Source organism: Paenibacillus sp. GP183 (genome assembly GCF_900104695.1).
Taxonomy (GTDB): domain Bacteria; phylum Bacillota; class Bacilli; order Paenibacillales; family NBRC-103111; genus Paenibacillus_AI.
Window position 1 is genome coordinate 1 of sequence record NZ_FNSW01000002.1, and the last position, 115,343, is coordinate 115,343.

The following is a 115,343-nucleotide window of genomic DNA, read 5'->3' on the forward strand; positions in this document are numbered from 1 at the left end:
GAACATGAGGATAATGAAAATGATGAGACCGTTAAAGGTATTGCCTTAAGATCTAAAAAATAAATATGATCAAAATGATTATTATTTGGAAAAGTAATGTGAACTCTTAACGTAACTTATTATGCTGACGGAACGATAGCTAAAAATGGAGCTTACAAAAAATTGAACTAACCGGGAAACGACTCTCTGAATTAACCGCCAAATGATGAAGGGCGGTTTTTCGTATTATCAGGCTATCCATTTTTCTGGATAGCCTTTTTTCTTTTGACGTTTTAAGGCAAGTAGCCGGGAGAGCGTGGCGGTTTTAGGGGCAAGGATTCCGTAAAAGAAACAGTTCTTCCACTATCCCCAATGACCATGTTTGAGTTGGTACAGCAATGACCTCGCATCACAAGCGAAGCTTTAGGCTTGGAACCATCGTGGGAGTGTCGGTGAAATATCAATTAGAGGTTGTTATGCAGTGTAGGAATGGATGTGTCGCAAAGGATGTTGATTCCTTTGTGGTGAAGTTGCCAGTGATCAATATGATTAAAGGGGCCTATTCTTTGTTGGAAAAAAACAATACTATGGTCTCATAAATCTGACAAAACCTATCATTTTTAGCGATAGAGAGAATCGATTTGGGGGTGATATAATAGGTTTGAAAGAAACTGCAAACGAAAGGATGTGTTAACAGAAAATGAGAAAAATAATTTTAATTTTGGCTGCAGCAAGTACACTGCTTCTTGGAAGCATTCCAACCGCATTTGCTGACTCACCTGAGAAATCCGTACCACAAGGAGTAGGTTCGACAATTCTGCAAAATTCAGACTATTTTGGAGGAGTTCCGGCCGATACACCAGAAACGGTGGACATTGTAATGAAGATTCAAGATCAGGGTAAACTCGCTCAGTACATAAAGTACATCACAACCCCAGGAAGTGAAAATTTCAGAGAGTACCTAGGTGTGGATCAGTTTAAAAAAAGCTTTGCTCCGGAGCCATTCAAACTAAAAGCGGTTACGGAGTACTTAGCACACTTCGGAATTAAGGCCTCGGTTCATGCGAACAATTTAGTGATTACTGCAAACGGTACGGCCGGACAATTCAATCAGGCATTTAACGTCGTCATTCAATACGCCAACTATAAAGGCAAAGACTATCACGGAACGAAAACTGAACCCAAAGTACCGTCTCTTGTGGCGGATAACATCCTTTGTATTCTTGGGCTAAGCAATTACTCCAATCTTTCTTCTCGAGCTGTTAAACAACCGGCTGCTTTGGATGAAAGCACACCTACAGGTCCCTTGGCCTTGTCTCCTAGCGATTTAATCAGTAAATATAACGTTAAACCTTTGTATGACAAAGGCGCAACCGGTGCGGGACAGACCATTGGCATCGTGACTTTGGCTGACTTTAATGTAGATGATGCATACGCATTTTGGAATGATCAACATATCACGGTTAAACCGAATCGCATCACCAAGGTGAATGTGGATGGCGGTTCCGGGTGGAACGGATATGACGAAACGACACTCGATGTTGAGCAGTCCGGTGCTCTCGCACCGCAGGCCGATATCCGTGTCTATGTGGGTCCTAACTCTGATACTGGATTTCTTGATACGTTTTCAACGGCCATCAGTGAAAATATCGCACAGCAGGTATCTGTAAGCTGGGGCGAAAGCGAACCAGCAATTAATCTGTTTGTTCAGTTGCAATTGGAAACTCCTGAATATGCTCAAGCCTTTAATCAGCTATTCATGGAAGCCGCTGCTCAGGGCATCTCTATGTTTGCAGCATCAGGTGACGAAGGTGCCTATGATGCTGTTCGTGAATTCGGGTTGGGATCGGGAATTCCGGGAGTAGCCTCACTGTCCGTCGATAATCCGGCAGACAGCGCGTATATTACAGCTGCTGGCGGCACAACGCTACCATTCCATTTCCACTCGAACAAATACAATTATGATGTTCATAACGATCAAGAGCGGGCTTGGGGCTGGGATTATCTCTACGGCTATTTCGATGTTCGCGGCTTAAATAATCCGATAGGCTGGGGTGATCGCTACCTTGTAGGCGGAGGCGGAGGCTTCAGCAAAATGTTTGCAACGCCGTGGTATCAGCAAGGAGTCTCTGGTGTAAACACCTATAACTCCGCAAAGCAATGGACAACTAATTCGGACGGTTCTTCTCTCACTCGTGATGCATCCCCAACGATCTTAACTGGAACTGGAACTGGCCGAAATATGCCTGATATATCCATGAACGCGGATCCTTATACAGGCTATAAAGTATTATTCAGTAATCCAGGAACGCCGGGTACCAATCTAGGGTATGCCATTTATGGAGGCACCAGCTTCGTATCACCTCAACTGAATGGTTTGTCAGCACTTATTAATGGCTTGGGCAACACTCGAGTCGGTTTCTGGAACCCACAAATCTATCGTTTTGCACAAGGGCCTAATTCCCCGCTGCATCCGCTTAATACAACCGGCACTTCTAATGATAACGGGTTCTATACCGGCACAGCCGGCACTATTTACAATCAAGCTACAGGTTTAGGTACCCCCGATGTAGAGGCTTTGGCAAACGCATTCTTAAATATAAAGAAAGATAATAAGTAAATTCGTTTAGCATAGCGAGAATGTCATTGTATAATTCAATAAATGGCCAAAAGCAGATCCAACACGGATCTGCTTTTGGCCATTCACAACAGATCTGTTGATTATAAAGAAGATTTCGGGCACGAGGGTAATTTTTTTATAATCTCGTTCAGTTCAGTTTATCGTACGTGAAGAGTCTGTCCGGACAAAACAAGAAGCAGAGAATTTCGTTGAGACTGGATTGTTGACGAGCTAGTATGGCAACCATTGCAGCATTGGGTATTGGAATAACCGATGCGTAAATGTTGAAGACGGAAAAAACGAAGCTATTTGAAGAAGTTTTATCGAGTGATTAAATCAAAAACCGTGACTGCTTCATTTTCAGCGTCACGGTTTTTGATTGCACACAGTTTATGCGATCGAGTGAAATGGGGAAATAGCTGCATGATCTCCGCAATCGAATTTAGTCTTTCTCACCGCTATGCTAACCGGAAGACCTTTGCATACCCATGCCATAGATGTTTTGATTTGTTTCTCATCGTTAAAGCTGTTTTTGATATAGGTAATATCGGTTGAAAAAAGCTTTGTTTCCAGAAAAACAATATCGGCATTAGCATACTCAGATATCTCATTTGGCGATACTTTCATGTAATCTTTGGCTTTAGGCTCTTTTTTCGTCGCCAATACATAAACTCCACTGGTTTTCTTCAATATTTCCACAATGGTAGATCCGATCAGGTACAGCAGCATAATGGAAAAAATAATGCCAACCATGAAGCCTATTCCAATACTTCGGGCGACTTCCTGATCTTTTAGCCATTCCTTTCCGATCAATCCCATGCTAGCCATTCCCTTAGAGAATGAAGGGGCAATAAAGAAAAAAGGATAGAAGATAGCGAAGATTGCGACAACAGAGATTGAAAGAGCGAGCCATATCTTTGAGTTAAATTTAGAAAGTCCGTAAATGATAACTGCCCCGAAAAGAAGAAAAACGGGTATGTCGGACTTATAATTCATGGCTCCTTGCACATAAACAATAACTTGATCAAACATGAAAACACCTCACTATGTATGTAATTTGTAGGCCCATGCCTTAATGATACAGAACAAAATTCTAGTCCGTAATCAATCCGTAGGTATGGAAAAATTTTACCGATTCTTCTGTAATAAAACGATTGTAAATAGGATGGTCGAGCGCATTCTTGAGTTGACTCACCTGATCATCGTCTATAACCAAGGCTTTGAAAAAACCGTCTTTTCGATTAGTTTTTATTTTTTCATTTAGCCATTCCCAATCAATGGATTTTCTTGTTTTGTCAGCAAAACATTCAAAATAGTTATCTGCCTTATCTCTGTAGAATACCCTATAGCCGAGATCCATAACGGAGGGGGTTGCTTTTGACATAATGATTTCACCCTCTGCATTGCTAGTAAAATCTACCACCGATCCTACATTCAATCCTAAATGATCCCTCAACTTTTTTGGAATTGTTATTTGTCCCTTGCTTGTTAATGAAGCGGAATACATGTTAACCATCTCCTTACTTTTCCTTACCAAAAAGTGTAAGGAAAAGTAAGGAAAATGTAAAGAAGTATTTTTATTGCCAGAACCAACAATTTTCGATAAAATAAGTGTAAGCAATAGTAAAATATTGGGCGATATGTGCTCAATTATAATAAAAAGAGCGGAAGACGCAAAAACAGTACCCTACCCAGGGTTAAGTTTTTGCGTCTTTTTCATTTTCAAGGGGGGTGAACCTGTTCGGTTTGCGGTAGGACAACTTAGCTAACTATTAATCAGGAGGTTTTCGGGAATGTCTAAAAAGAAGAAATTTTGGAAAAATGCTTTACCTTACTTAATGGTTTTTACTTTAATGTTTTCTTTTTTGTCCTTTATAACTTTGGTTTCACCTCATGCTGCACTAGCAGATGACTTTACCAATGGTGCTAAACTGGGAACAACCGGTAACGGCGCAATAACTGATATTATGAATGAGCTAAAAAAATGGATCACAAACATACGCATTGTTGGAGCTGTGCTGTGTGTAATCAGTATTGTCTGCGGAGCTATCGTTTTTGGATTCTCATTAGGGAACGCACAAAAACGTGCGATCGGAACTGGAGCTATGATTTCTGCAGTTATAGGAATTGTTGTCATAGCAAAAGCTCCAATGCTGGCTGACTACTTTATTAATGCCGCAACAGCTGCTCCTACTACGACTACACAATAAAAAGAATTCCCCTAGTCTTGCCCCTACAGACGTAGGGGCTTTTATCATCCTATAAAGGAAGTGAAGTGCATGCGTGCACGTATGCCTTTTGATACGGAAAAAGAGCGGCGTCCGGTGAAAATATACGATTGGAGTTTTTCTTGGCGGCAGACTGTTTATTTTGGCGCAGGTGCGCTTTTGCTTCTCCAATTGTGCCAGTGGGTATATACGGATTCTCTTAGTTTGATTATTAATTTTGTGTTTTTTGTTGTATGTCTGCCTGTGGTGATTCCATTTGTGATTTTTGCTTTATTCAGACACCCGCAAACAGGACATTATATGGATCGCCATCTATGGTATATGTTCAGGCATAAGAAGACCCAGAGTGGGGTTTGGAGGAGACGTTAATGTGGGATTTGTTTATGTACGTTGGGATTGGCCTTATCGTTTTTATTATGTATCGGGGTATGAATAATAAGCCAATCATCCCTGGTATGGGGGGGGAATCCAAGAAACTGAAAGTTAACAAACGGGAGGCGGCAGCAAAGGGGAAGGAGATTCTCGGAGATTTCAAAAATTTACTCGGCATTAAGGAAATGTACGGTAATATCGTTGAACTCAAATCTGATAACAAGGACGTTCGGAAATTTATTGGATCTGTTAAGTGTGAGCCAATCAATTATGACCTAAGATCCTATGATGAACAGGCTGAAACGGACAGAGCTTATGAGCATTTACTTGCCAGTCTATCACTTGGGCCGGGTAGAGAAGTAAAAATTGCGACTCACCTTCACTCACGCCCGATTGAACTTTTTGACCAAATGAAACTTTATTATGACGCTTTTCCAAATTTGGACGCCGTTGCTCAGCGGTACGCGCAAACCATGTTTTTTCCGTTTATGGAGAGCTGGCAAAAGGGAGTTGAGGAATATGACTACGCAAGATATTTCATTGTGATGTTGGAGTATACGGAAAAAATGCTAGGTGATATGGATGAAGACTCAATTCTCGTCAAAGTCAGAAATGAGTTCGGACGATTATCGGGAAATATCATCAGTAATTATGGTCGTATGGGTGGTATAGCGGAAGCCTGCCAACAGCAGGCGGTATTCGAAAGTTTATATTTTGCCACACATAAAAAGACCGGGAGCATTGAGAAATTCCGACGTATTTTTGAAGCGGTGAATCCACTTTCATCCGTTGTTATGACTGACTACTCTAATGAAAATTCTCGTGAAGCTTATCGATATCTGGAAGAAGAGGAGGAGGCCAAGGAGAATGAATCTAAAATTGCTGGATAAAATCAGGGGAAAAAAGAATATTGAGCTGAGCCTTACGGAAGTTGATTATACAACTGATTCACATGAGATTAAGCGTTCAACTTTCTTTGATATGATTGGTTTGAATGGCCATGACATCCCCGCGAATATTCGCGATATTGGTTACCAGAGTGAAGGGGCGGTTAGTGATTATCCTTTTCGTTCTTTTATTTTGGAATTTGGAGCAACAACATTAACTACAGGAGCACTTGAAACACTTTATCGTGCAGGCGCCGTTAATGTTACTTTTTATATGACCAAGTTGACTAAGAGCCAAGCCGTTCGTGTTTACAAGTCCGCCGCTACCGACGAAGGCGCACGACTTGTTAACATGTTAAAGAGTGGAAATGATCTGGAAGCAGCAGATGCACAGAAATCAATGGAGCAAGCCAAGCGGTTATTAGACGAAATATCAGATGGTTATAATGATGGATTCTTAGGCACATGTGTGGCGACTGTCTACGCTCCGGATGAGAAGACGCTCGATAATATAGGGATGATCATACAAGATGATTTGATTGGAAACGACCATAATTTACGCGTTCTTTATGACCGTCAGCGAGATGGATGGTTATCTACGCTACCCATTGGTAATAATCGGCTTAACGAACGTGGTGATCGCCGTTTTTTTGAACGTACATCGCTTGTTGCCGCTTCTCCTTTTTATTCATCCAAGATTCCTTATTCAGGTGGTGTTCCAATTGGGATCAATAAACATACGTACACGATGGAGTTTCTTAATGTTTTTGCGAAGTATTTAGATTCTTATACTTCTGTGATTGTAGGAGCAAGCGGCAGCGGTAAATCATTTAGCAATAAGTATATAACCTCTTCGCAAGTACTTCTTGGATACCGCATTTTTTCGATAGATCCCGACGGAGAGAATGGCCCTGTTTGTCGCCTCATGGGAGGCAGAGAAGTAGAAATTCGGGAAGGCAGTAATGTTTGTATCAATGTATGTGCAGTAACAGAGGAAGAGATTGAAGTCACTCAGGCTAACGGACGTCGGGTTAATAAGGTAGTTGTTCCACTAGGTTCAAAGAGCGGGCAACTGCTTAAATTTTATGATAAGCTTGCCGGTGGTTTATCGTCGGAAGAAAAAGCAGTTATTAAGAAAGCGATCATGGATGTTTATACGGAATTTGGTATCAACGACAATCCGGACTCTCTCTACGAAAATGAAAAGGTTCCTTTCCGCAATGAGGCAGGCGGTATTGAGTATAAGAAGCAGCGGAAGCCGGAAATGACCTTAACGGACATATATAGACGTATCATGATGAATTGTACTAGGGGCGGAAATCTTGAAACTTATCAATATGAGGAAATAACAGATCCGTTTGCAGCGCGTTTACTCAAGGTACTTCGCAGTTTTCTACGCGATTATCCGGATGGTAAACTCTTGGATGGGCAAACGAATTTTGACGATGGAAAACCAATTGACAACATGCTCGATGAGGTTTGCTGGATTAATTTTAATATCAAACCCATCGAGGGTAGTGATATTTACGATTTAATCAACTACGTAATTTATACACTAGGCTGGGAATATTTCATTAAGCGGCCGTCTCTTCGGAAATATAGAAAACGGGTTAAAGCGGAAGAAGCTTGGCGCCTCAAACGTATTCCCGGTGGCATGGAATTCGTAGAAGATATGGGGCGCCGATCCAGAAAGTATAATGGCGGCATCGATATTATTACACAAGATTTGACTCCATTTCTTGATGATCCCAATGGGATTGCTGTTGTTAAAAACGCAACGACGGCCCTATTCTTACGGATTGGACAAATAGCCACAGATGAGAAGCAAAGGCTAAAATCTATCTTTAATTTCTCGGAAGGTGAACTTGATATTATTTGCCGTAGACCACCAGAGTCTGAAAAGGACGATAGTAAAGGGGAAGGCATTCTCCGTGTCGGCGGAAGCTCGGCGTATGTCAAAGTTACCGTTTCCGATGAAATGCGTAAGTTCATTGATACAGACCCTGACTATTTGCAAACTCATGGATTGCTGCCTGAAGTCGAAATTGATGAAGTCCTTGATCAGATAGGTGCTGAAGAATGATGAAACCGAGAGGGAAAGTATTTGCGGTACTCATGATATTGTTCATTACGACAAGCATCTTTCTTCCAATAACTGCTATGGCAGCACCAGTTTCCGATACTGATCCTTGGTATGTTAAGCCCATACTTTGGATCCTTGATCAAATTCTTTCGGTTTTCGGTGGTATTCATGACCCGGCAGACCATGTTTTTTATCACAGCTGTTTTAAGGATGAGGTAGGTTGCGACAATAAAGTTTGGGGTATGTACACTCAGGATAGCTATAATCATGTGATTCGGCGCGGTTTTGCTTTATTTTCTGTAGCAATCACTTTTATCATTACCGCAGCCATTATTAAAAGCGGAGTACTTCTTTCAACAAGCCCTCTTTCATCAACTCTTAAAGTTGAGACAACTGAAACTTTTATCAAATGCTTATTGGCAATGGTATTAATCGGAAATTTTTTCACAGTTTCCGGAAGTTTCTTTAAGGCGAACAACATGATCGTGAGTATGGTCTACCAGGACATTAAGAATCCGGTAGATTTATCTAGTTACGGTCCGGATCTCAATGGAAATATGCAATCAAAGGTACCGGATGGGCAGCGGGTTGTGATGAGAGATTTTAGTGCAAATCAGAATGGATTAGGGAAAGTAATTGTTTCCTTTGCAACTAGAGGATTAGCCATATGGTGGGAAGTGTTTTACCTTCAACGATTTCTCTTTATCTCGCTCATGATCGTTTTAGCCCCTCTTTGGATTGCCGTCATGTTTTACCCGATGCTTCAAGGGATCACAATGGCGGCTTTCAAAGAATTATGGTCGCAAATTGTTGCGCAAGCTGTTCATGCGGGTTTATTTTGGCTCTTCTTTAATATATTCGACAAGGATATAGGATGGTTTCATGTTACAGTCGCCATGGCTTTATTCATTCCACTTTCTGAATCTGTCCGGTTTATCTTTGGTTCAACAAGCCAAACAGGTTCAAAATTAGCCATGGCTGGAACAGCAGCTGGGCTAGGAGCTTTCATGCATATGGGGAGAGCTGTGGGTGACCTGAAAAATGGCTTTTCTACTGTGCGTGAGCACTTAACTAAAAAAAGTGAGGGAGTGGAAGGTGGGGGGGCTGTTTCGTATGGTGGAGGAGGACAAAATATAGCTTCCCGGGTTGCTTCCGTAGCTGGGATAGGTGGCTTTGGAGGATCCGGCGGTGGAAGAGTGGCAACAGCATCAGGTGGCGGCGATTTTGGAAACCGTACGCGTTTAGCTGGAGGCATTGCCGGAGCGCTTGGAAAAGCTGGCGGGCGTATTGCCGGTGCATCGATGGGTACTGGTTTAGGGCCGCTTGCTCAACATGTTTTCGCGGAAGCAGGGGCTTCAGTTGGTGATGGCTTCGGTTATCGTGCAGGAGCAATTGCAGCAGCCGGTACTGAAGGAGCTATTAATGGTTCTAAAGCATGGGCAAATAACACAAAACAACATTATACAGAACGGATGGATGTAGTTAATAATCGTGAGCCATTGCAAAATGCTGATCCCGTTACAAAGGCTGCGGTCAAAGGTGTCGAAGCTGTTGGTTCAGCTGTAAAAGGAATGTTTGGTGGTGTTGGTCCGTCTGACCCGGCCGTTAAAAGATCGAACATGCAAAAAGTATATGGTGCAATCGGAGAATTGGTTGTAGGAAAAGGCGGCTATCAAATAGGTGAAGGGTTTGCCAAATCTCGCTATGCCGGCACACCACTCAGCCCTAAATCTTTTAATCATGATCAGAATTTATTCACGGTTGAATCGCGAGATGGAAGTTTTCTAGCAAGAGAAGGGGAAGACGGCCATTATGAACGCATTTCAAACATTGGAAAAGGAAATACGGCTCTTGCAAAAGGCCAAGTTGTTGCAAAGCCTTATGTGGCGAGCAAAGAGAACGGGCAACCTTTCTCGATCAAGCCTATTATGCAACCATCTGGTACCAAACAAGGGTTTATGGATGAGGCTCCTGCAGTTACTTTTAATTCCGAGGGACAACAAATGGTATATGAAGGAAAAACGGTTAGTCCGAGCGATTTCTTGGAAAAGGGCCGTCCATCAAGTTATGTGGACATGCGCAGAAAGCAGGTCAATATTCCTACGTTGAAGCATCCATTACAGGCTTCAAATCCATCTGCTATTAAGCGATCACTCCCATAATTTTATCTAAAGGCTCATTGCGTCTAAGGATGAATGAGCCCTTTCAAAGTGAGGGGGAATAGCGCCCGGGCAGTGGCGCGATATCGTATGAGTATGCTCGATGACTTAGCTTCAGGAAATGCCCTCGGTGCAGCGGGAAAAAAGGTAAAAGAAAAACTTAAATCAACTTTAAAAGCAGCCGTTAAAAAGCTAGTAAAAAAACTAGTCCAGCAGCTTTTTAAATTATTATTAAAGTTGCTTGCCAAAGCAGCAGCAGCACTTATCGCTTCTTTTGGACTTCCTACACTCCTTGGTCTTGTAGTTGTCTTTATTGTTGGAGGTGCGTTAATATATGTGGCTTTTACTTTTGGCTGGTTAGGAGCAGATAGTTCTAAAACCGCCTCGGAGCTTTCGGCAGCCTACACAAGGGCTATCGAGAGGACCACTGATCTGCCAGAATATCGACCACCAATGATTGTTGTTCAAGCGATCGACAATATGAGATTAACCAAAGAGGGAATGGTAAATGTTACGGATATAGATCCTGAGGCTGTAGCCAGTGCATTAAAACCAGATCTGACTTATAAAGATTTCATTAATACAACCACGACTGTCACTACAACGACACATGAGACAGAAAAAATTAATGAAGATGGTACAACGAGTACATCGACATACACCACTTCCAGCACGAGCGTTTCGCAGACAAAAGTTAGTTTGTTAGTCAAGGCCCATGCATGGAATCGAATCGAAGATATACTTTACCATCAAGTTTCCACTGTGACTTACAGTTCATCGGGTGATTCGTCTTCGGTTATTACAACAACAGTTTGGGAAAGAGATGCCGAGGCATGTAATTTCGGAGGTTCTGGCAACATAAGCGCGGGTGGTTCTCCAGTGGCCGCTCCTTTTACAGGCATTGGAAACAGTACAAATTCTTTTTTTATAAGTTACTCTCCTGGTGCTATCGAAGAAAGCAGGAAAAGTGGCATCCCAGCCAGTGTTATACTTGCTCAAGCCGTGCAAGAAGGGGGTTGGGGTAATAGTGAGTTAACCTCAAAGTATTTTAACTTCTTTGGGATTAAGGCACAGGCGGGAGACGGCTGGACAGGTCCAACTGTGAATATGGGTACCAGTGAATATCAAGGAGGTTGGACGCTAATTATTGCCCGCTTCCGCGTATATGGAAATGCGAGAGAAGGATTTGCCGATCATTCAAAATTTCTATTAGAAAATGGCCGCTATAAAACGGCTCTTTCCAAAAAGAATCCGTATGAATTTGCCAATGAATTGCAAAAAGCTTCATATGCTACAGATCCAGGCTATGCAACGGCACTTAAAAATATCATGCATCAATACAATCTACTTCAATACGATTTAGACGGTGGGATTGATGCTGTCACAGGGAAACCTTATGAGGACGTCGCGTATGTTCCTGGTCCGGGAAGCATGATTGTCGGATGTGGTACACCGGATTTTACGAAGTTTGATGCCCTTCTACATAAATATAATTTTTCATCAGATGATGTCATGATCATTTCGGAAGGAATTAAGGAAAACGATCCAAGCCATAGTTTCCTTGCCGGTTATAACGGAGACTTTGGTAATGCTCTTTCCGAAACTCCTTTAGTTGGTTCGATTAATGGAGATTATGTTGAATCAATCCCCGTTCAAGCTGGACAGATGCTTTGGCCAACGACCGCACAGAATCTCACTTCTGGCTTTGGCATGAGGGTAAATCCTACAAATCATGTGTTAAAGCTACATAAAGGGATAGATATTGCTCCATCCAATTTCGATTATCGGGAATACCCGAACATAGCAGCTATGGATGGACTTGTTGTAGCTGCTGGATACACGGAAGATGGATATGGTTTTAAAGTAATCATTGATCATGGAAGTGGTCTTGAAACATTGTATGGTCATATGAAGGCTGGCAGTTTGAAAGTCAGTATTGGTCAAAAAGTTAAAGCGGGTACTGTACTAGGTATCATGGGCGCTACAGGTGATGTAACGGCAAGACATTTACATTTTGAGGTGCATTATAATGGTAGGCCAGCTAATCCTATTGGTTATGTTCACAGGGAGGCGAGTTAATTGCGTATATGGCCTACCATTATAGGTGGATGGCTGATCATCATGGTTTGTATATTCGTTCTTCCCAACATGTTCCATAAAGCATCTGAGCCTGTTACAGCCTCGCGTCCTATGGATGTCTTAGATAAACAAGGAGGACCCGTTATAGGCGATTCTGGGTCTCCTGAAAAGGTGCGAGACGTAGTAATGGCTTTTCTCAATTTAATCAATGAAGGAAAGCTGGATGAAGCCGCAACGTATGTGGATGGAAATCACTTACTCAATTTGATGGCAAAAGATAAACCTAAAGATCAAAACGCTTATATTGAGAATTACGTTCATTTGTTTCATGCTGGGGAAATGGGGCGGGCCAAGATCAGCCCCCTGAAAGATATTTCACATAACATGAGCTGCGCGGTGGAGATCGACCTGAAGAATAATAAGAAAATATCTTTTGTTATTGGGTTGTCAGAGATGGTTAATGATGAGGGACCACAGATAGAGAAACAATGGTTTTTAACGGCGATCGAGAAAAAAACATAATAAACGGGAGACTTTTAAATGGGATACAAAGGACATATTACACTACCAATTGGTATTATTATGAAATGGGTACTAACACCAAATGGATTGCAATTTGTTACACTTTTGAGCTCGAAGACACGACAACGTTTATAGACATTTCATATTTTGTATCAATAGTTCAACACCCAAAAAGACTACGCGGCGCTAATGGGATTGAAGTTGGGTACTGCCGTTGCCTTAGGCAACAGGTCGACGACAAGAACATAGCCGATTAAAACCCGCATAATCTGCGGGTTTTAGTTTTCAATCGGTCAAGTTCTTGTCGCGCATGAACGACAAGAACTTGACCCTTTTGTGGACGGGCGACAAGAACATGACCCTTTTGTCGAGTGAAGATTTGCGCATACTAAAAGATGAGGGGTATCGTACGGTCGAAGTTCAACCGGTAGATATGTTTCCGCATACGGTACATGTGATAACACTATCTGCCAAACCGTTCAATAAACATAAGTTAAACAGCTATTCGGATAATATGGTGGAAAGGAACCTTTATAGGCACTCCTCAAGTTCCAACTTACAATCCGAAGTTTGAAGCTTTATTTTGCCTAAAATCGTATGATTTTAGGCCATTATTTATTTTCACCCAATCTTTTTGAAGCATATATTTGACTTATAGACTCTATTTGAAGCAAATCATTGCCATAAGATCATAAAATCTTAATCTTCTGAAAATAGACTGAACAATAAAAAATAAGACTCGTAATTTTATGTAAGCTGCGTTAAAGGATGAAATGAATACAAACTCATGGAAAAAGACCCGCTTTACATCCCTAAATAGGAGGCACTGTGTTTTGGATTTCAAACATTAAACTAAATGATCATTTGAGGTAGTTTAACTAAGCGGAATTAAATTAAATGATTAGGAAATCACTTAATGAAAAAAACGATATTCAGATCAATGGCGGGGTCATCGCGTCCATGTGCACTGCCGATATGGGCTGGGTGAACGCGCAGCGTATAGAGGCTTCCGGGCGGATGTTTCTTTGATTTCAATTAAAAATGGAAGGAAGCATGGTTTTTATTTTCCCTTGAATAATCACAAACAACAGTGATGCCTTTTTTTTATTTTAAAGAGCAAAATGCAGCATTGTCTCCCTTTTGGAGGCGGGCTGCATTTTGTGTATCAAATTCGGTCCTCGACTTGTCTCCATTTTCACGAACTTAGTTGGCAGTTGTAAATATATGTCCTCGCTGGCTGAGAAAATCATTCATGCTTCGTTTCACATGGTCCTGCATGGCGGTACGGGCACTGATAGCATTCCCGGAACAAATCGCATCCAGAATGATTTTATGTTCCTGTACTGATTTTTCAGCCTGATTCGGTATAAATTCCGCTGCTTGAGGGGGCAGCCCATTCCAAAGCTGATACAACATAGACATCAGTGTGGGACTTTCGGATGCATTCCAAATGGAGCGATGGAGCGCGGTGTTTGCTGCTATATAGTCGGCAATGTTATTTGCCGAGATCGCCGATTCCACATCCTGATGAGCATTAAGGATTTCTTCGTGGTAGTTGTTGTGTGAGCTTGCTCTGGCCGCGGCTTCTCCTTCCAGCATTGCACGAATTTCGTATTGATCAATCAAATCATCCTTGGTCAAGCCGCGAACGACTGCACTTCTATTGTTATTTAAAATCAACAGTCCATCTCGTTCCAAAATTTGAAACGCCTCACGAACCGGCATTCTGGAGATTCCAAGTTGTCTGGCTATTTCCTCTTGAGTTAATTCTTTTCCAATTTCAAGTTCGTTTGAAAAAATAGCCTTTCTTAAAACGGCGGCCACTTGTTCGCGTACAGGTAAAACGGTTAATTTTTCCATTGTAAATATCCTCCAAATTTCTATCAATTTCAGTAACCATTATAGCATAGATTCATGAATCGAAAATACAGGATATTGGATCAAAAATCAAAGGGATTGGCTGTGAGAAATGTTAAGAAAATATATTGACACCCATGTTACAAAACCTTACAATTAATTTAGGATAGTGGATCCAATATTCAATATCTGTAACTTCATCGTTATACAAAGGAGATAAAATTACGTGTTGCCATTACAAGGAATTACGGTTGTTTCACTGGAACAGGCGATAGCGGCGCCTTTTGCGACGCGGCAGTTGGCTGATTTGGGTGCACGGGTTATAAAAATAGAAAGACCTGAGTTTGGTGATTTTGCACGTGTTTACGATACGACGGTAAATGGGCTTTCGAGTCACTTCGTATGGACGAACCGGTCGAAAGAATCGTTAACGCTGGATTTGAAGAAGCCAGAGGGAAAGGAAATATTGCATCGACTGTTAGCAGAAGCGGATGTATTCGTGCAAAATTTGGCACCTGGAGCTGTGGATCGACTGGGGTTTGGTCCTTCGAAATTGAATGAGTTGTTTCCCCGACTCATCGTTTGCGGAATATCAGGATATGGATCATCCGGGCCATACTGGGATAAAAAGGCATATGACCTGCTGATTCAATGCGAGTCAGGACTCGTAGCTATCACCGGGACGGAAGAAACACCTTCCAAGGCAGGGATTCCGGTTGCAGACATTGCCGCAGGGATGTATGCCTATTCCGGGATATTGACGGCATTAATCGCTCGAGGCCAGACAGGCAAAGGGGTTGTGATGGATGTATCGATGCTGGAAGCCTTAGGGGAATGGATGGGTTTCCCATTGTACTATGCCTCTTATGGAGGGAGTGACCCGAAGCGAACCGGAGCGAGTCATGCTACCATCTATCCGTATGGTCCTTTTTCAACTGGGGATCAAAAATTGGTCTTCTTTGCAATACAAAATGAGCGAGAATGGGAGAATTTCTGTCATAATGTGTTAGAAAATTCAGAACTGATCACAGATGATCGATTTAGCGGCAATTTAAACAGGCTGAACCAGAAAGAGATTTTAAAAAATTTGATTGATGAAGTGTTTCAACGATTTTCCGCAGCAGAACTGATCGGTCGATTGGAGGCTGCCCAAATTGCTAACGCGACTCTGAATACTCCCATGGAATTTTTCGAGCATCCTCAGCTTAAAGCCCGTAACCGTTGGCGGGAGGTGGATACTCCGGTCGGAAAAGTCAGAGCGCTGCTTCCGCCAGTCACGATGGAAGAGATGGACTGGGTTATGGCTCCTGTACCCGCGGTAGGCGAGCATACCGCATCCATTCTGAGTGAGCTTGGATTCGGTCCGGAGATCATAGAAAATTACAAACAAGACAAAGTGATCTGAATGAGAGGGTGAAAGTATTGAAGCTTGCACGCACGTGGATGTTTGTCCCCGGGTCCGACATGAAGAAAATGGAGAAGGCTAGGAGCTTGGCTGCCGATGCTCTGATTTACGATTTGGAAGACGCTGTCTCTTTCAGCAGAAAGGCTGCAGCGAGGCAAATGGTGAAAAATGAAATTCGTTCAGATTTTAAGCAGCAAGCCATATATATTCGAATAAACGGCTTCTCCACCTCCTTTTTTCATGATGATCTAAATGAGCTTGTGGGTGAGAACATTCAAGGAATCTTGTTCCCTAAAGCGGAATCGGTTGAGCAATTGACGGTTCTAAGCAACATTATCAGCGATTTGGAGAGAGAGTCCGGTATCTCGAGGGGGACAGTTGAAATCGTACCGATTATTGAATCCGCGCTCGGCCTTCAACGCGCTTATGAAATAGCTTCAACCGTTAAAAGGGTAAAAAGGCTTGCTTTTGGCTCGCTAGACTTTGCTTTGGACATCAATGCACAGTTGACAAAAGAAGGGATTGAGTTGTTATATGCCAGATCGCAGTTGGTCGTTGTTTCAAGAGCAGCAGGGATCGAAGCCCCTATCGATACGGTATTTTTCGATATCAAGGACAGCGCCAATTTGACTAAGGAGACGTTATTCGTCAAACGGCTCGGTTTTCAAGGGAAACTGGTGATTCATCCTTCTCAAATTGAGATTGTGAATGAGGTGTTTAAGCCAACTAAGGATGAGATCGAAGAAGCCGGCTTGATTGTCGCGGCTTTTGACCAGGCCGTCAGAAGTGGTTTGGGTGCCGTGCAGTTCCGCGGAAAGATGGTTGATCGACCATCGGTAGAGAGTGCAAAGAAAATACTTCAATTTGCCGAACTTTTGTAATCATAGGCGTTGGATTGGGGGATTATTGAAATGCGTGAGGTTTCTTATGAGCAAATTGTAAGCTCCGTTAAAGAATTATGTATTAACGCAAACTACAGTCTGGGAAAAGATGTGATGGACGCCTTTAAAACGGCTTATAAAAATGAACGATCAGAGGTCGGCAAAGAAGTTTTGAACCAGCTTGTATTGAATGCGGAAATTGCCGAGAAGGAAAGAGTACCTATGTGTCAGGACACGGGAATGGCCGTATTTTTTATAGAGCTCGGTCAAGATTGCCACATAATCGGAGGAAGTCTCTATGATGCTGTTAATGAAGGTGTGCGCCAAGGCTATCAGGAAGGTTACCTAAGGGCCTCTATCGTCGATGACCCTTTAAGACGTAAAAATACAGGCGACAACACACCTGCAATTGTCCATGTAGAGCTTGTGATTGGTGATACTTGCATTATTCACATGACGGCAAAAGGGTTTGGCAGCGAAAACATGAGCAGGCTTATAATGCTAAGCCCTTCAGATGGGCTGCAAGGCGTTACTGATTTTATTATAGAAACCGTAAAATTGGCGGGTCCCAATGCTTGTCCTCCCATGGTGATTGGCGTGGGTCTTGGCGGCAATTTTGAAAAGTCCGGATATTTGGCCAAAAAATCGCTGCTCCGACCGATCGGCGAACGAAATCCAAGGCAAGATATCGCTGATTTGGAGCTTGAGTTGATGGAAAAAATAAATGCGCTTGGCATCGGGCCTCAAGGCATGGGAGGACGTACCACCGCGCTTGACATACATATTGAAGTGTTTCCTACGCACATCGCAGGCTTGCCGGTTGCAGTAAACATTAACTGTCACGCCAGTAGACACAAAACGGCTGAACTCTAATAGCTCGAAGCAAGGAGGGGACTATCCTTGAAACAAATGAAGATTCCATTTGTGCTTGATGAAGTTTTGCAGTTGGCGGCAGGAGACAGGCTGGAATTAAGCGGAGTTATTTATACTGCACGCGATGCGGCGCATAAGCGAATGTATGAGACTTTGATGGAAGGCGGATCACTTCCGGTGGATATTAGAGATCAAGTGATTTATTATGTGGGTCCCACGCCTGCCAAACCCGGACAAATCATCGGATCAGCCGGACCTACGACGAGTGGACGAATGGATAAGTATACTCCCGCATTGCTTGAGCGAGGACTCAAAGGAATGATTGGCAAAGGTAGAAGAAGTCAGGAAGTGCGTGACGCCATGCTCCGTCACAAAGCCTATTATTTCGCTGCAGTAGGCGGTGCAGCTGCATTGATTGCGAGGACGATTAAATCCTCTGAGGTGGTAGCTTATCACGATTTGGGCACGGAAGCCATATTCCGGCTGGAAGTCGAGAAATTCCCTGTGATTGTGATCAACGATTTGAAAGGCCAGGATTTGTATCAAATGGGAGAAGAACAAGGGGGTGCCGAAATGCGGGGAGAAGGTTAATTCGATATCCAGACAGACGTCGTTGATGGTAAATGAAGAATGCTTTATCAATCTGGAAAGGGTGATAAGTTTATGAAAGTAGCGGTAGCACATGTAACTTCAAATTTGGACAAAGCAACCAATCTACAAAAAGCAAAAGATTACACAGCTCGGGCAAAAAGTTTAGGGGCAGATCTTGTTTTGTTTCCGGAGCTGTATATGGCTCCGATCACGCCTGATTGCGGTGTTCAGCCCTCGGATGCAGCTGAACCATTAGAGGGAGCCTATGTTACGGGATTGCGCGAAGCAGCCCTGGCCAATCAAATCTATGTGGTTTGCGGTATTTATGAGTCCGTGAGCGGTGATGAGAATCGAGCTTATAATGCAACTGTCATTATCAACAAATCAGGCGAGCTTCTAAGGACTCACCGGAAAACGCATTTATTCGATGCTTTTGCTTTTAAAGAATCCGATACGGTGGCACCCGGAGAAAATCCTTATCAGATCATTGATACCGAAATCGGAAAAATCGGTATCATGATGTGCTATGAAGTTAGATTTCCGGAGATTGCACGAGAGTTGACGCTTCAAGGAGCAGATATTTTGTTAATGCCTGCAGCTTGGTTATACGGTCTTTTGAAGGAAGACCATTTTGAAACTTTAATTCGTGCAAGAGCCATTGAAAACACATTGTATATTTGCGCATCAGCTCTTAAGGGAAGTATTTTTTCAGGACGCAGTATGGTTGTCGATCCGATGGGCGTTGTGATAGCCAGTGCAGGGGATGAAGAGGGACTCATTATTGCCGAGATTGATTTTGACAGGATCAAGCGTGTCAGAGAAAAAGTGCCGACCTTGGTAAACCGCAGACCGGAGCTTTATTGATCAAGCGATCGGATTAGCCTTTAACCAGACTATAGAGCTTAATAGGGAGGGAATCCACTGTGTTTCGTCTCAATCCAAGGGTTCAAGGGGTAAGTCCGGAATTGCTCCATTTATATCAGAAAGTATGTCCATCTACGATTGGACATCTTACAGACTTTGGCTTTTTAAAAGGAATGCATCCTTTGTTCCGTCCGATTCGCTTTGTAGGGAATGCAGTAACAGTTAGAATCCCTCATATAGATTCCAGTGCTGTTCATAAGGCATTGGATCTCGTAGAACCCGGTGATGTTATCGTAATAGATATGTCAGGGGATACCGAGCGAGCATGCTGGGGAGGGGGCGTCTCCTATGCAGCTAATTTCAAAAAAATTGCCGGAGTTATCATTGCAGGTTGCGCTACGGATGTAAATGAAATTAAGGAACTTGGTTTACCTGTTTTTTCGCTTGGAGTAAGTCCGTTAACTACTCGCGTTTTAGGGATTGAAGGTGAAATCAATACAACCATTAGCGTTTGCGGCGTAAGCGTAAATCCAGGAGATTTGATTGTTGCCGATGATGATGGTGTGTTTGTGATTAATCCGAAAGATGCGGTGGAGTATGGAAAAAAAGCGCTGCAAATGCAAGAGTCGGAAATAGAAACAAAGCGCAAACTGGACGCGGGTGTTTCTCTTGCATCGCTGACTGGAGCTAGTCGATTTTTTGAATAAAAACGAGACGATGGGGGGTACTCCTATGAATGTGCTGTTTAGGAAATTATCGAAAAGAGTGATTGTTTTGTTTGTAGCAGCCATGCTGGTTATTATGTCCGCTTGCAGTTCTCCTTCCACTAATGGGAACGGAAGCAGCGGTACGGCCAAGCCAAAAGATTTGACGTTTGCATGGGGCGGCGATCCTACCACGATGGATCCTCAGAATACAACTGTGTTTGAAACGGCTGTCGTCCAGATTTTCGAAAATTTAGTCGCTTTTAATGGCAATATGGAGATTGTGCCCCAATTGGCAAAAAGCTGGGAACATTCCTCCGATAATAAAAATTGGACGTTCACGCTTCGGGAAGGGGTTAAGTTTCAGGACGGCACTCCTTTTAATGCCGATGCTGTAAAAAAGAGCTTCGATCGGGTAACAAACCCGGATAACAAGCTTGGTCGTTTTACCTTATTAGGGCCTTTTTTGGATAACATTACAGTCGAAAGCGATACTAAGGTAACCTTCCACCTGAAAGAGCCGTATGGTCCGATTCTGAATGTATTGGCTCACCCCGGCAGTGGCATTCTTAGTCCCAAATCGATTCAAGAAGGCACCGTCGCTAAAAACCCGGTAGGCACCGGGCCGTATAAGCTAAAACAATGGACGCCGGGAGATTCGGTGGTGTTTGAGCCATATCCTGATTATTGGGGAGGCAAGCCAAAGTTAAATTCGCTTACTTTTAAGACGGTCAAAGAGGGCACCTCTCGTGTAATTATGCTGGAAAACGGGGAGGCGGATGTCATAGCTCCAGTTCCAATTTCAGACATAGACCGCTTAAAGAAAAGTGATAAAGTGTCAATTTCCACTTATCCATCCAGTAACTTTCTTTACATCGGAATAAATAATATGAAAGCACCGTTCAATGATGTTAAAGTGCGTCAAGCCCTGAATTATGCGATTGACAAAGATGCCATTGTCAAAAAAATATTTATGGGCACCGGAAAAGCAGTGACAGCTGCCATAGCCGAAAAAACCTGGGGTTATAGCAATGTAGGCGCCTACCCTTATAACAAGGAAAAAGCGAAACAACTACTGCAAGAGGCCGGAGTTAAAGAAGGAACGACCATAAAATTGTGGACTACAGATGGAAGTTTCTTGAATGACCGTCAAACCGCCGAATTTGTTCAGAACAGTTTGCAAGAAGTAGGATTAAAAGTTGAATTAACGAAATGGGAATTCGGTGCATTCTTTGAGGCTTTGAAGTCCCCGGACAAGTATGACTTGTACTTAAGGGAAGGCGGTCCCCCGACGAATGATGCGGACTGGATAATCCGGTCGTTGTTTTCAACAGGAAATGCGTTTAACCACAGTCGGTTTTCTAACCCGGATGCCGATAAACTCATTCAGGCAGGACTACATGAAACTAATGTGGACGCACGCAAGAAAATTTATGCCGACCTTCTGACGATTCTCAAGGATCAAGCGGCATGGCTTTATTTAGTTGAAGAGCCTGGGGTAATAGGAACTGGAAAAAATGTAAAGGATGTTGTGCCCTTTGCAACGGGGATTATTGATTTCAAAAATGCCGTGAAGAACTAAAACCATTCTGAAAGCAGGGGGGGCTCACTCCCCTCCCCTTTTATTTTTACAAAGGAGGCGAGTGAATGGTTAATTACATTATAAAACGCGTGCTGCAGATGATTCCGACCTTAATTGGAGTGTCCATTCTTATCTTTATATTGATTCATTCGGTTCCGGGTGACCCTGCTCGGATGATCGCCGGGAATGATGCCAGCGAACAAGATGTGCAGATCCTGCGGGAGCGACTTGGCTTGAATCAGCCATTATACATTCAGTACGGAAAATATGTGACTCGATTATTGCAGGGGGATCTTGGAACGTCCCTTCGATCCGATCGACCTGTGCTTCAGGAAATTATGAATCGCTTTCCAACTACGCTCACACTTACTGTGATGGCTATAATCATCATGATTCTTGTTGGACTGTTCGCAGGCATTTTGTCTGCTACCAAGCCCAACAGTAAACGGGATAATGCGATGATGATGTTTTCGTTATTCGGAATTTCCATGCCGATTTTCTGGTTAGGGCTCATGCTGATTTTACTTTTTTCTTATTATTTAAAAATATTCCCTTCCGGCGGAAACGGAGGGTTTATATACTTTATTCTTCCCGCCGTTGCTATCGGTCTTTCTTCTTCAGCCATCTTGGCCCGGCTAACCCGTTCTAGCATCCTTGAGATTATCTTCCAGGACTTTGTTCGAACTGCCCGTGCAAAAGGGGTAAAGGAAAGGGTAGTTATTTTCAAGCATACGTTAAAAAATGCATTGATCCCGATTATTACTATTATAGGATTGGAATTTGGACAAATGCTCGGCGGCGCCGTGATCGCTGAAACTGTATTTTCCATGAACGGACTTGGACGTTTTGTCATTCAGTCGATTCAGTACAGGGATTATCCGGCGATTCAAGGATGCGTGCTTTTTATCGCTGGCATGTTTGTCTTGATCAACTTGATTGTCGATCTTTGTTACAGTTTGGTTGATCCGAGAGTGAGATACGAATAGAAAGGAGCGCAATCATGAGTCAAACGGTAGCAGTGGTAAATCAAAAACCTTTGGATCAGGCGTATACTCCCCGTTCGCCGTGGCAAATGATGGCGAATCGATTCAAAAAGAACAAGCGGGCGATGGTGGGTCTGTGTATGGCCTTAATCTTTATCATCGTCGCTGTTTTTGCTCGTTGGATAGCTCCTTTTGATCCTCTTGCCCAAAACATTGAGATAATGCTGCAGTCGCCTTCCATAAGCCATCTCTTAGGCACCGATGAATTTGGCCGTGATATTTTGTCGCGGATCATTTACGGGGCTCAAATTTCTTTAATGATCGGGATCGTCTGCGTATTGATATCTGTTATTTTCGGTGTGGCGTTAGGAACGATGTCGGGTTATTTCGGCGGTGTGATCGATTCGTTAATCATGCGAATCATGGATATTTTTATGGCGTTTCCAAGCTTTTTGCTCGCACTCGCCATTGTCAGCGTATTAGGCCCCGGCATGTTCAACGTCATGATTGCCATCGGCATCTTCTCGATTCCGACCTTTGCCCGGATTTCCCGAAGCACCGTGATATCCGTGAAGAGCAGAGAATATATTGAAGCTACTAAAGCGATGGGTGGGAGCAATACGCAAATCATATTCAAACATGTAATTCCGAACAGCATCGCTCCGATTATTGTCCTGTCCACTTTGCGTATAGCAACAGCTATTCTAACCGCTTCAGGTCTAAGCTTCCTGGGTATGGGAGCCCAGCCTCCTACACCTGAATGGGGAGCCATGCTGAGCACAGGAAGAGAATATTTACGGACATCCCCCCATGTCAGTACGATACCGGGTTTGGCTATTATGTTTATGGTTTTGGCTTTTAACATGCTTGGGGATGGCCTGCGGGATGCTCTCGATCCTAAGATGAAGATTTAAAAGAAATCCTTAGGAAAGCTGTTCAGGTATCAGTTCGTTTCGCGGGAGGGATAAATTTTGAAAAATAAACTGCTTGAAGTAGAGGATCTCAAGACTTATTTCTATACAGATGAAAGTGTTATTCCTGCCGTTGATGGAGTCAGTTTTACGATTTATGAAGGGGAGACCATAGGTATAGTCGGTGAATCCGGCTGCGGAAAAAGCGTGACTTCTCTAACAATAATGAAATTAACTCCCGGAAAAGTAGAGGAGGGTTCCATTACCTTTAACGGAAGGGATATATTATCTCTTTCTGACCATGAGATGAGAGAGATTCGCGGCAATGAAATGGCAATGATCTTCCAAGAGCCGATGACTTCACTAAATCCTGTGTTTACGGTTGGGCAGCAGATCGGCGAAACATTCGAGATCCACGTGAAGCTTAATAAAGCGAAGGCCAGAGAAAGAGCAATTGAAATGCTCAAGCTGGTTGGGATTCCCCGCCCTGAGCATATTGTTGATGAATATCCGCACCAACTATCCGGAGGTATGAGGCAGCGGGTTATGATCGCAATGGCTATGGCTTGTAATCCGAAGCTCTTGATTGCAGATGAACCGACCACGGCGTTAGACGTGACGATCCAGGCCCAAATTTTGGATTTAATGAGGGAACTAAAGGCTAAACATAATACGGCTATCATGATGATTACTCACGATTTGGGCGTGGTGGCCGAAATGTGCGACCGTGTTATTGTGATGTACGGTGGAAAAGTTGTTGAAGAAAGCGATGTCGTGACCCTCTTTACTAACCCGAAACACCCATATACGCAAGGCTTAATGAAGTCGATTCCGACTTTGGAATCGAATGCAAAGCGGCTCTACTCCATTAAAGGAAACGTTCCGATTCCTGGAAGTTTGCGCGGAGGATGCGCTTTTGCGCCCAGATGCGAGTTCGCTGAAGAGATTTGCCGTCAAAAAGAACCTATGCTCACAGAAATCGAGCCTCATCACTTCAGCCGCTGCTGGCTCCATGCATCTTACCAAGGGGGTGAATGAAATGAAACAGCCGCTCATGGAGATCAGAAACTTAAAAAAATATTTTCCTGTTAAAAAAGGGATTTTCAGCCGAAATATAAGCCACGTCAAGGCTGTGGACGGATTGGATTTTACCATTTACAAAGGGGAAACTCTAGGTTTAGTAGGAGAAAGCGGCTGCGGAAAATCGACTACAGGGAGAACGATCCTGCAGCTTCTTAAGCCTACCGAGGGAGAGGTTATTTATGAAGGAAAGAACCTCGTTGGATTGAATCATGGTGAACTAAGGAAGCTGCGCAGGAATATGCAAATGATATTTCAAGATCCGTATGCTTCTCTGGATCCTCGGCTGACAATAGGCGAGATTATCGCAGAACCGTTGGAGATTCACGGAATTGTTTATGGCAAGGAAAAAAATCGGAGGATTGAGGAGCTGCTCGAAGTCGTTGGTTTGAACAGCCACCATGCCAAACGGTACGCACACGAATTCAGCGGCGGCCAACGTCAACGAATCGGAATTGCACGTGCCTTAGCGTTAAATCCGCTGCTGATTGTGGCTGATGAACCGGTATCGGCATTGGATGTATCGATTCAATCCCAGGTGATCAATCTCCTTCAGGATTTACAATTACAGTTTCAATTGACCTATTTGTTTATTGCCCATGATTTAAGTGTGGTGAAGCATATCAGTGACCGGATAGGCGTGATGTACCTGGGAAGAATTGTGGAACTTTCGGATAAGGAAGAGCTTTTCGCTTCACCCAAGCATCCGTACACCCAAGCTTTGCTGTCTGCGGTACCCATTCCGAATCCTTTGGTGAAGAAGGAAAGAATTTTGCTGCAAGGGGATGTACCAAGCCCGGCTAACCCGCCTTCAGGCTGCACCTTCCATCCGCGGTGCCGTGAATGCATGGCGGTTTGCCGAACGGAAAAGCCGGAATTAAGAGAAGTGGACGGCCAGTTGGTCGCATGCCATTTGTACAATTGAATTTTGAACATCTCGTGTCTTCTTGAACGAGTCAAAACATTATATGAAGGAGCTTGAACCATGCCATTAAAAACTACTAATGCCTTAAAAGAAATGAGTTGGACCACTTTTGTTGAAAGAAAAAAAGAAACGAATCTGGTCATTATTCCTTCCGGCGCTTTTGAAGTGTACGGACATCATTTACCGCTGGGGTCGGATACGCTGGTTGCTGTGAAGCTTGCTGAATTGGTAGCAGAGCGTGTAAATGCAATTATTGGACCTACGTTCGAAGTGGGAGATTCAACTGCCTTATATGACTTTCCTGGTACAATAACGATAAAACCGGAAAGCTTCAAAGCTTATATGATGGACACTGTTGTGAGTCTTCAAAAATGGGGATTTAAAGATTTTCTATTCATAAATTCACATATGGGAAACGTTCCTATGGTCAATCAAATCTCTCTTTACATTCAAGAGGATGAACAAAGCCGTTGTTCTCAAATTGATTTCTGGCGTTTTCTGAAGCAGCATGATGCCGGAATTATAGAAACTGGAGAATCGGCTCATGGCCATGCCAGCGAGGCAGGGACATCTGTGATGCTGTACCTGTATCCCGAGCTTACTGATACCAGTAAATGGGTGCATGAACCGATTAAAATAGTCGACGACTTTGCTGACATTATTAAATATCCCAAGTTTAATACCCTTACGAATTCCGGAACGATTGGCAATGCAACCATGGGGACGCGGGAAAAGGGAGAAGCTTTGGTTCAAAGGTCTGTTGATCGAATTGTTCAATTTTTGTTGGATAAGTGGGGGTATTCCAGTCGTTAAAAAGACATTAATGTCGTTAATGTATTATTGAAATTTCATATAAACTGAATGCCGGAGGAGATCCCGTGTCGACAATCATTGTTCATGGTAGCGTGGAAACAAGTGAGGCATCCCCGTTTATCGAAGGCTTAAAGAAAGGTGCTCTTAAAGGTTATGCTAAACTGATCGAAGGTCGTTTGAAAGCAATTGAAGCGGCTGTTAATGAGCTTGAAGACAATCCGCTTTTTAATGCCGGACTGGGATCCGTTTTGAATAGAGACGGTTTTGTGGAAGTAGACGGATCCATTATGAACGGAGAAACCGGGAAGTTTTCGGCAGTTGCTGCGATGCCGCAAACAAGGTATGCCATTAGCGTCGCTTATCATTTGCTGGAAGAATCCGATCATGTTCTGTTAGCCGGTTCGGGGGCAGCCATATTTGCTCGGGAGAAAGGGATTCCATTAGATAATTGCATTAGCAGCGAGCAGCTTGAATCCTGGAAACTGGCACGCAAAATGTTGGATGAAGGGAAGAAGTTGGATTTCAGTTTATATACCGGAATAAAGAAAGAGACCGATACGGTCGGCTGTATCATCTGCGACGATAATGGAAAGCTGGCTGCAGGCTCTTCTACCGGAGGTTCATTCATGAAGCTGCCCGGAAGGGTGGGAGATACTCCCATCATCGGAGGAGGGATTTATTCATCCGATCAATCGGCAGTTGTGTGTACAGGTAAAGGTGAAGCCTTTATTCAGACATTAACGGCAAAATTTGTTGACGATCAGATCCGGTTGGGCAAACATCCCCAGGATGTTGCCGAAGAGGCGATTGAACGCATGACGCGTCTAACAGGTGAAACGGGCGGCTTGATTGTGGTTGATGCCTTGGAACGTATTGGAATCTTTCACAATTGCAATTCGTTTCCTGTAGTGGTTGTGGTAGACGGAGAGGTTAAAAATATAATCAATAACCGCATGATCAGTCAGCAGCTGTAAACTAATTCAATCAGAGGAGAGGGAATGGAAATGGCGTATATCGGATCAAAAATGACAGGTAATCAGTATAATCAGGCTAAAATTGATAAGGTTATTTTCGGTGTGGGTGCATTCGAAAACCACGGATACCACATGCCGTTTGGCACGGATGCTTTAATTTCCAATGGATTGGCGGAAAGAGTTGCGGAACGGGTCGACGATTTAATGGTTATTCCTCCTATTAATTACGGATTCAGCGCTCATTATAATAAATTGCCTTTTGTCGTAAGCCTGCAGCCTGAAACGATTACGAGTGTCATTAAAGAAGTTCTTCAAGAGGTTATCCGCAATGGCATCAAAAAAATCATCATCATTAACGGGCACGATGGAAATATCGCTCCGATTGAATTGGCTGCGCGTGCGGTAAAGGTTCAGTATCCGGATGTAGTCATCGCCAGTTTAAACGACTGGTGGGTAGCCGCCGGGAAAATGATTCCACCGGGAACGTTTGAAGTATGGGACGGTATGGGTCATGCAGGCGAAGGGGAAACGTCGATGGGGCTTGCCTTATTTCCCGAGCTGATGCAAATGGAACATGCCAAAGGTGTTGTGCCCAAGCTTCCGGGGCATGTCGATATCAAATGGCGCTTTGAAGAATTGACGGATACCGGCGCAAGCGGCGACCCCAGTGTAGGAACAGTGGAAAAAGGAAAGCTGCTTGAGAAAGCTGTCGTTGATGTCATGGTCAATTTTATTAATGAGATGGATAAAAATGATTGGAAATACGGCTTGGCCCTCAAATAAACATTTTTAGCGGGAGGATGAAAGTACATTGTTTAATTTAGAAGGAAAAGCGGTCATTGTAACGGGATCCGGGCGTGGAATCGGAAGGGGAGTCGCCGAATTGTTCGCGTCGCTGGGTGCAAATGTGACGATTTGTGATATTGATGGACAGCTCGCGCAGCAATCGGCTGATTACATCCGTTCGCAAGGCTTTCAAGCGATGGCGATAGCCTGTGATGTTACGAAGCAAGACGAAGTCAAAAGCGTAGTTGAGCAAACGATCAAGGAATATGGCCGTATCGACATTCTCGTCAATAACGCCGGAATTGCAGGAAATAGAATGTTCCCCGACATCACTTTAACTGAATGGAACCGGATGTTTGACGTACATTTAACTGGAACATTTCTATTCTCGAAAGAAGTTCTTCCCTATATGAAACGGGATGGCGGCGGAAGGATCATCAATATCTCCTCCAACTGGGGACAGCGCGGTGAAGCTGGCGCTGTTCATTACTCAGCGGTAAAGGCTGGAATTATCGGATTTACAAAAGCTTTGGCGCGTGAATTAGCGCCTCACCATATTTTAGTCAACGCTGTTGCGCCCGGCCCGATAGAGACCGATATGATTGAAGATGAAGCCCGCCTTCTGGGCACGACAGCAGAAGAAATCCGCATGAATCAGGCCGCCAAAATTCCTTTGCAACGGCTGGGAACGATACGGGAAGTGGCCGTCAGCATCGCTTTTCTGGCTGGTGAGACAGGCAATTTTTATTGCGGGCAAGTCATATCCCCCAATGGCGGAGAAGTTATATAATTCGGGAGGCGACCCTACTTGGTCTTAAAGGACAAAATTTCAATTATTACGGGCGCAGGCTCAGGGATTGGCCGGGCCTCCGCCCTGCTTTTTTCCCAACAAGGCGCGACGGTTATCGTTGCCGATCTGAATGAACAAATGGGCATGGAGACCGTTGAACTGATTAAGGGGCAAAATGGGCAGGCGGTATTTCAACAAATTAACGTGGCAGATGCGTCCGATGTGAAACGATTAATCGATTTCACTCATGGGCAATACGGGAAAATCGATATCCTTTTTAATAATGCAGGGATTGAGTATTTTACAACGATAGAAGATACGACCGAGGAAGAGTGGGACCTCACCATCGATACCAATCTAAAAGGAGTTTTCTTAGGCTTAAAGTATGTGCTGCCCATTATGAAAAATCAACGGTACGGCAGTATTATCAATATGGCTTCCATCGCAGGTCTTGCCGCATGGCCGGGATTAGGAGTTTATTCGGCGGCCAAAGGGGGAGTCGTCCTGCTCAGCAAGGCGGCTGCGGCCGAGTACGGCAAATTCGGGATTCGGGTAAACAGCCTATGCCCCGGTTCCATCCGGACGCCTCTTTTAGAGGAACAATTTTTAGGTAAAATGAAGGATCCAGCAGCTGCTGAATTACAGCTGCTTAAACACTATCCGCTCAATCGGTTGGGATCACCCGAGGAAGTGGCTAATGCCGCCATCTTTTTGGCCAGTGATTCCGCCTCATTCGTAACAGGGCAAGCATTCGGTGTTGATGGAGGGTTGTCCTCCTTTGTCGGAGATCTGATTCAATAGAATTGGGGTTGGAGGGTTGCTATGAAAATTGTCCAGGTTGTTTTATCGCAAGGGTACACCGGCTTTTATTTTGACGATCTGTCAGCTATCAGGCAAAATGCTGCCCAGGATGGCTTTACTTATCAGGGGATCCCCGTAACGAAAGGTTTTTCAAGCATTAGACAGGCGGGGGAAAGCATCTCCATGATGCTCATACTTGAAGATGGGCAGGTTGCCGTCGGGGATTGCGCGATGGTTCAATATCCCGGTGTCGGGGGAAGGGATCCTTTATTTTCAGCCCAAGAGTTTATGAAGGTTATCGAGCAGCACGTTTCTCCCCGTTTGATTGGCAGAGAACTGAAGTCATTTCGCGAATTGGCCGAGGAAGTGGATCATATCGAAATAGATGGAGCTCTCCTACACAGCGCCATCAGGTATGGTGCGACTCAAGCGATATTAGACGCCGTGGCCAAAGCGAAGAAAATCACGATGGCTGAAGTAATCAGGGAAGAGTACCATATAGATACGGCATTCAAAAAAGTACCCATCTTTGCCCAAACCGGCGACGACAGGTATTTAAATGTGGATAAGATGATCATGAAGGAAGTTGATGTTCTGCCACATGGATTAATTAATAATGTGAAGGAAAAGTTAGGAAGCAGTGGTGAACATTTAAACGAATACGTACATTGGTTGAAAAACCGGATTGTGCAGCTGCGAAAAAATGAACAGTACTCACCCGTCTTACATATTGATGTTTACGGAACCATTGGACTTGCTTTTGACTATGACCTGGAGCGAATAGCCGACTATCTCCGCGAACTGGAGAAGATCGCATTTCCTTTTCCATTAAGAATCGAGAGTCCGATGGATTGCGGAGACCGTGAAGCGCAATGGCAAAATTTAAAATCGTTAAGGTCCATATTGAAGCAAAAAGCAATACGCACCGAAATTGTTGCAGATGAATGGTGTAATACCAAAGAAGATATCTATTTATTTGTAGACCAGCAAGCGGCGGATATGATTCAGATCAAGTCGCCGGATCTGGGCGGCATTCATAATATTATCGAGTCTATCTTGTATTGCAAACAACATGGCGTAGGAGCTTATTGTGGCGGATCGTGCAATGAAACGGAAATTTCCGCGCGGATCACGACCCAAATCGCGATCGCATGCGGAGCCGACCAGTGTTTGGCGAAGCCAGGAATGGGAGTTGACGAAGGGTACATGATCGTCAATAACGAAATGAACCGGGTTTTGGCATTATGCAAATTAAGGGAAAATATGCAAATAACCTAATATGAAGGGGTGATTCAGATGTCAGATGGATCACCCCCTCTTTATACCTCGAGGAAATCCAGGAATTCAGGAGAAGCAATCAAACTTTATCTAAGGAGAGGGTTAAATAATGCGCTTTGCCACTATCAAGCTTAATGGTTCGGAAGCCAGCGCAGTCGTGACAGAAAACGGAGTCATTCCCGTGGAGACATTAAATGCAAAGTTTAATAAATCCTGGTCGACAGAGCTGTTGAAACTGTTAATGACAGGGCAGCTGGAAGAAATGAAAATCTGGTTTCAAAACGGTGGGAAGAAGGATATTACAGCAATAGCAGATGAGATGATTCCACTTGTACAAGTGAACTACGGACCACTTTACCGCCATCCGCGAAAAATATGGGGCATCGGTCTTAATTATGTCGAGCACGCTGCAGACCTTCATGAAAAAGCACCAAGTACCGAACCCGCAAGCTTTATGAAACCGGACACGACGATTATAGGCCCGGGCGATGAGATCCAGATTCCCGTGCAGTCCAAACGCACAACAGCCGAATCTGAACTCGGCATCATTATCGGGAAGGAATGCAAAGATGTATCGGAAGAGGATGCCCAAAGAGTCATTGCTGGATTTACAACGATCATCGATATGACGGCTGAGGATATATTGGAAATTAATCCGAGGTATCTTACCCGCTCCAAAAGCTTCAATACATTTTTTAGTTTCGGCCCTCAGCTGGTGACGCCAGATGAAGTGGACGATGTGCTGAATTTAAACGTGTCGACTGTAATTAACGGCAGTGTTCACCGAAGAAATGTCATTTCTAACATGACATTTCGTCCCTGGTATCTGGTTTCATTCCACTCCAAAGTCATGACGCTGCTGCCGGGAGATATCATTTCTACCGGGACTCCGGGTGCTGTCGTCATTCGGGACGGCGATGTGGTGGCATGCGATATCGATGGGTTTGAGAGTCTGGTGAATCGTGTAAAGGATATAAAAGCTACATAAAGAGGTAACAAATACTTGCATACCCAAAAACATCATTGTCATACTTTCCCACCCGACAAGGAAAATTGGTGTGAACAATTCAAAATAAGTACTGCGGAATTTGCGGTCATGCTGATGAATAAGTTGAAGCCGCAAGGAGAAGCAGCGGCACTGACTTTCACAGACACGGCGAAGATTGGAGCTTGGGCGCAAAAAGCGGTCGCACAAGCGGTAAAAGCAGGGATTATTAAAGGCTATGAGGACGGCAGTTTCGGTCCGGATGCACAAATTACACGCGCTGAGATGGCAGTGATGCTCGCGGGCGCTTTGGGTCAGTCTAACGAAGCGAATGCCGTAACTGGCTTCACAGACGACAAGGACATTCCGGTGTGGGCGAAAGGTGCAGTGGCGGCAATTAAGAAACAAGGCCTTGTAGAAGGTAAAGGTTCAAACGCATTCGATCCTAATGGCAATACAACAAGAGCAGAAGCAGTAACGGTTCTGCTGAAATTGTTGACACAGAAGAATCAGTAAAGTAAAGGTCATCAGCACGAACTGATTGTAGATTAACAAGGGTTATCCTTTAACTTTAACGGTAGAATAAACTGTTTAAAGGATAACCCTTGTCTTATTTCAAATATGAAGTCTCCACTCACGTTGTGTGCTGTGTGTTGGTAGTGAGTAAGCATTGATTTAACGCCATATTTCCCTGAATGGATTTTATTGGATAGAGCAAGAGTAAATCGATAGGACATAATCCTATCGGTTTACTCTTTATTTTTTTTGTTATCAATAGTTTTGAGTTATTCGTTCAGTTGTTAAAGAAACTATCAGCTGGAGTCGAAATATGTTGAATCACACAATGTATAATGATAAAGTTTCGGGTACATTTCGCATTCGGCTTTTTTATTTTTCAAAAATTGTTATAAAGATTTTGGGGGGCGCTGTTTCTCCAAACCCCTCCCCATGCTCTCTGTCTTCCGCTGTATAGCTTGTTGGTGGGACGGTGAGTCAGTCTGAGCTGCGTTTACAGTTCTGGTATGGCAATTGTTCGTCCTTGCCGCTCACGGCGGCGTTGGGGTGTATTTACAGGGGGACAATAGCGCATTCTGACGTTATCGGGAATCTAATAAAGCAATGTTAAGTTGATGCGGCTCTCGTAGAGGGGTCGTATTTTTGTTTGCGATCATTTTTTAATCGGATGGTGGTATCGTTTACTCGGATAGAGGTACGCGCCATGTCCTTAAAAAGCTGCTATAACGCTGCTTTGTTGCTGTTCTCTTGGTCGCTAATAAATTAAATAGGAATACCTATAAAAAGGTGCTTTGCTAGGGGCTGTATAGGCATTCTAATAAAGGTGATCTCTTTAAGAAGGCAATAAATCAATACATGTACTGATGACTGTACTAAAGTACTGATAGGCAGTAACGAGAGCTGAACACTTAAACTATATGTGGCTCTTACGCCATCGATTGTACCAAGGAGCAGGAAGCCTTGCTGCATAAGACTTCTCGCCAGTCTCAATCGAAGAAGATGAGTTGCAGTTCCGCGAAAAACAGGCTTCCTCCGCTTCAATCCCTCAGTAGTTACTCTCATGTGAACAGTTGAATCTTCGCATTTTTTGTCATACAATTTTGTATATGGAATCAGGCTTGGTTGCAGGAGTAACAAACGTTTAGCGGCATTACCCTGCAATTTCCCATGTGCAGGGTTCAGTCCCTTTAAACTCGAACGAAAATGTTGAGTTAACTTTCGTCCGCAGGATATATTTCGGCGTGGATACACGTCTGTTGCCGTTTGAAGGGTAAAACCATGCAGACACTCGATTTTTTCATGGAGTAGGCTCGAAAACGACAAGCCACAAGTTCAATAACTACGCGACAATGGCTTCCTAAAGCGGCTGAATTTTGGTGCAGTACATTGGTCATTTTTGCAACTGACTATTCGACCTACAGTTGCGCGCTCTAGCAATTGCCAATTATCTTAACGAGAAAGGCATCCTTCCATCCAGAAAGAATGGTCAACAATGGCATGATTCTTCTGTTCGGTTGGTGCTTTCGAATCGCCATTATACAGGAGATCTAGTCCACGGGTGTTCGAAAGTTGATGGTAAGGATAAAATTCATCTTCAAGATAAGGGCTATAATAAACGAAAGATGATTGACGAGGGCGATTGGATTATCGTTCCTAATCACCATGAACCGCTAGTTACTAGAGAACAGTTCAAAGCCGTTCAAGAGAAGAGGCAAGAGAAGGCTGATCGGTTATATCGTGGCAGAGGGAAGAAATCGTTATTCGCTAGAGTAGCCTATTGTGCCGATTGTGGTAAGGGCATGAATTACATTCGTGTCCGCAAAGGCTATGTCTGCGGCTCCCACCATAGATCAACTGGGAAGAAATGCGCTTCCCATTTCATTGACCACGTTGAATTGAAAGAAGCAGTATTAAATGACTTGCGACAACTGTCTAGCAACGCAATGGATCGAGACTCTCTGGTGCAGAATACCTTAAAACGAGCAAACGAGAAAATTACGGATGCTAAAGATGAATTGAATGATGTAAATAAGAAGTTAAGACTTTTGCAAAAAGATCGAATGGAGCTTGTTGATAAGCTGCTAAACAAGACGTTAGACGATGAAATTTTCAAAATGTATAATTTGGGTCTGAAGACGAAACAGGAAGCACTTGAATTAAGGGCAAGAGAACTGGAATCTGTTGTATCCCAAGAACAGGAAAATCAAGGCTCCATACATGCGTTTCAATTGGAGATTGAACGTTTTACTCAACTGGAAATCTCAGATGAGGAAATCCTTCGAGAAGTGCTTCATCGCTTGATTGAAAGGGTAGAAGTAGCTGAGGATGGCAGTATAGACATCCATTATGATTTCAAAAATCCATTTTTAATGGGGGCTTAAATTGCCCCCTTCCATTTTGTCAATAATAAGCATACCGCACATGTGGAGTGCGTGGATATATCGGAAGGATTGAATTATCTTGTTGTCGAATAAGAAAAAGATAGCAAATCATCATGATAGGGGTTGTCATAATGGCAAAATTGGGAGATAACAAGAAACCTGCTATAGTTAGAGTTGCAACGGAGGAAAGAGCACAGGAAATTTATGCTCTGTGTGAGAATAACGGTTGGAAAGTAGTCATTGGAATAGAACCTGATAAAGTAGAGGATATTTCGGATGTGCAGAAGCTGCTGGGCATGAGAGTTGAAAATACGAAAACAATATATAACTTTAAAACCATAGGTCGGAATGATCCTTGCTCATGTGGTAGCGGTCAAAAGTATAAAAAATGCTGTGGAAAATAGCGTGATAAGGCACAGAATTGATATATGCAAATAAAGGATAAGAGGAGGTTGGAGAATGAAAGGTAAATCATTAACAGTTCCCAATGAAATGCAAGATAAATACAATGAAATTACTGAGATTCTAAAAAACTTTTGTGAGGAAAATTTGAATGAAGAATATGAGTTTGTTTGTTGCCAGTTGAATGCTGCATTATGTCGTAAACGCCCATCGCCACTCGTAAAAGGGAAAGCAAACACTTGGGCATGTGGAATAGTACATGCAATAGGGATGGTCAATTTTCTTTTTGATGTATCTCAAAAACCTACAATGAAGGCAAAAGAATTATATAATAAATTCGGTGTGAGTGAAAGTAATGGAAGCAGTAAATCAAAACAAATAAGAGATCTAATGAAGATAGGGGTATTTGATCCAAAATGGACATTGCCAAGTAAAATAAATGATAATCCAATGGCATGGATGATAATGGTGAATGGGTTAACTATTGATGCACGATACGCACCAAGAGAAATTCAGGAAGAAGCATTTAAACTAGGCTTGATTCCATATTTACCAGAATAAAAAGTGAAGAGAGAAAAATATAAATGGACATATGATTGCGGAAAGTAATTCTCGGAGCGAGGATATATGCGAAGGAATGAGAATTTATGAGCCAAATACAAGCAGGACGTAAATCCTCTTTATTAACTACCACTCAGCTTAAACGAAAGTTAAATGAACTCTCGAAAGAAGAAATCATCGAACTTTTAGCCGACACATGTAAGTCAAATAAAGAGGCGCAAGCATTTGTATCTGTAAGACTTCAAGGAGAGAAAGCGATCCTTGAGTTGTTCGAAGATTACAAAGAGCAGATACGTAAAGAATTTTATCCAACCCGTGGATTACCCAAGTTGCGAGTAGCTACAGTTAAACAAGCCATATCTGACATAAACACTCTCGGTAAAGGAACTAATTGGCCGCTTGAGTTGATGATCTGCTTTGCAGAAATCGCTGTTCAGTCCATCCATGAGAATGGCGATATTTTCGAAGATATGGGCGATTGTTTTACTGACGTGTATGCTGAGATTATTCAAAGGCTCAATAGAGAAAAAACACCCGAATTGTATGAAAAGTATAAAGACCACTTGAAAGCAATTGTAAACACAAAGGGTTGTGAATGCTGGGGAATCCATGATTCACTTGAAGGCTCTTATTCCATGCTCAAATGGGTAGACCACGATGAGGAAGAAGAAGAAGACTTCCCGGACACCATTTCATATGCAGCAATGAAAAAATGGCTTAACATTTCGGAGGTTAAACGAAATCAAATCATTAACAATGCTTGGTGTGGCAAATGTTCGAGCTCAACTACTTTAGTAAACTTTTCAATAAGTTTGGATGGATCTGTACTTTTCTTAAATGGCTACTGTAATAAATGCAATAACGCTGCATTAAGAGTTATTGAAACGGATTAGGTCTCCCACCTCCCCTCATCGGGAGGTTTTTTCATGCGAACATACGCTTGCTGACAGTTGGTGTCGGTGCTGATGTGTAATGATGGAAATAATCTGTCGAATAAAGGAATCTCCAGTTGGATTGTGGAATAAGTCTAAATCGATTTAATAGAATTTGAATATCAAGTTGTTTCAGTAAGGTCTTTAAATACGAACATTTGTTTGATATAATAAATACAAACGAATGTTCGGGAGTGATTGGCGTGGCTCAACAAGAAACGATGACGCTTAAGAGGTTTCAAGAGAAGTTCAATACGATTCCGTTCAATAGATATCGTTACATCTTTCTTATTCGATTTGTATTCTAGAGAATATTCGATTACTGAGTTACCGAATTGAATGATTGGCACTTCTAAACCTCCGAATCAAGTTCTAATTAGAAGAGTATTATCGATTTCCATCCCTCAAGCGACGAACATTCTGATGAACACTTCATAGTTGTGCTGTTCCTGGGGGGAGATTCAGGATCTCTATGTGCTTAGTGACAAGGGGAGGTCCTTGTCTTTAATGTTTAACCGAGGGTCTAGGCGGGAAGCGGAGCGACCCCGCCAAAATGGAGCCGAAGGCCCCAATATTAAGACCACAATTTTGTCATTTCGTAATCTATTCACGATACGACATACAAGCCCTTGTAGCGTTTACGATAAAGGCTTAAGTCATTTAATGTTGTTCAGATCTGTATAAGCTTTAACGAAGTAGCTACCCCCAGCTGGAGCTACCACAATAAAATGTTTTCTGTAACTAATACAATTTATAACGTTTCATCTGGTGAAACTCATTGATGGTGCGGATAAGCAAGTTTTAATTAGAATTATTTCATACTTCCGTGTGTAAAATGTGGAAAACATCGCATATTAAATACCTACCAAATGATAGAAGGAAGCAAGCTAATTAGTTAGTGTGAGTGTGCTGTGTACAGATTGTATTCGCCGATCATCGATTTTAACATCAATCTGTGCCTTTACGACCTATTCCGTCTTCAGGCCGCGTCGGTGCAACTCACTACAACTTAATGAACTCGGTCATCGTCAATTCACCTTTACAATTGGTGTAAAGGAAAGTGAACGTTAGCTTTATATTAGTAAAGAATAATATACATCTTCCGATGTAGTACAATGTGCCTATGACTTTCCATATTTCTACAAATTAGTTGTTAAGATAGGAGTAATTTATACCCCCCCTGGGCGCGAACTAAAATCGCCCTCATCTAGATTAGTCAAAATACGTTTTGCCAATTGCATACGGTTTTCGGATTTATATAGTTTTCCAAAATATATAAATTTGGTGAGTGTGAAAAAGATTGCAGCAGCGGCAATCTTGTTTCACTATGTCCAGTGTGGCGTATGCAGGTGTCATTAATTCAGATGTCTTGACACAAGGTGAAGAAGGAGAGCCCAACTATCTGTAAAAGTACGGCTGGTCCACAGCTTACCGATGGCGTTTGAAATACATACCAAGATCCATCCCATAAAAAGCTCAATGCGGAATCCATCTGTACTTCGTCAGCGAATCCGTCGTAGAAACCATCTTAATCGACCAACGAATATAGAAGGCAAAAGAAGGCAAACAAGCTAGGGGCTGACTTTACTTTTTTTATTATTCTTTTGTTCGGATTACTGATCCTATGTGCCTGGCAAATCAATCAGGGAGGCAAAGAGACTGTCAATAAACTGAATAACCTTAAATATCAATCAACAGAACGAAAACTAATAACACAGCAGTACTAAATAATCTTCGTAACGGTGCGTTCTTGCAAGTCAAAACTTTGTGACTGGAAGTGCGACGCTATAAATGCCAGTTCAAAAGGTATGCATGGAAACCAAAATATTAAGCATTACATGGTGATAATTAGGGACGAAGGAACTTTGCTGACAAATATCAGATGAGTTATTAATAGCCCACATTGCGAACTCACAGAAGAACAAGCACATCAACAAATAGTACTGCCCCAAATGGAATCTTACTCATTGGAGTCGTCTATGCCATTTGGAAACAGGTAGAAAAAGGTCAACTCTTGAAGGAAGAAACTGAGCGCTTGCAACTTGAAGCTAAGCTCTCGGAGATGTTGAAGGATCAATATTTCGAGTCTGATGATCGCCGCGTACGATTTCACGTCAAGAAGCATGTTCTTCTGTATATCTATGTTGGTAAGATTAGATATGACAGCTTTGAGGCCGCTCTAGCTAAAGAATCTTTTACCAAGAAAGAGTATGGAGCAATACAAGCTATTCAAGAGGTGATAGCGAAAAAGAGCAAGATTATCAACAGAGATATCGTATCCCCAGCATATTCCCGTGAATTTAAGGATACTTCTTTGGAAAATAAAGCAATGGAAGAAGCGAAAGCTCCAGCACAACAAAGTCGCCTCCCCCAAACTGATGATTCTCCAAAAGTACTAAAGAGCACAGTTCCTGTACCGAGAAAAGGCGAAAATCATAAAAGTGCAGTTGCTGTAAGGAATACAGATCCAATTGCAGCAGGTCAAGTGCAAAACGCACTCACCAGTAAAGCGCCTGAAGAAGCCATCAGCGACTCTAAGATGAACAGTATCAAAATTGAAGTCACGAGAGCTAGTCGAGAAATGCAAAGCAACAGGAGCGAGCGGCCCTTTACTGAGTTGGAGAAGGCTTTTGGCTATGCTTCCTTTATATATTGGCTGAACGCGTACCATCGGATGCTGAGTAACAATGATCCAGGGGTTCGTGAGTATTGCGAAGCCTGCAATGTCAGTGGAAGAATGGCTGCTATCAGTTTAATGGAACATTTGTATCAGGAACATGAGTTTGTCCAAGGAATATCTAGATATGTTCCCAACTTTAATAGAGTTAAAGAAATTGAACTGGCCCACTTAACAGGAACAGCGAACAGCCTTAGCTTTGATCCATACTGGCAAAATTGTACACTGCGGGCAGCAATCATGATTTGTAGGCAGTTAACTTATAACTTTACGGGTGTCCTAGGTAAGATGGACTTTAGAATCCCGAAAGACATGACTTTAGACGAACTAACGATTGCGATGGATCAATGGTTGAATGAAGTTCTGAATGCCTAAAGTTTGTTTGAGCGCCTTCGAATCATCTGCTAAAAAAGAGGGAATCGTCAAGGTGGTTACACAACAACTTATACGATCGTGTGTTCGCTTTCCTGGGGTTGAACGAATAAAGAATCCTAATTGTAGGTTTAATCCTAATTCATTATTAGATTCATAAGAATGTCTCAAACAAAAAAGATTGGGCACAGATGCAGAATGATGCACCCGTGCCCTTTTCTTTATATGATGGATTAGCTGTCTGTGACATGAGCCAGCGCCCATAGAGAGCCGAAGGCTTCTTAGGCTATTGGAGACAGCTATTGATTAAGGATAACTCACTAAACCTTACTATTGGTATAATACTACCTCATACGATTGATCCGTTATTTTATGCACACGATAATCGCATTTTAATGAGCTAAACAATTGCGAAAGATAGAAGATAACATCCGCAGCATAGACTGAGTCATTATCAGTAATAATAATACTTTCGTTGTTATCATTTAGCAGATAAGTAAGTGCTGCGTTTATTTCACTAAGTATCATGTTCGATTCCTTCCTTCTTGAGAGAATCTTACTGTTGGGTCTGTACGAGTGGTTCACATAAGGCCATTATAATATGAACAAGCACACGGATACCAATACTTCGTCAGCTCCCGTCTTTAAGTAAAATCAGAAACCTCAGCTAAGTTTAAGCTCACCCAATAATGTTAATTACATATATCCTAGTTCCTTAAGGCTGATGAATCTTTGGTGGCCGATTATAATATGGTCAAGGACTGTGATTCCTATAAGCTCGCCCACCTCAACAAGTCGATGTGTAAGCTGAATATCCTCTGGACTAGGGTCAGGCTGACCAGATGGGTGATTATGGGCACACACAATACTGGCAGATGAACGTTTGATCGCAGCTCGGAATACCTCTCTTGGATGCACTATACTAGCATTAAGGCTGCCCTGAGATAATGTCTCGACAGCAATGATATGATTCTTGGTATTGAGAAATATCACTTTAAATAATTCATGTTGTAGATACTCCATTTCTCCTCTCAAAAGATCATAAACGTCCTGAGGAATTCTTATAATTGTAGGTGCTTGCCTGGGCATATTGATCATTTTAGCAAGCTGTAATGCTGATAAGATTTGGCGGGTCTTTGCTTTACCGATACCTTTAATCTCCATCAGTTCTTGCTCTGAAGCTTGCAAAAGCTCATGAGGAGAAGAGAATCGTTTGAAGATCTCCTCAATCGTATAGCTTTCTGATCTTTCGTTTAGAGTAATTGCTAATAGGTTCTTGTATGAATACATGTTTATCACGGTTAATAACCTCCAATGGTATAGTAGAAAATGAAATAGAGGAGCAGCCGCAGCCACTCCCCTTGAATTTGAATAGATATTTGGTTATGATTGAATCAGCTTAATGTTACATGGGGCGCTTTCCAGAGCGTCCTTTTTCATGTCTTCAATCTCCAACTCGATCAGCACGAGCTTCACTAATGTTTTTGCATAGGTCATCCCTTCCCGCGTTTGCAGACAAGCATCTCTGTCCAGCACTCTCTTAATTTCATTCAATTCCTTCTTCATATTGAGCAATTCCAATAATCTTAGCATCTGTATCACCTCCTCACCATATGACTTACCTCATTGCCTTCGCACTTGATTCCTTTCAATCATCTTGATTCATATCTTGAACACCTCCTTTACAGTTATTGGGCGCCATCTCACATGCCCTTGAATATCTCTGTCAAACGCAAAAAAGCCCTAGATACACATTCCGTTTTAGGAACGTACATAGGGCTTAGTTGTTATTTCCTCGTTAAGATTTCTTTTAACAACCAAGTAAATCTCCTTCACAGTTTCTCTCGCCACCCCAACATCTGATAGACTACGTCCCGATAATCATGGGAAAGTGAATAATGCTCAGCCAAGTGTTTGGCGTATGTACTCTCAATCGGTTCCCATTCGGCCTCCAACCTGATCAATAAATTAATGACCGCATCCAAATATAACCTCCTCTCATGTGGGGTTCATCTCACTGCCTCAAAGAAGGCGTCAAACAAGAAAGCCTAGAGTGTTCTTTGTTTAGATGAATACAAGGCTTGGACACTATCCTAAATATGTGGATACCTTTTTACCCTTCATTAGGTGATTGATGAAAGCGCTGCATTCAATAGGGAAGGGGGTAGGCGAATCCAAAATTCTGAGTTATCAATAATTTCGCAATATGCCCGCAGCAAATTTTTAATTTTTTTCATTACCCTTATTGTGAAATTTTTTTCATATGAAGAGAATCGAATGAATCGGTAAAGTTTTAATCTTATTACAAAGAACAAATAGGTATTATCGGTGTGAGCGTATCGAAATTTCATATATAATGAAGACATGTCTCTGTGAGGCTCTAAGAGGACGTGCCTCGGATATAGTAGATGGAAGGATTTGGTTGTTAAGTGTCGAATCTTATATAAGGCTTTAGTACCGAATTGAGGAATTAAGCGAAAAGGAGTTAATATACATAAATTAGGAGTGATAATATGCCTTACTATCCACATTTATATGATCAAATTATTAAATCCCCATATCAGGAGAATCGTCATAACTTAAATGTCCTAACAGGGTATGCTTCATCTACATTTGTTCATCATTTATTATATACTTTTGAAAACCTTAACTTAGATGTAATACTAGGTATGGTAAAGGAACAACCAATTACTATTTGGGATCATAATGAATATATTAATTTAATTCAATCAACAAACAGGCTAAGAATGCGTTATTTTAATGGAACACCACCAATACACGCAAAGGTTTTACTGTGGTCGAAAAATAGAACTGCCGAAGAAGTAGCATTTGCAGGTTCTGCAAATTTAACTTGGCATGGTTTTAGAGATTACCAAGAGATAATGGTTCCTGCGGAGGTCTCCTTTGTTAAGGGGCTTTTTCCTAGTTCAAATGAATTAAAGGATTGTACTGACCCAGATATATTTCAGTTTTTCAATATGCAATTTCAACTTGAACCTGAGGTTAGTGATATTGATACTTCTGCTGTAGGAGCTGCTGTTAGAGGTAAGCCGAGTGTAGTGTTGCCATTAACACAAAAGAGAGATCAACAAGTACATGGTCGAAGTGGTCTAAATTGGGGTCAACGTGATGGAAGAGAACCGAATCAAGCATATATCCCTATCCCAATGGAGATTCATCGTCAACAACCTGATTTTTTTCCTGACAGAGCTGTAGATTTTACTATGATTACTGATGATGGTGAAAGCTTTATTTGTACAGTTGCTCAAGATGGTAATAAGGCCATTGAGACACATCATGATAACAGCATCATGGGTAAGTATTTTAGGCAGAGAATTGGTGTCCCTTTAGGAAATAAAGTTGAGACTGAAGACTTAGAAAGATATGGACGAAGTACAATTACTATTTATAAAATGAATGATGATACTTTCTATCTAGACTTTAGTTCACGAAGGAGATAATCATGATCTTAAATGGTTCGAAAGTAAATAGGTTTTCAAGGATATTAGGACACGACTTAAGTCAGACAGAAGTTGATAATATAACAACTAATGCTATAAGGCTGATTGAAAAAGTCGGTAGTATCAGTGATCCTAGCTGTCACGGACTGCTGTTTGGACAAATTCAAAGTGGTAAAACAAACAATATGCTTATGTCTACCGCTTTAGCTTCGGATAATGGGTTTCGTTTGTTCATAATTTTGACATCCGATAACGTATGGCTTTACGATCAAACGCTGGATAGAATAAATAAATCTTTGCCTGGAATGCAAGCTCTTGGTAAGGATCAATGGATGATGGCTCATCCTGAAAGAATACAAACAGCTTTGCAGACTGGCGGCTTAGTATTAATGGCAACAAAGAATACTCATATACTGCAATCACTAATCGATTTCATTGAAATGCACTGTCCAGATGATATCCGTCCGATTATTTTTGATGACGAAGCAGATCAAGCTAGCTTAAATACGTTATTAAACAATGAAACAGATGATTTAAGCGGAGTTAATGAAGCTATTGTGAGTATTAGAAGTTACTTCGAGAGTCATGTATATGTTCAGGTTACAGCAACACCGCAGTCATTATTTTTGCAACATTCTGAAAGTGACTTTGCTCCACAATTTACTGTTACTTTTGAGCCTGGTGAAGATTACATAGGTGGTGATTCCTTTTTTGAGGCGGAACAGCATTTATCACCAATGAGATTATTCCCAGATAATGAAATTGACGACATACTTTCATCAAATAATTTAGATGTTGAAGAATCATGGGAAGTAGTACCTACTGGTTTGAGAAGAGCATTATGTTCTTTCTTTGTAGCTGCAGCTTCAAAGCTTATTCACGGGGAAGGGAATGCTTTTTCATGTGTTTGTCATGTAAGTCAGCGGCAAGATCCTCATAAAAGGATAGAGCGGTTGGTAAATAGTTTTGTTACAAGACTTACTCGTGCAATGGCTAATTCTTCATCTGCGGATAGTACACTTGTTATAGAGTATCTTCGTGATGCCTTCGATGACATGAAGTTAACAAACCCTAATGCACCATCATTTCAGGATGTGGTTCAGGAAATTGCTGAATGTATAAATAGCACAAGTATTCAACTTCTTATTTCAGGCTCTAAAATTGCATCTTATAGCTCTCCCTTTAATATCCTAATTGGTGGAAATCGATTAGGTAGAGGGGTAACTATTAAACGATTGCTTGTTACGTACTATGGAAGAACAAGTAAGACCCCTCAAGTTGATACGATCTTACAACACTCCAGGATGTATGGATATCGCAAGAAAGACATGAATGTAATGAGATTTTATGTATCCAGTTCTTTACTTGAAATTTTTAAGGGTGTTCATGAGTCTAATAAACAGCTATGGACTATGGCTCGTAAAATGAACCCCGCAGAGATGCAGGCAATTGTATTGTCAAGGACTACACATTCTTTACTCAGAGCCACACGTACAAGTGTGGTTTATGTTGATGCACTTGCCTTCTATATGCCAGGTGTAAGGTACTTCCCTTATTCTCCGTTTATCAAAAACGTAGATGCGCTTGATAAAATCCTAATGCCATTTATCGGCTCACGACAACTAATGCAAGTTCCTATAGATATGCTTATTCAAATAGTAAATCTTACTGCGTCTGATGAAGCAGGTGGAGGTTCTTGGGATGATGAAGCAATCAAGACTTGTTTAAGAAATATGAAAGGGTTATTCCAAAATCGTGGGTTCTTAGAAGTAAGAGAGACTGATACGAAAAGAGGATTTCGTTCAATAATTGCGGGTAGTTCGGACCGATTTGATCCTTCTGCGCCAACCTTGACAATGTATCGGTTTGAAGGAAGTATTGATAAGGGTTGGGAAGGAAAACCTTTTTGGGTACCTAACTTACGATTCCCAGATGGTAACAGATTCTTTATGTTTACAGTTCTCTAATAGAGGTGGAATACTAATTTAACTAAGCCGAATAAGCTTCGAAAGCCTTTTAATGCTCTTAAAACATCTAAGCGCAAAAAGAATAAAGATAATTAATGTTGCTTATTCAAATAAGTTCGATTTTTATTTGCTGCATTTTTGTATTCTTTGTTGTATAATGGAACTATTGTTCGCATTAATATACATGTAAATTTAGAAGATGGAGTTGTTAACATGATATTCAATAAGGGAGAGTTGTTTTGTGGCCCAGGCGGCTTATCACTTGGGGCTAAGCTTGCTGAAGTAATTAGTCCATCAGGAGAAGTTTTTAAAGTTGAACATAGATGGGCGAATGATTATGACTCTTTTGCTTGCCAAACTTTTAGACATAATATATGTCCAGATGATCCTGACTCAGTGATTGAAGAAGATATAAGAAAATTGGATATTGAATCATTACCCAGAATAGACGCCTTCTCCTTTGGTTTTCCTTGTAATGACTATAGCAGCGTTGGAGAGAAAAAGGGGTTTAATGGCGATTTTGGTCCTCTATATTCTTATGGGGTTAAGGTTCTGAATATTCATCAACCACTTTGGTTCATGGCTGAGAATGTTGGTGGGCTTGAAAGTGCCAATGAGGGAGAAGCTTTTGTCAAGATTTTATCTGATCTTGAACAGGAAGGTTATAATATTACTCCACATCTATATAAGTTTCATGAATATGGTGTACCGCAAGCTAGACAAAGAATTATCATTGTTGGAATAAGAAAAGATTTAGAACTGAGTTTTAGAGTGCCTGAACCGACACATAACTCTAATAATTACAGGACGGCTAGACAAGCCCTTGAAGAACGCCCCATTCCTCACGATGCACCAAATCAGGAATATACTAATCATCAAGCTAAAGTCATTGAAATGCTTAGACACATACCACCAGGAGAAAATGCTTGGTACGATGGACTTCCCCAACATCTAAGGCTTAATGTAAAAGGAACTAAGATCAGTCAAATATATAAGCGACTTCATCCTGACAAGCCCTCATATACAGTTACTGGTAGTGGTGGCGGAGGGACACATATGTATCATTATGATATTCCCAGAGCTTTAACAAACCGAGAACGTGCAAGACTGCAAACGTTCCCTGATAACTACAAGTTCCTCGGCGGCAAAGAAGCAGTGAGGAAGCAAATCGGAATGGCCGTTCCGCCGCAGGGTGTAAAAGTTATAGTAGAAGCAATCCTAAAGACATTTGCTGGGGTACCATATAACTTTGTCGAAGCGAAATGGACATTTAATTATGACCCTGAACTGGATGAAACTAATCTCATTAAGAATAAAGTCAAAGAAAATACACCAGAATACTTAACCTTATAAATAAGGCAGGACTTTTACGTCCTGTCCTTTTTCATGTCCTTTGATTGTGATATAAACGAGCAAAGTTGATCCATTGTTTGTTCAAAGCAATCTTTTTTGAATTGATGTTCCCAAAGGCGTAATATGGACCAACCCATAGACAAATAATAATGTGTTACTTTCAAATCACGTTGTTTGTTCCGTTCAAGCTTGGTAATCCAATAATCTTCGTTAGATTTAGGCAGGCTACCATGAATTTCGCATCCATGCCAATAGCAAGAGTCAACAAAGATAACAATCTTATATTTTTTTATTGCTATATCTGGTTTTCCTAAAAGGTTTTTAACATTTCTGCGAAAACGGAATCCCCTTTGCCAAAGTGCTCTACTTATTCTGTTTTCTAGCTTAGAATGAGTAGATCGAATAGCACTCATGTTTTTACGACGTTCTTCACTTGATAAGTTATCTGTCATTTTTATTCAATCCAATCAGGAATGGTATTCTTTTGAGAATCTGAAGCTTTTAAATAAATTGGATATATCTATAATTAATTTTATAGAATTCAGAAAGGAAGTACAAATTAACTGTCAAATAATAAAATTGGGAATAATAGGACAGTGTTTTTATTTGCAAACATATGTTTCTTTGACTAATAATTAAGTTATATTAGGTCTATGAATTTTGTTGGAATTTGCAGGAAAATAAGGATGATTGACGAATTATCTATGAATTATATCTGCTTACTCCAGTTAAGTTATTACACAATCGAATGATAGGAGGTATGACGTGCGAGAAATAAGTATACCACCATATGCGCCAATGCTTATGGAATCTACTCGAGCATTAGGATATTCATTAGAAGCAGCAATTGCAGATATTTTAGATAATAGTATTACGGCAAAGGCAACGAATATAAGTATTAAATTCATTCCTTTTGGGGAACCTTATTTGTCAATATTAGATAATGGAAAGGGTATGAATTCTGTTGAAATTACTGACGCTATGAGATATGGGAGTGGAAATCCGTTAGAAACTCGGGATTTAGACGACCTGGGAAGATTTGGTCTTGGACTTAAAACAGCGTCATTGTCTCAAAGTAGGAAGCTGACTGTTATTAGTTTAAAGAATGGAAAATTGTCAGGGAGATCTTGGGATCTTGATCATGTTATTAAAAGTGGTAAATGGAGTTTGCTAGTGTTAGATAAAAAAGATATGTTAAAATTTCCCCAAATAGAGTTATTACAATTACAGAGCAGTGGTACATTGGTAATATTGCAGAACCTTGATCGTGTTGGAAATGGAGAATCTGATTTTGAAGCTGCGTTTTCTGAGAAAATGGATAGAGTTCGTGAACACTTATCATTGGTTTTTCATCGGTATATCAGTGGCGAGAGTGGATTGAAAAGTATCAAGATGAATATTAATAATGAACCACTAGCACCTCATGACCCATTCCTAATTAATAAAAGCACTCAAATTATGGACGATGAAAAGATCAGCATTGGTGATCATTTGATTTTAGTCAAACCATACATTTTACCGCATATTTCGAAAATGACAGATGCGGAAATTAAAATGTTAGGAGGGAAAGATGGATTAACAAAACAACAGGGCTTCTATGTTTATAGAAACAAACGACTATTAATTTGGGGATCATGGTTCAGATTAATAAGAAAAGATGAATTATCAAAGTTGGCACGTGTTAGAGTGGATATTCCCAATACACTGGATCATCTTTGGGCAATTGATATTCGTAAATCAACAGCTACGCCCCCAGAAATTGTAAGGAAAAATCTTTCAAGAATTGTTGGCCAAATAACAGAAGGAAGTAAAAGAACTTGGACTTTTAGAGGGAAGAAAGAAACAGATGATTCTATTGTCCATCTTTGGACGAGATTAAAGACAAGGGAGGGGATACTATATGACATAAACAGAGATCATCCTTTGGTAGAAATGCTAAAAGAAAAGCTCGATTTGAAAGATCATAAATTTTTACATCAATTATTGAAGATGATAGAGATGAACATCCCATTGAATTCCCTTTACATTGATCTCACAAATGATGAAAAATTCAAAAATAATGAACTGTATGAACTTACAGATGATATAAAAGAACTTGCAGAATTGTTACTAGAAAATTGTAAAAATCCAGAAGAAAGACAACGTTTTTTTGACAAAATAGAGAGTACACCGCCTTTTTCTCAATTCCCAGGGAAAATTGTGAAATATCTTAAAGAGGTGAACCATGCATAGTAGTAATCTTATTAACAAATTAGAAACTCTTGTAATGACATTTATACGATTAGAACCTGATGATGTCGTACTTACTGAACAGTCTATTAAAGAGCATGTACTACAAGCTAAACAAACTTATGAAAATAAATATAAGGAAATTATCAATGATGAAGTAGTGAAAAGCGTTATAAGAAATTTACATTCCAATTATGATGTAACTATTGATAAAGGGACAGTTATTGTCGATAAAGATACACAACATCAATCATGGTATTTTCATCGAAGATCTGAACTAGACCTCTTTTTTTGGAATCGTTTTAAAGAATATCTTCTTGTGGAAAAAAAGTGGAATAGTAAAATGATATCGAGTTTAGAGGATATATCGGATGATATTATTGATTTGTTAGGTGATCCTTCTAGTGAAAAACCATGGAAACGAAGAGGATTGATTCTAGGAGATGTTCAATCAGGAAAAACAGTGAATTATACAGCTATTTGTAATAAAGCCGCAGATGCGAAATATAAAGTTATCATCTTATTAACAGGAACGCTTGAGAACTTACGTAGACAAACACAAGAAAGACTCGATTCAGATTTCGTAGGAAGAGATAGCAATGGTATCTTAAGCCAGGGTAAAGATGGTAGAAATATATCAGTGGGCGTTGGTAGATTTGGACAAAAGAAGTTCATCAATACCTTCACATCAGTAAATAGTGATTTTAGCTCGAATACTCTTAATAATTTTGGATTTAGTTTAAAAAACAACAGCGACCCTGTTATTTTCGTTGTTAAAAAAAATAAAACGATATTAAAGAATTTAGACAGATGGTTGAAAGTGTTTAATGCCGACGATAAAGGGATTGTTGATTTACCAATGCTTTTAATTGATGATGAAGCTGACAGCGCATCAATTAATACAAAAGGTGAAGATGATCCTACAGCAATTAATGAAGCAATCAGACAATTGTTAGAAAGGTTTAATAGATCTACATATCTTGCAGTGACTGCTACCCCATTTGCAAATATATTTATTAATCCCGATACGAAGGATGATATGTTAGGTAATGATTTATTTCCTAATGATTTTATTTATTCTCTTTCACCACCTTCAAGCTATATTGGGAGTAATGCTATCTTTGGAGAAGACGCTATATATGAAGATAGACTTGTAGAAATTAGTGATGATGTGCTTCCTGAAAAACTTAATAAGAATAGCATAATTGATGAGATTCCAGAAAGCATGCTAGAATCATTAGGTTATTTCTTGTTGGTTAATGCAGTTAGAGATTTTAGAAATGATCATAACGATCATAGGTCTATGTTAGTGAATGTAAGTCACTTGACTTCAATACAAGATCAATTTTCTGATCATATAAAAACTTGGTTACAAAAAGTTCGTTCTGATATCCAAAATTTTGGGAAGTTGGAACTAAAAGAATCTCTTAAAAAATCTTCACTAATATTTTTATGTAATATATGGAACAAATACAATTTTTCAAATTTAAGTGGCACAGATTGGGAAACTATTCAGAAGGATTATTTATATAGTGCTGTTAGTCCAATTGAAGTTAGATCAGTTAATAGACTTACGGGCAGCTCAAGTTTAAATTTTAATGCCTACAAAGAAATGGGATTAAGAGTTATTGCTGTAGGTGGATATAGTTTATCACGGGGATTAACCCTAGAAGGATTAGTCGTGAGTTATTTTTATCGAAATTCGAAGATGTATGATACATTAATGCAAATGGGGCGTTGGTTTGGATATCGCAGAGGTTACGAGGATCTATTTCGAATATGGATGAAGTTTGATGCAATTAATTGGTACAGAAGCATCACCGCAGCAACAAATGAACTCAGGGAACAAATTAAAAAAATGAATCGGTTAAATATGTCTCCAAAAGATTTTGGTCTGAAGGTTCGATATGATCCTACGTCTCTTGTTGTAACAGCAAGGAACAAGATGAAATATACAAAAACTGTGGATTGCCTTATTTCAGTTAGTGGAAGACTGCTTGAAACGCCTAGACTTCCTAATAATGAAGCAATTTTAAATTCTAACTTTAAATCATTTATTAAATTAGTAAATAAATTAGATTTAAATGGTACAAAACATGAATTATTAAAAAAACAAATCTGGTCAAATGTACCAAGAGAAATAATTGTAGAATTCATTAACAATTTTTCTGTTGATCCTTCAGATTTAAAATTTTACTTAAATCCTTTACCTGATTATATTGAAAATTCGGTTCACTTAGAAAATTGGGATATCTATATTTCATCAGGGAAAGGCGAGGAATTTAAATCTGATGAAATTCCTGAATCTATTAAGATTAATAAAATAAATAGAAATATTAAGGTAGATGGGAGTACTATTTTAGTTAATGGCACAAAAGTTCGAGTAGGTTCTGGGGGAGAAACTAAAAACGGACTATCTAAAGATCAAATCGATAGAATAATTAAAGAATACAAAATAGAATATCCCGAGAAGGATCCTTCAGACAACGCATATCTAATTTCTGGAAGAAGGCCTTTACTTATTCTCCATGTAATTCAACCTACGGAAATAGAGGATACGGAAGGGAATAAACATTACAAAAATAATAATCCATTAATTGCCTTTGGACTTGGGTTTCCAAATGTAGAGCAAAGTATAAATGATAGACTTGTGAAATATGTATTAAATCCTACGGAAATTAAAAATAGGATGAGGTATGAAGAGGATGATGAAAATGAAATCGATTGATAGTTTTATAACAAAATGGAATAATGTTAACAATCGCAAAAATAATTTAGTTAATCAACGAGTTGATGGGTCTCACCCTTTAGATATCTATATAGGGCATAATTCACATAACCAAAAGGAATTAATATTAGTTTCAGTATGTGAACCTGAGCATTTATACAAATCTAAATCAATAAATATTGAAGTGAGAATAAGAAATGATAATAACTGGGCTATTATATTTACGCTAATTAAAGATGACCAAGAATCATTATTTATTAATTTAAGTTATGATCTTATCATATCATCAAGATACCAAAGTAATAACAAACAGGGAATTTCGTTTTTTATTGATCGTTTCTTAAAGTGGCAACAACTATTGGAAAGTGGAAAGAATGGCCTTCTTTCTGGTTCTATTTTAAAAGGACTAATTGGGGAATTGCTTTTTTTAGAGCAATCAATTTATTCGGGTGCTAACTTAGGTCTATTGGTAGAAGGATGGGTAGGTATTAATAAAGCTGATCGTGATTTTATACTTCCTGAAAAATGGTATGAGATAAAATGTGTTGATCCATCTGCTGTGTCAGTGCATATTTCTTCTGTGGAACAATTGGATATAATTGAGACAGGTGAACTAGTTATTTATTTTGTTGAGAGATCAGTAGACTCAGAGAAATATAGTTTTAATCTAAACGAATTGATTTTTCGAGTAAGAGACTTATTATCCGATGACTTAGAATCTTTAAGGAAATTTAACGAAAAAATTCTTGTTTTTGGATATATTGAAAGAAATGAATATAATGATAATTATTATATATGCCGAAATACAAAAAAATATTTAGTTGATATTAGTTTCCCTCGAATCAAAAAAGATCAGTTACCAGCAGCTATTTGTAAACTTTCATATGAATTAACAATTGGTTCTTTAGCTAGATGGGAAATTTAATTTTATTTTTTATTAAGGATGATAAATATGGAGCTTGAAGAATATAGAAAAGATTTATTAGAGACTGTGAAGGCAACAGCATTAAATAACGAAGAAGGGACAACTTCCTCATTTGTTCAAGTAATTGCAAATAAACTTTTGGAGAGTGAAGTTTTACCTGATTTTTATCCTTGTTTTTATGTTGGAACTACCAAGCGTGGAAAACGAATGAAGGTTGATGGTTATGCATTTGACGAATTTGACTCTACATTATATGTTATTATTGCCGAATTCTCGGGGAGTGAATTCGGAAAAATTCATAATAAGAGTGAAGTTAGTAAGATATTTGAAAATGTGAATACTTTTATCGACCAAGCTTTAAACGGAAAGTTACAACAGGAAATTGAAATTAGTACTGCAGCCTACGACTTGATCGATTTATTACAATCACAACAAGATAATATTAGGAAGTATAAATTTTTACTTTTAACAGATAATTTATTAAGTGAAAGAGTAGAATCACTGCCTACTGGAGATCTAGATGGGATTCAAATTGAATATCATATATGGGATATCACAAGATTGTTTAGGGTATTAAGTTCAAATGAGGGGATAAATGGAAATGAAATAAACTTTGAAGAATTTAATAAAAATGGTATTCCTTGTATTGAAGCAAGTTTCTCGGACACGAGTAATTATAGGTCTTTTTTATGTGTGATACCTGGCGATATATTAGCTGACATTTACGATAAATATGGTTCCCACTTATTGGAGGGTAATGTACGTTCATTTTTAAGCACTAAAGTAGCTGTAAACAAAAGGATTAGACAAACGATATTACATGAGCCCGAGATGTTTTTTGCATATAATAATGGTATATCTGCTACTGCTACAGATCTTATTATCGAAGATGGCAATGATGGAAAATATTTAAAATTTGCAAAGGACTTTCAAATTGTAAACGGGGGTCAAACAACTGCATCTATATCTTCAGCTAGATATAAAGATAAGGCACGTTTAGAAAAGATAAATGTACAAATGAAACTCACCTTAGTAAAAGCAGATGAAGCAGTTGATATTATTCCAAATATTTCTCGGTCATCAAATAGTCAGAACAAAGTTAGCGAAGCCGACTTTTTTTCAAACCATCAATTTCATATAAGGATGGAGCAAATTTCAAGAAGGGTTTATGCACCAGCTATGAATGGGGCTCAGCATGAGACTCATTGGTATTATGAACGAGCCAGAGGTCAATATTTGCAAAGTCAGATGAAACTAACAAAATCAGAAAAAGGGAGATTTGAATTACAAAATCCAAAATCTCAACTGATAACTAAAACTGATTTAGCAAAATATCAAAATTCTTGGAAATGTCTTCCTCATATTGTGAGCAGGGGAATTCAAACTAATTTTGTTCAATTTGCAGGAGGTATCGTCGAAGAATGGGAAAAAAGTGAACATACTTTTAATGAAGAATATTTTAAAGAATCAATAGCGTTGGCAATTTTATTCGATTATGTTGAGAGACTTGTTTCAAATCAATCTTGGTACACTCCTGGCGGATATCGTGCTAATATAGTTACTTATTCGATTTCATTGCTTTCTTATTTGATTAATAAATCATTTAAAAATAAAACATTGGATTTACAATTAATATGGAATAAGCAATCGATTTCGGATGACTTAAATAAGCAATTCATCATATTGACTAAGATTGTAAATGATCATATTAATGATAATAAACGTGAAGTGCTTAATGTAACTCAATGGTGTAAAAGAGAGAAATGTTGGTCTGGCTTAAAATCATTAGATATTGATTTAATTGATTGTATTGAGAATGTTCTTATTGATAATAGTGAAAAAAAACAAATGAAATCTGAATTTAAAGTTGAACAAAAGTTGATGCATGGAATTGAAGCAGAAATGCTTATTTTTAATTTGGGAATAGACTATTGGTATAATATAAAAAAATGGGGAATTCAACGAAATTTGTTAACTCCAGAAGAAATAAATACATTAGTGACCTCCATAGATTTATTAAACAATTCAAAGATCCCTAATCAATATAAAAACCAAGATTTACAGAAAATAAGAAATCGTATGAAAAAACAGGGGTTTACCAATGATTAAATCTAATTTGGTTTGCATAACTCTTATATAGTTAATGACAGTGATCATAATATGAGAAATTAGATTAAAATTCTGTTAAGAACCTTGATAAAACGGGTCTTTTTTAGGTTGTCAGTTTTATCAAATAAAACTTGAATATTCATAGATGTTTTAGCAGATTAATCAACTCCATTCATCATTCGAAGCTCAATGAATTATCGACTAAGTTCGATGATGATACGAGCTTCTTTTTCTATGGTATAATTCAACTAATAGTAAATTATTAGGAGGTTGCCAATCACAATTAAGAGCGAGAAAGGTGAATTCATTTGGAACGTGGATGACTGGCTTCGGCTGGGGAATCGCTAAATAACATGAATATTTCGGTGCCATAGAGCCATTGAGTTAATGAATGAGAGCCACCCTGTTAATGAAATAGAGCCACGATGTTAATCGTGAGAGCCATCGCTAGTTTTGTCCGCTACAATGGGGGAATGCGCCTTCGAAAGAGGAGCGCAAATTCACAGTGGGAGGTCCCCCAATGACCAAGTATCAAGACATTTTACGGCTTAATCGCATGGGATTGAGCCAGCACAGCATTGCATCGAGTTGTCAATGCTCGCGAAATATGGTGCTACAAGATGTCAAGACAGTTTTTTAGATTAGTTTAAGGTGTGAAATGCTTCACAATGTCGTTATGAAATTCATGATGTAGGATTGTTTTCCACGAGTTCAATTGGAATAAATGATAAATATTCCTATCAAAGCGTTGTCCACATGTGGAGGACAAAGCCCAAGCGAAGGCGCGGGAGAAAGGTGTTGGTTTCCTTTATTCTCATTTGGGTCTGAATACGACACTTTGGTTAAACACAGAAACAGGGCTATGGTTTTGCAAAGACTGATGGGGCAAGTAGTGATTGTGAAGATGAATATAGCGTTCTACACCCTGCCTCATCTCTCGCGGGCTCTTGTAGTCATTGAGATACACTTCATTATACTTCAAGCTGCGCCAGAAGCGCTCGATAACGATATTGTCTACAGCTCGTCCTTTGCCATCCATGCTAATACGAACATCTTTCTCTTTCAACAGATCGAGATATTGTGGGCTTGTAAAATGGCTGCCTTGATCACTGTTGATAATGGATGGCCGATGCTTTCCTAAAGCGCGGTTCATCGTTTCTAGCACAAAGCCGATCTCCAGGCTTTGATCCAACTGCCAATCCACAATGTAGCGGGAATACCAGTCCATGATGGCATACAGGTACATCCAGCCACGTTGCATCCGGATATACATGATGTCAACGCTCCACACCTGGTTAGGCAGTGTGATCTGTAACCCTCTGAGCTAATAGGGATACGTTCGATGCTGGAGATTACGCTTGCTCAGATTGGGACCGGGATAAATGGCCATAATACCCATTTCTCGCATGTAGATCCTTACCGTATTTTTGTGGATCGCATCTCCCTCACGATTCAGGATCGTTGCAATCGTTCGGTAACCCATAAACGGATACTGGGTGTAGATTTCGTCAATCCGGTGCTTGAGGCGAACTTCCTCCAGGGATGAGGGACCGACTTGTAGTACAAACCGGAGCGATTGAGGCCTAGCAGCTCCGCCTGTACGGCAATCGCATGTTCGGGGTGTTCCCAGTCCAAGAGCTCCACACGCTCCTCACGAGTAAGGTTAGAGGCCAGATTTTTTTTCTACGACGGCACAATCAACAAACATACTCTTTGTCCCATTGGTTTTCTAGGTTTTGTAGATAAGAATCGGGGTCTCGGTTAAACCGTCTGCGTTGGACGTTCCCGAATAATCGCTTATTCCACTTTGCTTTACGCTCTTTGTAGTCTTCATAACTCACTGTTCGTAGGCGAGCTATCGCATGCTTTTGGCGGAGCGCATCGCTTACGAGCACGATCATCTCATCATTTCGAATAATGTAGCTGTTCCAGTTGCGGAGTCCTGTAATGCGACGGTGGCAAGCTTTCGTCTGACGGAAGAATTGTTCCAAGTCGTTGTTGGTTCTTGGAATGTAGTAATGATCGTAACAAGTAAATAGACCTTTCCAGAATCCGCGAGAGTACCGATTCACGTTATCTACCATAGTTGAATCTTCCTCTTCGGTATAGGTTTGCTTGAGCCATTCCAACACATGAGCCATTTCCCATTCAACCGTCTCATTTGTCTTATCTATATCCGGTTCTAATGCCTTAGCAATGTGAGAAATGGGCTGGGCCCAACGGGACACGCTTTCGTATCCAGACTGAAGATCGTTAAGTTTACTGAAAATTCTGACTAGACCTTGAAGGAGATGAGGCTCTTTTTTTAGTCAAGCATCGCGCAAGCGACGCCTGGATGGCCTGTGCCCGTTCATAAATGATCATACCGGGCAATTCAAGTGGAGGTTCACCGTCTTCTAAAAGCAAAGCGCGTACAGCTGCCACGTAACCCTTAGCGACTTGCGCCTCTGTGTTACTGATGGTTTCTGGTTCTTTGTTCTCGACTTGTTCAATTTTTCGCTCCACATCCCGCAAGCCACGCATGCTCTTTTTCAGTTCCATTTTGAGTTTCCGATCGGCATCTACAACGGACTTGGCGATGTCTTTCAGATAATGGTATTGGCAGTATTGATATGGCACGTCAGGCAAGAGTGATTCGAAGGCTTGCCGAATGGAAACTTGTCCATCGCTTACAATCCCTACGATGGGATAACCCAATTCAATAATCGGATCGATAAGCGTCCGTAATTCGGAAGCGGCTCCACTCTTCATGTTCTGAGCCGTAAGAATGGTGCCGCTGAATACTTCGCGAATAACGTATAGCATCTCATTTCCCTTCTCGGGCTGCACACCGTCCATCGAGAGGATAATGCCGCCATTTTGTGCTGTTGTCTCTGCCAAGCTTTGTTTGACGTGTTCGTCGAGACTTGCAGCCAGAAGGGTTTGATACCTTTCATACAGCGATTGCGCATACCGTTCACTGGTTACAATGCCACGCTCATTTAATGCATCCGCAATTTCTTTACGCGTGCGATGATGCTTGAAACGCAGTTCACCGACGAGGCAAAGAACGTCATAGCTGTAAGATGAATATTTCATGCTCAAAGCTTCTGCTTCTGCTGATTTATAAATCACACCAGCATGTGTGCAGTTTTCGTTTGAGCAAACGTAAGCCATACTCCATGCGTGAATGACGCCTGATAACGTAGAGATTTTCTTTTTCCACGCGTTGTGGGAACGCGCTAATTTTGATTCACAGTGTGGACAGTTGTTCATTTCTGGTTTGAAGTAAATCTTTGGAGCAGCGCCGAGGCGATTTTTCGAAAGCATAAGGGTCATCTCCTAGCAAATTCTTCTCCCTTATGTATTCGACAAAGAACAGGAAAATCCTGTTATATGATTGTGCCGTCGTAGTTTTTTTTGAGCCACGACAATTGAGTTGTCAGCTTTCCAACTTCGGCGTAGAGTTCATCGATCTTCTGTTCGTAGTCATTTTTCATTTTCGTGATGCCTTTCCGATCGTCGACGAACAATTGCGAGAGGTTCTGGATCGCCTCCGTTTTCCATCGGTTGAGGACATTCGTATGAATGCCGTGTTCGGTTGCTAGCTGTGAAGCCGATTTTTCTTCCTTCAGAATTTCCAGTACGATTCGTGCTTTTTCTTCAGGGGTGAACTTTCTTCTAGGACCCGTCATACAACTAAGAAACTCCTTTTTTGCTGTCTAGTTTATATGTAGCATTATAGACATCTTCTTTAGAACTAACTAATATTATCGAAAGGGGAGTGAAGCCTCATGAATCAACATATAGTAGATGAACATAGAGTATTATTTGAAAAAATGAATGCTATTGTGGCGAGAAATGAGATTGGAGAATTAATTGTTGTTAGGAGTAGAAGAACAATAAAGCCTATCATTCCGTTTATTATTTCAATTTCTGTTTTCCAGCAATGGAAGGCTAGGGATAACAAAGTTGTTATAGCAGATTTGCCTTTTGAACAACTAAACACAGATATTCCGTTAAATTTTAAAATTAGAAAAGATGAACCGTTGACCGTAATTCAAAGTTTTGATGAATTAGAGTTTTCGGAGAAATAAAAGAAAGACAATAAATCAATAATGAAAAGGCAGTGAATCTCAACTCGCGTTGAAAATTCACTGCCTTTTTCAGTGCCCCTCAAGTAAACGGGTTGTGGTGCAAAGCTCTAGTTCATGATAAAGTGGGATGGAGATCGGACAAGTTGAAAAGCACTTGATTGTTATTTTCAGAATTTCCCGACTGCGAAGAAGTAGATAACAATATCCAGCTGGTTGAAGAGAAAATAGTCAATTACAAGCCTACTTTCGATCCAGAAGAAAAATGAAGTTAAAATTGTATTTGATTAAGAATAAGCCACTTGGACTGAAATGGTCTATGTGGCTTTTGGTTTTAGTATATCATTTCAATAACTGACTAATAGCATTTGCTTCATCAAAGATGATCCTAGTATCATTTTCAACAAATCTTCCACGTATTCTTGAACCTAATCCTAACACTGGATTTATTCTTGCAATAAAATTCAATTTCTGATCAGGAGTCGAGGTGTAGTCTACAACAACTATTTCTGTTCTAGGATAGCCCGTCTGCTTATTTCTAACCTCTCTTTATAGCATTGTTAAAGTTTGTGTCGCCGGACATTATTAAATTAAATGTCAGATGACATGAACAATATCCCATTACAAGTCGCTTATAATGCGGCTTTTTGTTTTATGACATCAACATATCTCATTCCCGATTAGATTTATTAGCAGGTTATTGGGATCAATTGCAGAATTTCCATTATTAGTATTAAAAAACTAACCCCTATGCAGTTTTCTTTCTTGTTCTGGGTTTCGTCGGATACTGCGTGCGGCGGCATCCTTCCGGATCCGTCCGGTAGCACAGGGAAGAAATACTTTGTATTGTGAATCTTTGAACCTGGACTATGCACCGATTGTCTAATTGGTAAGAGGGGGGATGGGGATGGCGCAAGAATACTTGAAGTTCCTTCTGGGCGGCGGAGATCCTGAAGATATTTTGCAAGAATTGATTGCGGAATACGAAAAGGACGTGTGGAATTACGCATTCACCCTGACAAAGATATACGACCGGGCGGATGACATTACACAAGACGTTTTCGTCAAGGTATACCGCAATTTATATTCTTTTCGTGGGGAAAGTTCGGTTAAGACATGGCTGCTCTCTATCACCCGACATACCGCCTATAACTATCTAAAGTCTGCCTTTTTTCGTAAAGTGACCTTAGTTGGCTTCGTGTTGGATCGTAATACTCATGCATCTGCAGAAGAGGAAGCATTGGACCGGATCGTAACGGAGGATATCTGGAAAATGGTCCTGGATCTGCCTGTAAAACTACGTGAAGTGCTGGTCTTAACCATTCATCATTCACTTTCTGTAACGGAAACCGCCTTGATAATGAACCTGCCTGAAGGAACAGTCAAATCACGGCTCCATTATGCACGTAAAAGATTGGCCTTACTTCTTGAAGCCAATGAAAGGAGATCAGAATCTTATGAAACAAATAAATGAACTTGACTGGGAGCTAATATTAAAAAAACCTCCGGTTAAACGATCGATTAATTCCTCAATGGCCTTGAGTAATAGAATCAGGATAGAAGTCGAGAAACCGAAGAATAAAATTTTGAACTTTCCTGTTAAAGTATTTGTAACAATGGTGTTTTTAGGGATATTTGTTATTGCCGCCTATACGGCATTACCCTATTTTAAAGAGATGAACATGAGATTGACTCAAAGCAAACTTCAAATGTTGCCCGGAACAAAAGATATTCCGCTTTTCCCAGGATTGCAGCCGGAATCGCCCCCCTCTAATCGCTATCTGATACCCAAAAATACAGTGGACGAAGTACACCGGTTTTATAAGGATAATCTGCCTTCATTCGGATGGACGATGCAAGGGGAAGGCGAAGGGACCGGTAATGGTGCAGAAGGGTCGATTAAAGGAAAAGCTAGCTTTTGGTTCAATGAAGCGAAGCTGAGCTGGCTACGGGTAAACCTATATGAGTATCAGGACGGCCGGCGTCAACTATATTTGGAGGATGATTACAGGCATAGCGACAAATTGATGACCAATTGGCAAGCAAGTCCTGAATTCGATTATCCCGTGACCTTCCAGAATGGTGAAAAATATGTATATCAACTCCAAGGAGTCAAAGAGCGTCTTGCATTTACAGCACCAAATCAATTTAAAGTGAATATAGCAGATAAGCACTTGTGGTTCTTTTGGGAAAAAAAAGAAGAATTGCTTGGCCAAAAGGTAAAAATTATTGGTTTAAGCAAGAAAACTGGACAAATATTTAATGTATTTTCAGCGGTTATACCAAGGGACTATGAAGGCCAAAGCGTTGACGGGATCCAAATCAATATGCCTTCCGGCTTATCCTTACCTTCAATAGGGTTATGGCGATTGTATGTGATTGTCGGAGATAAATATTTCGATAGTGTCATTGTTGATGTAAATTAGTACTATCTCATGAAAACATCCCTCTCATTCTCGTTCCTTAATTTTTGCTTAAGAAAGTCCATTAATGGCTGTCGAAGAAGGGCTGTGTGACCATATAAACATCACCTTAGTTGTGCTCAAAAACAATTGGGGGACATTGTCGCGATCGCCGTATCGCATGGTTTTTCGATCCATGTGCAAACGACAGAGAAGCTTTTTCGGTTAATTCGAAACTCAGAAGCAAAGAGAAGACAGGGAATAGGCATATATTTCGAATTTAATCCATAAAGCAAAAAACAAGCAGGCGAATTTATTCGAACTCCGTATGAAGCCAAAGGTATGAAACGAAGTCATTTCCTTATTGAGGCACCCTGTTTTATGATGGAAGCCCGGTTCAAAAAACAAATACGAGAGGTACAGTGTGAAACAATGACTGCATATGAAAAACCAAACTTGGACATTACCGAGGTAGAGGGAGTATTGAGGAATCATCTAGGATCAAAAGTGGTAGAGATAACCCCAATGGCAGGCGGTAACTTGAGCAGTGTGTTCTCTCTCAGCTTTGAAGGAAAAGGATACGTCATTAAATTCAGTGACATGGAGGGGGCATATGAAACGGAGCGTTTTATTTCGGATCTGCTATCTATATAAGTTGAACTATTGGTTTTCCGGTAGCTCCCCTGATTCCATCCTAATGCATAGACGATCGATGATGTTTAAGGGATCTTTCATGATTTGTTCCATGAAGGAATGTACGTTTCCTCGTATTTCGACGACGGTGTGATAGAAGACATTATTAATCACATCCGACTTTAACCATTTCCATAATCCCTCGACGATATTAAGTTCTGGGCTGTACGGAGGAAGAAAAACAAGTTTAAGCCGACCTTGCTGCTCCTTAAAAAATGGTTCAAGCAATTTTGCGTGGTGAGCTCGAGCATTGTCCAATACCATTGTTATTTTGCCTTTGGGGTAAGCATCAACGACTCGATGCAGAAACACCAGAAACTTTTCAGCTGTATATTCCTCATCTTCCTGCCATACGATTTGGCCTGTGCCGTAATCAACTGTAGAAAACAGCTTTACGCCTCGATGTTTGCCTGTGGTTTTTATGATTCGCTGTTTGCCTTTAGCAAACCAGGTGCGTTGAAGAGCTTGATAATCACGGATCATGGCTTCATCTTCAAACAATAAATGATCAATTTCGCCATTCTCGTAATTTTTTTAACCTTGGGAAGGTTGTTTCGACAAACTCTTTTTGCTTCTCTTCGTCAGCTGCCGCTAAGGTATAGGTTGGTTTGGTATAGCTCATATCAAGACGGTGCATCAACTTGGACACACCCCGGATGGAGTAACTTTCGCCAAACTCACGTTTGATATACTCGCCGATCAGTTGAAGCGTCCAGTTGAATTTTGCCGTAAATCCAACCTCATGAGGAAGTGATTCTATGATTGTCTTCTTAAGCTTCACTTGCTGCTCTTTAGTAATTCGCTCACGGCGACCAGGGGAGAAATTCATCTGTAATCCATCTAAACCGGATTCGTGATATTGCTGTAAATACGTTCTTACCGTACGCTCCGACCTCCCGATGATTGTGGCAATTTGCTGCTTGTCATGCCCCAGTAAATGTAAGCGAACTGTCTGGTATCGCTCGAACATTCGACGGTTCTTTTCTTGTTTTAACCGTTTCTCAACTTCCTGTAACTTAACTGCTTCCATCGTCATCACCCGTCCATTAAGTGGTCTTCACTTATTCGACGGTTGATGGGTAGAAATCCTTTCAATTAGAAAAGGAAAGTGTCTAGTTCAACTTATATAGTCAGGGTATTCCGTTCCCCAGATGTCTTGGACTAGGGAAAGTCGGACCTCTAGCATACTCGATCATGGAACGGATCGATGGCGGTAATCTAGCAGATTGCTCCACTGAGCAACAAAGCGGCCAGCTTACAGAGCTTATTCGGATCTTGAATCGAATGAACCATGTGAAGCTCGGATCAACGTGCGGATATGGGTGGATTAGGCCAAACGGAGACGGAACATTTCAAACTTGGAAGGACTATTTAGTTGCATCATTCGCGGAGGATCAGACGGGGACCTTCTGGGAGAGATGGTACGACCTGTTTCAAACGACTTGTTTGGAAAAAGACGTGTTCGATGAATGTTACAGCCGTTTGATGGCTTACTCGGCCTACAATGAACCGCACCGCTACTTTATCCATGGGGACTTTCACCCTTGGAATATTTTATCGGACGGCAAACGTGTAACCGGTATCATTGACGGCAATTGTGCATACGGCGATTTTCTCGTGGATCTCGCAATTCTCGATAGACACATGGAGCGTCTTGAAGTGATTCAAGCTTATCAAGACTACCAGGAGCAAGCCGGAATTATTATTCCAGATTTCAAGGAGCGATTAATCGGCGCCTATTATTTAAAAGGAATGGATGGACTTCGTTTCTATGCGAAAATGGGGTGGAACGATGCCTATTACGGTACTCGCAACTTTCTTCTAAACTTGAGCAACTAAGGAGTAGTACAACCGCATGGTTTACTCAATAACTCCATCAATTTCCCGGCAATCAACCGGGCATCAAGGAAGCAAAAGCCGCAAGAGGTCTTATTACTTGCTGCATCAAAGTTGAATGCTGGAAGAGATAATGTCCCGAAATTTGTGTCGCGTTACGTATGAAGCCGTCACGCATTCTAGGTGCCTGGATCGAAATTAGCTACTTCTAACTTCTTCGCAAAAAAAAGACGCCACGAAGGGCGCCGATCATTTCGTTTTAATCTAGGTTTATATTAGGGTCGGGCTTACCTGGGTCGTCAAGATTGCCTATATCAATCCATTTATTCAATACCCAACCCCAACGTTTAACCGCGCGAACCGGCGTCTTTGAATCACCCATATTAATCCACTTATCGCCGACCCAAGTATGAATTAGTACGTAATCCCCCGTTATACCTTGTATGTCGATTGTTTCGACGTCTTGCGGCGCAATCGCTAATTCCGTTTTCTTGTCCTTAAATGGTTCGTCGTATAGATTCAAGGTTTCGGTTACGCGGTATATAAAACGACTAGGCGTCGGGTTTTCCCATAAATACGATTTTTAGACGAAACCCATTTCGTTCCAATCCAAGTTTCAACGGCGAAATATTCATTGTTCCAACCGCCCGTACAAGTGACGACTTGCGGTGCAAGTGCGGCGCCAGTAGGAGTTACGGTCAATTTAATCCCTGGAAAGTTCAATGTCGTAAAGCGGCGTATTTTCCGTTATGACGATTTGGTTCGGGTGAAAGGAACGATAATCCCCCGCGGCATTAACGAAAGAAGCGGGTAAGATAACAGCGACGATAAGGACGGCGGAAAGCAATTTGCGAATCAGTTGAAGAGAAAACGAGCAGACCAATACAAGAGGTACAACAACAAAATCTTTGAAGAATCCGCTAAGGACATCGTTCAAGATTATTTTAATAGCATTATCAAGGAACCAGCCGCATTTCTATGTATCATAGTTATTTTAAATTTGAATATATTTTAAACAGCTCCTGAAAGGAGGTTATTCCCGTGATGGTGATTCTCAATTTTGGATTCTTCACTGTCATTTTCGTCTGGTTTAGAAATTAAAAACCAGCGAGCCAGTTAGCGAAAGCTTACTGGTCTCGGGAATAAAATAAAAAATGATAATGCCACTCAGAAACCCAATAAAAAACGCCAACTCATTTGTCAACGCTCATTCTTGTCCATCTATAGAATAACATTGTAATTATGCTGAGTTACTACGGATTATATTAAATATAATCATTACGCTTGGGCTTGTTGTAAACCTCTTTGAACTTTTGAAGGTAAGACGAACAATATCTCTCCTAACGCCAATGCAAAATCCACTACTTTCTTTGCATTTTCTGTGTTAGGTAATTGAACTTGATCATCTGCATGTCGTTGATCATTCGCATCAAGTCTTACCTCGTGAGCCCACTTTGCCATGTCATTAGTAATGAGATGGTTTGTTGATGCTTGACCTATTCTTGTATATAAAGATCCTTCCTTATAACCTTTCAACTTAAGCATTGCATCAACTGAACTTGCAGCTAACATTACAGCACCCGCAGGCGCGTGGATGCTCTCTAATGCTTGTTGTAAATAATCATGCGCAGGTGATGGTATCCATTCATTTACTTTTTCGCTAGACGGGTATACATCTCGTACGTAGGATTGCCCATGTATTGCCCACGCAGTAACTAACCCGCCACAACGTGAACAGAAATAAACTCTCCATACTCTCCTGTTTGTACCATTATGATTATTTGTATCGAAATATTGCAAACTCTTTAAATTTGGACTAGCAACAGAACAATGTGGACATCTACTTAAATCCAAATTATCTGAAAGTTCCGTCATAAAATCAACCTCCACTGCAATGTTTTATACATATTCAAATTTCGACATTAGGAAGTAATTTCCTTCTAACATGATACTAACCCAACCGTACGATTCTCTCAGCATATGTGTCTAAGCGTCCGCACAATACATGAAGATTCCCGCATTTTATAAAAGTTATGACAGATTTTTATGGCACGATTTTATAATACAAATTACATTAGATTAATATGCAAAATGAATGGGATGTGCAATGGTTGTGGCTTTTTTGGCGTAAATAAAAGTGAGATTGTATCTAAGCGAACATATCACACTAAAAAACTTATATTGTAATAACATCCTAAGAAACATAATCATGGCAGATTACGTCTATAGGTAAAGCAATCTACCAAAGGGGAAATTGATATTGAATATCAGGTACATATTGGTTTGGGTAATTATTGTAGCTTTGGCTGTAGCTGGTGTCTTTTATGATGTAAGTAGTAAGAAGACACTCATGGCAAGCAATCAACTACATTTAGTCAAACTAGTGGATGTTGAATCTTCTGATCTAATACCATTACATGCGGGAGCAGGGTCATTTTCCTTGCCCTTACGAATGGATGATTCAAAATCTAAAGAAGTTGTAACAAAAATTATTGCTTGGTTAAATTCATCAAAAGTAGTTGGGGAAGCAAAGAATGAGTTTGTTTCATTTGGTAGTAATCCAACAGAATTACGGTTAAAGCTCCGTAATAATACGTTTATCCTCATTGAAGATGCTGTTGATGGTGTTTCAACGAAGTTGGATAATGGCATCCAAGTACAATCTAAGCCAGTAAGAGATCAAGTAACGCTTGTTCAAAGTGGTAAAGAGGCAATTAGAATAAATTCACCTGAACTTAAAACGTGGATTCAAAAAGGATGGAGCGAAGAAGATGTATTGAAGTTCACTCAAAAGGATGCTATAGCTAAAGTGCTTAAGATGAAAACTGAGTTTCCTGCTTCTCCTGATCAAGTAAAAACGATGTTTGAAGATGTTGGCGGTGTACAGGGCAGTAAAGTGGAAGTTAAACTTACAACAAAGGTTGAAGAGCTTGGTATGATGGAATATGTAATAGCATTGACAAAGAATTATCAACTAAAAGTTGGGGGTAATGATGTAGTGACATATTGGAAATATCATGTGAATCCCAGTAGAGCTACTCTAATTGATAGCAAAAATGAAATGCCAGCGATAAAATGAGGTTAAAATTGTATTTGATTTATAATAAGGCAAAAAGCCACTTGGACTGAAATGGTCTTATGTGGCTTTTGGTTTTAGTATATCATTTCAATAACTGACAAATAGCATCTGCTCCATCAAGTATTGTGTCAATTAGGACAATGGATTGTCGCTTTACCAACTACATCAAGGCTTGTTTGTCATTTTTAAGCTGCGAAAGTTGAGTAAATAACTACTTGTCGTTTCATTTGATCAATATTTGACATCTTCTTTAGAACTAACTAAAATTATCGAAAGGGGAGTGAAGCCTCATGAATCAACGTATAGTAGATGAACATAGAGTATTATTTGATAAATTGAATGCTATTGTGGCGAGAAATGAGATTGGAGAATTAATTGTTGTTAGGAGTAGAAGAACAATAAAACCTATCATTCCGTTTATTATTTCAATTTCTGTTTTCCAGCAATGGAAGGCTAGGGATAACAAAGTTGTTATAGCAGATTTGCCATTTGAACAACTAAACACAGATATTCCGTTAAATTTTAAAATTAGAAGAGATGAACCGTTGACAGTAATTCAAAGTTTTGATGAATTAGAGTTTTCGGAGAAATAAAAGAAAGACAATAAATCAAATGAAAAGGCCGTGAATCTCAACTCGCGTTGAAAATTCACGGCCTTTTTCAGTGCCCCTCAAGTAAACGGGTTGTGGTGCAAAAGACTTGGACTTTGATTTGAGCTGAGTAAAGCAATAAGAGAATTACAAAAACACCGCAGAAAATTAGAAAGAGGTGAGGAAATTGCAATTGATATACATCACAGGTAGTATATTTTCTGGGTTGTTTATACTAAGTACATTACTATTTTTTAAATCTTTATTAAACAAAGAAAATAGTAAAGGGCAATTCACATCAATATTTTTTTCCGCTATATTTGGTGGGGCAACATTCATAGTTTTATTAATGTCAATATCAAAATAAATCATCATCATTCCTTCACTTCTTTATTAAGGACACAAAGGTGGGGACATAATTGAACGCTCAGAAGCTTGAGAAATCAAGCTTTTTTGTTTTTATGTCCCAACTTTTGTGTCGTGACGAAACGCACAAATGTGGGGACATTGTGCTCAAACGACACAAATTGGGGGACATTGTCGCGATCGCTGATCGCATGGCTTTTCGATCCATGTGCAAACGACAAATTCGAAACTCAGAAGCAAAGAGAAGACAGGGAATAGGCATATATTTCTGCAAAGAGACTTTCAAAAAAAACGTTTTTTAGAACCAATAGGCGTCTATAACTATCTTCATATTTTTACGTGAAAAACCTAAAGAAGCCATATATTATTTGAAAAAGGGATTGCCAAGAAAGTAAAAATTCACATTGATAGGTGGGTACAAACATGCAGTTAAAAAGCGTAATTAAAAACGACGGTTCAGGCGACATGCTCGCCTGGAAGTTCCTTGGTGAAGTTTTCAATAGAAAGTGCATTAACTCATACGTGCCGTTGTCTTCTTCCTATTTACTGTACAATTTCTCTGGTCATCGATGTGAACAATAATTTTTTCCTTATAAATATGAAGGCATTCTGAATAGGTCAAAAAAATAAATCTACACTGGCAGGCTAAATTTCTTAGTACCCCAAAACAGGGACAGAGTGTTCACGTATCGAATTTTACCTATTGAGCAATCATCTGAACAGGAGTAGGTGAATACATGACGCCGGAATCTTTAGCCTTCTGGAACCGTCTTTCTTCTAAGCAATAAACGATGCTGATGGCAATCAAAGATTTATCCTATACATATAGCAACGGCATCCCTTATGAATATTTAACCCCTGTCCTGATCAAAAGATTAAATTGCTCAACAAGATCGGTCTCAGTTTATGTAAGAGGGTTAAACTCGAACGGACTTACCAGAAGCGATACCCAACTGTATAACTCGTCAATGGTACGATGCCTTTGGTTGACAGATAAGGGAAAGGACTTCATCTTCGAACATCAAAAGATTATTGATGACTGGTCAAACAATATAGTGGAGAACCTTCAATAAATGATGCTTAATTATTGAAGATTCGTATAAGTAATCGTGTATATGTCGTGCATAAAAATATTTTTGTGATCTGTAGACTATTTACTGGAATAAGATGAGGTATAATAGAATAGGACTATGTTTTTAATAATTGCATGAATCAGGCAAGCCCAATAATTCGATTAAAGCTTTCATCACAACATGCCAGAGGGGATCTTATGTTCTACTCACTGAAAAATCGGATGATTCTTGTCTTTTCCGCACTGATGATCTTTTCATTCGGCTTGATGTCATGGGTAATCTTTAACGAATCCCGTTCGATCATCCGTTCCTATATCGAGTCTTCTGCTTTGGAAAAAATGGATGAGTACGGTTCTTTTATTCAAACGGCACTGCTGCAGGTTTATGATTTATCGTCCCACGTATACAATAGCGACGTCACGAAAACCTGGGACGCCGCCCAATCGAATCCGTCCTTGACGGAAGGCGAGAAAATACTTGCCGACATTAAGCTGAGCCAGTTATTGACCCAGACGTCGAACAGCTACTCGGGCGTATCTTCGGTAGCCATTTACCGCAAAGAAGGCCTGCGGATTGGATCGGAGAATCAGATTGTACAGGACGGTATATTTTTGCAGAGCCCGTGGTACCAAAACTACCGAAGTCGGGGAAACCGTTGGGCATCCTCGCACGAGGAACAGATGGACAAGCGGTATGAAAGTTCGCGACAGGTCATCAGCTTGTTGATGCCGATCGGGACGTTTGATCATCGATTATCTGAAAGCGTTCTCAAGGTGAATCTCGATTCCAATTTTCTGCTTGAACCTCTGAATCGAATTCATGTAGGGGAAACCGGGAGCATATTCCTGCTGAACCAAGATGGTATTCCGGTATTGCCGCAAAATGATGCTAAGCTGCAATCAGAAGCCGGACCCATTCTTGAGACCATACGTACGAATGACAGCACTCAGGGTGTTATTTATATGAATCATCTCAAAGGTCGTGAGATTCTGGTCTATAAGAAGCTGAGCGTCAATAATTGGATGCTGGCCAGCATCGTTTCTGAAGCTGATCTGTATACCAATTTGATCAATCTGCGTACAACCATCGTGATCTTTACCTTGATTCTGCTGATCCTGGCGATCCTCATAGCGACGTGGTTATCTCACGGCATTACCAGGCCGCTGTCCCGGTTGGCATCGGCCATGCGCTATGTTCAGAAAGGGGAATTCGCCAACGCTGAGAATCGAATACCCGCTGTGCCGCGTGTTCGCAACGAGATCGGCTTCGTGACCTCCGCTTTTCGAAACATGGTGCAACAGCTAAAGCAGCACATCAAGAATGAATTTGAGCTGAAATTGCTGAGGCAACAGGCGGAATATAAAGCGCTGCTTATGCAGATCAATCCGCATTTCTTATTTAACACTTTGGAACTGATCAGCAGTTTGGCGCTGCAGAGCCGGACCAGGGATGTGCTGAGTGTAGTCGATTCCCTTAGCGATATGATGCGGTTTTCCATGAAAATCAACCATGATTTGGTCCGACTTCGGGACGAGTTGAGCTGCTTAAGCGATTATTTGTCGATTCTGCAAATCCGCTTCGGGGAGCAGTTAGTGATTTCAAGCAAAGAACAGGGAGACCTGGAGCGATTGGAAATCGTCAAGTTTATCCTTCAGCCACTGGTGGAGAATGCCGTGAAGTACAGTTTGGCTCACAGGGACATCGCCGAAGTGACAATACGGACTAGCCGGGAGGCGGAAATACTGAGGATTCATGTTCAGGACAACGGAATCGGAATGCCTCCAGAAGTTGTGCAGAAGCTCCAAGCGGAATACAAATCGCATCAATTTGATCAAGTTCTGAACGCCGAATATCGACAGATCGGACTTCGCAACGTTCTGGCACGGTGCTCCTTATATTATGGAAATCGCTTCTCATTCGTGGTTCACTCGGAAATCGACCGGGGGACGATGATCGAACTTATTTTACCGGCACAGGAGGGGTCAGAGCGTGTATAAGGTGATGATCGTAGATGATGAGCCTGAAATCCGAAGGAGTATCCATCTGAAAGTGCAATGGGAAGACTTACATTTGACAGTTGCAGCGGAATCCGCCAACGGCAGAGAGGCTCTACAGCAACTGCAGGAAAATGATTTCCAGATCGTCATCACGGATATGAACATGCCAATCATGGACGGAGTTTCTTTCCTGGAATCCTGTCATCAACAATTCCCGCATATTCGAATTATCGTCATCACTGGATATGATGAATTCGAATATGCACGGGCGGCTGTTCGGCATCAGGCCAAGGATTTCCTTCTAAAGCCCATCAAACCAAGAGAGTTGGCCCGGATCCTGGAGAAGCTGGTTCAGGAATTGGATCAAGAACGGAGGCTTCAAGCCCAACAGGAGACGGTTAATTGGAAGCTCTCTCAAAATGGAAAGGAATTGAAGGAGCACTTTATCCTGGAGGTGATTAAGGAGAATTGGGAAAACGAGCGATATTTTCTAGACCGCTTCAAGCTATTTCAATTGGAGGATTGGACCCGCAAAGAAGTTCGATTGATCACCGTTGGGTTAAGGGACAAGAGCGAGGCGATCCGACGGGAGGATCGAACTCCAGACAAGCTTCGCCTGCCCTTCGAGCTGCTGTGCCGGGAGTTCGCGGAAACCAGCATGATGGATTCGCTTGTTTTTCACGATTCGAGCCATCCCTTGTTGATGCATTTCATCCTTGGCGGAGACCTTGCCGCAGTGCAGAAATATATGGGCCAACTGCAGCAATGTGCCCTCCGACATTTGTTGTTTGAACCCTCCTTCGGAATAGGAGAGCCTGTTATCGGCTATCGGGAATGGGGGGAAGGTTATATATCTTCCTTGCTTGCTTGGAGCATTCGCCTTTACCATGTCGACAGGGGGGATAGAGAGGCTCGGCAAACAAAAGCCATTGTGTCGAATGAAATGGCCAAGGTGCTGCAAAATCAGCTCATTCGAGGTGATCTTCTTTCCATTGAACAGTCGATCGACAAAGAGTTGAAAAGGCTGATGAACGAATCCCATGTCCATTTTGTCAAATTCATTTTCCAGCTCTATTTAATATTGGAAACGGTCTCCAAAACGCTTGGTGTTTCCCTGGAATCCTATGAGAAGCTATGGGTCAGGCCCGAGCTGGTATGGGAACTGAATTCGGTCGGCAAAGCAAACGGCTTCCTCATGGGGCTGGCCCGTAAAATCCATAGCCATTTACAAGCGCAGCCTACTGATTCGGATCATACGATCACCCAGGCGGCCAAGCAGTTTATCGATGAAAACTATATGTACGATCTGAATCTGCAGATGCTTGCAGAACGTTACCATTATAGTACTTCCTACTTTTCGGAGTTGTTCAAGGCCAAGCTGGGAATGACGTTTATTCAATACCTCTCTGAGGTACGCATGGCCAAAGCGATCCGGCTGCTGGAAGAAACGTCGATGAACCTGTGGGATATCGCCGAATTGACGCGTTACTCCAACCCCAGCTATTTCAGCACCAAGTTTAAGCGAATGTATGGGATAAGCCCCTCGGAGTATCGGGAGAAAAGATCCGAAAAAAGTGAAGACGGATTCCCGAAATAATAGAATTCAGTCTCAGATAGGGATGTCTTATGCTTAATTTGCAGGTTAACTCATCTTATCTAGGGGGAATTCATATGAAGAAACACTGGCTGGTTCCTGTATTAGGCTCATTGGTCGCCTTGTCAACGGCATGCTCCGGAGGAACGGGAGGGACGCCGGCTGCAGCCGGGACGAGTGCAGGTAAAGTAGAAGCAGTTGCCAAGAAAGTGGAGCTACGGGTCATGTGGTGGGGGGATCAGAAACGGGCCGACCTGACCAATCAAATGCTCAAGAAGTTCGAGGAAAAATACCCGAACATCAAGGTTACGAGCGAGTTTTCCCCCGTTTCCGGGTATTTCGATAAATTGAATACGCAGCTTGCTTCACAAACCGCTCCCGATGTGTTTACACTGGGCAGCAACCTTCTCGATTATGCCAATAAAGAAGTATTGCTGGATCTGAATCCTTATGTCGGGAATGCGCTGAATACGGCGGATATCGACAAGACGCTTCTGGATTACACGTCCAGCAAAGGGAAGCTGTACGGCGTTTCCATAGGCGCAAACGCACGAAGTATTATAGCCAACACGGAATTGTTCAAGAAAGCCGGAATGCCGATTCCCCAAGACGGATGGACATGGGACGATTACGCGAAGGTGAGCAAAGAAGTATCTCAAAAGCTGGGCAAGGATTATTATGGCTCATACAATTTCACATCTGATTACAACGCGATGGAAGTCTACTTTAGGCAAAACGGCAAGATTGTGTACGATAACGAATCCGGAAAACTCGGGTTTGAAGCTAAAGATGCCGAAGCCTGGTTCGCCTATTGGGATAACTTGAGCAAGGGCGGAGGCCTGGTCACTCCGGAGCTGCAAGTGTCCGCTTCTTCGCTGGATACGAGCAAATCATTAGTCGTTACCGGCAAGGCAGCGATGAGCTTTGTGCCTTCCAACCTCATGAAGGCCATGCAAGGCTCGACCAAGGATAAGCTGGCGCTGTTGCAAGTTCCCCGCGGTGCCAAAGGCACCGGTCTCGGCCTCGACTCCAGTCAGGGGATTTCCGCCTATGCCAAAACGAAGTACCCCAAAGAAGCGGCTATGCTGATCAATTTCTGGGTTAACGATCCAGATGCGGTCAAAATTTTAGGGAATGACCGGGGGATTCCCGTATCCTCGAAGATGAGGGATGTTCTCAAACAGAATGCCGATGCGACCGATCAGCAGATTTATGACTATATCGATCGTGTGTCCGCAGCAGCCAAAAAGGAACCGGTTAAACCCAGCTATAATATTCCCGGGTATAACGAATTCAGCAAGCTGCTCGAAACTACCGGCCAGCAGATTGCTTTCGGCAAGAAAGATGTCAAGAAATCGGCTGACGAACTGTTCACGGGCACACAACAAATTTTAAGCAAAAATAAGTAAATGGAGGATTTGGATATGCCAACCTTCCGGAGATCGGTAAGATCCCAACATAATCGAGTGGCCTATTTATTTTTGCTGCCCTGGCTGCTCGGTTTTTTCTTTCTATCGCTGGGTCCGATGCTCGGTTCCTTTTATCTGTCTTTTTCCGCTTACAATTTGTTGACCCCGCCGAAGTGGATCGGATTAAATAATTTCCAGCAAATCTTTACCAGCGATCCATCGTTTTATCATTCCTTACTTCTGACGTTCCAATATGTTTTTATTTCCGTACCGGTTCGACTGATATTTGCCTTGCTGGTCGCGATCTTCCTGAATAAAGGCATCAAAGCGCTCGGAGTGTACCGCACCGTCTACTATATACCTTCCCTGCTCGGCGGAAGCGTGGCGATTGCCGTGGTATGGAGAAAAATGTTCGACGGAAACGGCTTGTTCAATCATTTCTTGAGCTGGTTCGGGATTCGGGGTCCCGCATGGATATCCCATCCCGACTATGTCATCTATACCATCGTTGCTTTGTCGGTATGGCAATTCGGCTCAGCTATGGTCATTTTTTTAGCCGGGTTGAAGCAAATCCCTGCCGATCTGTATGAGGCTTCGGAGGTGGACGGCGCGGGTAAAGCGGTTCAGTTTTTTAGGATCACGCTGCCTTTGCTGTCTCCAGTGATCTTCTTTAATCTTGTAATGGGGATCATCAATTCTTTTCAAGTATTCACCCCGGGTTATGTGATTGGCGATGGGCGTGGCGGGCCGATCAATTCGACCTTGTTTTATACGCTGTACCTATACCTGAAAGGCTTCTCATTTTTCGAGATGGGTTATGCCTCGGCACTGGCATGGATTATGCTCGCCATTATCGCTGTATTTACCTCTATTGTATTTATCACTTCCAAGTATTGGGTCTTTTACGGGGATGGCAAGGATAAAGGGGGGAAAACTTCTTGAATGCAGGCATTTCCTATAAGCCTTTCATTCGGCACTTAGCGACCATCGGGCTGGGGCTTGTGATGCTTTACCCGATTGTCTGGCTCTTAACCAGTTCGTTTAAACCGAATAACCTTATTTTCACGGATACCGGTCTATGGCCCAAAGAAATCACATTGGCTAATTATGTGTCCGGATGGAAGGGGTTGCAGGGCATTTCCTTCGGCCGGTTCTTCGCCAATTCGTTCGAGTTATCTGTTCTGTCCGTCATGGGGAGCCTCGTGACCTGCTCGCTGGCCGCTTTTGCTTTTGCCCGTTTGAACTTCAAATTCAGTAAGCTTTGGTTCAGCTTGATGCTGCTTACCATCATGCTGCCTTATCATGTAACTTTGGTTCCGCAATATATCTTGTATAACCAGTTCCATTGGATCAATACTTTTTTGCCTATTGTCGTGCCCAAATGGCTCGCGCATGATTCGTTCTTCATCCTGCTTATGGTTCAATTCATCCGAGGAATTCCGAAAGAACTCGACGAAAGCGCTACAATCGACGGCTGCGGGCAGGGGCAAATTTATGTCCGGATCATCCTGCCGCTTCTGGTTCCTGCTCTCATCACGACGGCGATCTTTACTTTTATCTGGACGTGGGACGATTTTTTCAGCCAGATGATCTATTTGAATCATATCAGGCTGTTTACAGTTCAGCTTGGGATTCTTTCCTTATTCGACCCGTCCGGCGAATCGAACTGGGGAGCGCTGCTCGCCATGTCGGTCTTGTCTCTAATTCCCATCATGGCCATATTCCTGTCGTTCCAGCGCTACTTCCTGGACGGGATCGCCACCACCGGATTGAAGTAGCGGACCGGGCAGCAACAAAATTCACATAGAAATGGGTGTTCGATATGAACGTACGATCACAGTTGGAGAGCATATCCAGAGCCAAGCAGCACCCCATCACACTCGACAGGCCTGCCCCGGATTTTTTTGAAGGGGCGGTTCTCGGCAATGGCGGCTTGGGGGCGATTGTGACGACCCGACCGGATGCCGTAGTCATTCATTTCGGCCATAACAACGTCTGGGACATTCGGATCGCCGAAGAAAACCGGGAGAAGCTCGGTACCTTTCAAGAAATATTCGCAAAGATTATGGAAATCTCGCCCGAACACGACCATTTGCACGAAAACGAATGGTACCGAGATTATTGCCGGATGGCTCGTGAGAATTACGCGAAGCCTTATCCTTGCCCGATGCCGTGCGGCTCCCTGCTGCTCGGGTTTGACCGGCGCGAAGCGGAAATATTGGGCCATAAGATCGATATATCGACCGGGATTTGCGAGGTCTATTTTTTAATCGAAGGTAAACAGGCCGTCCTGGAGATTTTCGTCGAGCCGCAAACCGACCAGGTTTGGTTGAGGATGGTTGATGGGCAGGGGGAATGGATCACGTCCCCTTTCAACCGGATCAAGCTGATACCTGATCCCGAGCGTTCGCAGGACCTGCCCCGATTTGTAGCGGCTGTTGCGGAAGAGAAACAATTGATTATGTTTGAACAAACTCTTCCATACCGGGAAGACTTTCGACAGAGAACGGAGCCTCATCCACAAGACCGGGCCTTCCGTTTGAGTGTGCGAACGGCGGATGCCTTCCGCATGGTCGAAAATCCCCTCCACTATGAAACGTATGGGATCAAAGGCGATTTTTCCGGCGCCGATAGCCGGGAGCAGGTATTGACGGGGGCGGATCTGCTTCAGAACAAGCCTTTCCTTGCCGTGGTGCAGCTGGAGGAAGGGCTGTTATCGGATTTGCTGCCGAAGCCTACATCCCCTCCAGTTCCTGAATTGGCACAATATGAACAGGCGAGAGAAGAATCCATCCGCCATTATGACGAGTTCTGGGGACGTTCGGCCGTTGAATTGGAAGACGAATTATTAGAGAAAATTTGGTACTGGAATTTGTATTTCTTTCAATGCGCCGTGAAAGCTGGGGTCACCTGTCCTGGACTTTTTGCCAATTGGAGCTACCGGAAAATCGGGACCTCATGGCATGGCGATTATCATTTCAACTATAATGCTCAGCAGCCCTTCTGGGCGGCGTTCTCCAGTAATCATGTTGACAGGCATGTGGCCTATGTGGATCTGGTTCACCATATCCTGCCGATCAGCCGCAGCTGGGCCAACGATTATTATGGTTTGCGCGGCGCCTGCTTTCCACATTCGGCATATCCCGTCGACATGACTATGATGCCCTATCCCATTCCTACGTGGGGGTGGGAAATCTGTGAAACCCCGTGGACGGTACAAAGCTTGTGGTGGCACTATTTGTATACGATGGACCGTGATTTTCTGAAGCACCGGGCGTTTGTCCCCATTAAAGAGTCGGTACGCTTTCTGGCGGACTATATGACCCGGCCTGAGGCGCACGGTGACTCCCAGGGGGATGGCAAGTGCCACATTTTCCCTACCGTAGTTCCTGAACTGTACGGACTGACCCCGTTCTTTAAGATGAACAAAGATTGCCTTGTTGACCTCACTCTGGCCAAATTCGTTTTCAAGGCCTACCTCTCGGCTTGCCGCATTCTCGGCTTCGAGCTGGAGGAGAAAGAGACCATCGAGGCGGTGGAATATATTTTGCGGCATTATCCGGACTATCCGACCGCTAACTCTGAGAAATATGGCGAGGTTCTTGTTTGCGTAGAGGGTGAAGATCCCCAAATCGTCTATAACACGCCGAATAGCTTGATGACCGTATTCCCCGGTGAGGAACACGGAATACATTCCGTCGAAGAACGGGAGCTCCTGCGCAACACGTATATGAATCACTTGAATGAGGGCGGCAATGAACTGGTATTCTACAGTTTGCAGGGGGCGCGGCTTGGGCTGCTCGACTTGCAAAAATTCAAGCGGCAGATCCACTATTGTATGCTTCCCAACGGCACTTGCACAGATAAACTGCTGCAGTCCGGGGGGCGATATCACGATGCTACGGATTTTAATTTTATGGGCCGGATGGGCATCTGGTTCGAGAATTTCGCACTGCCGGCCGTAATTAACGAATGCTTAATGCAAAGCTACAATGGGCAAATCCGATTGTTCCCGAACTGGCCCAAGGGACAAAAGGCGTCGTTCAGCAATTTACGGGCGGTCGGCGGGTTCCTGATCAGCGCTGCTTATGACGGCGAGAATGTGGAATGGGTTGAATTGTTCAGCGAAGCTGGCGGACGTTTGCGCATGCATCCTCTTTGGTCCCGGTCGACGGTTTCCTTGAATGACCGCAAGCCCGAACCGGTTACTGGCCCAATGATCGAATGGGAGACCCGCAAAGGCGATGTTTTGAGGTTTTCAAAAGGATGAGCTCAGATGGATCCGTGAATTCAGGCGGTAATCAAGATCTCGCGTTACTTGCTGTTTAAACAATTGGGGTGGTTGGACAGCTATATGCCTGTTATTTAAAAGGATAAATCATTCAAACCTATATGGAGGATTCTGATGAAACCCAATCAAAATGTCGTTAAGGATATTCAAATTGCCTACATCGGCGGCGGCTCGAGAGGATGGGCCTGGGGCTTGATGAGCGACCTGGCGCAAGAAGGTCAGCTTTCCGGTACCGTTAAATTATATGATCTTAATGTTGATGCCGCGAATACGAATGCGGTGATCGGCAATCGCCTGTCTGAACGGGCTGAAGCTGCAGGAAAGTGGAAGTATGAGGGAGTTCCTTCGTTAAAAGAAGCTCTTACCGGCTCCGATTTCGTTATCATTTCTATACTGCCGGGAAGCTTCCAAGAGATGCATTCCGATGTACATTTACCGGAAGAATACGGAATCTATCAATCGGTAGGGGATACCGTAGGCCCAGGCGGTACGATCCGTGCATTGCGTACGATCCCGATGTATGTGGAGCTGGCCAAAAGCATTCGCTCCTACGCACCTGACTCATGGATCATCAACTACACGAATCCTATGACATTATGTACGCGTACACTTTATGAGGTATTTCCGGAAGTTAAAGCGATCGGATGCTGCCATGAAGTATTCGGCACCCAGAAACTGCTTGCCTCCATGCTTGAAGAAATGGCGAATATTCCCAATGTAAATCGGCGCGATATCAAGGTGAATGTACTCGGGATTAACCATTTTACTTGGCTGAATCAAGCTTCTTATCAAGGAATGGATTTGTTCCCGATGTATCGGGAATTTGTCGGCCGCTATCACAAGGAAGGCTTTGATGGCGCTGAAGAGGGGCACTGGATGAACAATCATTTTGCCTCGGCGGATCGGGTGAAGTTTGACCTTTTTCGCAAATTCGGGCTGATCGCAGCAGCCGGAGACCGTCACTTGGCCGAATTCATGCCGCATTCCTGGTATTTAAAAAATCCGGAAACGGTTCATGAGTGGAAATTCAGTTTAACCAAGGTGGATTGGCGTAAGCAAAATCAGCAAGCTTTGATTGCAAAGAGTGCAAGATTGGCACAAGGGGAAGAAGAATTTGCCATACGGCCGACTGGCGAAGAAGGCATTGACATGATTAAGGCATTGCTGGGTCTTGGGGATCTTGTAACGAATGTCAACCTGCCGAACCGGGGGCAAATGGGCAATACGCCTCTTGGCGCTGTAGTAGAAACGAATGCTATATTCGGCCGTGACAGTGTAAAACCGATCATATCCGGGAAGCTTCCGTCGGAAATCAATAGTCTCGTACAGCGTCATATATGGAATCAAGAAACGATCTTACAGGCTTCGCTTAATAGGGACAAGGACCAGGCTTTTCGCGCTTTCGTAAGCGATCCGTTGGTGAATATTTCACCCAAAGATGCTAGAGAGCTTTTCGAACGCATGTTGGACAATACGAAGTCTTTTCTTCCGGAATGGAAATAAATCAAATGCTCTGTTCAGAACCTTGCAAGGTTGTGCTGCAAAAATTAAAACGGTAGTCTTAATCATAGATTATAATAATTTTATGCATTCAACCCGAACAATTTTATTGCAGTTGAAATGGAGTGTATTCTGTGAAGATGATTCGATGGGGAATTATTGGTGTGGGAGATGTGACAGAAGTAAAGAGCGGCCCGGGCTTCCAGAAAGCGGAGCATTCCCAGCTTGTAGCCGTGATGAGAAGAAACGGTGCGTTGGCGGAAGATTATGCGAAGCGGCATAACGTACCTAAATGGTACGATAATGCGAAAGATCTGATTGACGACTCTGAAGTGGACGCCGTTTATATTGCGACTCCTCCTGCATTTCACAAACAATATGCAATCCAGGCTGCAGAAGCGGGAAAGCCCGTTTATGTCGAAAAACCGATGGCATTAAATTATGCCTGAATGCGAGGAAATGATCGGTGTATGCCAAAAGCACAATGTGTCGCTTTTTGTGGCTTACTATCGGAGAACATTGCCAAGATTCGTAAATTAGTGGAGAGTGGGGCGATCGGCGATGTCCGTTTCGTTACCACCACCCTGCTGCGCAAACCGTTGGTTGGCGAAGAATTGCCATGGAGAGTTCAACCGGAAATAGCCGGAGGAGGACTGTTTTTTGACTTGGCAAGCCATACGCTGGATTTTTTTTGACTATTTGTTCGGACCAGTAACCGAGGTGAAGGGCTGGGCGTCAAATCAGGAAAACCGCTACGCGGCGGCGGAGGATTTTGTAGCGGGAACATACAAATTTGCTTCGGGCGTTTATGATGATGGGGGGACCCGCGGTAACGTAACTGGTACTGGAGCTTCTTCTTGCTCAGTTATCTAACGAACTACTTCACAAAAGCTGCATTTTGTACATATGTCTATAATCCGGTTAAAGTCCTTATATATCAAGGCTTTGTATTTGGTGTCATACACTATATAGATCCATTTTTCGATGATAAAATAATAACTGTCGCGGCAGCTCCTTCATCGTTTGTATAGAGTCCTTAATTCAGTCCTTTATTCAACTAACTAACGTTATCCGTTTAGTTCAGTCTTTTCTTAGGTTTCGAACTGGTCGATCCCATACTACCAATTCTTAACATGAACATCGCATCGGATTTTTGATGTTAGCCTTGTCCTTGCTCGCTACTCAATAGGTCGTACAATAGACTTGACATAGGAGTGGGAGACTCCACGTGTTGTGATGTTTTTTTAAAGATGCCCACATCCTTCAGCGGGATCTTGTTTTGTGTGAAGAGATGATCCTCTTTGTCGACAACCATCTGGCCATATCTCTTATAGATAGGAGCGTTAAACAGCGTTTGGGTTAGCATATCAATCACGGCTTTGGGATCGCCCCCATTCTTCTCGACCATCGCGAGGGCTTCTCTAATTGTGTACACGGCTGAAGTAATCATGAAGTTTCCCACGAGCTTAACTTGATTTGCTGCGCCCACTTCTTCATCGAAGTCGAAAATATTCAATCCTCCCATCGCTTCTAGAATCGGTCTAACGCATTCCTTGGCCTTCTGCGGTCCCGCCATGGGGATGGAGAGTTGACGGGCGACCGCTGCCTGTGGGACTCCGAAGATTGGCGCTTCCACCAGGATACTCCCATGCTCTGCGTGAAGAGCTGCAAGCTTCCTTGATGTATCTGGCGATACCGTGCTCATCGAGATGTGAACACCACCCGTACCAAGCTTCTCTAAAAAGCCATCGCTCATGACGATGCTTTCCACAGATGCATCATCCCACAAAATAGTTGCGATAATTCCTCCGGCCGTTACAGCCTCAACCGGCTGGGACGCCAGCCGTGCGCCCTGAGCAACTAGAGATGCTGCTTTACTCGCAGTTCGGTTGTACACCGTGAGAGAATATCCGGCATTAAGGAGATTGGTAGCCATAGGTAATCCTAAATTGCCAAGTCCGATGAATCCGATAGTTTCATTCATAATTTTTAACCCTCCTACAAAAAATTTATATCAAACATGACGTTGACGACATGTTTGAAGCAAAAAAAATTAATGCTGTTCTTTTTCCTTGAACCAGCGCTCGAAGCGTTCGATGTTGGCCTGTAAATCAGTCCGGAATTGCTGTAACCCATCGATCTTCTGGTCAGCCTCTGCGAGATGCTGCCGCAGGATAGCGAGGACTTTCTGTTTAGGTTGTACACCACTTGGGTCAATGAAATAGAAATCAATAACGTCTCTTATTTCTTCCAGACTAAGTCCAAGCTTCTTTAATTGGTCAATTTTTCGGAGGCGGGCAACCGTCTCTTCTGTGTAGTAGTGCTGGCTGTTGCCTTCACGCTCATCTGAAGGTATCAGTCCTATACTCTCGTAATATCGAACCGTGCGGTGAGTTACCCTGGCTCGTTCGGTTAAATCACCTATGCGCATGCGGTCTTTCATTGGTCACCCCTAAACATGACGTTAACGTCGTGTTTATAGAATATCATCTTATGGTGGCATTGTAAAGGGCGTACAAAAGGCCTGTAAATCCGCATTTTGCTGTTGGAGCCCATTCAACCATTCTCTGCTTCGCGGTACTTTTAATGAACGCCTCGGCGCTTGGTGACCGATTCGGAAGGCGACAAATGTTTGCGGCAGGCATTGCTGTGTTTATTACTGCATCCGCAGCTTGCGCTCTGGCAGACAGTTTGGGATGGCTGATCGTCTTCCGGGCGATTCAGGGTGTTGGGGCGGCGTTGATCATGCCGTTGTCCGTCGCTCTCCTAAGCACCGCATTCCCGCCCGAGCAGCGGGCGAAGGCGATGGGCATATTCAGCGGAATCCTTGGGCTGGCTGTTCTCGCCGGACCCGTTGTGGGCGGCGCGATCACCGAGGGGGTTGCATGGCAATGGATATTCTGGATTAATGTCCCCATCGGACTCTTCCTGCTTGCTACGTTATGGAGTCGAATAGGAGAGAGCCATGGCCCGAATAGCGCGCTTGATTTAAGAGGTCTCCTATTCGCAACCTGCGGTGTACTCAGGCTGGTTTGGGGATTGATTCGAATCGCTAGTGAGACTTGGTATAGCTGGGAAGTCATACTGCCGCTGGCGCTTGGCTTTATCTTCATGCTGATGTTTGTTGACTGGGGGTTTCGGACCCTTAATCCCATGCTGCCCATGCGAATGTTTCGTTCCCGTTCCTTCTCCATGGGCAATGCAGCGAGCTTTCTGCTTTACACATCGCTCATCAGCGCTTTGTTCTTCATCGCCCAATATTTGCAAATCGCGCAGGGTTACAGCCCAATGGGCGCGGGTCTGAGAATGCTGCCTTGGACCGCAACCGTATTTGTTGTCGCGCCGGTCGCCGGCAATCTGGTCAAACGTATAGGCGAAAAGCCCCTCGTTGTCTGCGGGCTCTTCATGCATTCGCTCGGGATGTTCTGGATCGGGCTGATCGCAGCCCCGGACACCGCATATACTGCCTTCATTGCGCCGATGATCATCAGCGGGTGCGGATTATCCATGGCACAGCCGTCAACGATGAGTGTTGTTATCGGATCAGTCTCACCGAACGAAATCGGCAAAGCATCTGGAGTTTTCAATACGCTACGGCAGCTCGGAAGCTTATTTGGCATCGCGATCCTCGCCATCGTTTTCACTGCAAACGGCGACTACGCCTCTGCCCAATCGTTCACCGACGGATTCGTTCCGGCGATTCTCGCCTCCGGCGTTCTATCACTGATAGGTGCACTGGCGGGAATACGTTTGCCTGTGACAAAACGTAAAATTGAAATGAAACTTGATGACGTAACCAGCGTGAAGCCTGTGTGAACAAGTCATTCGCATTTTGAGAACAAAACAAAAAAAGGTCTGTCCCTGGATATGATCATCCATGACGACAGACCTGACTACTAACATTCTCCAGCTTGCTTCTCCAGAAACGCGCGAATGGAAGGATCCATGCACAGTCCGATGGAGCGGCTGTATGCGGCACGGGCTTCTTCGAACCTCTGCATCCGCTTGAACAAATGGGCGCTCAGTGCCCAATAAGGTTGATAGCTCTTGACCGCTTCGGCCGGCACTTCTTCCAGCAGCGCCATCCCGATTTCGGCCCCACGAGCCTCAGCAACGGCTGCCGCCCGGCCGACGATTGCGCCGATCGTTGGAGCGATACCCACGAGCCCCTCGTACAGCAACGCGATCTCTTCCCACTCCGTTCGGCCAGTCCAGGCACGCTGGGAATGCACGGATTGAATCGCCGCTTCAAGCTGGAACCGCCCGATGCGGTTCCCTTGCGCGGCAACACGAAGGCAATGCTCAGCTTCCTCGATCATCGTGATTGACCAACGGGAATAATCCTGTTCGGTTATCGGAACATAGTCACCTGCCTCATTGCGCCGCACATGGCGGCGTGCTTCGCAGTGCAGCATAAGCGCCATCAATCCCAGCGCTTCCGGTTCCCCCGGCATGAACCGTAAGATCAGTCTTCCCATGAAAATCGCTTCTTCGGCCATTCCTTTCCGGCGTGGATCTACGCCGGCCACATCATCCCAGCCGCTTCCATAGGCTGCATAGACAGCTTCAAGCACGGCTTCAAGGCGCTCAGGCCATTCGTCCTTTCCGGGCAAGTCGAATATAATGTCGTCGCTCTTCAGTTTCGCTTTCGCGCGGGTAAGGCGCTGCCCCATCGCTGCAGGCTTAACAACGAAGGCAGAAGCAATGCGGGCTGCGTCAAGGCCAAGCACGGACTGGAGCATGAGCGGTGTACGCACGGCTGGATCAATTTCGGGATGGGCGCAAATAAACAGCATCTTGAGCCGTTCATCCGGAAAAGACGCTTCGAGTTCGGCCCATTGCTGCGTATTTTTCGCCATTGCGATCAAAGTCTGCTCCGCACCGGCATGCACTCGGGCATGCCGGGTACCGTCGATCAGTCGGCGCTGCGCAGCAGTAAGCAGCCAGGTCTCGGGATTATCCGGCACTCCGGTCGCAGGCCATGATTCCAGCGCGGCCAGGAAAGCGTCGGCAAGCGCATCCTCCGCTGCGGCTAGGTCACGCCAGCGCACAGCCAGAAAAGCAACCAGACGGCCGTAGGAATCACGGGCCGTCTGTTCAATCATTTGGTGAGCATGCATGGCGCTCATTTCGAAATCGGATACAAGTTAGGCCGGACCTCAACCGAGCTGCCGGGACAACGTGCCGCCCATTCCAATGCGGTGTCTAAATCTGGCACGTCGATGATGGCCAAACCACCAATTTGCTCCTTGGTTTCGGTGATCGGGCCATCCTGAACCAGCAATTCACCACCCCTGCGGCTAAGTGTGGTCGCGGTCTCCGGGGACTGGAGACCTGCGGTGCTTACCACAATGCCGGAATCGAGCATCGCTGTGACATAATGGGTCCAGCTTGCGACATATGCCTCCTTGTGAATCGGATCGATTCGTTTGGCGAAATCCTCCGTCGTTTCATACATTAGCAGTGTGTAATTCATGGTTATTGCTCCTCTCAACTTTCATAATGGGGTTGTTTCATGTCTTCACTATAAAGACGATCCAGATCGATGAATTTCTACATCATGCGAAAATATTTTTTGAACGTCAGATGACGCAACTCAAAGCATCCCGTAGAACCGATGCAACTCAAGAAAAAAATGCCAATCCATCCATCGTGCAGAGCTAGGCATTAGTTAATTAGAAAATCAGTTGACCCGCTGTCGCCTGCTACCATTTCGGCTCCGGAGCACACCTCTATACCGAATTTCTCAATTAATAAACAAATTGTCAGAAACTCAGTTACTAAATTTACCATACCAATAGAATTAATGCTTTTTTATGCTTCACTCAGATAAACACTTTTTTGAAGAAAACTGCCCGTTAACGATGAAAAGCCATTATCTCCATTGTCAATCTTTTCGACGAATCGTGGCGACCGGTTGCCGTTAAGTTCATTATTTGCCCCTTGCTGCAGCTTTAATATAGAAGGTGGTTCTCCCAGAGCTTCAATTACGGTGAAATCATTATCTTCGGTCTGCACTGCAAAAAATCCCGTGCTCCTGTGCTCTACATAAACACGACCTTTCACTAATCGTTCTCCTTTGTTATTAAATTTTTCGTCATCCTATTATGCTAAAATAATACCACATATTGGGACTATCCTGCCCGTAATGAAGGCTGCCGAATCTTTAGTTCGGCAGCCTTCAAATTGTTTATTGAGCTATCGTTTCCGTTAGTGCAATCCCCCAAATTTTGTTCAGATATCCTAGGCTACAGTCAAGATGAGGGGTTGATTCTTTGTAATAATTATGGTGTGCTCATGTTGTGCCGCAAAACCGCTGTCCGGTAGACATAAAGTCCACCCATCCGACTGCTCAACGACATAATCCGCACCTGTTGATAAAAAAGGCTCAATAGTAATGACCATGCCCTCTTTCAATACACGTTTATCGTGCTTGTTATAAACAGGTAGAATCTCGGGAGCCTCGTGTAGGGATTTCCCAATACCGTGACTGCACAAATTCTTTATAACCTTATAGCCTCCTTTCTCAGCTTCGGTTTGAATAATCCTGCCGATTTCGTTCAGTTTTACACCATGTTTGAGTGAAGAAATAACCTTCATCATAGTATTGTGAGTATAGTTGCAGAGACGCGTTAAAGAAGAATTGTATGGATGCATCTGAAAAGAGTGTCCCGAATCTGCAAAATAGCCCCGCAGTTCAGCGGAAACATCGATGTTTATTAGGTCGCCTGGCTGAATTTTTCGATTTCCCGGTATTCCATGAGCAATTTCACGATTAATGCTGATACACGTATTGCCAGGAAAGTTTCGGGTTGTTTTTGGAGCAGACACTGCCCCCCGGTTATTTAAAAACCGTTCTCCGATATCATCCAATTCTTTAGTAGTCATTCCGATACGCGCACAACGTTTCATTTCACTTATGGTCAACGCAACGATTTTGCCGATTTCCGTAAGACCATCAATATCTTTCTGGGAACCAATTGTCATTGAAAGCCCTCCTATTTTAAACACATTTATTATATCATACTGGAAGCTTATTCCGCTATACTGCCCGTTCGCTGAGCGAATGGCTGCCGCGTGACAGCCCTTTCGGTATTTAACTATCGTTTCCGTTAGCTCAATGGCATCGCCAGTTTAGAGCCTTTATTTTCACTGTCTATTATTTTATTTTTCTAATTTTAATACGCTATTTCTTCGAACATTTGCAATTGAATTCGGTTCAGTAAATTCCAAAATTGTTCAACCATGACCGATGCCGGATACGGGATCGAACGAGTAATCCACCATTCCATTTGGACTAAACCCTTGGATTCGCTTGTCCGCTTCATAATGACGCCAAAGTTCGCTTAAAATCATAATAAAACCTCCTATTAGAGCAATTAATTCTAGTTTGCTTCTAATAGAAGGTTTAGACTGATTGATTCAACTAGCATAGTGATTCGTACACATCAAAACATAAACTAATTGAATAAAAAGCCATAATACAAACGCAAAGGAGCAGAATTAAGATTTTAAGAATTAACCCTACTTTTAATTTGTATTTGTCAACTGGATATCCGGCCACATAATCATATAATTTCCGGCCACTCGGCAAAATGGCCAGATTCTTCTGGTAAGCGCCTGGTCATCATCGGTCCACGATATTTGAAGCTGTTTGCGGGTTTTTGAGGGCAGGCAGCAGAATGCCGTCGATTAGCGCTGTGAAGAAAAGCTTGTCGAACGGTTTGCGCTGGATGAGTCCGCGAAAAGAAGCCATTGAAGTAATGACCTGGCAAGCCATCTCAATGTCCGCGTGAGCGGGAATTTCACCGCGGCCGACGGCTCGGCTCATAAGCTCGCGGTTCACGACAACCCATGGCTCGAAAATCCCGGCTGTTCCTGCTTCGGCAAATTCCGGATGCTGCAAAAAGGAGCCTAGGCCCGCTAGGACTCGAAATTTGCGCTCTTCTTCCGTGATCGATTGCGGCTTCAAAAGCACGAGGAGATCTTCGCGCAAGGTTCCTGTATCAGGCAAGCTTTCGAGCTCAAGATGATTTCGGTTCATCCATGCCAAGGCGTCTCGGACTAACTCCGCCTTGGAAGACCAGCGGCGGTACACCGTCGCCTTCCCAGCCTTTGCTCGAGCCGCGACCATGTCCATTGTCATACCATCGAAACTCGCATCGGCGAGGATGTCGATTGCCGCCTCGAGGATTTTATCATCCCGCGTGTGATCTCGCTTGCGGCCTAATGTTCGCGCAGGCTTTTCTGCCACGACCTCAGATAATTCGCCCCTCTCGGACATTTTCTTTTTTATTTTACTCATAAACTCAGCTCCTTTTAAAATATATATTTCAATACTATTTAGTTCCGGAACTTTACAGTACCGTTTTTTTGTGATTTAATATCATTATCCCACATCCAACGGGAAATATATAGATGGTATCCCATACCAAAAAGGAGATTACAACCATGCAGGACAAACCCGTAGCCTTGATCACCGGTGCCAATAAAGGAATAGGTTTACAAATTGCGAAGGATCTAGCGGAACACGGCTTCACCGTGCTCGTCGGATCACGCAGCCTCGAGAATGGAGAAACTGCCTCCAAAAGCATCGGATCGGATGCGCACGCTCTCCAGCTCGACGTTACAGATCAGGACTCCATCGTTGCTGCAGAAGAGCGTATTCGGAAAGAATTTGGTCGTCTCGATGTACTCGTGAACAATGCAGGCATCTCACACGCAGGTAAACCGGGCGATCTGTTTCCGAGCAGTGGCGCGGCGAGCGGTCTTTTGACCGTTGCTTCGCTCGAAGACATTCGTGCGGTTTATGAAACTAATGTTTTTGGTGTCATTGCTGTCACCCAGGCCATGTTGCCACTTTTGCGTGAGGCTCCGGCAGCACGCATCGTCAACATGGGCAGCACCGGCGGCTCCCTTAGCTGGAACTCCATTCCGGAAAACTCGCATCGTGCGATGTTTGGGGCCTATTCGGCGTCAAAATCGGCTGTTCATGCGGTGACACTTGCCTTTGCCTTTGCGCTTGAATCGACAAACATCAAGGTCAATGCGGCATGTCCAGGCTTTACATCGACTGCGCTCAATAATTTTGCTGGCACTCGTAGTGTTGAACAAGGGGCGCGTGAAGCGGTCCGGCTTGCGATGATTGATGCGGACGGTCCAACAGGAACGTTCTCAGATGAGGATGGACCCATCGCGTGGTAATTATAGTTTATACAACAATGGTTAGCAGCTTAAGGGGGATTTCATGATGCGTGTTTTCGTAACAGGAGCAACAGGTTACATCGGTTCCGCTGTCATTCGCGAACTCATTGATGCGGGTCATCAGGTCGTCGGTCTTGTGCGCTCAGACAATAGCGCAGCGAAACTAAAAGAGGCCGGGGCCGAAGTGCACCGCGGCGACATCGACGATCTCGACAGCCTTCGTAGTGGTGCGGCTGCTGCGGATGGCATCATTCATCTGGCATTCAATCACGACTTCTCGAACTTCGCCGGGGCACTCACAGCAGATCTGCACGCCGTCGAAGCGATGGGAGCGGCGCTGGAAGGGTCCGGTAAGCCGTTCGTGATCACCACGCACGCCAATGGAGTGGCAGCGGAAAACGTAGCGTTATTGCTGGCTGAGCGCGGAGTGCGGACATCGATCGTAGAGCTTTGTCCTTCGGTACACGGTGAGGGTGACACAGGATTTGTGCCGAGACTGATCAACATTGCCAAAACGAAGGGCTTCTCAGCCTATGTGGAAGAGGGAACCAACCGCTGGCCGGCTGTGCACCGCCTTGACGCCGCACATCTATACCGCCTTGCGTTAGAAAAGGCACCCGCCGGTTCACGACTAAATGGGGTCGCAGATGAAGGGGTGCCATTTCGCGACATCGCAAGTGTTATCGGTAAACACCTGAACGTGCCTGTAGTCAGCATTTCACGTGAAGAGGCAGACGCCCACTTCGGCTTCCTCAGCACACTTGCAGCGCTCGATATCCCGAGATCAAGCGTTGCAACTCAGGACCTTCTGGGATGGCGGCCTGTGCAACCTGCACTGATCCCCGACCTCGAACAGTCTCACTACTTCAACAACTGATTGGAACGCGGTATGGCATCGAAGAATTTAAGCTCGTTTTAGAAAGCATCGGTTTTTCGGATGTGGTTGTTTCTGCTGATTTCGACTATGGAAAAACACCACTAACGGAAAGCAGAAGTTTGTATATGAAGCGGTACGAAAGTAAGTAAACCACGGGAGGTCTAGGAACCCCCGTGGTTTTTTTAGCATTACTGCCCGTTAACGTAGCAGGCTACCGTGATCGAATCCGCGGTAGCCTATTGTAGTGTTTCATTGAGCTATCGTTCCTCGTTAGCGTTAAGTACAACCCTTCACAATCTTTTTTACTTTCCAAGCTGCCCACTGTAACTATGGACAAATAACTAGTATAAAATATGTCAGGAGGTGTTTTAAATGGATTATGGATTTAGTGGTTATTACCGTCAGCACCCCAGCATTCCTCCGACTTTAAATCAAATTTTGGAGAGATGGACTGGGGAACCAAAAGAAACAGTTTATTTGTTAATCAACAAATATGGTTTACCAAATGATGCAAGCTTGACAAAAATTACTTGGTATAATAATGGTCCTTGGAAGCGGACGATTGTTCATCAGCGTACAGTCCTTCATAACTCTCCGACTCCGCATCTTGATTATTTAGAACAAACCATTGATTATAAAGTCCCTGTTCAATCTTTTGATGACATAGCACGGTTTGATGGTAGTTTATATCCAGACCGTACGGCTGGTGAGGCTACGGCTAAATGTGACCAAGAAGCGGCAAATTTTTTGGTATTAAACTTGATGAACGATATGGTGTCTGGCAAGCGTACCGTAGAAGATGCCCGTCGTGCTGCTGAAGAAATTGAAAAAGCTTTTCGATTAAAAGGTCAATTTTCACCTTACACCAAAGGATTCCTATTCCCAAAACAATCTCATACTGCTGACCCCGATGTCGCCTCTTTTTAAGGCAATCTAAAATGGCAGGTTGGTTCCATTAGTAAATGTACTGTCTTCCTATAAATATTTACTTTAACTAACCTGCCCGTTGCTAGCTCAACGCCCAGCAGTACATGTATGTATAAAATTTCATATTTTGTTCAGATGTCTTTCTAACCATTCGTGCTATGCGTTCCGATTAGTGCGTTTTGTCTTGCACTCCCCCTTCAGTGCATGTGGATTGGGTGATAGAGTACGACCAAAAGCGTACCCCACTACAAAGTGAGGCACGCCAATTTCAATGAATTTCTGGTAATTGCGTGGTCAATCTAGTTGCTATCCCTTGCTGCGATATAGGCGTCTCCTATGGTTTGGAGATCGTCTGAGGTGACGTTTCCTGTGATTTGAATGTAAGTGATTGTGTTGTTTGACTCTTTCTTTGTAATTAAAAGCTCCTTTTGACCCCCTGATGTTGTGTACAAGTCGGCCTGGTAATTGTTGGAGTTAAATTGAATTTTACTGCCGTCCTGGTTGCCGTAAATGTTGGCATCCAGTCCTCCGCGCTGCTGTACTGTGATCTGTTGACCAGAACTGTTTGTATACACTTTTAAAAAATCATTTGGCTAGGTCTAGTTTATTATTGTCTTTTTGAGGTTTTTCGGCGGATTTAATTTTCATGGGAGCTTAATGACGCATCGTCAGTCTAATACTATATTTTCTCAGTCTACAACTTAATTTTCACGGTCTAATACTTTATTTTCACTGAACAATATTTGCATAACGCGCTTCTGTCTTGGAAAGCTTATCAATATCTACAGTCTATTCGCCCATTCAAAAAAACAAACCGCCGCAAAAGTAGGGGGATTTACGCATGATTTTCACCCGCAAAGCATTTGCGCTCACGTTGACGATCGCGATTAGCTTCGGTGCGGCGTCTTCAGCCGCCGCCTATCCGAAAAAAGCGCCGATCCAAGCCCCGGCGCTGCCGGGCGCACAGCCCATCTCGGATAACGACCGCGTGTACACCGCCGACCAAGACTCCAACACGGTCACCGTCGTAAATCCGAAAACGAACACGGTGCTCGGCACGATTCCGCTCGGCAGCGTTCGTATGGACACGACCATGGATGTTCTGGGCGCGATGTATCACGGCGAAATCAACGTTCACGGCCTCGGGTTTTCCCGCGACGGACGCTACCTCTGCGTCATCAACGTGACAACCAACTCCGTGTACGTTTTCGATACCGCCACGAACAAAATTTTGAGCACCGTTTACTTGGGGAGAGCGCCGCATGAAGGCTTTTTCTCCCCCGACGGACGCGAACTGTGGGTTGCGGAACGCGGCATGGACACCATTGCAATCGTCGATTGGCGTCAAAATCGCGTCGTCGATCACATCGTATCGGAGGACGGGCCTTCGAAAATCTTGTTCAGCCCGGATGGCAAGTTAGCCTATGTCAACCACTTGCGCGCCGACGCGCTCGACGTCGTCGACGTGGCCAAACGCCGGATCATTCAGCACGTCGCGATTCCGACCGACGCCGGCGGATCCTCGGACATGGCCGTTTCCCCGGACGGCAAGGAAATTTGGCTCGGCATGCCGATCAACGGCAAAACGACTACGGTCGTAAACGCCAAAACGTTCAAAGTCGAAGCCGTAATGGACACGGGGCCGCGAACCAATCATCCGAACTTCGTCACGGTTAACGGCATTAATTATGCGTACGTTACGGTCGGCGACTTGAACCAGACGCTCGTTTACCGTCGTTCGCCAAACGGCGGCCCGCCGACGCTCGTGACGCGCATCAACAACTCCGGCGGGGGTCCGCATGGCATTTGGCCGAGTCCGGACAACACCCGCATTTACGTCGCATTGCAATATGCCGACGCGATGGACGTCATCGACACGAAAACGATGAAAGTCATCCATACGTTGCCGATCGGGCAATCCCCGATGGCGCTCGTCTACGTCGCCCGCCCCGATCCCGGCAGCAGCACGGGGCTCAGCTCGCAAGGCCTGAATCAGAAAAACGTGTACCTCACCCTTGACGTGCAGGGCACGACGGGAGCCGGACATGCCCAGGTACGCGCAATGCCGGGCATCGACGAAATCATCGTCGACGTTCGGGGCTTGCCCGCGAACTCCAAATTTACCGCGTACGCCACGAACGGCCAGCAAACGGTCGCGCTGCTGACGTCCACGAGCAACGCCATGGGCGCCATGGCCGAAACGATGGCCTTCGTCCACTTTTTCGCCAACAACTTTAACAAGATCATCATCAAACCGGCCGCGTCTTAACGGAACGGTGGGACGGTTATTGGGAAAATAAAAAAAGCTCATCCGCGAGGATGGGCTTTTTCGTTGTCTTATTCAAATGATTCTTTGATCGTTCTCCAAGGCGATTTTTCTTTAACCAAAATGAAAACCACATGGAGTTGTTACACTCGCATGTGGTCAGTTTCAAATATGCTAATTGTTGGTTGAATGATGAGTTCATTCGGCGCTGGGTATCCCCACCCAAAGAAAAAACCTCGAAAGGCATAAAGCCAATCGAGGTTGCACCCAATTCAATTATTTAATGTTACTTTTACTATTAATTCGCTGAGATTAAGTTCTCCTGCCCGTTGCTATGAACATTTTTGTCAAGCCCTTCGTATTTGCACTAGCCCAAGCACTAGGCGCGGGAGCAAATATGCGAGCGACGGTCGGCACGCTGCTATCCGTGGGTTGGTTACCACATGTTATGCCTTCGTCAAGGAGAGCGGGTGCCAGCTAGCGACGCACGTTTGGTCTTTCAACCTAGTGCAAACGGGCAACGCATATTCTCTCCTGAACCTTCGTTTGCTCCCGGGCCTAGTGCTCGGGCGTGAGCTTGTCAAGTGCCTTCCTTGACAAGCGACTAGTTTCAGATCAACACTTTTCTATTCCCTCATCCGAGATGAGGGACGCCACACGGCGAGTGTGGGGGTGCAGGGGGCAACGCCTCCTGCGTGTCCCCCTGGGGGGACGGAAGGGGTGTTAGTTGGTGTTCGGCTTTTCTACAGTGCGAGCGACTGCCCATATGAATCCAGTCAATTCTCGAGCGACTGCACCGATTGCGACATTCTTATGCTTGTTCTTTCCAAAAACGAGATGGCGGTATTTCTTGTGTAATCGTTCTTGAGCCTTCCAGGACAGCAGTTGTACATCGGCAGGTAATCCCTTCAGTCGTTCGGCAAGATCGCCTTTTACAGCGGGACGGTGACGGTAGCTCCATGCCGATTCGACCAACGCTCGACGTAGATGGCTGTTTCCTGCTTTGGTCATGGAACCTCGTCTTGTGCTCAGCCCAGACGAATGCTCGCGAGGAACCAATCCCAAGTACGCCATCAGTTGAACAGGCGAACGGAAACGCGCAAACGAACCGATTTCCGCGGCAATGGTGATGGCCGTAATGAGCGCCACACCGCGCAAGGATTGAAGTACCTGAATGATGGATGCCTTCGCACCGACTGTAGCCTGATCGAGGAGCGCTTTTTCAATGCGCCCCATTCGCTGCTCAATCTCTTCAAGGGCATGAAGCATTTCGGTAAACGCGATTTGCATCGCGTCATGTTCAAACGTAAGTTGGGTGAGCCAGATGCGATACTTTTTTGTCCATCGACGTTTAACGGTAACCGGAGGATGAATCTGGTGACGAAGCAAGAATTTGAGTACGCGCTGACGAGCACGGTGCGCATCTTCCTTTGCAGCCTCGCGAGTGCGGACGAGCTCACGCAGCGCTTCGTCTTCCCGAGCAGGTACATAGACTGGTGTCAGCTCACCTGCCCGGAAAAGCCGAGCAAGTTGTTCGGCGTCTCGACGATCGTTCTTGATATGATCCCCTGGTCGTTTCGGCATCAGTGACGGCGCGATGACAGTACAACTAGCCCCCATCGATTCAATCCATCGATAGGTTTCGTAACCCGTGGGGCCAGCTTCGTAGCAAAATGAAAGCGTACTGGCCGGTCCTAATTCCTTGATGAGCTTCCGCAACGCTGCAGCCGTGTGGGGAATGGCACCGTAGTAACGTGGAAGATCCCTCCCAGCATCCGCAATGGCAACAGAAATTTTTTCTTTCGAAACATCTAAACCGATGAATTTTGTGGCAGACTGCATAATGACAGCTCTCCTTTGCTATGTAGCTCTGAAATGGTTTTCTCACTATCCATTTTCAACCTACGACCTGTAACAAATACGGAGGGCTGTTACTATTTTTCACGTTCATCATAGCTAGCGCAATGACGGCTGCCCCGCGGCAGCCGTTTTGGTGTTGAACTATCGTTCTCCGTTAGTTCAATGAATGATCAATGATACTGTCCTGTTATGTGTTCATTCGAATCTTTCATTAATTTGGAAAGTAGCACAATTTGCCCAGCATGATATCCGTAGTGTGCCGCAACCTGAACAAGTAGCCGGCTGATTACTCTCACTTCATAGGTTTCATCTTCTGAAGCGTTAACAAGAAGCATTCTGTTCCAATCTTCCAAATCATAGCGAATTATGACTTCCCTTTTTAGATCCTCCTCGGACAAAACTGATAATATACTTGCCGATTCGGACCGTGTTCTCAAAAGAAGACTACTCAATTCATCCTTCGATATGCCACCTTCAGAATTAAATTCTCGAGAGCGTTCTCGAATGAAAGGTTTATTTCCGATTGCACTTATGAGGTTCTGATACTCGTTTCCTGCTAAATGTAAGCAAAGGTTCCCAATGCTGTTCATGGAATCCTTCATTTTTTTCCAAATCATTTCATCATCAAGTAGGTTTAAGCTCTTTATGATTCGATCGAGCTGTTTGTTCATGTCTTCGAGTACGTTCTTTGTCAGGTCTACCACGACAATTCCCCTCTACCATTTATTTTGTAAAACTTCACATATCACTTTTTTAATAATTCGCTTAACTCGTAATGTTTCCCTTTAATTATCCTACCTTTAGCTACTACGTTAAACTGCCCGTTAGCTTAAACATTATTATGTGTTTAAAACAATGGGATTTTGTCCAGTCAAAAAAACCACGGATCTAATCCCGTGGATAATCTACTCTCATTATATCCATAAAGGGTACTTTTACAGTCTCTTCGGACCGCTGGACATGGACTTTTCCGGTTCTTGAATCCATCTCCACAATTTGTCCGCGTACCGGTTCCTCCCATCCCCAGACCGTCAGCAAAATTTCAGAACTTTCCCGTTTAGCTTCCGTTAGTTGGTTTCCGATCTCCTCTAAAACAAATTCATCCCTCGTTGGTCGCTTTGATACTTTCACTCTTGCCACTCTTATTCCCCCGTAATATTTTTATCACCCTCGACTCAATATGCACATTTTAAGACGAATTCTTTGTTGACATAAATAAGACGGAATTCCACCTAATAGGCTTCCTTCCGTCCTTATGCTGAATTCTTATAATATCATAAAAATCTCTATCTACTCAACTCGTTCTCCGATAGCTTAATCAAACAGTCGGAATGAATATTATTTACTTCATTGCTTTTGTGGTTCTTTTAAACGATCATCAATTATTTTACTCATGTCACTTTCAATCCATCGTTTTAAATCTGGTGATTTGAAACGCATGATTTTATTGTCATATGAAATGGTTACCTGATCACTTACCGATACTCCGGTTGCCATCCACCCGTTTGATATTACTATTGAAATGGAATCAACAGCATTGGTGATCCCTATTGATTTTCCGCCTTTAGTTTTTATCACAAACTCACTTGGTCCACCGCCATCTGATATTAATTGATTGTGGGCGGAACCTACATATTCAGCATGTGAAAGCCAATATATAATTTTGGCGACTGTTATTTTTTGCATGTTATTATTCAAATCAATTTGAATTGGTTCTTTATTTGGACTTGGTGGTCCGCCTATATCTATTACTGCTGAAACAACATTTTCAATATTGGGAAACTCAACCGAGTTTTCCTTCTTTTTTTGACCATCTTGAAATAACGCAAACCCAAAAGTCAAAGCAAGAAATATCACACATAAGATTGCACCAATTTTAAAATTCATAGTAATTTTGTCACTCCCTGTGGTCGACAATGCAGAAGTTATAAACCACCCTGTTTTTAATTAGACGTGCAGGAAATATTTTAAGTTACACATGTTGATGTGAAGATTTTGGTGTTTTATTCAACATTACTGCCCGTTAGCGGCACAGGCTACCGTGATTAAATCTGCGGTAGCCTGCTGTGGTATTTTATTGAGCTATTGTTTTCGTTAGCTTAATCCAAAATGTTCGGCAATATTTTTTGTGTTTTCCTCAATAGATTGTTCATCGTCAACTTTAATAACCATTAAATTATTGCGATCAGCCTGCTCAACAACAGTTTCAGCATACATATGATCTTTAGCCATCCAGTTTTTAAACGCCTTAGCAGGGTCTAGACAATCACGTAATATATCGTTAATCCAAGTACGCATTGAATAATGTTTTATTTGAAAGTCTTTACTCGGCACTAACCATATCGCCCTTTTCTTGTCCAATAAAAGTTTAGCTACAAGTTCAGGAATAAGAGCGATTCCCTCTGCTAAAATCGGGGTGGACTTAGGCATTTTCAGTAAATCGTTTATTATCATTTCAAATTCTTCATGTGCAAGACTGACTTGTTCTTCAGCAAGAATGTGAACGGGACGCATCCATATTTCATCCCATGCACTTTCCTGTATTTTTGTGGAAATCCAATGAGAAGCAGGGTGCTGATTTGGATTCATTTTTTTTATGTGCTTCTGATATTAACGACCACTTTTGTTTTTGTGGTTATTAGTAGTAGCGATGAAGATAGAACGGAATCATATGTCTCAATCGCGCGGCTAATGTATAAGTCAAACTTTTCATTTAGATCGGTGGAGTAATTCCTCTTTCTCTGTCCCAACATTTACTAATAGAAATTAAAATGGGTCTATGATATAAATCGTATGGACACTGATCTTCAATCTTAATTGAACATTAGTATGTAGGTCTTTTTCTTTTATTGGATCTAAATATTATTTGGATTCCCCCCTTTTAATACTATTAAACCTGAAATATTCATGGAGCCCTAAGCTACTTAGTTGAATTGGGGAAATAAAGATAAAAATTCTCACGATATCATTCCTATCTGTGTTTAAGAGATAGCAGAGAGTGGATCTTTTAAGCGGTTATCGAGAAAATGAGCAACATTCCTTCTTAGTGGTGTGGAAATGGACGCACTTGCCCGTTACGCCGGAGTACTACTTTTGGATTTTGTCAGTCAAATCCAGCCATCAACCGAACCGAGGCAAGCATTGGATATTGTTCAAGGTTTCAAGGAATGGCTCACGATAAATACAGGAACTGCACAATTTCCATGTCCAGTAGCGGCCGGAATAGATCAATTTCCCCGCAATTTTAATCAGTTTGGTTCGCAGCGTTTCCATACGACTTGGCTTGAGTCTCTCGGGTAAACACAACCTGCGAAACCAATTGTTGAAGTTATATGCCAACATCGCCAATTGTAATTTAACGGCATTGGTTTCGAATGCAGTGCTACTCATCTTATGGCAAGCAAAGCCGTTCTTCGCTTCCTTGATGAAATTCTCCATGTGACCTCGTTGAAAGTAAAAGCGAATGACGTTACGTGCTTGCAAAGTCATGTTCGTAGCAATAAAGGTGAATTGAAAAATCAACTCTCCTGCTGGCCGTTCCATCTTAACGATTACACGACGCGCACAATTCCAAGATTTCGCCTTGTATTGGATTTCACGGTAGTGTACTTGTCTCTCATGTAGCTTTTGGGGATTAAGCACTTGGTCTGCCATCTCTTGTGCAGCAGATTGCAGACGGGCATTGGCTTTCAGACGGATCGCGTATTTATGCCCCTTCGTTTCGGCAAAGTCAAACAATCCCGGAACGGCAAAGCCGCTGTCCCCGCGAAAGACAAGTAAGGCCTTCGGTGCCCAAAATTGATAACGTTTCAGGATAGGCCCCATAAATCGTACAACCTGGCGGGAAGTGTACACGTTGCCGGCACGAAGTTCCGCCCGTAAACAGTCACCAGTCAATCCATCAAAGCAAAACAGCGGATGGAATCCGGTTTGTGCGTAGTGATGATTATAGTTCGCTCCATGTTGCTTACCTGAGGTAGCAAAGCCGGAGGAATCCAAATCTAACACAAACTGATCACGTGTCTCGATTGCATATGCCCGGCCCTGTAGCATTTCATTGATGTTCTCCAACGATTTGGCGGTCGCGATATTCGCCTTTTCATTAAAGCGAGAGATTGTCGGCTGAGAAGCCAGCCGTTCTTTTGCTAACAAGGCGGTCAACAACGGTTCGTGAGACAAGTCATCTGCATGATCATCGGTATGGTAGCCACACAGATGCTGATAGATCTTCTGGAGCACAACATCTGAATTGGAATGATCCCGATGATGAACGGGATCGTGTACAACGAGTAATTGCTTAACGGTCTGAGTAAGACCAAGTTTGTGGTCGAATTCTTTATATAGAAGTAGGCCAGCGTCCGAAGTCAGATCGCCGCCTTCAAAATTCACTTTCATTCGGGGGTTGAAGTTCATGCCGTACTCTTGTAAACTTGACATAGAAGAGTCTCCTTTGTAGTTTTGTTGTGTTTGGTCACCATCAACACTACCAAAGAATGGACTCTTTTTCCATGTTTTCGTTTCACTTTTTAAGTGACCCATTAAATCGCTTAGATCCCTTGTCACTACTGCTTTTATAGCATTGTTAGTGAAGTGCTATGAATATTTCAGGTTAAAGATTTAATCTTATAAATAAAAATCTATTAAAGATTATACCTATTACGAAAAACGTTATTCCTTATGGGATAAGGCTTACAGGATAAAATTATAAAAAGAAACAGAAAACGAAGCTAATCATTCCAACAGAAACAGACAAAACATTCATAGATTAAAAATAAAACAGACAGTATTCAGGAAACACAAAATAAAACAGACAATTGTTGTTTCATCGTTTTACATTACTAAAAAAGAAGATATTATTGCACTTATCCACGGCTAACTTTCTGTTTTATTGTGATTTTTGTCTGTGGCCTTCTTTTTTCCACAAACCAATAGATAATACTGTCCGTTTTTTGTTGAATACCGGACAGAACAAATCATGATCTGATTCTTTACATTGTTTAAAATCCGTTTGGAGAAATAAAAATAGTGTTGTCCTGGAGTGTTTGTTTGATTTGATAAGGAGTGGGTTATACTCGGAAGCATGGGGAACAGCCCTCTTTATTATGGATTCTTAAAGAGAGCCGATGAGGCCATTTTGTATGAAATTAAGGTGGAGGAAGTCCTCTAGTCGGAAGTTCGTTGGCGGATCCGCTTCGAGTTCCCAATGCGGAAGCTTTTCGACTTCATGATTAAGCCATTGTGCAACCGATGATGGGTCTTCAATCCGTAGTCTCCGTTCAGCTTCGACTTCGAGCGTTTGATACGAATATGGGCATTTCTGGAGATGAAAAGCCTGTTTCCGGATAGCTTCTATATTTAGCTTGCTATTTAATGAAAAGACCTTCGCATAGGATGCTGCACCGAATGCCGGCGCAATCCCATATTCTTTGAATAACCGGGGTGCAGCTGCTTTACACATTTTTCGAAAAGCAGTTTTGTCAATGCCGGTCATTCTTTCTGCAAATTGGGTAAATCGGGTTTGATGATCCTTGCGGTATGGAACAAGAAAGTTATAGATACCAGTTTCTTTCGTTATGGCCAGAAGTGTTGTCATTGCTTTGTCCTGTATTTCGTTCTTGATAAAATCAAGAATATTTTCAGGGAAGAAAACATATTCATTATAGATTTCCCGGATTCTGTTTAAGACAAATCGGATATAGGAATTGTTTTTATCTTTTAACATGCGAACCAGTTGAAAAAAACAATGACCATCTCGGAGAAGTTCAAATTCCCCGATCCCAAGCTCAGCAAGTATTGATTTCATATATCTCACAAGACGGCGATATCCAGTTTTGGCGGGAAGAACCTCGTGAAACTCTCCCTCTCCTGGAATGTACTTTATGATGAATTCGGGATTCACTTTAAAAACAGCTTTAAAACCGCCGATCACATTTTTCTTGATATCGCCTACAGTAAAAAGTGCATGTCCATTGTAAATTTTTTCACTGGTCAGTGCTTCAAGAATAGCTCGGATCTGATTAACCTGAGTTCTATGTACAAATTCAGATAGACCGTCCTTGAGATTCCATTGCATTTCATGATCATTATCCCCTTGTTTAGTTTGGGCGTAATAATATAGCTTTTGTCTGGCCAAAGGCATGGAGGCGAAACTTTTGGTGAAGACCACAGGATGAAGCATGGCAAAACGACCGATCACACCAGTGTCAGGCTCATTGTAATGATTCAGAGTGTAATGTTCGGTTCCGTCAATTTCATCTTTATGTACTTCAATTAAGCCATGCTGAACGAACTTATCAAAGGCTGCATAGAATTGATCTTTACTGCAAGCAGCTTCTTTTTCAAACAGTTCTTGCAGTTTTCCATAGATGCGATGTTTAGTATTGGATTCTAACTTTGCACTGACATTAAAGCAGACTTGCACAGTGGTAGCCAGCTGCAGATCCGCTTTTGTTAGATGATTCTTTAACCGTCCAACCTTACTTCCCAGATACTGGCGGAACCTGTACTTTTGTTCTTTATCCGCATAATCAGCTTCAATGGTATTGAACATAGCAAACATAAAACGGGAACTGATAACAACAGGTTTTGTTTGCAATCTCCCATTATTTAAAACAAATAAATCACTGCTCTTCCGTATGTAAGGCACCAAAAATTCACCTCCTTTCTTCGTAAAATTTATATGTAGTAATCTTGAAATTTCAATGGAATCAGGCTATAATTAGTTTATTGGCAAAACAAAAGCAGACCTTCATATCTCCATTTTTTTGGAAATTTGAGGCGTGTGATTTTGAGATTCTTGGTGGGGACCGTAGGATCTCTGTATAAAGTGAGCGAAGTAGTGAAACACATTGTTCAAATGAAAGCTCCAGTGGTATGGGGCTTTTTTTCATGCAATAAAGATACTTCTTTCTCGCTCTTTCGACATTATCATGACATGTAAATTTAGGCAATCATAGTATAAAGGCTAGGTTTGAATAGTATAAAGGCCCGAAATGAATAGTACAAAGGCTATATATCAATAGTACAAAGGATTAAATAGTATAAAGGCTAGTAATGAATAGTACAAAGGATAGAAGTAAATAGTATAAAGGCTAGTAATGAATAGTACAAAGGATTTTAATAGTACAAAGGATAGAAGTAAATAGTATAAAGGCTAGTATGGAATAGTATAAAGGATAACAATAGTACAAAGGCTTTTTTGAAATAGTAGAAAGGATAGAGAAGAATAGTACAAAGGCTGTTTATTTAAATAAAAAATTAAAAAAAAGCCTTTTTTAGAGGCTTTTTTTTAAACGATTGATAAAAGGGGAATTCCCTCTGTATGTTGTCGGTATTGTAACTCAGTAGGAACAAAGCAAATAGATCTGTTTGTCCTGCCTTCTTTAATAACGGTATATGATTCGATTACATTAAAATCAACGAGCTCATCGAATGCATCGAGTAATAATCTGGTTGCTTTGTAATGAGTATTCGCTCGTATCCCTAAATGTTCAATTAATGTATCGATTTCAATTACCCTTACGTTTTCGGGAAGCTTACTGATTACATCGATATAAAGATTTTTGGATGTATCATTAGCTAAGTCATTAAATAAAGCCATGTTAATGGTTATATAGTGGCCAGCAGCTAGACTATCGTGAATGTAGTTGCTTAGCTCTATTGTCGCTGTAAGATTTTTAGGATCGATAACAGCATCTTGAATCGGATGATGAATATGTGTTTTAGTGAAGGTTTTCCGGTTAGGGTCGAAGTATTCCTCCATAATGATTTCTGTTCGTGCTAGGGTTTGTAAACTTTCTGTAATTAAAGGATATTCTCCTGAATTGAGATCAGATTGTGAAGCAGTTAATAGTTCCCGGTAAGTAACCTTAAAACTTTGATTTTTCCCTTTATCGTTCCACAGCTTAAGAAGACTTATAAACATCTTGGTGTCATAGGTGGACAAAAGGTTCCCATATCGGTTTCGGTAAAATAATTTTCGAAAACCATTTTTCTCGAATTCGATAATACCATCTTCAGTTCGGATTTTTTTATAATTTGCTGAGCCTTTAGCTGGTAATCCAGTATTAAACATAACACCATGCTCAATAATATTTCTTTCCACTGGGTGAGTAAATTTTTTGTGGTATTCACGTTTGTCTTCAATTGCTTTAGTCACAATATCGAGCTTCATTTTTATGATCTTCTCGGCTAATTCTGTTTCGGAGTCGATTTCCATGCCTTTTCGTTTATCGGACAACACCTCTTCAGATAATGTAATGCGCTCATCAGCGATGTTGGTTCTGACTCGATTGAGATCGGATAATTTAAAATTAAATATTAATTTGGTTACCTTTTCTATTTCCTTTTCCATTTCGGAATTAAGGATATACTCATTGTTATAGGTTTCACTTAAACGTTTTTTTCTTTCAACGAGTATTGGTCCGTGCTTATCAAGTAAATTACTTATTTTTTTGCTCAATTTTGGCACCACCTTTAACTAGTCTCCCTTCTATTGTATAGTCTAAATGCCCACTAGTCTAGTGAGAGATTCATTCTGATTTGTAGAAATTGTAAGATTAATTGTTCCAGATCATGAGATGTTTGCAGCATTTCCTTGTGTTGAAAGTTAAATTTATATTTGATCGCAAGTAGATTAAGCTCTTCGCGAGTTTTTTCAATTTTAGCTTGTAGTTGAATATGTTCTTGTTTCATAACATCCAGCTCCCTATCGTTACACCGAGATTTTCATACTCATATTTACATAGGAAGGTTCTAGAGAAAGTAAATCCCCTCTAATAGATTGAAGTGACAAGTATCAAATAGTTTTTTTCTCGCATGGAAGAAAGTAAATACAGGCTTCAGTTATACTGTAATTGTCTAGATTCAAACAATATAGCGTTCAAATAATTTCCTCCTAAAAGAAAAAGACGCAAAATTAACACCTCAAAAGAGGTTTAATTTTGCGTCTTTCGCCCTAATATGACAATGTTTGGCATCTAAGTCAATTGTAACTTAACTGGAAGAAAATGAAAAGGTAAGTAAATTAGAATTTTTTGTGATCGATTGTTGTGTAAGAGTTTTTTCGAAACTGTACCTCCTAGTAAGTCGGTAATCTCACTGTTCGATTTGACCCGTTGAGGAGGAATAAATGTCCGGGTTATTATTACATTTGAAATAAGCGCCGTTAGGTTTGATTCTAGGCATGATTACTGGGCATCTTGGAAGCTTTCTCGGGTCGGATGCGTTATTTGATTTATTCCGGGGTAATGATCGAGATATATGTAAAGATCTTGGCATGGAAAAAAGCCGGTTTTGCAACCAGCTTTCTAAACGGTCAGATATTTAATTATTAATTTCGGTCTATAAATGCGAAAAAAGCCCCGTTTACACAGCAGCTTTTTTCAACCCGTGATTTCGCGTTTCCGCGAATATAACCTGTAGCTATATATTACCATGTATTTAACCATATTTCAACACTTATCACCATGTTTCAATAGACTTCACCACATAAAATGAACCTTTAAGATTTGGATAAATCAATTTCCAGCGAAGCAGCTACTTCATCAAGCACTTGGCTGCTTACACCTGCTTGCTCGCGTAACAACTGAAACAAATGCTGAAATTTTTCTAATTTTACCTGCAGCTGTAATTTCTCTGCATCCTCATTTCCAACTTTATCTTCTAAAATCCGGATCTCTGCATTTTTTTTCATCAGCTCATTTTCAAGCATAGCCACTTCATAGAGATGATCAATCAAAATGACATGATAGCTTGGAAATTGACTCATGAGATATTCATCTATATCCTTCATCAGCGTGGGGTTTGTTACAGTTCCGACAGAAAGCGTTATCCGCTTCTTATCGATCCAGCGGATCCCATGAAGCTGTATGCGGGTTTCCTTAGAGAAACCATCGGCTATACTTGCATCCATTTCATCCGGATATTTCTGTTTGTGGGGCTTTGCTGAAGTACAAGGAGCAACCAGGATCGAAGTAAAGTCATTTACAAGAACAACACAGGGATGCTCATACTGAGGTTCAGAACCAAAGTTAGCCCCTCCTAAGTCTGCCATTACAATATCACCATATGTATATGCCTTTGTTACTTTGGGTTGGGATAAACTCAATAACCACCGATCATGAAAGATAATCCAATGGCCTAGATTAAAGATACTCTCTTGTTGAACTCGATCCATTATATTCCACATTTTTAATTTCCATTGTTCGAAAACGATTATGCTCCCACTTGCAGGTTGTGTTTTTGCGTGGGGTAGTTTGGTTTCAGTTTTAATATCCCTTCGGTTAATTCTGAACAACGTACAGACCTCCAAATAATTGATATTGTAGCGACTAGGTAGTTTGCAATTGTTCTGATCTTTATTGAATCTTCTATTATGCTTTCTGCAGGAAGTGGTTGTTTCACTTTATTTATAATTCTATCACAGCTGTGATGTGGGAAAATAAAGTTCTTTCATCAGGTTGTTGAGTTAATGCAGTTTCACATGTTCTTGGCTTACCAGAACTCGATGAAGTTCATAAGCTCCTGAACAGAGCCGTTGTTTGAGAACTCCCCTCTGTCCGTAGTCCTAAAGGCGCGACAAAAAAACATTGGCGTTTTTTTAAAAATCCCAACTTTACGGGTTCTGAATTCTCTAATGTTGTTGTGTCATCGGACACTTTCCTGTATGTTCCATTGCATTTGTTGTATAATAATAGTCAATCGTTTCTCAAAGGATGGTGTTCGATTATGATCAATCTGCGGTCTCCTGAGTTTTTATTAAATCCTTATCCCGTTTATGAGATGTACAGAAAAAATCAGCCCGTAGCGTACATGGAGCCGCTTCAATTATGGTCGGTGTTTACGTATGATCATGTCAAAACAGTACTGTCCGACCATGCCCGTTTCTCCTCAAGACCGATCGCGGCTGCAAAGGATTCTCAACCACCGGAACAGCAGCTAGAGGGTTTCAGCTTGATTACTAACGATCCTCCAAAACATACCGACTTGCGTTCTTTAGTAAATCGTGCATTTACTCCAAAAGCCGTCTCCGCTCTTGAACCGAGAATTGAACAGATTGCGAACGAACTGCTCGAAGGAATCGCCAGTTCTGGCGAGCTCGATCTAATCAGGGATTTTGCTTATCCGCTTCCGGTCATTGTGATTGCGGAATTGCTTGGGGTGCCTGCTGTAGACCGTGATCGCTTTAAGGAATGGTCCGATGAAATCGTTGCCGGCGCCGACGCCATAATCGGGGGCGGCCGATCAGAATCTCATAAGGCTCATATGGAAATGAACGAATACTTTAAAGACATTATAGCTCAGCGTAGGATCCACCCACAGAATGACCTGGTCAGCGCGTTGCTGTCGGCGGAAGAAGGGTCTTCTCATCTTTCGGAATCGGACATATTGTCTTTTTGTAGGCTGCTGCTGGTTGCCGGAAATGAGACGACCACTAATCTCATCGGTAATGCCGTCCTTGCTTTTTTAGAGCATCCGAATGAGTGGGACAAACTTCTAGCCCACCCGGAAATGCTCTCTAATGCCATTGAAGAAGTGCTCCGTTTTCGTTCTCCTGTGCAGGCCATGTTCCGTACCACCAAACAGGATGTACAGATTGGAGGTCAAACGATTCCGCAAGATACCCGGGTCATTGCATGGATTGGCTCAGCCAACCGGGACGAAGCGAAGTTTGACGACCCTGCTCGCTTTGATATATCCAGGGAACCCAACCCGCACTTGGCCTTCGGCCAAGGTATCCACTTCTGTCTTGGGGCACCGCTCGCCCGTTTGGAGGCCAAAGTCGCACTAACTGCGGTCATGAATCGATTGCCTGAGCTTGCCAGACGAAACGCTGAGCCGTTGGAGCCAGCGCGCGGATTTATTGTACACGGTGTCAAAAGCTTGCCGCTTCGTTTCTCATAAGGAAATCACAAAACCAATTCATGTTATATGGCTCAATAAGATAAACGCTGTTTGTTGGCTGTATCCCATGCCCATCAAACTAATATTTTCGAATTACCCCAAAACGAAAAAGGCTATCCTTTATTTACAAAAGGAATAGCTTTTTTTGTTTTGGGGAATGTAATAATTTTTTAGCTTGATTGCTAAGTGGCTATACTCCTTAAACGTTAAACACTATCATTCCCAAACTGTTTGCTAACAATGGTGTCACACCCTATTCTCTGCTTCATTCGTGCAGGTAGTTCCTCTTTACCTTCCACTTGATTCCGGACCCGCTCCTCTTGCGAATTAGTTAGTTCGTTTGTCTGTCTGGCCAACCCCCGCTTCCCTAGCTTGATACTACTTGGATCTGCTCCTTTTATTTCTCCCGCTCCTGCCTATAAGTACTTGACATCCCACTTCATTTCTGGCGATTTTACCCTTCTGACCGGTTTTTCCGCGCAGCGGCGGCCCCCCACCCTATCTATCTGCCTTCAACTTGATACGGATTTAGTTGAAGAGTAGGAACTTTTTACTAGGTACGCACCTAGCTAGATACGTATTTAGTTGAAGAGTTGTAAATCTGCTACTAGGTACAAGTCTTGCTCCACAGTCGCATTATGGTATAAAGGCGAAGGATAAAATCAGTGAAATCAGGTTGAAGTGTAGAGTATTGGTAAGAGCACTGTTAACAAACAGTTTGCATGTAGTGGTGTTTAGGCGCTTTATGTGCTATGATAGCAGATATTGGGGTATTTATACCCTATGATTGCCTTGTGCCGGCTAAGATCGGATTTCTAGAGCTCTTGGCAAAACATTTGCTTTAATTCGATCATTACGGTATGACATTTGTTAGGAGGTGAAAACTTGAATCCTAAGAAACTTATAGCTAAAACCGATACGTTAGGTAATATTGTGAAGGTGCAAGAGATTATTGAATACATCATCCTTGCTGAATTGATGACCAAAGGTGCCACTTATCTTCAAGACTTAGAGCAGCGCATCATTGCCTATTTGGATGGAGTTGGCGCTAATACCGGTTATTTATCGCAGCGGACAACCAAAATGATTGCCACTGGTAAGATTGAGCGTATTGGAACTGATCCTCAACATCGGTCAAGGCAGCTGCTTCGCATTACACCAGAAGGCATTGATTACTTGAAGAAAGTCATGGTTGACGCTTCACATCGGGTTAGTCTCGCAAAGAAAACATATTCAGCATTTGAAACCTATATGGACAAGTTCAATAAAATGCCATTGATTTAAGGAGATTACACGTATGCTATTTACAGGGAAAGAAATTTGTTCCGACGCTGACTTGTTCAATTGCATCCTCTTTTCTACTCCTGTTGAAATCCGGATGGATGGTGCTCTGGAAACCTCTACAGTTGTCATTAACGATTATAACGACGAAATCATATTTGTTGACGGGGCTTACTACTTCCGCTTCAACATCGAAATATTACGTAAAGAAGTAAGCAGCGATGCCGATCTCCATAACTGCATTCTTTTTCAAACACCCGTTTATATTTGGTCTGATGCGCTAGATGTTCCAATTAGAGCAATAATTACTTCCTATTCGGAGAAGATCATTCATGTGGGTGTTCAGTTCTATTCCCGCAGCGATATCCAAATAATTGTCGCTTGAGGAAAGGAGAAGCTTTCCATGCCAAAAGAGTATGCTGAAATCATTAAAGAACTGAAGGCTGTTTTCCCAAAGGGGACTGTGCAGAAAAATCGCTATATCCCTCATCAAGTCTATGTGGACAGGTTAGAGGCAGCAGCAGAAAGCCAGTGGAACAAAGAGGTACGAGAACTTGAAATTCGTCCTGATCTGGGATTTGTGAAAGCCGTCGTCCGTGTAACAATCGCGGATCATCACCGAGAAGGTGTGGGATTTGAGACAATCGAGAAAGATACTGGAGGACAACTAAGAACGGAGAATGCCGTAGATTTAGCCGTGGCAAGAGCCTTTGTTTCCGCAATTGATGATTGGCAGGTTGGCTGGCTTGATCTAGCCATTGAAGCAAGCCGTGATTGGGCAAACAACCCAGGTATCACCTTGCTGCAGGGAGCTTTAAAGAATAAAGGCATTTCCGGCATTGGAGCGGGTAAAGATAAAACGAGCAGCGCGAAAGTTAGCCATAGAGTATGTAAGATTTGCGAAAATGCACTGTCTGAAGAAGACATCTCTATCCTAAAACGGATCCCCAATCAGAACATCGATTATTGTAATAAGCACCTACCCTCCCATCGACGTGAAAAAATAAGAACCTAAGCGGGACTCACTCGCAAAGGTTCTTATTTTTTCTCTTCATATAGCTGTAGTTCTTTGGCCAACAAAGCATTTACGATCTCATCAAAATTACGTCCGGATTCATCTGACATTTTTTTAATACGCTCATGGACATTCTTTATATAGTTCGTTGATCTAGTGACCACTTCACCATCGAAATCAATGTATTCGCCGTTTAGGGATAAGTAACCTTCTTGCTTGTATGTCTCTAAAAGACGGAGATCATCTTTTGTGCCCTTCATTTTACCGAGTCGGCAGCGCACTTGATAGTTAGACTCTGTCTCAAATACTCGAATATTCTTTGTCCCGAAAGATTCAATCATATGGGAAAGCAATTCATGTATGGGTGAATCGACATCCGACTTAGGAAATCCAAACAATATGAACCCCTTACGTCTTACATATGGCAGATCCAAACATGGTTTTGATTGATGAATGTAATCTTTGGGTTCAATTATATAATGATTTTCGGTAAGTAAACGGACGGGATCTACGCTTACAACCACTACCTTTTGCCCTTTAAGGTTAAAAGAATCAAATAACCGCAGTCCATTGTCATAACAAGCAAGTTCTCGCCCGCTCTCCCTGATATTTGGTGTATGATCTCGTTTCTTCATAACATCTATTAGCGCAATACAATCCGCTTTTCTGAAAACCATCCGTTTCTGATCACCATAATCAATGATTTGGCATGGGATTTGCGGAGGATTGGCCTTTGCAAGCATACCTAAATACTCAGGAGTAATTCCAATTAATTTAGCCGCTTTGCTTCGGAAAAGTATATCTGAAGAAAACAACTTATTTACTCGTTCAAATTCTTCTAAAGCAAATCGATAACCACCATCACTCCTATGAGTGTCTGCATTGATAGGATTGATCATTCCTTTTTTTACCCATAGTCCGATGGTTTTTTCCGACTTTTTAAAATGGTCGGCAATTTCTCTCTGAGATAAATGCTCTGACATAAGACTACCCCTTACCGCATTAAATACCTATGATTATAGGAATATTGGACTATTCTTAAATATATCACATTGATAAATTTATTAACATATGTATTTACCAAATTGTACCATCACGATATTTTTCCACCGTTACTTGAATAAGGTTGCAGATAGACTATGCTGTACTAAACTATACCTATTGTGCAGTAACTATCTAACTTTACAAAACTAATAACAAAAGCTTAGTAGGGAACGTGGTATGATTAAACTATGAAAGGAGTGAAAAATGATGAAGAAACATCCATACTTCGGACATACGCTATCGCGAGACTTAAATCCTCAACAAATTCATCCGCTCTCTCTAAAAGCACCGATAGTTCATGTGAAGGCCGTCATAAAGAAAGTTGAAGTAGACGGCGAAAGTGCAGACGGTATGCACCAACATTTGTTAGTAAATCAAATAGTGGTGATTGAAATCCGCGGTGCTGAAACTTCTCTTGTTTCAGATGAAGCATTTGTTGCCATTCGATACGGTGATGCTGAAGGTATACCTGGTAGGATTGCAGGCTTTGCCGAAGGACAACCGATTGAACTGCAAGGCGAATATATTGATGTAAATCATGCTCATAAAGGCGTAGGCAATCCTGGTGATTCTGTCATCCACTTTACTCATCACCCTATAGGATTTGTTTTATATCAAGGTGTTCGATACGAATAAGCTAATATTGTACAAACTTATGATTGGGATTACAAAGAAGGCAGGTCGCCATGGTACCTGCCTTCTTACTCATTCAACTATTGATCCCTGACGTATAAAAGAAATCTGCAAGTTAACACAGAAGGCTCCCGATTGTTTTACTGGCAGCCTGCTTCTTCTTTATTGTTTCACTAACGTACCCGTTTAGCTGAAGCAAAGATATTTTGTTTCCAAATAACGTACTATCTCTCTGAATACTATTCTTGTGGTGGAAATGGTCGGGTAAACGTAAATGCATTGGGGGTAGGTCCCTGTAATTTGAGTAATTCCAACTTTTCTTTAGCTGATTTCAACTTTGGTATTTGACCTTTTGGAACCCACCATAACGCTAATGAAGGAAAGTCCAACTTTTCAAACCAGTTTTTCCGTTTCTTGAATGCCTCAACATGATCACCGAAGTAAACATACGCCTTTAGCGATTCCAAAGACTCCCATACTGACATATTAACGATAATAAGTGGATCGTCGAATACCTTTAATGCAGTTGCATCTCCATCTTCCGTTTGTAACCGCCATACAAATCCAGGGCTTTTATCAGCCAATTCATTAATGTAATCCAGTTGATCGACAAAACCTTTCATCGTGGGATGATCAAGTGGAGCAATCGCTTTTGCAATATTAATCTGAGCCAACTGATACTCGTTAGTCATTAGTAACACCGTCCAGTTCTAATTTTATATAAAATTGATATCACCTGATAATATATCATTTTTGTTCATACCATGTTGCTATTGAATAACCTACCCGTTTGTTCATTGAAAAAGCAGACAGCTGCAGCCATCTGCTCATATCACTATCGGTTCTCCGTTAATCAAACTCGTACCCGATAGCTTTTTGCATAAGTTACAACTTCACTAAGATATTGGAAAGCCATGCTGGTATCCATTGCATTTGTAGAAATGGGGTTTCCTTCGCCCATATTTTTGAATCCACCATCTTCGCCCTGATAGCTACTCAAGACGTCAAGTAAAGTTTGAAGAGAACCGTTTTCGAAGTAAAATCGAAATAATTCTTGTTCCAGATCTCTCCCGTTTTTCATTAAATAATTATGGGCGGCTTCGAATTTTTCAAAAGAAAGTTTCAAAATCAAGTCACACCAATCTTGGATATCTTTTCCTCAAACTCTTCTACATAATTGCCCAAAACCCTTTATTTGCGTTCTGGAACTATGCTGCCCGTTAGCTGAGCCATAGTCTCAGACATATGTACCAAAGGAGCCGCTGCGACATCTCTCTTCCGTCGTTCTTATGCACCAAAAGCCGGTATTTTGTTCAGGTGTTCATTATGATTGGATCAAGTGAATCAGATTCAATAACTATAGCCATCATTCCAGATTCAGTACCGGACTCATGCCATTCACCGGCTATCCAGAAAGCAGCTTGCCCAGCTTTTATATTCATTTTGTGGTGATCTCCACTGCGAACCCATCCCTCGCCTTGAACTACGAGAAATAATTGATTGGTTGCAGTCTGATGGTAGCCTACGTTACCGTTAGCCCCCAAATACATACAACCAATATGAAATGATCCAGTCTTTTCCGAAGTTATAATACGAGACATTATGAGGTTCGTACTATTGTATGCCCCAATCGCTCTACCTACTTCCTGATCAAATCTATAAATAACCAACGCACCACCTCCAAACATATATTTCGGTCCTTTTGTGAAGCTGTCGATTGAACTATCGTTTCCGTTAGTTCAAACTTAAAAAACTACTGCAAATAATACTACGAAGTCTTAGACTAGTTTGAGTATGACTTATTTATACCCTGTCCCTTCGAATAGTCGGGTTAGACGGCGTGAGGTATCTTTTATAAAACTACGAACAGAGTCTTCAGTGATGTATTTTGGCTCAATACACGGCTCTTTTGAAGTGTCAGTATACCAATCAAGGGTTCTATGTTTCCATTTCTCCACTTCTTCTTCCGTTAAGATGTCATCTACCGAGATCGAGGGGCAGTTTTCCAGACTCTCCCAAGCTTGCGGTCTCCAAGGTTCCAGCCTAAATAAATTAAAATCGATCTGATCTGTCTCCATATAATATAAAGTGCGAACGTTCTCAATTTGTTCATTGGCTATCTTCCTTTGAAAGTCACTGTAAACGGTATGAGACCAAATCAAATCAGTTAATACGTGCGAGATGTATCCTCTTGCGAACATAATCCATTGAGGGTCGGCAGGGAAAAGATCAACAAAGGGCCGCATCTTGTTGAAAAAGTCCTCTACTGTATAGTCTTCGTTGAAATCGAAATGTGTCCTGATTTTGTCTGCTCTATTCGTGTTCTCTCTCATATGAATGGCGTCTGGCGAAATACTCCCCAACAAAAATTTTGGATCAATTTCCGTGCCTCTTTGTTTAAAAATGTCTGCTGTAATACTCATATGTACCATAGGCAAAGGCATATGGACTCTCCTTTTATGTGATTTAAAGATATAACTGATTATATCTGGGCCCATTTATTGAGCTTTCGTGCCCACGTCCTGATATATTCTCGAAAAGCAAACAAATTCCTTTAATGTTACTGCCCTTTACTTCAATAAGAAAAGAGGAGCTGCCACCAAGCAAGCTCCTCCACTATCGTACCCGTCCCTCGGTTTTAAGGGATTATCTCACGTATGCTCACTCACTCGCAGGATTTCATTACCTTAGGATACAGTGATCGTTAGGGAAGTAAGCTGGTGAGAGCCCGCCGTTACATTTTGGGGCATGCGGGAATAGAAGAAATGGCTGGAGCATTTCCCCAAAGCCTTTTTCTACTGCACGCTTCCTCCACTATCTCCCTGGAAGTTCACCATCCCATGGCTCAACGGGTCTAGGCCCTTACATTCCATCGTCATACATGTCCAAGGTGTGGAGACCGATAGCGTTTAGCGGATGGGTCTGTGCCCTTATCGGATACGAACTCGGTCCTCCGTGCTTTCTTTGTTTGAAATCCTGCGAATGAGTCAATCTACGTGGCATTCAGATGTCTTACGCTGCTTCTGTAAAAAAGGGACTCGCTTTTTCGGGAGAAAACGTTTCTCCTCCTTGGACGATGCCGATCAGGATCCGAGCCAGTTTTCCAAGCAGTTTAAAGATCGACTGTTGTTTCTTCATTTTCTTAACTTGGACATTGTTTTCATGCAACTGTCGAAAGACGGGATTCGTTCCCACGAGGGTGATCGTAGCCAGATACATATATTTTCGTAGCTTCGCATCTCCCCGTTTGGAAAGCACGATCTGCCCCTTGCGCTTGCCAGACATGCTTTCGGCCAGATTTAAGCCCGCTTTACGCAATAACTGACGTCCATGGGCATACTGTTTGAGGTCGCCTGCACCGGAGAGAATGGCCCCGATGAAGATCGGGCCAAGGCCTTTGACCGACCGTAATTGCTGGGCCATAGGAATTTCACCGAGAAGTGCCCGTACTTCCTGTTCAATCTTCTCTAGTGTTTCAACGATACGCTCATACTCTTCCAATAACCGCTCTAAATCTTGCTTTGCTTCGCGCATAGCTGTCGTGTCTCCGACACTCTTCTTCGCTTGAGCGATGAGTTGCGCCGCTTTCTCCATTCCAGTTGTTCCGCCCGCTCGCTGCATATGCTGCTCTCTCCAACCGGTGATGACCTCCGATACGGATAGAGATTCTAATTCTAGCGGAGAAGGGAAATGTTTGAGCGTAGCCAAGGATCGTGGGCAGGTCCAATCCTTGAAAACCGACGTGTATTCGGGAAACCGAATGTCCAACCAACGGATGATCCGATTCTGCAGCCGGACGCTATGGGTCACCCAAAATTCCCGATCACTCATAATCGTACGCAACCTTTGGAACACGTTTGCCTGTCGAGTGTAATCGTAGTAGTATCCTCGACAGACGACGTCTGCGATGACAAGCGCGTCCTTGGGATCGCTCTTGGATGGACTGTTATCGCGGTTCTCCTTGTTTCGTTTGGTGGTGGCCGGGTTCACCAAGACGACGTTAAGGCCTTTGTTTGCAAGCCAATTCGCCAAGTTCCACCAATAATGTCCAGTGGGTTCCATACCGATGATGACCGTCTTCAGTCGGTGTTTCTGTTGTAGTTCATCCATCCAACGTTGTAACTTTTCATAACCTTCAATTGCGTTTTTGAATGTGAGATGTCGCTTAGCAAGAACGATGCCTCGAAAGTTAGTGGCCTCTGCTACATGAATTTCCTTTGCCATGTCGATGCCTACAACGAGCTGAGTCGGGGAAATTCGTTCAATCCGTTGATTTTGTCCGTTGATTTGCTTAAACTTCATAATAAGAGCGCCTCCTTTGATGGTGTTGTGGACAAACCCATCATAACCGAGGCGCTCCTTTTTTGACAAAGGCCATTTCTTAAGCTATACAGGAATGTTTAGTTTAATGATCTATCGATTCGTATTGTTGTTTTGGAGTTCTCATTGTGCGCCCCTCTCGTTATTATCCATAAAAGAAATCGAGCACCAATTCGGAGAATTTTTCCGGTTCTTCAAAGCTTGGCGCATGCCCGGAATGTATCATTTCCACAAAGATGGCGACTTTAATATGGGAGGCGACTTCCTTGCCGTATTCAGGAGGATTTAGTCCGTCCATCTTCCCACTGATGACAAAGCAAGTCGAAGGCATGAAATGCTTTGTTTGCAGCTGTCGATTCTCCCGCGGATAAAATCGGCTCCGGTCTCAGTATGATTTGCACGATTTTGGGTTCAATCTTCTCCAAGAACCCGGGCGCAAAAACATGATTCAAAAAATAACTCATTTGTTCAGCTTCGCTCATGC

At 42.5% G+C, this 115,343-nt stretch carries 104 protein-coding genes and 3 pseudogenes (1 of these 107 running past the window's edge); 68 read left to right on the forward strand and 39 right to left on the reverse strand.

All coding sequences use genetic code 11. The features are described from left to right. Positions 1-679 precede the first annotated feature (679 nt). Positions 680-2,599, forward strand: a complete 1,920-nt coding sequence (locus BLV33_RS26570) for a S53 family peptidase (RefSeq protein WP_090799251.1) — start codon at positions 680-682, stop codon at positions 2,597-2,599. A 390-nt stretch (positions 2,600-2,989) separates the two neighbouring features. Here the strand turns inward: BLV33_RS26570 and BLV33_RS26575 are convergent, their stop codons facing one another. Together BLV33_RS26575 and BLV33_RS26580 are read right to left on the reverse strand one after the other, a co-directional pair. Continuing rightward, positions 2,990-3,631: a hypothetical protein gene (locus BLV33_RS26575; protein WP_090799252.1), complete on the reverse strand. Its 642-nt coding sequence runs from the start codon at positions 3,629-3,631 to the stop codon at positions 2,990-2,992. A gap of 61 nt (positions 3,632-3,692) precedes the next feature. Then, the gene (locus BLV33_RS26580) at positions 3,693-4,106 is read right to left on the reverse strand and encodes an AbrB/MazE/SpoVT family DNA-binding domain-containing protein (protein WP_090799254.1); all 414 of its coding nucleotides are present in this window, start codon (positions 4,104-4,106) and stop codon (positions 3,693-3,695) included. 286 nt (positions 4,107-4,392) lie between these two features. Here BLV33_RS26580 and BLV33_RS26585 point away from each other — a divergent pair, with 286 nt between their 5' ends. From BLV33_RS26585 to BLV33_RS30535, 8 genes are all read left to right on the forward strand, one after another. Beyond that, on the forward strand, positions 4,393-4,809 hold the full coding sequence (locus BLV33_RS26585) for a pilin (protein ID WP_090799255.1): 417 nt from the start codon (positions 4,393-4,395) through the stop codon (positions 4,807-4,809). A 69-nt stretch (positions 4,810-4,878) separates the two neighbouring features. Continuing rightward, a complete protein-coding gene (locus BLV33_RS26590; protein WP_090799257.1) occupies positions 4,879-5,196 on the forward strand; it encodes a PrgI family mobile element protein in 318 nt (105 codons plus the stop codon). After that, a complete protein-coding gene (locus BLV33_RS26595; protein ID WP_090799258.1) occupies positions 5,196-6,089 on the forward strand; it encodes a hypothetical protein in 894 nt (297 codons plus the stop codon). Before BLV33_RS26590 ends, BLV33_RS26595 begins: the two co-directional genes overlap by 1 nt. Beyond that, positions 6,067-8,169: a VirB4 family type IV secretion system protein gene (locus BLV33_RS26600; RefSeq protein WP_090799260.1), complete on the forward strand. Its 2,103-nt coding sequence runs from the start codon at positions 6,067-6,069 to the stop codon at positions 8,167-8,169. The genes BLV33_RS26595 and BLV33_RS26600 overlap by 23 nt, the downstream gene beginning before the upstream one ends. Then, positions 8,166-10,331: a hypothetical protein gene (locus BLV33_RS26605; protein ID WP_090799262.1), complete on the forward strand. Its 2,166-nt coding sequence runs from the start codon at positions 8,166-8,168 to the stop codon at positions 10,329-10,331. The genes BLV33_RS26600 and BLV33_RS26605 overlap by 4 nt, the downstream gene beginning before the upstream one ends. 87 nt (positions 10,332-10,418) lie before the next feature. Further along, entirely contained in the window at positions 10,419-12,407 is a 1,989-nt protein-coding gene (locus BLV33_RS26610; protein WP_171909386.1) for a glucosaminidase domain-containing protein, read from the forward strand. A gap of 42 nt (positions 12,408-12,449) precedes the next feature. Next, the gene (locus tag BLV33_RS26615; protein ID WP_139305847.1) at positions 12,450-12,929 is read left to right on the forward strand and encodes a hypothetical protein; all 480 of its coding nucleotides are present in this window, start codon (positions 12,450-12,452) and stop codon (positions 12,927-12,929) included. An 897-nt stretch (positions 12,930-13,826) separates the two neighbouring features. Next, positions 13,827-13,958, forward strand: a complete 132-nt coding sequence (locus tag BLV33_RS30535) for a hypothetical protein (protein WP_290439086.1) — start codon at positions 13,827-13,829, stop codon at positions 13,956-13,958. 174 nt (positions 13,959-14,132) lie between these two features. On the opposite strand, the gene BLV33_RS26625 is transcribed toward BLV33_RS30535, so the two are convergent. Further along, entirely contained in the window at positions 14,133-14,789 is a 657-nt protein-coding gene (locus tag BLV33_RS26625; RefSeq protein ID WP_090799268.1) for a GntR family transcriptional regulator, read from the reverse strand. A gap of 223 nt (positions 14,790-15,012) precedes the next feature. Here BLV33_RS26625 and BLV33_RS26630 point away from each other — a divergent pair, with 223 nt between their 5' ends. The 24 genes from BLV33_RS26630 (at position 15,013) to BLV33_RS26755 (ending at position 39,856) form a co-directional block, all read left to right on the forward strand. Next, positions 15,013-16,191: a CaiB/BaiF CoA transferase family protein gene (locus BLV33_RS26630; protein ID WP_090799270.1), complete on the forward strand. Its 1,179-nt coding sequence runs from the start codon at positions 15,013-15,015 to the stop codon at positions 16,189-16,191. Between the two features lie 17 nt (positions 16,192-16,208). Next, on the forward strand, positions 16,209-17,072 hold the full coding sequence (locus BLV33_RS26635) for an HpcH/HpaI aldolase/citrate lyase family protein (protein WP_090799272.1): 864 nt from the start codon (positions 16,209-16,211) through the stop codon (positions 17,070-17,072). Between the two features lie 30 nt (positions 17,073-17,102). Further along, positions 17,103-17,945 (forward strand): fumarate hydratase, encoded by an 843-nt coding sequence (locus BLV33_RS26640; RefSeq protein ID WP_090799274.1) that lies wholly within the window; start codon positions 17,103-17,105, stop codon positions 17,943-17,945. 36 nt (positions 17,946-17,981) lie between these two features. After that, on the forward strand, positions 17,982-18,536 hold the full coding sequence (locus BLV33_RS26645) for a Fe-S-containing hydro-lyase (RefSeq protein WP_090799802.1): 555 nt from the start codon (positions 17,982-17,984) through the stop codon (positions 18,534-18,536). Positions 18,537-18,608: 72 nt separating this feature from the next. Further along, positions 18,609-19,400: a carbon-nitrogen hydrolase family protein gene (locus BLV33_RS26650; RefSeq protein ID WP_090799276.1), complete on the forward strand. Its 792-nt coding sequence runs from the start codon at positions 18,609-18,611 to the stop codon at positions 19,398-19,400. 59 nt (positions 19,401-19,459) lie between these two features. Then, positions 19,460-20,107 (forward strand): RraA family protein, encoded by a 648-nt coding sequence (locus BLV33_RS26655; protein ID WP_090799278.1) that lies wholly within the window; start codon positions 19,460-19,462, stop codon positions 20,105-20,107. 25 nt (positions 20,108-20,132) lie between these two features. Next, positions 20,133-21,686 (forward strand): glutathione ABC transporter substrate-binding protein, encoded by a 1,554-nt coding sequence (locus tag BLV33_RS26660; protein WP_171909387.1) that lies wholly within the window; start codon positions 20,133-20,135, stop codon positions 21,684-21,686. A gap of 65 nt (positions 21,687-21,751) precedes the next feature. Further along, positions 21,752-22,672, forward strand: a complete 921-nt coding sequence (gene nikB / locus BLV33_RS26665) for a nickel ABC transporter permease (protein ID WP_090799282.1) — start codon at positions 21,752-21,754, stop codon at positions 22,670-22,672. A gap of 14 nt (positions 22,673-22,686) precedes the next feature. Further along, positions 22,687-23,583: a nickel transporter permease gene (gene nikC / locus BLV33_RS26670; protein ID WP_171909388.1), complete on the forward strand. Its 897-nt coding sequence runs from the start codon at positions 22,687-22,689 to the stop codon at positions 23,581-23,583. Positions 23,584-23,640: 57 nt separating this feature from the next. Beyond that, positions 23,641-24,618, forward strand: a complete 978-nt coding sequence (locus BLV33_RS26675) for an ABC transporter ATP-binding protein (RefSeq protein WP_090799284.1) — start codon at positions 23,641-23,643, stop codon at positions 24,616-24,618. Between the two features lies 1 nt (position 24,619). Continuing rightward, positions 24,620-25,585: an ABC transporter ATP-binding protein gene (locus tag BLV33_RS26680; protein ID WP_090799286.1), complete on the forward strand. Its 966-nt coding sequence runs from the start codon at positions 24,620-24,622 to the stop codon at positions 25,583-25,585. Positions 25,586-25,645: 60 nt separating this feature from the next. After that, positions 25,646-26,398: a creatininase family protein gene (locus BLV33_RS26685; RefSeq protein ID WP_090799288.1), complete on the forward strand. Its 753-nt coding sequence runs from the start codon at positions 25,646-25,648 to the stop codon at positions 26,396-26,398. 65 nt (positions 26,399-26,463) lie between these two features. Further along, a complete protein-coding gene (locus BLV33_RS26690; protein ID WP_171909389.1) occupies positions 26,464-27,372 on the forward strand; it encodes an isoaspartyl peptidase/L-asparaginase family protein in 909 nt (302 codons plus the stop codon). Between the two features lie 30 nt (positions 27,373-27,402). Then, positions 27,403-28,155, forward strand: a complete 753-nt coding sequence (locus BLV33_RS26695; RefSeq protein ID WP_090799292.1) for a creatininase family protein — start codon at positions 27,403-27,405, stop codon at positions 28,153-28,155. 28 nt (positions 28,156-28,183) lie between these two features. Beyond that, entirely contained in the window at positions 28,184-28,948 is a 765-nt protein-coding gene (locus BLV33_RS26700; RefSeq protein WP_090799294.1) for an SDR family NAD(P)-dependent oxidoreductase, read from the forward strand. A gap of 18 nt (positions 28,949-28,966) precedes the next feature. Beyond that, on the forward strand, positions 28,967-29,749 hold the full coding sequence (locus BLV33_RS26705; RefSeq protein ID WP_090799296.1) for an SDR family NAD(P)-dependent oxidoreductase: 783 nt from the start codon (positions 28,967-28,969) through the stop codon (positions 29,747-29,749). A 21-nt stretch (positions 29,750-29,770) separates the two neighbouring features. After that, positions 29,771-31,027 carry a methylaspartate ammonia-lyase gene (locus BLV33_RS26710; protein ID WP_090799298.1) on the forward strand — a complete coding sequence of 419 codons (1,257 nt, stop codon included), beginning with the start codon at positions 29,771-29,773 and terminating at the stop codon, positions 31,025-31,027. A 109-nt stretch (positions 31,028-31,136) separates the two neighbouring features. Then, positions 31,137-32,015 carry a fumarylacetoacetate hydrolase family protein gene (locus BLV33_RS26715; RefSeq protein WP_090799300.1) on the forward strand — a complete coding sequence of 293 codons (879 nt, stop codon included), beginning with the start codon at positions 31,137-31,139 and terminating at the stop codon, positions 32,013-32,015. A gap of 15 nt (positions 32,016-32,030) precedes the next feature. Then, positions 32,031-32,528, forward strand: a complete 498-nt coding sequence (locus tag BLV33_RS26720) for an S-layer homology domain-containing protein (RefSeq protein ID WP_253187275.1) — start codon at positions 32,031-32,033, stop codon at positions 32,526-32,528. Between the two features lie 1,421 nt (positions 32,529-33,949). Further along, on the forward strand, positions 33,950-34,909 hold the full coding sequence (locus BLV33_RS26730; RefSeq protein ID WP_090799304.1) for a recombinase family protein: 960 nt from the start codon (positions 33,950-33,952) through the stop codon (positions 34,907-34,909). Between the two features lie 131 nt (positions 34,910-35,040). Further along, positions 35,041-35,313: a PBPRA1643 family SWIM/SEC-C metal-binding motif protein gene (locus BLV33_RS26735; protein WP_139305848.1), complete on the forward strand. Its 273-nt coding sequence runs from the start codon at positions 35,041-35,043 to the stop codon at positions 35,311-35,313. A 55-nt stretch (positions 35,314-35,368) separates the two neighbouring features. Continuing rightward, on the forward strand, positions 35,369-35,872 hold the full coding sequence (locus tag BLV33_RS26740) for a DUF6398 domain-containing protein (RefSeq protein WP_090799309.1): 504 nt from the start codon (positions 35,369-35,371) through the stop codon (positions 35,870-35,872). Between the two features lie 86 nt (positions 35,873-35,958). Then, positions 35,959-36,765: a hypothetical protein gene (locus tag BLV33_RS26745; protein WP_090799310.1), complete on the forward strand. Its 807-nt coding sequence runs from the start codon at positions 35,959-35,961 to the stop codon at positions 36,763-36,765. A 2,053-nt stretch (positions 36,766-38,818) separates the two neighbouring features. Continuing rightward, positions 38,819-39,856, forward strand: coding sequence for a hypothetical protein (locus BLV33_RS26755; RefSeq protein ID WP_090799314.1), 1,038 nt, complete (start codon positions 38,819-38,821; stop codon positions 39,854-39,856). A 693-nt stretch (positions 39,857-40,549) separates the two neighbouring features. Here BLV33_RS26755 and radC read toward each other — a convergent pair. The 3 genes from radC to BLV33_RS29565 all read right to left on the reverse strand — a co-directional run bounded on the left by radC (position 40,550) and on the right by BLV33_RS29565 (position 41,838). Further along, positions 40,550-41,143 carry a RadC family protein gene (gene radC / locus BLV33_RS26765; RefSeq protein WP_090799808.1) on the reverse strand — a complete coding sequence of 198 codons (594 nt, stop codon included), beginning with the start codon at positions 41,141-41,143 and terminating at the stop codon, positions 40,550-40,552. 93 nt (positions 41,144-41,236) lie between these two features. Beyond that, positions 41,237-41,446 carry a hypothetical protein gene (locus tag BLV33_RS26770; protein WP_090799317.1) on the reverse strand — a complete coding sequence of 70 codons (210 nt, stop codon included), beginning with the start codon at positions 41,444-41,446 and terminating at the stop codon, positions 41,237-41,239. Positions 41,447-41,685: 239 nt separating this feature from the next. After that, positions 41,686-41,838 carry a hypothetical protein gene (locus BLV33_RS29565; protein ID WP_171909390.1) on the reverse strand — a complete coding sequence of 51 codons (153 nt, stop codon included), beginning with the start codon at positions 41,836-41,838 and terminating at the stop codon, positions 41,686-41,688. Positions 41,839-42,366: 528 nt separating this feature from the next. Here BLV33_RS29565 and BLV33_RS26775 point away from each other — a divergent pair. From BLV33_RS26775 to BLV33_RS26785, 3 genes are all read left to right on the forward strand, one after another. Then, positions 42,367-43,314 (forward strand): restriction endonuclease PLD domain-containing protein, encoded by a 948-nt coding sequence (locus BLV33_RS26775; protein ID WP_090799318.1) that lies wholly within the window; start codon positions 42,367-42,369, stop codon positions 43,312-43,314. 2 nt (positions 43,315-43,316) lie between these two features. Continuing rightward, positions 43,317-45,281 carry a Z1 domain-containing protein gene (locus BLV33_RS26780; RefSeq protein ID WP_090799320.1) on the forward strand — a complete coding sequence of 655 codons (1,965 nt, stop codon included), beginning with the start codon at positions 43,317-43,319 and terminating at the stop codon, positions 45,279-45,281. Between the two features lie 213 nt (positions 45,282-45,494). Then, positions 45,495-46,634, forward strand: coding sequence for a DNA cytosine methyltransferase (locus BLV33_RS26785; protein WP_090799322.1), 1,140 nt, complete (start codon positions 45,495-45,497; stop codon positions 46,632-46,634). A gap of 14 nt (positions 46,635-46,648) precedes the next feature. Here BLV33_RS26785 and BLV33_RS26790 read toward each other — a convergent pair whose 3' ends face one another. After that, positions 46,649-47,086, reverse strand: coding sequence for a very short patch repair endonuclease (locus BLV33_RS26790; RefSeq protein ID WP_090799323.1), 438 nt, complete (start codon positions 47,084-47,086; stop codon positions 46,649-46,651). A 313-nt stretch (positions 47,087-47,399) separates the two neighbouring features. Here BLV33_RS26790 and BLV33_RS26795 point away from each other — a divergent pair, with 313 nt between their 5' ends. From BLV33_RS26795 to BLV33_RS26810, 4 genes are read left to right on the forward strand one after another with little or no spacing between them, the layout of a single operon-like run. After that, positions 47,400-48,866: an ATP-binding protein gene (locus tag BLV33_RS26795; protein WP_090799325.1), complete on the forward strand. Its 1,467-nt coding sequence runs from the start codon at positions 47,400-47,402 to the stop codon at positions 48,864-48,866. Then, a complete protein-coding gene (locus BLV33_RS26800) occupies positions 48,859-51,591 on the forward strand; it encodes a Z1 domain-containing protein (RefSeq protein WP_090799326.1) in 2,733 nt (910 codons plus the stop codon). Before BLV33_RS26795 ends, BLV33_RS26800 begins: the two co-directional genes overlap by 8 nt. Beyond that, the gene (locus BLV33_RS26805; protein WP_171909391.1) at positions 51,578-52,516 is read left to right on the forward strand and encodes a PD-(D/E)XK motif protein; all 939 of its coding nucleotides are present in this window, start codon (positions 51,578-51,580) and stop codon (positions 52,514-52,516) included. The genes BLV33_RS26800 and BLV33_RS26805 overlap by 14 nt, the downstream gene beginning before the upstream one ends. Positions 52,517-52,543: 27 nt before the next feature. Next, positions 52,544-54,625, forward strand: coding sequence for an AIPR family protein (locus tag BLV33_RS26810; protein WP_171909392.1), 2,082 nt, complete (start codon positions 52,544-52,546; stop codon positions 54,623-54,625). 814 nt (positions 54,626-55,439) lie between these two features. On the opposite strand, the pseudogene BLV33_RS30310 reads toward BLV33_RS26810, so the two are convergent. The 4 genes and pseudogenes from BLV33_RS30310 to BLV33_RS26835 all read right to left on the reverse strand — a co-directional run. Continuing rightward, positions 55,440-56,308 (reverse strand): annotated as a pseudogene (locus BLV33_RS30310) (IS3 family transposase); the annotation flags it as partial. Positions 56,309-56,322: 14 nt separating this feature from the next. Next, the gene (locus BLV33_RS26825) at positions 56,323-56,853 is read right to left on the reverse strand and encodes a hypothetical protein (RefSeq protein WP_090799334.1); all 531 of its coding nucleotides are present in this window, start codon (positions 56,851-56,853) and stop codon (positions 56,323-56,325) included. Positions 56,854-56,884: 31 nt separating this feature from the next. Continuing rightward, entirely contained in the window at positions 56,885-57,934 is a 1,050-nt protein-coding gene (locus BLV33_RS26830; protein ID WP_253187276.1) for a transposase, read from the reverse strand. A gap of 62 nt (positions 57,935-57,996) precedes the next feature. Next, on the reverse strand, positions 57,997-58,299 hold the full coding sequence (locus tag BLV33_RS26835; protein WP_090799337.1) for a transposase: 303 nt from the start codon (positions 58,297-58,299) through the stop codon (positions 57,997-57,999). Between the two features lie 99 nt (positions 58,300-58,398). Between BLV33_RS26835 and BLV33_RS26840 the strand changes: the two genes are divergently transcribed. The 4 genes from BLV33_RS26840 to BLV33_RS26855 all read left to right on the forward strand — a co-directional run bounded on the left by BLV33_RS26840 (position 58,399) and on the right by BLV33_RS26855 (position 61,754). Next, positions 58,399-58,701 (forward strand): hypothetical protein, encoded by a 303-nt coding sequence (locus BLV33_RS26840; RefSeq protein WP_090799339.1) that lies wholly within the window; start codon positions 58,399-58,401, stop codon positions 58,699-58,701. Positions 58,702-59,605: 904 nt separating this feature from the next. Then, entirely contained in the window at positions 59,606-60,172 is a 567-nt protein-coding gene (locus BLV33_RS26845; protein ID WP_090799340.1) for an RNA polymerase sigma factor, read from the forward strand. Further along, positions 60,156-61,124, forward strand: coding sequence for a hypothetical protein (locus BLV33_RS26850; RefSeq protein ID WP_090799342.1), 969 nt, complete (start codon positions 60,156-60,158; stop codon positions 61,122-61,124). The genes BLV33_RS26845 and BLV33_RS26850 overlap by 17 nt, the downstream gene beginning before the upstream one ends. Before the next feature lie 357 nt (positions 61,125-61,481). Then, positions 61,482-61,754 carry a hypothetical protein gene (locus BLV33_RS26855; RefSeq protein ID WP_139305850.1) on the forward strand — a complete coding sequence of 91 codons (273 nt, stop codon included), beginning with the start codon at positions 61,482-61,484 and terminating at the stop codon, positions 61,752-61,754. Between the two features lie 6 nt (positions 61,755-61,760). On the opposite strand, the gene BLV33_RS26860 is transcribed toward BLV33_RS26855, so the two are convergent. Further along, a protein-coding gene (locus BLV33_RS26860) for an IS630 family transposase (protein ID WP_253187010.1) occupies positions 61,761-62,829 on the reverse strand; the annotation gives its coding sequence in 2 pieces (ribosomal slippage) (positions 61,761-62,318 and positions 62,320-62,829; 1,068 coding nt in all). Between the two features lie 98 nt (positions 62,830-62,927). Between BLV33_RS26860 and BLV33_RS26865 the strand changes: the two are divergent. Continuing rightward, positions 62,928-63,632: pseudogene (locus BLV33_RS26865) on the forward strand (aminoglycoside phosphotransferase family protein); the annotation flags it as partial. A gap of 631 nt (positions 63,633-64,263) precedes the next feature. After that, on the forward strand, positions 64,264-64,443 hold the full coding sequence (locus BLV33_RS29050; protein ID WP_139305851.1) for a hypothetical protein: 180 nt from the start codon (positions 64,264-64,266) through the stop codon (positions 64,441-64,443). A gap of 464 nt (positions 64,444-64,907) precedes the next feature. Here the strand turns inward: BLV33_RS29050 and BLV33_RS26875 are convergent, their stop codons facing one another. After that, positions 64,908-65,504, reverse strand: a complete 597-nt coding sequence (locus BLV33_RS26875) for a DUF4145 domain-containing protein (RefSeq protein WP_090799348.1) — start codon at positions 65,502-65,504, stop codon at positions 64,908-64,910. A 385-nt stretch (positions 65,505-65,889) separates the two neighbouring features. Between BLV33_RS26875 and BLV33_RS26880 the strand changes: the two genes are divergently transcribed. From BLV33_RS26880 to BLV33_RS30950, 12 genes are all read left to right on the forward strand, one after another. Continuing rightward, on the forward strand, positions 65,890-66,708 hold the full coding sequence (locus BLV33_RS26880) for a hypothetical protein (protein WP_090799349.1): 819 nt from the start codon (positions 65,890-65,892) through the stop codon (positions 66,706-66,708). A gap of 290 nt (positions 66,709-66,998) precedes the next feature. Further along, positions 66,999-67,301: a hypothetical protein gene (locus BLV33_RS26885; RefSeq protein WP_090799351.1), complete on the forward strand. Its 303-nt coding sequence runs from the start codon at positions 66,999-67,001 to the stop codon at positions 67,299-67,301. 1,633 nt (positions 67,302-68,934) lie between these two features. Further along, positions 68,935-70,734, forward strand: coding sequence for a sensor histidine kinase (locus BLV33_RS26900; protein WP_090799356.1), 1,800 nt, complete (start codon positions 68,935-68,937; stop codon positions 70,732-70,734). Further along, positions 70,727-72,331: a response regulator transcription factor gene (locus tag BLV33_RS26905; RefSeq protein WP_253187277.1), complete on the forward strand. Its 1,605-nt coding sequence runs from the start codon at positions 70,727-70,729 to the stop codon at positions 72,329-72,331. Before BLV33_RS26900 ends, BLV33_RS26905 begins: the two co-directional genes overlap by 8 nt. Positions 72,332-72,405: 74 nt before the next feature. Beyond that, positions 72,406-73,737 (forward strand): ABC transporter substrate-binding protein, encoded by a 1,332-nt coding sequence (locus BLV33_RS26910; RefSeq protein WP_090799357.1) that lies wholly within the window; start codon positions 72,406-72,408, stop codon positions 73,735-73,737. Between the two features lie 15 nt (positions 73,738-73,752). Next, positions 73,753-74,679 carry a carbohydrate ABC transporter permease gene (locus BLV33_RS26915; protein ID WP_090799359.1) on the forward strand — a complete coding sequence of 309 codons (927 nt, stop codon included), beginning with the start codon at positions 73,753-73,755 and terminating at the stop codon, positions 74,677-74,679. Continuing rightward, positions 74,676-75,515: a carbohydrate ABC transporter permease gene (locus tag BLV33_RS26920; protein ID WP_253187278.1), complete on the forward strand. Its 840-nt coding sequence runs from the start codon at positions 74,676-74,678 to the stop codon at positions 75,513-75,515. Before BLV33_RS26915 ends, BLV33_RS26920 begins: the two co-directional genes overlap by 4 nt. A gap of 44 nt (positions 75,516-75,559) precedes the next feature. Beyond that, the gene (locus tag BLV33_RS26925) at positions 75,560-78,007 is read left to right on the forward strand and encodes a glycosyl hydrolase family 95 catalytic domain-containing protein (RefSeq protein WP_090799360.1); all 2,448 of its coding nucleotides are present in this window, start codon (positions 75,560-75,562) and stop codon (positions 78,005-78,007) included. A gap of 135 nt (positions 78,008-78,142) precedes the next feature. Then, a complete protein-coding gene (locus BLV33_RS26930) occupies positions 78,143-79,531 on the forward strand; it encodes a family 4 glycosyl hydrolase (RefSeq protein ID WP_090799362.1) in 1,389 nt (462 codons plus the stop codon). Positions 79,532-79,668: 137 nt separating this feature from the next. Further along, positions 79,669-79,977 (forward strand): Gfo/Idh/MocA family protein, encoded by a 309-nt coding sequence (locus tag BLV33_RS30940; RefSeq protein ID WP_366414919.1) that lies wholly within the window; start codon positions 79,669-79,671, stop codon positions 79,975-79,977. A gap of 21 nt (positions 79,978-79,998) precedes the next feature. Further along, positions 79,999-80,223, forward strand: coding sequence for a Gfo/Idh/MocA family protein (locus tag BLV33_RS30945; RefSeq protein ID WP_366414866.1), 225 nt, complete (start codon positions 79,999-80,001; stop codon positions 80,221-80,223). Beyond that, a complete protein-coding gene (locus BLV33_RS30950; protein WP_366414867.1) occupies positions 80,189-80,401 on the forward strand; it encodes a hypothetical protein in 213 nt (70 codons plus the stop codon). The genes BLV33_RS30945 and BLV33_RS30950 overlap by 35 nt, the downstream gene beginning before the upstream one ends. A gap of 286 nt (positions 80,402-80,687) precedes the next feature. Here the strand turns inward: BLV33_RS30950 and BLV33_RS26940 are convergent, their stop codons facing one another. Next, positions 80,688-81,512, reverse strand: a complete 825-nt coding sequence (locus tag BLV33_RS26940; protein WP_090799363.1) for an NAD(P)-dependent oxidoreductase — start codon at positions 81,510-81,512, stop codon at positions 80,688-80,690. A 69-nt stretch (positions 81,513-81,581) separates the two neighbouring features. Further along, on the reverse strand, positions 81,582-81,971 hold the full coding sequence (locus tag BLV33_RS26945; RefSeq protein ID WP_090799365.1) for a MerR family transcriptional regulator: 390 nt from the start codon (positions 81,969-81,971) through the stop codon (positions 81,582-81,584). Positions 81,972-82,090: 119 nt separating this feature from the next. Between BLV33_RS26945 and BLV33_RS26950 the strand changes: the two genes are divergently transcribed. Next, positions 82,091-83,344: an MFS transporter gene (locus BLV33_RS26950; protein WP_290439090.1), complete on the forward strand. Its 1,254-nt coding sequence runs from the start codon at positions 82,091-82,093 to the stop codon at positions 83,342-83,344. Between the two features lie 80 nt (positions 83,345-83,424). Here BLV33_RS26950 and BLV33_RS26955 read toward each other — a convergent pair whose 3' ends face one another. From BLV33_RS26955 to BLV33_RS26975, 6 genes and pseudogenes are all read right to left on the reverse strand, one after another. Then, positions 83,425-84,270, reverse strand: a complete 846-nt coding sequence (locus BLV33_RS26955; RefSeq protein ID WP_253187302.1) for an RNA polymerase sigma factor — start codon at positions 84,268-84,270, stop codon at positions 83,425-83,427. A gap of 213 nt (positions 84,271-84,483) precedes the next feature. Then, positions 84,484-84,657: pseudogene (locus BLV33_RS30315) on the reverse strand (RNA polymerase subunit sigma-70); the annotation flags it as partial. Next, positions 84,654-85,004 carry a YciI family protein gene (locus BLV33_RS26960; protein WP_090799367.1) on the reverse strand — a complete coding sequence of 117 codons (351 nt, stop codon included), beginning with the start codon at positions 85,002-85,004 and terminating at the stop codon, positions 84,654-84,656. The pseudogene BLV33_RS30315 and the gene BLV33_RS26960, both read right to left, overlap by 4 nt. 338 nt (positions 85,005-85,342) lie before the next feature. Beyond that, complete coding sequence (locus BLV33_RS26965) at positions 85,343-85,594, reverse strand: hypothetical protein (protein WP_090799368.1); 252 nt, start codon at positions 85,592-85,594, stop codon at positions 85,343-85,345. A gap of 177 nt (positions 85,595-85,771) precedes the next feature. Next, positions 85,772-86,515, reverse strand: a complete 744-nt coding sequence (gene map, locus BLV33_RS26970; RefSeq protein ID WP_090799370.1) for a type I methionyl aminopeptidase — start codon at positions 86,513-86,515, stop codon at positions 85,772-85,774. 640 nt (positions 86,516-87,155) lie between these two features. After that, a complete protein-coding gene (locus BLV33_RS26975; protein ID WP_090799371.1) occupies positions 87,156-87,833 on the reverse strand; it encodes a TetR/AcrR family transcriptional regulator in 678 nt (225 codons plus the stop codon). Positions 87,834-87,979: 146 nt separating this feature from the next. On the opposite strand from BLV33_RS26975, the gene BLV33_RS26980 reads away from it, so the two are divergent. The 3 genes from BLV33_RS26980 (at position 87,980) to BLV33_RS26990 (ending at position 90,536) form a co-directional block, all read left to right on the forward strand. Then, the gene (locus tag BLV33_RS26980) at positions 87,980-88,732 is read left to right on the forward strand and encodes an SDR family oxidoreductase (RefSeq protein WP_090799373.1); all 753 of its coding nucleotides are present in this window, start codon (positions 87,980-87,982) and stop codon (positions 88,730-88,732) included. Between the two features lie 46 nt (positions 88,733-88,778). Then, positions 88,779-89,609, forward strand: coding sequence for an SDR family oxidoreductase (locus BLV33_RS26985; protein ID WP_090799374.1), 831 nt, complete (start codon positions 88,779-88,781; stop codon positions 89,607-89,609). A 372-nt stretch (positions 89,610-89,981) separates the two neighbouring features. Next, entirely contained in the window at positions 89,982-90,536 is a 555-nt protein-coding gene (locus BLV33_RS26990; protein ID WP_090799376.1) for a hypothetical protein, read from the forward strand. 299 nt (positions 90,537-90,835) lie between these two features. On the opposite strand, the gene BLV33_RS26995 is transcribed toward BLV33_RS26990, so the two are convergent. After that, positions 90,836-91,111, reverse strand: a complete 276-nt coding sequence (locus BLV33_RS26995) for a hypothetical protein (protein ID WP_090799377.1) — start codon at positions 91,109-91,111, stop codon at positions 90,836-90,838. A 266-nt stretch (positions 91,112-91,377) separates the two neighbouring features. Between BLV33_RS26995 and BLV33_RS27000 the strand changes: the two genes are divergently transcribed. Next, entirely contained in the window at positions 91,378-92,805 is a 1,428-nt protein-coding gene (locus tag BLV33_RS27000; RefSeq protein ID WP_090795295.1) for a YncE family protein, read from the forward strand. Between the two features lie 720 nt (positions 92,806-93,525). Here BLV33_RS27000 and BLV33_RS27005 read toward each other — a convergent pair. From BLV33_RS27005 to BLV33_RS27050, 10 genes are all read right to left on the reverse strand, one after another. Next, positions 93,526-94,644, reverse strand: coding sequence for an IS110 family RNA-guided transposase (locus BLV33_RS27005; RefSeq protein ID WP_090799379.1), 1,119 nt, complete (start codon positions 94,642-94,644; stop codon positions 93,526-93,528). Positions 94,645-94,832: 188 nt separating this feature from the next. After that, entirely contained in the window at positions 94,833-95,366 is a 534-nt protein-coding gene (locus tag BLV33_RS27010; RefSeq protein WP_090799380.1) for a DinB family protein, read from the reverse strand. Between the two features lie 184 nt (positions 95,367-95,550). Then, a complete protein-coding gene (locus tag BLV33_RS27015) occupies positions 95,551-95,802 on the reverse strand; it encodes a YolD-like family protein (RefSeq protein ID WP_090799382.1) in 252 nt (83 codons plus the stop codon). A 207-nt stretch (positions 95,803-96,009) separates the two neighbouring features. Then, entirely contained in the window at positions 96,010-96,549 is a 540-nt protein-coding gene (locus BLV33_RS27020) for a hypothetical protein (RefSeq protein WP_090799383.1), read from the reverse strand. A 207-nt stretch (positions 96,550-96,756) separates the two neighbouring features. After that, positions 96,757-97,251: a hypothetical protein gene (locus BLV33_RS27025; protein ID WP_090799385.1), complete on the reverse strand. Its 495-nt coding sequence runs from the start codon at positions 97,249-97,251 to the stop codon at positions 96,757-96,759. Positions 97,252-97,782: 531 nt separating this feature from the next. Beyond that, on the reverse strand, positions 97,783-99,099 hold the full coding sequence (locus BLV33_RS27030) for an IS1380 family transposase (RefSeq protein WP_171909094.1): 1,317 nt from the start codon (positions 99,097-99,099) through the stop codon (positions 97,783-97,785). Between the two features lie 673 nt (positions 99,100-99,772). Continuing rightward, positions 99,773-101,308 carry a hypothetical protein gene (locus tag BLV33_RS27035; protein WP_139305852.1) on the reverse strand — a complete coding sequence of 512 codons (1,536 nt, stop codon included), beginning with the start codon at positions 101,306-101,308 and terminating at the stop codon, positions 99,773-99,775. A gap of 642 nt (positions 101,309-101,950) precedes the next feature. Next, positions 101,951-103,123, reverse strand: coding sequence for a replication initiator protein A (locus BLV33_RS27040; protein WP_090799388.1), 1,173 nt, complete (start codon positions 103,121-103,123; stop codon positions 101,951-101,953). A 53-nt stretch (positions 103,124-103,176) separates the two neighbouring features. Further along, on the reverse strand, positions 103,177-103,356 hold the full coding sequence (locus tag BLV33_RS27045) for a Spo0E family sporulation regulatory protein-aspartic acid phosphatase (protein WP_090799390.1): 180 nt from the start codon (positions 103,354-103,356) through the stop codon (positions 103,177-103,179). Between the two features lie 808 nt (positions 103,357-104,164). Next, entirely contained in the window at positions 104,165-104,959 is a 795-nt protein-coding gene (locus BLV33_RS27050; protein ID WP_090799391.1) for a type II toxin-antitoxin system PemK/MazF family toxin, read from the reverse strand. Positions 104,960-105,390: 431 nt separating this feature from the next. On the opposite strand from BLV33_RS27050, the gene BLV33_RS27055 reads away from it, so the two are divergent. From BLV33_RS27055 to BLV33_RS27070, 4 genes are all read left to right on the forward strand, one after another. Then, positions 105,391-106,566: a cytochrome P450 gene (locus BLV33_RS27055; RefSeq protein ID WP_090799393.1), complete on the forward strand. Its 1,176-nt coding sequence runs from the start codon at positions 105,391-105,393 to the stop codon at positions 106,564-106,566. An 885-nt stretch (positions 106,567-107,451) separates the two neighbouring features. Next, positions 107,452-107,850 carry a hypothetical protein gene (locus tag BLV33_RS27060; protein WP_090799394.1) on the forward strand — a complete coding sequence of 133 codons (399 nt, stop codon included), beginning with the start codon at positions 107,452-107,454 and terminating at the stop codon, positions 107,848-107,850. A 13-nt stretch (positions 107,851-107,863) separates the two neighbouring features. Beyond that, positions 107,864-108,232, forward strand: coding sequence for a hypothetical protein (locus BLV33_RS27065; protein WP_090799396.1), 369 nt, complete (start codon positions 107,864-107,866; stop codon positions 108,230-108,232). A gap of 18 nt (positions 108,233-108,250) precedes the next feature. Further along, positions 108,251-108,862 (forward strand): hypothetical protein, encoded by a 612-nt coding sequence (locus tag BLV33_RS27070; protein ID WP_090799398.1) that lies wholly within the window; start codon positions 108,251-108,253, stop codon positions 108,860-108,862. 23 nt (positions 108,863-108,885) lie between these two features. Here BLV33_RS27070 and BLV33_RS27075 read toward each other — a convergent pair whose 3' ends face one another. After that, on the reverse strand, positions 108,886-109,845 hold the full coding sequence (locus BLV33_RS27075; protein WP_090799399.1) for a hypothetical protein: 960 nt from the start codon (positions 109,843-109,845) through the stop codon (positions 108,886-108,888). A 265-nt stretch (positions 109,846-110,110) separates the two neighbouring features. Between BLV33_RS27075 and BLV33_RS27080 the strand changes: the two genes are divergently transcribed. Further along, a complete protein-coding gene (locus BLV33_RS27080; protein WP_090799401.1) occupies positions 110,111-110,542 on the forward strand; it encodes a hypothetical protein in 432 nt (143 codons plus the stop codon). Between the two features lie 236 nt (positions 110,543-110,778). Here the strand turns inward: BLV33_RS27080 and BLV33_RS27085 are convergent, their stop codons facing one another. From BLV33_RS27085 to BLV33_RS27110, 6 genes are all read right to left on the reverse strand, one after another. Then, positions 110,779-111,231, reverse strand: a complete 453-nt coding sequence (locus tag BLV33_RS27085; RefSeq protein WP_090799402.1) for a DUF3291 domain-containing protein — start codon at positions 111,229-111,231, stop codon at positions 110,779-110,781. Positions 111,232-111,392: 161 nt separating this feature from the next. Further along, positions 111,393-111,665: a hypothetical protein gene (locus BLV33_RS27090; RefSeq protein WP_090795334.1), complete on the reverse strand. Its 273-nt coding sequence runs from the start codon at positions 111,663-111,665 to the stop codon at positions 111,393-111,395. A gap of 187 nt (positions 111,666-111,852) precedes the next feature. Then, on the reverse strand, positions 111,853-112,209 hold the full coding sequence (locus BLV33_RS27095; RefSeq protein ID WP_090799404.1) for a hypothetical protein: 357 nt from the start codon (positions 112,207-112,209) through the stop codon (positions 111,853-111,855). Positions 112,210-112,338: 129 nt separating this feature from the next. Then, on the reverse strand, positions 112,339-112,983 hold the full coding sequence (locus BLV33_RS27100; protein ID WP_171909394.1) for a zinc dependent phospholipase C family protein: 645 nt from the start codon (positions 112,981-112,983) through the stop codon (positions 112,339-112,341). 568 nt (positions 112,984-113,551) lie between these two features. After that, the gene (locus tag BLV33_RS27105; protein WP_090799407.1) at positions 113,552-114,841 is read right to left on the reverse strand and encodes an IS110 family RNA-guided transposase; all 1,290 of its coding nucleotides are present in this window, start codon (positions 114,839-114,841) and stop codon (positions 113,552-113,554) included. 293 nt (positions 114,842-115,134) lie between these two features. After that, positions 115,135-115,343 carry the end of an alpha/beta fold hydrolase gene (locus BLV33_RS27110; protein WP_090799409.1) on the reverse strand. 415 nt of this gene lie beyond the right edge of the window, so only the last 209 of its 624 coding nucleotides appear in the window; the start codon falls outside the window, past its right edge — the gene reads right to left on this strand; the stop codon is at positions 115,135-115,137.

Bases quoted from the DNA above. Each gene is read 5' to 3' on its own strand.
- BLV33_RS26640 (WP_090799274.1), top strand. From the start codon at position 17,103: ATGCGTGAGGTTTCTTATGAGCAAATTGTAAGCTCCGTTAAAGAATTA.
- BLV33_RS26875 (WP_090799348.1), bottom strand. From the start codon at position 65,504: ATGACGGAACTTTCAGATAATTTGGATTTAAGTAGATGTCCACATTGT.
- BLV33_RS27030 (WP_171909094.1), bottom strand. From the start codon at position 99,099: ATGTCAAGTTTACAAGAGTACGGCATGAACTTCAACCCCCGAATGAAA.
- BLV33_RS26740 (WP_090799309.1), top strand. From the start codon at position 35,369: ATGAAAGGTAAATCATTAACAGTTCCCAATGAAATGCAAGATAAATAC.
- BLV33_RS26585 (WP_090799255.1), top strand. From the start codon at position 4,393: ATGTCTAAAAAGAAGAAATTTTGGAAAAATGCTTTACCTTACTTAATG.
- BLV33_RS26925 (WP_090799360.1), top strand. From the start codon at position 75,560: ATGAACGTACGATCACAGTTGGAGAGCATATCCAGAGCCAAGCAGCAC.
- BLV33_RS26715 (WP_090799300.1), top strand. From the start codon at position 31,137: ATGCGCTTTGCCACTATCAAGCTTAATGGTTCGGAAGCCAGCGCAGTC.
- BLV33_RS26695 (WP_090799292.1), top strand. From the start codon at position 27,403: ATGGCGTATATCGGATCAAAAATGACAGGTAATCAGTATAATCAGGCT.
- BLV33_RS26785 (WP_090799322.1), top strand. From the start codon at position 45,495: ATGATATTCAATAAGGGAGAGTTGTTTTGTGGCCCAGGCGGCTTATCA.
- BLV33_RS27070 (WP_090799398.1), top strand. From the start codon at position 108,251: ATGCCAAAAGAGTATGCTGAAATCATTAAAGAACTGAAGGCTGTTTTC.
- BLV33_RS30940 (WP_366414919.1), top strand. From the start codon at position 79,669: ATGATTCGATGGGGAATTATTGGTGTGGGAGATGTGACAGAAGTAAAG.
- BLV33_RS26650 (WP_090799276.1), top strand. From the start codon at position 18,609: ATGAAAGTAGCGGTAGCACATGTAACTTCAAATTTGGACAAAGCAACC.
- BLV33_RS26855 (WP_139305850.1), top strand. From the start codon at position 61,482: ATGATGGAAGCCCGGTTCAAAAAACAAATACGAGAGGTACAGTGTGAA.
- BLV33_RS26915 (WP_090799359.1), top strand. From the start codon at position 73,753: ATGCCAACCTTCCGGAGATCGGTAAGATCCCAACATAATCGAGTGGCC.
- radC (WP_090799808.1), bottom strand. From the start codon at position 41,143: ATGTATTCATACAAGAACCTATTAGCAATTACTCTAAACGAAAGATCA.
- BLV33_RS26840 (WP_090799339.1), top strand. From the start codon at position 58,399: ATGAATCAACATATAGTAGATGAACATAGAGTATTATTTGAAAAAATG.
- BLV33_RS26845 (WP_090799340.1), top strand. From the start codon at position 59,606: ATGGCGCAAGAATACTTGAAGTTCCTTCTGGGCGGCGGAGATCCTGAA.
- BLV33_RS26930 (WP_090799362.1), top strand. From the start codon at position 78,143: ATGAAACCCAATCAAAATGTCGTTAAGGATATTCAAATTGCCTACATC.
- BLV33_RS26980 (WP_090799373.1), top strand. From the start codon at position 87,980: ATGCAGGACAAACCCGTAGCCTTGATCACCGGTGCCAATAAAGGAATA.
- BLV33_RS26830 (WP_253187276.1), bottom strand. From the start codon at position 57,934: ATGCTTTCGAAAAATCGCCTCGGCGCTGCTCCAAAGATTTACTTCAAA.
- BLV33_RS26985 (WP_090799374.1), top strand. From the start codon at position 88,779: ATGCGTGTTTTCGTAACAGGAGCAACAGGTTACATCGGTTCCGCTGTC.
- BLV33_RS27085 (WP_090799402.1), bottom strand. From the start codon at position 111,231: ATGACTAACGAGTATCAGTTGGCTCAGATTAATATTGCAAAAGCGATT.
- BLV33_RS26775 (WP_090799318.1), top strand. From the start codon at position 42,367: ATGCCTTACTATCCACATTTATATGATCAAATTATTAAATCCCCATAT.
- nikC (WP_171909388.1), top strand. From the start codon at position 22,687: ATGAGTCAAACGGTAGCAGTGGTAAATCAAAAACCTTTGGATCAGGCG.
- BLV33_RS26850 (WP_090799342.1), top strand. From the start codon at position 60,156: ATGAAACAAATAAATGAACTTGACTGGGAGCTAATATTAAAAAAACCT.
- nikB (WP_090799282.1), top strand. From the start codon at position 21,752: ATGGTTAATTACATTATAAAACGCGTGCTGCAGATGATTCCGACCTTA.
- BLV33_RS27020 (WP_090799383.1), bottom strand. From the start codon at position 96,549: ATGAATTTTAAAATTGGTGCAATCTTATGTGTGATATTTCTTGCTTTG.
- BLV33_RS26885 (WP_090799351.1), top strand. From the start codon at position 66,999: ATGAATCAACGTATAGTAGATGAACATAGAGTATTATTTGATAAATTG.
- BLV33_RS26645 (WP_090799802.1), top strand. From the start codon at position 17,982: ATGAAGATTCCATTTGTGCTTGATGAAGTTTTGCAGTTGGCGGCAGGA.
- BLV33_RS27005 (WP_090799379.1), bottom strand. From the start codon at position 94,644: ATGCAGTCTGCCACAAAATTCATCGGTTTAGATGTTTCGAAAGAAAAA.
- BLV33_RS26835 (WP_090799337.1), bottom strand. From the start codon at position 58,299: ATGACGGGTCCTAGAAGAAAGTTCACCCCTGAAGAAAAAGCACGAATC.
- BLV33_RS26685 (WP_090799288.1), top strand. From the start codon at position 25,646: ATGCCATTAAAAACTACTAATGCCTTAAAAGAAATGAGTTGGACCACT.
- BLV33_RS26590 (WP_090799257.1), top strand. From the start codon at position 4,879: ATGCGTGCACGTATGCCTTTTGATACGGAAAAAGAGCGGCGTCCGGTG.
- BLV33_RS26955 (WP_253187302.1), bottom strand. From the start codon at position 84,270: ATGCTCCAGTCCGTGCTTGGCCTTGACGCAGCCCGCATTGCTTCTGCC.
- BLV33_RS26975 (WP_090799371.1), bottom strand. From the start codon at position 87,833: ATGAGTAAAATAAAAAAGAAAATGTCCGAGAGGGGCGAATTATCTGAG.
- BLV33_RS26605 (WP_090799262.1), top strand. From the start codon at position 8,166: ATGATGAAACCGAGAGGGAAAGTATTTGCGGTACTCATGATATTGTTC.
- BLV33_RS26735 (WP_139305848.1), top strand. From the start codon at position 35,041: ATGGCAAAATTGGGAGATAACAAGAAACCTGCTATAGTTAGAGTTGCA.
- BLV33_RS26800 (WP_090799326.1), top strand. From the start codon at position 48,859: ATGCATAGTAGTAATCTTATTAACAAATTAGAAACTCTTGTAATGACA.
- BLV33_RS26960 (WP_090799367.1), bottom strand. From the start codon at position 85,004: ATGAATTACACACTGCTAATGTATGAAACGACGGAGGATTTCGCCAAA.
- BLV33_RS26745 (WP_090799310.1), top strand. From the start codon at position 35,959: ATGAGCCAAATACAAGCAGGACGTAAATCCTCTTTATTAACTACCACT.
- BLV33_RS26580 (WP_090799254.1), bottom strand. From the start codon at position 4,106: ATGTATTCCGCTTCATTAACAAGCAAGGGACAAATAACAATTCCAAAA.
- BLV33_RS26680 (WP_090799286.1), top strand. From the start codon at position 24,620: ATGAAACAGCCGCTCATGGAGATCAGAAACTTAAAAAAATATTTTCCT.
- BLV33_RS27105 (WP_090799407.1), bottom strand. From the start codon at position 114,841: ATGAAGTTTAAGCAAATCAACGGACAAAATCAACGGATTGAACGAATT.
- BLV33_RS26595 (WP_090799258.1), top strand. From the start codon at position 5,196: ATGTGGGATTTGTTTATGTACGTTGGGATTGGCCTTATCGTTTTTATT.
- BLV33_RS26625 (WP_090799268.1), bottom strand. From the start codon at position 14,789: ATGGAAAAATTAACCGTTTTACCTGTACGCGAACAAGTGGCCGCCGTT.
- BLV33_RS26575 (WP_090799252.1), bottom strand. From the start codon at position 3,631: ATGTTTGATCAAGTTATTGTTTATGTGCAAGGAGCCATGAATTATAAG.
- BLV33_RS26910 (WP_090799357.1), top strand. From the start codon at position 72,406: ATGAAGAAACACTGGCTGGTTCCTGTATTAGGCTCATTGGTCGCCTTG.
- BLV33_RS27000 (WP_090795295.1), top strand. From the start codon at position 91,378: ATGATTTTCACCCGCAAAGCATTTGCGCTCACGTTGACGATCGCGATT.
- BLV33_RS26990 (WP_090799376.1), top strand. From the start codon at position 89,982: ATGGATTATGGATTTAGTGGTTATTACCGTCAGCACCCCAGCATTCCT.
- BLV33_RS26615 (WP_139305847.1), top strand. From the start codon at position 12,450: ATGGTTTGTATATTCGTTCTTCCCAACATGTTCCATAAAGCATCTGAG.
- BLV33_RS26805 (WP_171909391.1), top strand. From the start codon at position 51,578: ATGAAATCGATTGATAGTTTTATAACAAAATGGAATAATGTTAACAAT.
- BLV33_RS26770 (WP_090799317.1), bottom strand. From the start codon at position 41,446: ATGCTAAGATTATTGGAATTGCTCAATATGAAGAAGGAATTGAATGAA.
- BLV33_RS30945 (WP_366414866.1), top strand. From the start codon at position 79,999: ATGCCAAAAGCACAATGTGTCGCTTTTTGTGGCTTACTATCGGAGAAC.
- BLV33_RS27080 (WP_090799401.1), top strand. From the start codon at position 110,111: ATGATGAAGAAACATCCATACTTCGGACATACGCTATCGCGAGACTTA.
- BLV33_RS27100 (WP_171909394.1), bottom strand. From the start codon at position 112,983: ATGCCTTTGCCTATGGTACATATGAGTATTACAGCAGACATTTTTAAA.
- map (WP_090799370.1), bottom strand. From the start codon at position 86,515: ATGACAATTGGTTCCCAGAAAGATATTGATGGTCTTACGGAAATCGGC.
- BLV33_RS27075 (WP_090799399.1), bottom strand. From the start codon at position 109,845: ATGTCAGAGCATTTATCTCAGAGAGAAATTGCCGACCATTTTAAAAAG.
- BLV33_RS26900 (WP_090799356.1), top strand. From the start codon at position 68,935: ATGTTCTACTCACTGAAAAATCGGATGATTCTTGTCTTTTCCGCACTG.
- BLV33_RS27025 (WP_090799385.1), bottom strand. From the start codon at position 97,251: ATGAATCCAAATCAGCACCCTGCTTCTCATTGGATTTCCACAAAAATA.
- BLV33_RS26600 (WP_090799260.1), top strand. From the start codon at position 6,067: ATGAATCTAAAATTGCTGGATAAAATCAGGGGAAAAAAGAATATTGAG.
- BLV33_RS26710 (WP_090799298.1), top strand. From the start codon at position 29,771: ATGAAAATTGTCCAGGTTGTTTTATCGCAAGGGTACACCGGCTTTTAT.
- BLV33_RS30535 (WP_290439086.1), top strand. From the start codon at position 13,827: ATGATTAGGAAATCACTTAATGAAAAAAACGATATTCAGATCAATGGC.
- BLV33_RS26790 (WP_090799323.1), bottom strand. From the start codon at position 47,086: ATGACAGATAACTTATCAAGTGAAGAACGTCGTAAAAACATGAGTGCT.
- BLV33_RS26945 (WP_090799365.1), bottom strand. From the start codon at position 81,971: ATGAAAGACCGCATGCGCATAGGTGATTTAACCGAACGAGCCAGGGTA.
- BLV33_RS26660 (WP_171909387.1), top strand. From the start codon at position 20,133: ATGAATGTGCTGTTTAGGAAATTATCGAAAAGAGTGATTGTTTTGTTT.
- BLV33_RS26610 (WP_171909386.1), top strand. From the start codon at position 10,419: ATGAGTATGCTCGATGACTTAGCTTCAGGAAATGCCCTCGGTGCAGCG.
- BLV33_RS26780 (WP_090799320.1), top strand. From the start codon at position 43,317: ATGATCTTAAATGGTTCGAAAGTAAATAGGTTTTCAAGGATATTAGGA.
- BLV33_RS26810 (WP_171909392.1), top strand. From the start codon at position 52,544: ATGGAGCTTGAAGAATATAGAAAAGATTTATTAGAGACTGTGAAGGCA.
- BLV33_RS26940 (WP_090799363.1), bottom strand. From the start codon at position 81,512: ATGAATGAAACTATCGGATTCATCGGACTTGGCAATTTAGGATTACCT.
- BLV33_RS26570 (WP_090799251.1), top strand. From the start codon at position 680: ATGAGAAAAATAATTTTAATTTTGGCTGCAGCAAGTACACTGCTTCTT.
- BLV33_RS27045 (WP_090799390.1), bottom strand. From the start codon at position 103,356: ATGAAACAAGAACATATTCAACTACAAGCTAAAATTGAAAAAACTCGC.
- BLV33_RS27055 (WP_090799393.1), top strand. From the start codon at position 105,391: ATGATCAATCTGCGGTCTCCTGAGTTTTTATTAAATCCTTATCCCGTT.
- BLV33_RS27065 (WP_090799396.1), top strand. From the start codon at position 107,864: ATGCTATTTACAGGGAAAGAAATTTGTTCCGACGCTGACTTGTTCAAT.